The 115,343-nt window shown below is 40.4% G+C and carries 84 protein-coding genes and 3 tRNA genes (2 of these 87 only partly in view); 27 read left to right on the top strand and 60 right to left on the bottom strand.

Translation table 11 applies throughout. From position 1 onward, the window contains the following. The 8 genes from DQW11_RS01975 to DQW11_RS02010 all read right to left on the bottom strand — a co-directional run. A protein-coding gene (locus tag DQW11_RS01975; protein ID WP_113922299.1) for a patatin-like phospholipase family protein crosses the window boundary here: on the bottom strand, positions 1–169 show its beginning. The gene continues 635 nt to the left of window position 1, outside the view; 169 of the gene's 804 nt are visible here — the first part of the coding sequence; its start codon is at positions 167–169; its stop codon lies off the left edge, out of view. Then, the gene (locus DQW11_RS01980) at positions 159–1,007 is read right to left on the bottom strand and encodes an MBL fold metallo-hydrolase (RefSeq protein ID WP_113922301.1); all 849 of its coding nucleotides are present in this window, start codon (positions 1,005–1,007) and stop codon (positions 159–161) included. The genes DQW11_RS01975 and DQW11_RS01980 overlap by 11 nt, the downstream gene beginning before the upstream one ends. A 92-nt stretch (positions 1,008–1,099) precedes the next feature. After that, on the bottom strand, positions 1,100–2,047 hold the full coding sequence (locus DQW11_RS01985) for an acetyl-CoA carboxylase carboxyltransferase subunit alpha (RefSeq protein WP_113922302.1): 948 nt from the start codon (positions 2,045–2,047) through the stop codon (positions 1,100–1,102). A 177-nt stretch (positions 2,048–2,224) separates the two neighbouring features. After that, a tRNA-Asp gene (locus tag DQW11_RS01990) sits at positions 2,225–2,298 on the bottom strand. 25 nt (positions 2,299–2,323) lie between these two features. Continuing rightward, a tRNA-Asp gene (locus tag DQW11_RS01995) sits at positions 2,324–2,397 on the bottom strand. Positions 2,398–2,535: 138 nt separating this feature from the next. Further along, complete coding sequence (gene galE / locus DQW11_RS02000; protein ID WP_113922304.1) at positions 2,536–3,552, bottom strand: UDP-glucose 4-epimerase GalE; 1,017 nt, start codon at positions 3,550–3,552, stop codon at positions 2,536–2,538. A gap of 96 nt (positions 3,553–3,648) precedes the next feature. Continuing rightward, positions 3,649–6,786, bottom strand: a complete 3,138-nt coding sequence (locus DQW11_RS02005; protein ID WP_113922305.1) for a PKD domain-containing protein — start codon at positions 6,784–6,786, stop codon at positions 3,649–3,651. A 222-nt stretch (positions 6,787–7,008) separates the two neighbouring features. Beyond that, positions 7,009–10,086, bottom strand: a complete 3,078-nt coding sequence (locus DQW11_RS02010) for a PKD domain-containing protein (protein ID WP_232826651.1) — start codon at positions 10,084–10,086, stop codon at positions 7,009–7,011. 392 nt (positions 10,087–10,478) lie between these two features. Between DQW11_RS02010 and DQW11_RS02015 the strand changes: the two genes are divergently transcribed. The 5 genes from DQW11_RS02015 to dprA all read left to right on the top strand — a co-directional run bounded on the left by DQW11_RS02015 (position 10,479) and on the right by dprA (position 14,495). Next, the gene (locus DQW11_RS02015) at positions 10,479–11,045 is read left to right on the top strand and encodes an NfeD family protein (protein WP_113922308.1); all 567 of its coding nucleotides are present in this window, start codon (positions 10,479–10,481) and stop codon (positions 11,043–11,045) included. Between the two features lie 14 nt (positions 11,046–11,059). Next, a complete protein-coding gene (locus DQW11_RS02020) occupies positions 11,060–12,589 on the top strand; it encodes a flotillin family protein (RefSeq protein WP_113922310.1) in 1,530 nt (509 codons plus the stop codon). Between the two features lie 63 nt (positions 12,590–12,652). After that, complete coding sequence (locus DQW11_RS02025) at positions 12,653–12,985, top strand: L-rhamnose mutarotase (RefSeq protein ID WP_113922312.1); 333 nt, start codon at positions 12,653–12,655, stop codon at positions 12,983–12,985. Between the two features lie 48 nt (positions 12,986–13,033). Then, positions 13,034–13,384, top strand: coding sequence for a MerR family transcriptional regulator (locus DQW11_RS02030; RefSeq protein WP_113922313.1), 351 nt, complete (start codon positions 13,034–13,036; stop codon positions 13,382–13,384). Next, positions 13,368–14,495 carry a DNA-processing protein DprA gene (gene dprA, locus DQW11_RS02035; RefSeq protein WP_113922314.1) on the top strand — a complete coding sequence of 376 codons (1,128 nt, stop codon included), beginning with the start codon at positions 13,368–13,370 and terminating at the stop codon, positions 14,493–14,495. Before DQW11_RS02030 ends, dprA begins: the two co-directional genes overlap by 17 nt. 138 nt (positions 14,496–14,633) lie before the next feature. On the opposite strand, the gene ffh is transcribed toward dprA, so the two are convergent. Further along, on the bottom strand, positions 14,634–15,971 hold the full coding sequence (gene ffh, locus DQW11_RS02040; protein ID WP_113922315.1) for a signal recognition particle protein: 1,338 nt from the start codon (positions 15,969–15,971) through the stop codon (positions 14,634–14,636). 303 nt (positions 15,972–16,274) lie between these two features. Between ffh and DQW11_RS02045 the strand changes: the two genes are divergently transcribed. The 5 genes from DQW11_RS02045 to DQW11_RS02065 all read left to right on the top strand — a co-directional run bounded on the left by DQW11_RS02045 (position 16,275) and on the right by DQW11_RS02065 (position 21,868). After that, positions 16,275–17,648 (top strand): serine hydrolase domain-containing protein, encoded by a 1,374-nt coding sequence (locus DQW11_RS02045; RefSeq protein WP_113922316.1) that lies wholly within the window; start codon positions 16,275–16,277, stop codon positions 17,646–17,648. Between the two features lie 347 nt (positions 17,649–17,995). Then, the gene (pxpA, locus tag DQW11_RS02050; protein WP_113922317.1) at positions 17,996–18,724 is read left to right on the top strand and encodes a 5-oxoprolinase subunit PxpA; all 729 of its coding nucleotides are present in this window, start codon (positions 17,996–17,998) and stop codon (positions 18,722–18,724) included. Positions 18,725–18,727: 3 nt separating this feature from the next. Beyond that, positions 18,728–19,438: a 5-oxoprolinase subunit PxpB gene (gene pxpB, locus DQW11_RS02055; protein ID WP_113922318.1), complete on the top strand. Its 711-nt coding sequence runs from the start codon at positions 18,728–18,730 to the stop codon at positions 19,436–19,438. Next, positions 19,431–20,291: a 5-oxoprolinase subunit C family protein gene (locus DQW11_RS02060; protein WP_113922319.1), complete on the top strand. Its 861-nt coding sequence runs from the start codon at positions 19,431–19,433 to the stop codon at positions 20,289–20,291. Before pxpB ends, DQW11_RS02060 begins: the two co-directional genes overlap by 8 nt. A 65-nt stretch (positions 20,292–20,356) precedes the next feature. Further along, positions 20,357–21,868, top strand: a complete 1,512-nt coding sequence (locus DQW11_RS02065) for a DUF4301 family protein (RefSeq protein WP_113922321.1) — start codon at positions 20,357–20,359, stop codon at positions 21,866–21,868. 277 nt (positions 21,869–22,145) lie between these two features. On the opposite strand, the gene DQW11_RS02070 is transcribed toward DQW11_RS02065, so the two are convergent. Further along, positions 22,146–23,060: a helix-turn-helix transcriptional regulator gene (locus tag DQW11_RS02070; protein WP_113922322.1), complete on the bottom strand. Its 915-nt coding sequence runs from the start codon at positions 23,058–23,060 to the stop codon at positions 22,146–22,148. A gap of 370 nt (positions 23,061–23,430) precedes the next feature. Between DQW11_RS02070 and DQW11_RS02080 the strand changes: the two genes are divergently transcribed. Then, the gene (locus DQW11_RS02080; protein WP_157965999.1) at positions 23,431–24,204 is read left to right on the top strand and encodes a hypothetical protein; all 774 of its coding nucleotides are present in this window, start codon (positions 23,431–23,433) and stop codon (positions 24,202–24,204) included. Here the strand turns inward: DQW11_RS02080 and DQW11_RS02085 are convergent. The 17 genes from DQW11_RS02085 to DQW11_RS02175 all read right to left on the bottom strand — a co-directional run bounded on the left by DQW11_RS02085 (position 24,115) and on the right by DQW11_RS02175 (position 48,415). Continuing rightward, the gene (locus tag DQW11_RS02085; protein ID WP_113922326.1) at positions 24,115–24,981 is read right to left on the bottom strand and encodes a DUF5777 family beta-barrel protein; all 867 of its coding nucleotides are present in this window, start codon (positions 24,979–24,981) and stop codon (positions 24,115–24,117) included. The genes DQW11_RS02080 and DQW11_RS02085 overlap by 90 nt on opposite strands. A 24-nt stretch (positions 24,982–25,005) precedes the next feature. Beyond that, positions 25,006–25,554: a YceI family protein gene (locus tag DQW11_RS02090; RefSeq protein WP_113922328.1), complete on the bottom strand. Its 549-nt coding sequence runs from the start codon at positions 25,552–25,554 to the stop codon at positions 25,006–25,008. Continuing rightward, complete coding sequence (locus DQW11_RS02095; RefSeq protein WP_113922329.1) at positions 25,554–26,054, bottom strand: QcrA and Rieske domain-containing protein; 501 nt, start codon at positions 26,052–26,054, stop codon at positions 25,554–25,556. The genes DQW11_RS02090 and DQW11_RS02095 overlap by 1 nt, the downstream gene beginning before the upstream one ends. Positions 26,055–26,277: 223 nt before the next feature. Then, positions 26,278–26,856 carry a hypothetical protein gene (locus DQW11_RS02100; protein ID WP_113922331.1) on the bottom strand — a complete coding sequence of 193 codons (579 nt, stop codon included), beginning with the start codon at positions 26,854–26,856 and terminating at the stop codon, positions 26,278–26,280. Between the two features lie 310 nt (positions 26,857–27,166). Next, a complete protein-coding gene (locus DQW11_RS02105) occupies positions 27,167–29,572 on the bottom strand; it encodes an ABC transporter permease (protein ID WP_113922332.1) in 2,406 nt (801 codons plus the stop codon). Positions 29,573–30,161: 589 nt separating this feature from the next. Then, positions 30,162–30,977 (bottom strand): DUF6602 domain-containing protein, encoded by an 816-nt coding sequence (locus DQW11_RS02110; protein ID WP_113922333.1) that lies wholly within the window; start codon positions 30,975–30,977, stop codon positions 30,162–30,164. Between the two features lie 161 nt (positions 30,978–31,138). Beyond that, positions 31,139–32,338: a hypothetical protein gene (locus tag DQW11_RS02115; protein WP_157966000.1), complete on the bottom strand. Its 1,200-nt coding sequence runs from the start codon at positions 32,336–32,338 to the stop codon at positions 31,139–31,141. A gap of 266 nt (positions 32,339–32,604) precedes the next feature. Continuing rightward, on the bottom strand, positions 32,605–32,820 hold the full coding sequence (locus tag DQW11_RS02120; RefSeq protein WP_232826652.1) for a TFIIB-type zinc ribbon-containing protein: 216 nt from the start codon (positions 32,818–32,820) through the stop codon (positions 32,605–32,607). A 477-nt stretch (positions 32,821–33,297) separates the two neighbouring features. Further along, positions 33,298–33,810, bottom strand: a complete 513-nt coding sequence (locus tag DQW11_RS02125; protein ID WP_113922338.1) for a hypothetical protein — start codon at positions 33,808–33,810, stop codon at positions 33,298–33,300. A gap of 781 nt (positions 33,811–34,591) precedes the next feature. Further along, complete coding sequence (locus DQW11_RS02130) at positions 34,592–36,967, bottom strand: arylsulfatase (RefSeq protein ID WP_113922339.1); 2,376 nt, start codon at positions 36,965–36,967, stop codon at positions 34,592–34,594. Positions 36,968–37,782: 815 nt separating this feature from the next. Continuing rightward, positions 37,783–38,040 carry a hypothetical protein gene (locus DQW11_RS02140; RefSeq protein ID WP_198669823.1) on the bottom strand — a complete coding sequence of 86 codons (258 nt, stop codon included), beginning with the start codon at positions 38,038–38,040 and terminating at the stop codon, positions 37,783–37,785. Between the two features lie 681 nt (positions 38,041–38,721). Next, complete coding sequence (locus DQW11_RS02145) at positions 38,722–39,066, bottom strand: type II toxin-antitoxin system PemK/MazF family toxin (protein ID WP_113922341.1); 345 nt, start codon at positions 39,064–39,066, stop codon at positions 38,722–38,724. Next, positions 39,047–39,286, bottom strand: coding sequence for a hypothetical protein (locus DQW11_RS02150; RefSeq protein ID WP_113922343.1), 240 nt, complete (start codon positions 39,284–39,286; stop codon positions 39,047–39,049). The genes DQW11_RS02145 and DQW11_RS02150 overlap by 20 nt, the downstream gene beginning before the upstream one ends. Positions 39,287–39,826: 540 nt before the next feature. Further along, the gene (locus DQW11_RS02155) at positions 39,827–42,280 is read right to left on the bottom strand and encodes an ABC transporter permease (protein ID WP_113922344.1); all 2,454 of its coding nucleotides are present in this window, start codon (positions 42,278–42,280) and stop codon (positions 39,827–39,829) included. Between the two features lie 325 nt (positions 42,281–42,605). Continuing rightward, positions 42,606–45,074, bottom strand: coding sequence for an ABC transporter permease (locus DQW11_RS02160; protein WP_113922346.1), 2,469 nt, complete (start codon positions 45,072–45,074; stop codon positions 42,606–42,608). A gap of 368 nt (positions 45,075–45,442) precedes the next feature. Continuing rightward, complete coding sequence (locus tag DQW11_RS02170) at positions 45,443–45,715, bottom strand: hypothetical protein (protein ID WP_113922349.1); 273 nt, start codon at positions 45,713–45,715, stop codon at positions 45,443–45,445. 249 nt (positions 45,716–45,964) lie between these two features. Continuing rightward, positions 45,965–48,415, bottom strand: coding sequence for an ABC transporter permease (locus DQW11_RS02175; protein ID WP_113922350.1), 2,451 nt, complete (start codon positions 48,413–48,415; stop codon positions 45,965–45,967). Positions 48,416–48,765: 350 nt separating this feature from the next. On the opposite strand from DQW11_RS02175, the gene DQW11_RS02180 reads away from it, so the two are divergent. The 4 genes from DQW11_RS02180 (at position 48,766) to DQW11_RS02200 (ending at position 52,195) form a co-directional block, all read left to right on the top strand. Beyond that, complete coding sequence (locus DQW11_RS02180; protein ID WP_113922352.1) at positions 48,766–49,374, top strand: hypothetical protein; 609 nt, start codon at positions 48,766–48,768, stop codon at positions 49,372–49,374. A gap of 207 nt (positions 49,375–49,581) precedes the next feature. Beyond that, the gene (locus DQW11_RS02190; protein ID WP_113922354.1) at positions 49,582–50,328 is read left to right on the top strand and encodes a hypothetical protein; all 747 of its coding nucleotides are present in this window, start codon (positions 49,582–49,584) and stop codon (positions 50,326–50,328) included. Between the two features lie 74 nt (positions 50,329–50,402). After that, positions 50,403–51,431, top strand: a complete 1,029-nt coding sequence (locus DQW11_RS02195) for a sensor histidine kinase (RefSeq protein WP_157966001.1) — start codon at positions 50,403–50,405, stop codon at positions 51,429–51,431. Further along, complete coding sequence (locus tag DQW11_RS02200) at positions 51,428–52,195, top strand: LytR/AlgR family response regulator transcription factor (RefSeq protein WP_113922358.1); 768 nt, start codon at positions 51,428–51,430, stop codon at positions 52,193–52,195. The genes DQW11_RS02195 and DQW11_RS02200 overlap by 4 nt, the downstream gene beginning before the upstream one ends. 113 nt (positions 52,196–52,308) lie before the next feature. Here DQW11_RS02200 and DQW11_RS02205 read toward each other — a convergent pair whose 3' ends face one another. The 7 genes from DQW11_RS02205 to DQW11_RS02235 all read right to left on the bottom strand — a co-directional run bounded on the left by DQW11_RS02205 (position 52,309) and on the right by DQW11_RS02235 (position 62,951). After that, positions 52,309–52,824, bottom strand: a complete 516-nt coding sequence (locus DQW11_RS02205) for a nuclear transport factor 2 family protein (RefSeq protein WP_113922359.1) — start codon at positions 52,822–52,824, stop codon at positions 52,309–52,311. 183 nt (positions 52,825–53,007) lie between these two features. After that, entirely contained in the window at positions 53,008–55,377 is a 2,370-nt protein-coding gene (locus DQW11_RS02210) for an ABC transporter permease (protein ID WP_113922361.1), read from the bottom strand. Between the two features lie 47 nt (positions 55,378–55,424). Next, complete coding sequence (locus DQW11_RS02215; protein ID WP_232826653.1) at positions 55,425–57,845, bottom strand: ABC transporter permease; 2,421 nt, start codon at positions 57,843–57,845, stop codon at positions 55,425–55,427. A 7-nt stretch (positions 57,846–57,852) separates the two neighbouring features. Then, a complete protein-coding gene (locus tag DQW11_RS02220) occupies positions 57,853–60,213 on the bottom strand; it encodes an ABC transporter permease (RefSeq protein WP_113923169.1) in 2,361 nt (786 codons plus the stop codon). A gap of 108 nt (positions 60,214–60,321) precedes the next feature. Further along, positions 60,322–61,020 (bottom strand): ABC transporter ATP-binding protein, encoded by a 699-nt coding sequence (locus DQW11_RS02225; protein WP_113922362.1) that lies wholly within the window; start codon positions 61,018–61,020, stop codon positions 60,322–60,324. A gap of 107 nt (positions 61,021–61,127) precedes the next feature. After that, positions 61,128–61,481, bottom strand: a complete 354-nt coding sequence (locus tag DQW11_RS02230; RefSeq protein WP_113922364.1) for a four helix bundle protein — start codon at positions 61,479–61,481, stop codon at positions 61,128–61,130. A 219-nt stretch (positions 61,482–61,700) separates the two neighbouring features. Then, a complete protein-coding gene (locus DQW11_RS02235) occupies positions 61,701–62,951 on the bottom strand; it encodes an efflux RND transporter periplasmic adaptor subunit (RefSeq protein WP_113923170.1) in 1,251 nt (416 codons plus the stop codon). A gap of 455 nt (positions 62,952–63,406) precedes the next feature. Between DQW11_RS02235 and DQW11_RS02240 the strand changes: the two genes are divergently transcribed. Continuing rightward, entirely contained in the window at positions 63,407–64,795 is a 1,389-nt protein-coding gene (locus DQW11_RS02240) for a sigma-54-dependent transcriptional regulator (protein WP_113922366.1), read from the top strand. Then, positions 64,785–66,140, top strand: a complete 1,356-nt coding sequence (locus tag DQW11_RS02245; RefSeq protein WP_113922367.1) for a sensor histidine kinase — start codon at positions 64,785–64,787, stop codon at positions 66,138–66,140. Before DQW11_RS02240 ends, DQW11_RS02245 begins: the two co-directional genes overlap by 11 nt. Positions 66,141–66,187: 47 nt before the next feature. Here the strand turns inward: DQW11_RS02245 and DQW11_RS02250 are convergent. Beyond that, a tRNA-Pro gene (locus DQW11_RS02250) sits at positions 66,188–66,261 on the bottom strand. 210 nt (positions 66,262–66,471) lie between these two features. On the opposite strand from DQW11_RS02250, the gene DQW11_RS02255 reads away from it, so the two are divergent. Continuing rightward, the gene (locus DQW11_RS02255; RefSeq protein WP_113922369.1) at positions 66,472–66,888 is read left to right on the top strand and encodes a CBS domain-containing protein; all 417 of its coding nucleotides are present in this window, start codon (positions 66,472–66,474) and stop codon (positions 66,886–66,888) included. Here DQW11_RS02255 and DQW11_RS02260 read toward each other — a convergent pair. The 9 genes from DQW11_RS02260 to DQW11_RS02300 form a co-directional block, all read right to left on the bottom strand. Next, complete coding sequence (locus tag DQW11_RS02260; protein ID WP_198669824.1) at positions 66,885–67,136, bottom strand: hypothetical protein; 252 nt, start codon at positions 67,134–67,136, stop codon at positions 66,885–66,887. The two genes, DQW11_RS02255 and DQW11_RS02260, sit on opposite strands and share 4 nt — an antisense overlap. 135 nt (positions 67,137–67,271) lie before the next feature. Next, a complete protein-coding gene (locus DQW11_RS02265) occupies positions 67,272–67,643 on the bottom strand; it encodes a DUF4174 domain-containing protein (RefSeq protein WP_157966002.1) in 372 nt (123 codons plus the stop codon). Positions 67,644–67,724: 81 nt separating this feature from the next. Then, positions 67,725–69,014 carry a metallophosphoesterase gene (locus tag DQW11_RS02270; RefSeq protein WP_113922373.1) on the bottom strand — a complete coding sequence of 430 codons (1,290 nt, stop codon included), beginning with the start codon at positions 69,012–69,014 and terminating at the stop codon, positions 67,725–67,727. A 190-nt stretch (positions 69,015–69,204) separates the two neighbouring features. Next, positions 69,205–70,044, bottom strand: coding sequence for a transglutaminase family protein (locus DQW11_RS02275; RefSeq protein ID WP_113922375.1), 840 nt, complete (start codon positions 70,042–70,044; stop codon positions 69,205–69,207). 10 nt (positions 70,045–70,054) lie between these two features. Next, positions 70,055–70,786, bottom strand: a complete 732-nt coding sequence (locus DQW11_RS02280; protein ID WP_113922376.1) for a peptidase — start codon at positions 70,784–70,786, stop codon at positions 70,055–70,057. After that, entirely contained in the window at positions 70,783–71,763 is a 981-nt protein-coding gene (locus DQW11_RS02285) for an alpha-E domain-containing protein (RefSeq protein ID WP_113922377.1), read from the bottom strand. The genes DQW11_RS02280 and DQW11_RS02285 overlap by 4 nt, the downstream gene beginning before the upstream one ends. Before the next feature lie 6 nt (positions 71,764–71,769). Beyond that, a complete protein-coding gene (locus DQW11_RS02290) occupies positions 71,770–73,197 on the bottom strand; it encodes a circularly permuted type 2 ATP-grasp protein (RefSeq protein ID WP_113922379.1) in 1,428 nt (475 codons plus the stop codon). 186 nt (positions 73,198–73,383) lie between these two features. Continuing rightward, a complete protein-coding gene (gene metG, locus DQW11_RS02295) occupies positions 73,384–75,444 on the bottom strand; it encodes a methionine--tRNA ligase (protein WP_113922380.1) in 2,061 nt (686 codons plus the stop codon). A 50-nt stretch (positions 75,445–75,494) separates the two neighbouring features. After that, entirely contained in the window at positions 75,495–76,157 is a 663-nt protein-coding gene (locus DQW11_RS02300; protein WP_232826654.1) for a TetR/AcrR family transcriptional regulator, read from the bottom strand. Between the two features lie 119 nt (positions 76,158–76,276). Between DQW11_RS02300 and ligA the strand changes: the two genes are divergently transcribed. From ligA to xseB, 5 genes are read left to right on the top strand one after another with little or no spacing between them, the layout of a single operon-like run. Further along, entirely contained in the window at positions 76,277–78,739 is a 2,463-nt protein-coding gene (ligA, locus tag DQW11_RS02305; RefSeq protein WP_113923171.1) for an NAD-dependent DNA ligase LigA, read from the top strand. Then, the gene (locus DQW11_RS02310; protein ID WP_113922384.1) at positions 78,736–79,236 is read left to right on the top strand and encodes a DUF6913 domain-containing protein; all 501 of its coding nucleotides are present in this window, start codon (positions 78,736–78,738) and stop codon (positions 79,234–79,236) included. Before ligA ends, DQW11_RS02310 begins: the two co-directional genes overlap by 4 nt. After that, a complete protein-coding gene (dapA, locus tag DQW11_RS02315; protein ID WP_113922386.1) occupies positions 79,230–80,087 on the top strand; it encodes a 4-hydroxy-tetrahydrodipicolinate synthase in 858 nt (285 codons plus the stop codon). The genes DQW11_RS02310 and dapA overlap by 7 nt, the downstream gene beginning before the upstream one ends. Positions 80,088–80,147: 60 nt before the next feature. Further along, positions 80,148–81,464, top strand: a complete 1,317-nt coding sequence (gene xseA, locus DQW11_RS02320) for an exodeoxyribonuclease VII large subunit (protein ID WP_113922388.1) — start codon at positions 80,148–80,150, stop codon at positions 81,462–81,464. After that, entirely contained in the window at positions 81,454–81,660 is a 207-nt protein-coding gene (xseB, locus tag DQW11_RS02325) for an exodeoxyribonuclease VII small subunit (protein ID WP_113922390.1), read from the top strand. The genes xseA and xseB overlap by 11 nt, the downstream gene beginning before the upstream one ends. A 21-nt stretch (positions 81,661–81,681) precedes the next feature. On the opposite strand, the gene DQW11_RS02330 is transcribed toward xseB, so the two are convergent. The 5 genes from DQW11_RS02330 to DQW11_RS02350 all read right to left on the bottom strand — a co-directional run bounded on the left by DQW11_RS02330 (position 81,682) and on the right by DQW11_RS02350 (position 88,875). Continuing rightward, on the bottom strand, positions 81,682–82,185 hold the full coding sequence (locus DQW11_RS02330) for a UpxY family transcription antiterminator (RefSeq protein ID WP_113922392.1): 504 nt from the start codon (positions 82,183–82,185) through the stop codon (positions 81,682–81,684). Positions 82,186–82,318: 133 nt separating this feature from the next. Then, positions 82,319–85,738 (bottom strand): efflux RND transporter permease subunit, encoded by a 3,420-nt coding sequence (locus tag DQW11_RS02335; RefSeq protein WP_113922393.1) that lies wholly within the window; start codon positions 85,736–85,738, stop codon positions 82,319–82,321. Positions 85,739–85,745: 7 nt separating this feature from the next. After that, the gene (locus DQW11_RS02340; RefSeq protein WP_113922394.1) at positions 85,746–86,873 is read right to left on the bottom strand and encodes an efflux RND transporter periplasmic adaptor subunit; all 1,128 of its coding nucleotides are present in this window, start codon (positions 86,871–86,873) and stop codon (positions 85,746–85,748) included. A gap of 29 nt (positions 86,874–86,902) precedes the next feature. Beyond that, the gene (locus tag DQW11_RS02345) at positions 86,903–88,261 is read right to left on the bottom strand and encodes a TolC family protein (RefSeq protein WP_113922395.1); all 1,359 of its coding nucleotides are present in this window, start codon (positions 88,259–88,261) and stop codon (positions 86,903–86,905) included. Next, positions 88,258–88,875, bottom strand: a complete 618-nt coding sequence (locus tag DQW11_RS02350) for a TetR/AcrR family transcriptional regulator (RefSeq protein WP_232826655.1) — start codon at positions 88,873–88,875, stop codon at positions 88,258–88,260. Before DQW11_RS02350 ends, DQW11_RS02345 begins: the two co-directional genes overlap by 4 nt. Positions 88,876–89,090: 215 nt before the next feature. Between DQW11_RS02350 and DQW11_RS02355 the strand changes: the two genes are divergently transcribed. Further along, a complete protein-coding gene (locus DQW11_RS02355; protein ID WP_113922396.1) occupies positions 89,091–89,912 on the top strand; it encodes an alpha/beta fold hydrolase in 822 nt (273 codons plus the stop codon). A 103-nt stretch (positions 89,913–90,015) separates the two neighbouring features. On the opposite strand, the gene DQW11_RS02360 is transcribed toward DQW11_RS02355, so the two are convergent. Together DQW11_RS02360 and DQW11_RS02365 are read right to left on the bottom strand one after the other, a co-directional pair. Beyond that, positions 90,016–91,350, bottom strand: a complete 1,335-nt coding sequence (locus DQW11_RS02360; RefSeq protein WP_113922397.1) for a S41 family peptidase — start codon at positions 91,348–91,350, stop codon at positions 90,016–90,018. Positions 91,351–91,402: 52 nt separating this feature from the next. Continuing rightward, complete coding sequence (locus DQW11_RS02365; RefSeq protein WP_113922398.1) at positions 91,403–91,792, bottom strand: Dabb family protein; 390 nt, start codon at positions 91,790–91,792, stop codon at positions 91,403–91,405. 75 nt (positions 91,793–91,867) lie between these two features. Between DQW11_RS02365 and DQW11_RS02370 the strand changes: the two genes are divergently transcribed. From DQW11_RS02370 to DQW11_RS02380, 3 genes are all read left to right on the top strand, one after another. Beyond that, on the top strand, positions 91,868–92,854 hold the full coding sequence (locus DQW11_RS02370; protein ID WP_113923173.1) for an aldo/keto reductase: 987 nt from the start codon (positions 91,868–91,870) through the stop codon (positions 92,852–92,854). A 97-nt stretch (positions 92,855–92,951) separates the two neighbouring features. Further along, a complete protein-coding gene (locus DQW11_RS02375; RefSeq protein WP_113922399.1) occupies positions 92,952–94,244 on the top strand; it encodes a glycosyltransferase family 4 protein in 1,293 nt (430 codons plus the stop codon). After that, positions 94,219–95,325 carry a DegT/DnrJ/EryC1/StrS family aminotransferase gene (locus DQW11_RS02380; RefSeq protein WP_113922400.1) on the top strand — a complete coding sequence of 369 codons (1,107 nt, stop codon included), beginning with the start codon at positions 94,219–94,221 and terminating at the stop codon, positions 95,323–95,325. Before DQW11_RS02375 ends, DQW11_RS02380 begins: the two co-directional genes overlap by 26 nt. On the opposite strand, the gene DQW11_RS02385 is transcribed toward DQW11_RS02380, so the two are convergent. The 9 genes from DQW11_RS02385 to DQW11_RS02430 all read right to left on the bottom strand — a co-directional run. Next, the gene (locus tag DQW11_RS02385; protein WP_113922401.1) at positions 95,307–96,347 is read right to left on the bottom strand and encodes an adenylate/guanylate cyclase domain-containing protein; all 1,041 of its coding nucleotides are present in this window, start codon (positions 96,345–96,347) and stop codon (positions 95,307–95,309) included. The genes DQW11_RS02380 and DQW11_RS02385 overlap by 19 nt on opposite strands. A gap of 18 nt (positions 96,348–96,365) precedes the next feature. Then, on the bottom strand, positions 96,366–96,743 hold the full coding sequence (locus DQW11_RS02390) for a response regulator (protein WP_113922402.1): 378 nt from the start codon (positions 96,741–96,743) through the stop codon (positions 96,366–96,368). A gap of 10 nt (positions 96,744–96,753) precedes the next feature. Beyond that, a complete protein-coding gene (locus DQW11_RS02395; protein WP_198669825.1) occupies positions 96,754–100,026 on the bottom strand; it encodes an ATP-binding protein in 3,273 nt (1,090 codons plus the stop codon). Between the two features lie 219 nt (positions 100,027–100,245). Continuing rightward, positions 100,246–101,613 (bottom strand): sensor histidine kinase, encoded by a 1,368-nt coding sequence (locus DQW11_RS02400; RefSeq protein ID WP_113922404.1) that lies wholly within the window; start codon positions 101,611–101,613, stop codon positions 100,246–100,248. Positions 101,614–101,643: 30 nt separating this feature from the next. Continuing rightward, positions 101,644–103,425, bottom strand: coding sequence for a cyclic nucleotide-binding and patatin-like phospholipase domain-containing protein (locus DQW11_RS02405; RefSeq protein WP_198669826.1), 1,782 nt, complete (start codon positions 103,423–103,425; stop codon positions 101,644–101,646). A 401-nt stretch (positions 103,426–103,826) separates the two neighbouring features. Further along, positions 103,827–105,605: a patatin-like phospholipase family protein gene (locus DQW11_RS02410; protein ID WP_113922406.1), complete on the bottom strand. Its 1,779-nt coding sequence runs from the start codon at positions 105,603–105,605 to the stop codon at positions 103,827–103,829. Positions 105,606–105,930: 325 nt separating this feature from the next. After that, complete coding sequence (locus DQW11_RS02415; protein WP_113922407.1) at positions 105,931–108,729, bottom strand: tetratricopeptide repeat protein; 2,799 nt, start codon at positions 108,727–108,729, stop codon at positions 105,931–105,933. Between the two features lie 166 nt (positions 108,730–108,895). Beyond that, positions 108,896–111,085, bottom strand: a complete 2,190-nt coding sequence (locus tag DQW11_RS02420) for a tetratricopeptide repeat-containing sensor histidine kinase (protein ID WP_232826656.1) — start codon at positions 111,083–111,085, stop codon at positions 108,896–108,898. 564 nt (positions 111,086–111,649) lie between these two features. Next, positions 111,650–115,343: the 3' portion of a S8 family serine peptidase gene (locus tag DQW11_RS02430; RefSeq protein WP_113922410.1), read on the bottom strand. Its footprint extends 2,483 nt past the window's final position; only the last 3,694 of its 6,177 coding nucleotides appear in the window; its start codon lies off the right edge, out of view — the gene reads right to left on this strand; it ends in the stop codon at positions 111,650–111,652.

The following is a 115,343-nucleotide window of genomic DNA, read 5'->3' on the forward strand; positions in this document are numbered from 1 at the left end:
GTGAGTTCCCTGCACAATACAGTGCCCCTGCAATCGCACCTGCACTACTGCCACTGACCCTGTTGGGGAAAATATTGTGTTCGTTGAGCCCTTTCAAAACGCCCAAATGCGCCACTCCTCGGACTCCTCCGCCGGAAAGTGCAATTCCTATTTTTTTTTCAGAGTTCATCGAGAGAGAATGTTTGGTCTAATTTTACGCCTTTTTCAGTCATTTTCACAGTACAACATTCATGAACGGGGTCATGCTCGAGGAAAAGGACATATTCGTTTTTGGAAGCCTCCTCCAAAAAAACTCTTTTCTCTTCCAAAGTCAACAAAGGCCTTGTATCATATCCCATGACATAGGGCAAAGGAATATGGCCCACAGAAGGAAGCAAGTCTGCCACAAAGACAACAGTCCTGCCTTTGTATTGGATATTGGGAAGCATCTGCTTGTCAGTATGGCCGTCTGCGGTCATAAAAGAAAATCCTTGAAACAATTCCTTTTTTTCCAAATCAAGAAATTCCAACTGCCCGCTTTCCTGCATGGGAAGCAGGTTTTCTTTTAGAAAAGAAGCCTTTTCCCGGGCATTGGGATGTATCGCCCAATTCCAATGGTCTTCATTGGTCCAATAGATCGCATTGGGAAAAGTCATTTCAACACGACGGTTTGGATCAGCTTGATGATACCTCACCCCGCCTCCACAATGGTCAAAATGCAAATGTGTCAGGAAATTATCTGTAATGTCCGCAAAGTCAAAACCTTTATAACGGATGGATTTCTCCAAGCTGTCAGTACCATGGAGGTAATAATGGGAGAAAAATCTAGCGTCCTGCTTGTTCCCTATGCCATTATCTATCAATACAAGCCTATTTCCCGCCTCTACCAAAAGACAACGCATCGCCCAAGAACAAAGGTTATTTTCATCTGCCGGATTGGTTTTGGACCAAAGTGATTTTGGAACAACGCCAAACATTGCCCCTCCGTCAAGTTTGAAAAATCCGGTATTGATGACATGTAATTTCATAACTTACAGGATATAAAAAATCCCACAAAAAACAGAGAACCGTCATCCTTAGGAAGAGAAGCTCAGCTTTTTTGTGGGACTCAAATTAGGTACTATTCTTCAACAACCCCCATCGCGCAGAATTTTTCAATTCTCTGATCAATCCGCTTTTCATGTTTAATTTTATCCAATTCCTTCAAGGCTTCGATAATCGTCGCTTTGATGGTTTTTGCCATGGTTTGCATGTCTTTGTGTGCGCCGCCTAGCGGTTCGGCGATGATACCATCGATCAGGCCATTGTTTTTCATATCCGGTGCTGTCAGCTTTAATGCTTCCGCGGCTTGTTCCTTGTAATCCCAACTTCTCCACAGAATGGAGGAACAGGATTCCGGAGAAATCACCGAATACCAGGTATTTTCCAGCATATATACTTTGTCTCCTATCGCAATTCCCAATGCGCCACCTGAGGCACCTTCACCGATGATGATACAGATGACGGGCACTTTGAGCATAAACATCTCTTTGAGGTTTCGTGCAATAGCTTCTCCCTGACCTCTTTCTTCTGCTTCAAGGCCCGGAAACGCTCCGGGAGTGTCAATCAAAGTGACGATAGGCTTTCCAAATTTTTCGGCTATTTTCATCAGTCTGAGGGCTTTTCTGTACCCTTCCGGATTGGCCATACCAAAATTACGTTCTTGACGCTGCTTGGTATTGCGGCCTTTTTGCTGACCGATAAACATCACCGTCCTGCCATCAATATCTCCCAAACCTCCGATCATCGCTTTGTCGTCCTTCACAGTCCGGTCGCCGTGCAATTCTATAAAATCGTTGGTAATCTCATAGATATAATCCAACGAATAGGGGCGGTCAGCATGACGGGAGAGCTGAACCCGCTGCCACCTGGTCAGGTTTTGGAAAGTTTCTTTTTTCAAAGTCTGAATTTTATCTTCCAATGACTGTATATCAGGAGTCAAATTTATATTCCTTCCTTTGGCCAAATCCTTCATTTCCTGAAGTTTGGACTCCAAATCAGCAATCGGTTTTTCGAATTCTAATAGCATAATTGGTTTTTTTGACTGAGGCAAAGATAAAAAGATTATTGCGAAGAAAAATTATTTGTATTTGAAGATCATTGTTTGTGGTTTGATCCCAAGATTCAAAGGAGAACCATTGCAAATTTTCTTTTAACAGGATTTGATATAAATACAAAAAGCCCCAGATATCATCTGAGGCTTTTGCGGAATGGACGGGACTCGAACCCGCGACCTCCTGCGTGACAGGCAGGCATTCTAACCAGCTGAACTACCACTCCAAGTTAGATTAAATAAGATTTTATGCGGAATGGACGGGACTCGAACCCGCGACCTCCTGCGTGACAGGCAGGCATTCTAACCAGCTGAACTACCACTCCGTTTGTTACTCCTCGTTTAGAGTGTGGCAAAGGTAATTATTTGAAGCTTTTTTGCAAAAAATGATTTTGAAAAATCATCCTCAATATACCTATTCGATTCTATTTCAAACATATAAATTTTAAAATGGACATGAATTTTTACTTTTTCCCCAATTTCACCTGCCAATTCCATGAGTCTCTCATCGAATCTTCCAGAGAATACTTGGCTTCCCAACCCAAAATCTTGTTGATTTTGTCGGTATTGGCCCATACTTTTTCGATATCGCCGGTTCGTCTTGGGCCGATCTCATAATTCAATTTTAGACCGCTTACTTTTTCAAAAGTCTGAATGACTTCCAAAACCGTATTGCCGTTACCAGTTCCGACATTGAAGATGTCGTAAAAGTTATCTTTTTGTTCGGACAGGTATTTCAAAGCTTTGACATGCGCATCCGCCAAGTCCATCACATGGATATAATCTCTGACGCAGGTACCGTCAGGAGTATCATAATCATTGCCGAAGACGGTGATTTTCTCCCTGATGCCTGCGGCCGTTTGGGTGACAAATGGAATCAGGTTGGCAGGAACACCGATTGGCAACTCCCCTATCGCCGAACTTGGATGCGCTCCTACCGGATTGAAATAACGCAGAGCAACAATCCTTGACGCTGCCCCACTCAATATGAAATCCCTTAGGATATCCTCGCAAATCTTTTTGGTGTTGCCATAGGGACTCTCTGCATCCTGTCTCGGCGTGGCTTCTGTGACCGGCAATACTTTTGGTTGGCCGTAAACGGTGCACGACGAGGAGAAAACTAGGTCCCTGACCTTGTATTTTGACATCAATTCCAAAAGAATGATCAGTGAATCGATGTTGTTGGAATAATATTTCAAAGGCAATCTTGTGCTCTCTCCCACTGCCTTGGAAGCGGCAAAATGGATGACTCCTGAAAAATCATTTTCCTGAAAGACTTTTTCCATGTCGGTCTTGTCAAGGCAATCGACTTCATAAGACTTTACTTCTCTGCCAAGTATCGATTTGATTCCTTCCAAAGCCGACTTTTCTGAGTTGGAAAAATTGTCAACAATGACAGGTTCATATCCTGAGTTGACAAGTGCAACGGCTGTGTGTGAACCAATATAACCGGCACCGCCCGTGATTAAAATTTTTTTCATGATTGAATTAAAAAGGTATATAAAAATCTATTGAAGCGTTAAAATTAATGAAACCCACGAAACTGCCAACCAAAAATTTCGAAAGCCTTTTTCAATCTACTTCAACAAAGTGAAAGACCCACGCTGCTGCAGGGTTTGTTTTTCCCCTTCAATATTGAAAAAATACTCTATCATATAGGTATATGTACCAATTGCAGCGTCCTGATCGCCGATTTTCCCATCCCATCCTTTTTCTCCTGCATATACTAAACTTCCCCATTTGTCGTATACCCACAGGTTAAATTGGAGGTCACAATTGCTGACACCCTGAAAAAGACCATCTTTTGGAATAAAACCCGTCGGCATCCTCAGAATGGGAACACCTTCCTCCATTTTTCCAAAAACCTTCTTTTGGCAGCCGTTGGCGTCTTCTACGGTTAGCCCGTATTCTCCAGAAGGTATATCAATAATATTTGGAGCGGTACTGTTTTCCCAATCCCAAAGAAACAAAAACGGTGCAACTCCACCTTGGGGAATCGCCAAAAGAGAGCCGTTTGCCAATCCTGAACAAGCAAACTTTTGAATCTGAAAGTCAACCGAAATAGCAGGAGGAGAATCGATGGTCACCTGCAAAATAAATTCACATCCAATAACATCTTTAATTACCAAGAGGTGTTCCCCTCTTGGAAGTCCAAAAACCTTCAATTGATTTTCATTGGCTACAAAATCAAATCCTTCTACCCTGTATGGCTTTGTTCCGCCTCGAAGCTCAAAATCCACTTTTCCATCTGCCAAGTCAAAACAACTTGCATTTGTGATTGTAGGAGCTCCGATCAATTCAAATGCTTCGGAAGATGAAATTTCAAGGTTCTCAAAGAAAATTTCGCAGCCTCCCGAGTCTTTTACCAAAACCGAATACGTTCCTATTCCCAACCCTTCTGCCAAATTTCCTTTCAGTAAAGGGTCATGTGACCATTCGAATGTAAAGCCCCCTGTTCCTCCAATTGCCAGGATTTCAATTCTGCCCAACTTGGAACCTGCACAAATCTCTTCGGTGAAAGCTATCAAATTGGCTTCCATCGGCGGATTGACTTTGACTTTGAGTCTCTTGGATTCCCCGCCACAGGAAGTATTGATTTGGCTGTATTCCTCAAACCATATCTCTCCCTGCGAGCCAACTCCCTGCCATTCTACTGTAACTTCGGTAGCATTTTCACCCGAAATGATGGTTCCACCGGTGACAAACCACTGGTATTTTCGGTCAGGAATCAGGTTTTTTACTTTGTACCTGAAATTCTCGCTTTCACCAAAACAAATCTGACTTTTTCCCTCAGGAAGTTCCGGTTCAATGGCAGGATTGATTAAAATCTTCATTTCTACCGGTTTGCCAAGACATCCCTGATCTGTCACTGGAATGGCAATCACCTTTGCCTCCGGATCAAATTCACCCCATCGGATTTTTGCGGAATAATTATCCGAATCAATGATTTCACCACCTGTAACTTCCCAAATGACTTTCCCGGCATTTTGGAAATTCACAAATTCATAAACCGCTTCATCGATCAAAGGACAGACGTTGTCGGCACCTGATATTTCCCCGGACGATTCGACAACTTCTACATCAAAAAATGCCTCTTCAATCTGGTCACAGGCACGGTCACCGGTAAAGGCTACGATTTTAATTTGATAAATACCCGGTTCTTCAAACAAATGATCGACTTCCTGCCCTTCCTGCATGTCTGTTCCGTCTCCAAAAGTCCATTCAAAAATCTCGAATTTTGGGTTTGAAGGAATAATTTTCCAAGCACCTGTTTCACCCAAACAGGCCACTTTGTTTCCTTCCACTTCGAATTCATAGGCAACCTCAGTTTCGAAATTCAGGTTGGAAAGGCTTGCTCCTGCAGAATAGCCGTAAGATTCTATAAATCCTGAGCCGTACACATAAGCGATTACCCCGTCCGGATTGGTCATGGTGTGCACTCCTTCTGATATCTCTACTTGGGCATAGACATATCCTGCATTTACCGGTACGGGAGAAAATTGATTTCCGACATTGACTCCATCCAAAACCGTCCCGCCTTGGGTACCGGTTTTTGCAATGATGTTCACATAATGGTTGACGATACCTACCACTTTCACTGCTGAAAATGCCACACTTTTGATCAATTGTGGATTGGGGCTAAGGGTAATCATCGTCGGGTCTCCGTTGCTGGCAAGTGGCCCGTTTTGGATATTGCACCATTGACTTTTCGCAAAAACTGTAACGGCAATAGGTTTTGTAGCAGTGATGTTTGCCAATTCCTCCGGTCCAAAAACAAAAGTGGAAAACTTCCCGGAATTCAGATTCCCTTTAGAAACACCGTTTACAAAAATCTGGGTGTTGTTTTCTGATGCCAATACCTTGACCATTTCGCCTGAGGTTCTGCCCTTCAAGGGAACATGGATATATTCTTTTCCCCAAGAAAAAAGAGGATAAGCCTGCTGGTACAAATGGTCACCCGTAGTCCCTTCACAATCGGTGCCTACAGAAGTCATTTTATTTCCACCAAAGACTGCGATATTTTTACAATCTCCATCCTGACTTCCAGTGACCCTCACCCTGGTACCTGTCAAATCTCCAATAGCTTTGATTTGGTAACTCTCTCCTTTTTTAAGTTTGATATTGATGGGGGCATCTGCAGGAATCGTATTTACAGTAGCTGTGGTGGTAATTATTTCGACATTGGTGTCGTCTTCCACCGCGACAACCAAAAGGGTACTTTCATAATTAATATTGCTACCACCGGACACTCCGGGGGCAAATTTTTCGGCATGGGCTGTAACCAAATAATCTTTTCCCAATGAAGAAAGTGGCAAGACCACGGTTCCGTCCGCACTTCTTTGCCGGAAATTGAAAGCATGAACTGCGATATTTCCTGTAGCACTGATGTAGACGCCCAGGTTTTCAATTTTTCCTGAGCTCCTGTGGATGATGTCCAAACCTTCTTGAGGAAAATCATACACAAACTGTTCTCCGGATTTTATGGAAAAGGGAATAGAATTGTTCACATATTGGATGATTCCGCTTGCGTCTTCACTTGCAGAAATAATGATTGAAGCTTGGTCTATCCTATTGGGAACAATACGATTGTTCTCCATGAAACCTAAAAAAAACTCTCTTCCAATAGTGGATAATTGTCCAAATACAGGATTGAAACCGCTGAAAAACAGCATCAAACCCAAAACACACATGGAAACTTTACCCAGGAACCGCATTCTCAATTAGAATACATTAATGATTTCGAATTTATCAATATTATTTTGTGTACAGTCACAAAACTTATTTAAGGAAGTGTTTTTTAAAGTAATTTGTTGTAAACAGGATCAAAAAATATTTCAACCATCTAATAAATGAAAATTCTTGCCTTTCTATAATTCTTTTCAATAACTATATTGAAATCCGGTACAGCTGTAAAACAGTCCCAAATCGATAATGAATTACCTCAATAAAGCAAAAACCCCTTTACTTTCCTCTATGGTTATTTTGCCATTTACACTTACTTCAAAGATCACCTGGTAAGAATAGGACCCTATCGGGGCATCTTCTCCATTTACTTTTCCGTCCCATCCAGAGTCGCCGGTATACACCAAACTGCCCCATCTGTTGAATACCTTTAATAGAAACGGCAGCTCACAATTTGAAACCGGACCATAGAGTCCATCACTTGGAATAAATCCGGTTGGCATTCTGAAAACAGGCATTTCCTCGACCACCTCGCCTTTTCCTTCGCTAACGCAGCCATTGCTGTCACGAATGCTTACCTCGTAAATACCTCTAGGAATTCCTTCCAAACTTGATCCTCTGGAATTATCATAATCCCATGTGTATGTAAATGGACCGATGCCTTTGGTCTCACTGACATATAGCTCCCCATTTGATTGCCCCGGGCAGCTTGCTTTTTGGATCCTTACATCGGCTACGGCAGCTATAGGAGATTCAATTGAAAAAGTTAAAGGGATGGTGCATCCATTGGCATCTTTGATTAAGTAAGAATGTGACCGGCCTTCGAGTCCATCAAGGCTAATTACACCTCCATTGATCATTGATGCCTGATAATCAATGGAATATGGACCCACACCTCCACGGACTTGAAAGTTGGCTTTTCCGTCAGGCCTTCCATAACATGAGGTTCCTTCAGTGGTTATTTCTAGGATTTCAAGGATTTCAGGTTGCCTGATTTCCAGATTTTCGATCAATATGGAACAGCCAAAAGAGTCTGTGACCTTCACGGAATAGATTCCGGCAGGTAGATTGATAGCCGTTGGGGAATTTAAAGATGCGGAGTGACTCCATTGGTAAGTATAAGGTGGTTTTCCTCCCTTGACCGCAAGAGGGATTTGACCATTGGATTCTCCAAAACAAAGTACATCGGTTTTTTGAAGAGCTGCAGCCTCCAATAAAGGATTGACCGCTACCTCTAGCTTCGGTGATGTACCCTCACAAAAATCATCCAAGAGGCTATATTCTCTATACCAGATTTTTCCGGTTATTCCAGGATTCACCCACTTTACCTGAACCCTTCCCCCTTCATTTCCATTTACAAATTCGCCTCCTTCAATAAACCATTCATACCCTCTATTCGAAAACTGCGATTCCACTTCATATTCATCCACCCGATCGGGGCCAAAACAGATTTCAATTGGGCCTTCCGGAGCGCCTGCATCTATCAAAGGATTGATAACAACACCCAAAACGATTTCTTCCCCCGGACAACCCTCTGTGGTAAAGGGTAAGGCAATGATTTTGGCATTTGGATTTGCAACACCCCAACGGACTGTGACTTGGAGGTTTTCTTCATCTATATTTATGATTTCCCCACCTTCTACCTTCCAATCTACTTTGGAAAAATCCATTTCGGATTTGATACCATAGGTAATCTCCTCTACCAATGGACATGCTTTGGTAATTCCTTTTATTTCAGCTTCAGTTTTGATGACCGAGACATTGAATTTGACCTCTTGTTGCTCATCACAGGAGTTTTCACTGATGGCGGCTATGATTTTAATCTCATAATCACCGGTCTCAGTATAGGTATGTGGAACCTCCTTACCCACTACCGGCTCCGAACCATCCCCAAAATCCCAGATGAAATAAGTGAAAAGTTCATTCTCAGGGTTGATTTCCCACAAACTTTCATGGTCGTAGCACGCTACTTTTTCTCCCAATACCTCAAATTCATATTTGTTTTTTGTTTCAAAATTAAGGTTGTCCAGACTAGCCCCCACTGCAAATCCATAGGATTCTATATATCCAAATCCATAAACATAACCGATAAGTCCCTGTGGATTACTCAAAGAATGTGCACCTTGAAAAATTGAAATCCTGGCATAAGAATATTCGCTGCTTCCCGGAATCGGCGCAAACTGATTTCCGACATTGCTTCCATCTAATCTTGTCAGGTCTTTTGAGGCTGTTTTTACGATAACATTGACATAATGGCTGGTGATAGATGGGAGTTGAATGGCGTTGAAAGTAATGGTTTTCAACAATTGCTGATTGGGACTGTAGGTGATCATAAATGGATCTCCGTCATTGAAAAGTGGCAAGGTGGAATCATTACAACCCTGACTTTTAGCAAATACAGTCACTGAGGAAGGTTTATCTGTGCGGATGCTGGCCGATTGGTTGGCTTTGAAATCAAGGGTAATAAACTTCCCTGCATTGATATTTCCTCTGAGTACCCCATCAATGAAGACAGAAGTATTGTCTTCTGAGGCCAAAACTTTAACCAATTCCCCTGAAGTCCTGCCTGCCAATGGAATGTGAAAAAATTCCGTTCCCCATGTGTTCACAGGGTAAGCCATCTGAAACAAATGATCATTGGCTTGGCCACAGTCTCCCACACTTGTCCATTTGTTCCCTCCAAAGACGGCCAAGTTTTTACATTCTTCTACATTTTCCCCAATTACCCTTACCCGGGTGCCAGTGAGATCTCCTCTTGCTTTGATTTGATAGCTTTGACCTCTGTTAAGTGTAATGGTAAATGGGACCGAAGGTGCATTTCCTGAAAGCGTGAACACCGAGGGGGTAATTTCGATTTTGGTATTTTCTTCTACACCGACCACCAAAAGGGTGCTTTCATTGTTGATGTTTGCGTTGTAATTGACTATTGTGGTCATTACTTCATAGTGGGAAGTGATATAGTAATCTTTGCCCAAAGTGGTAATGGGTAAAATCACGGTCCCATCTGCGGATCTAAATCTCTCATTAAAAGCATATACAGAAACATTTCCTGTGGAAAGGATATAAACACCCTTTGACTCAATCATTCCCGAAGTCCTGTGAAGGATATCAAAATCATTAATTCGATGAAAAAACTGCTGACCTGTGGTTAATGAAAATGGGTATGATCTTCCTGCGTATTCCAAAACACCCTCTGCAGGCTCACTGGCGGTAATCACAACAATACCCTGATCCGGGGCTTCGGGTGGAATTCCGTTGTTCTCCATAAACCCAAACCAAAATTCCTTGCCTAGGGTAGTGACTTGAGAATGAGCATCAAAAATTCCAGTCATCAGCATCACTGCTAGCATCAAAAAAAAGACTGAATACTTTTTTACTCGCATGACTCGAAAATTCAGATCAAAATATAAAATAATCTTTCGGGGATTAAAACAAATTTTGAATGAAATGCAATTTTCTTTTTATAACATGTCAAAATTCTTTAATAAAACTCAATTTTTTTTATTTTAGGAGTCAACCATGAATTGATAAGGTAAGGATTAAATAAAAAATCCCGTTCAATTCTAAAAAGACTTGAGGAGTTTGAAATATTGACTTGATCCTGAAAAAACCTGTTATAGGTGGTTCAAATCCATAGAAGAAAAAAAATCCAACAAGTTTCGCCTTGATTGTTTGTGCCAATTAATAAATTAATTAGTTTGGTAAAATAAACCTACAAACCACTATGGAAAATTTTAGCGAAATGGAGTTTTTGCTCAAGGTCTTCTGGTATTTGGCCATTCCATCTACCTTGGTCTTTTTGGTACAGACCATCATGACATTTATAGGAGCGGATGCTACGGATGGGCTTGAAGCTGATTTTGACAGCAATCTCGAAGGAGCTCAAGGACCTTTTCAATTCTTTTCCTTCCGTAACCTGATCCATTTTTTGTTGGGTTTCGCTTGGACGGGAATTTCATTTTATTCCATCATTGAGAATAAAACCTTGTTGATTGGCATTTCCCTTTTGGTAGGTTTAGGATTTGTGGGAGTGTTTTTCCTGATCATTTCGCAGATAAAAAAGCTTGCCGAGGACAACACCTTTCAGATAAAAGATGCCTTGGGGAAAACAGGTGAAGTTTATTTGACTATACCGTCCAAAAAATCAGGAATAGGAAAAGTTCAGATAAGCATCAAAGGTTCATTCAAAGAACTTCGTGCCATCACAGAATCTGAAACAATCAAATCCGGTACCTTGGTAAGAGTCAAATCCATCGATTCGGATAATATTTTGGTAGTAGAAAAACTTTAACACCCAATTCACATATGGAAACAATTTATATCCTCATTGCAGCAGTCGCAGTATTTTTTGTCTCAATCACCGCTTTGGTTTCAAGGTACAAAAGGTGTCCCTCCGACAAGATCCTGGTGGTCTATGGGCGCACAGGAGGAACATCAGCGAAGTGTATCCATGGAGGTGGAGCCTTTATTTGGCCTGTGATCCAGGATTTCGCCTACCTTGACCTCAAACCGATTTCTATAGAAGCCAACCTTACCAATGCCCTTAGCCGCCAAAATATCCGTGTAGATGTTCCCTGCCGGTTTACTATTGCCATATCCACAGAAACAGACAGTATGGGAAATGCGGCCGAAAGGTTGTTGGGCCTTAGCCCCGAACAGATACAGGAATTGTCAAAGGATATCCTGTTTGGTCAGCTTAGATTGGTAATTGCGACGATGACCATTGAAGAAATCAATTCAGACCGAGACAAGTTTTTAGATAATATTTCAAAGAATGTAGATACGGAATTAAAGAAAATCGGACTTAAACTGATCAACGTCAACGTGACTGACATCAAGGATGAATCTGGATATATCGAAGCATTGGGTAAGGAAGCTGCCGCAAAAGCGATAAATGAAGCCAAAATCTCTGTCGCCGAACAGGAAAAAATAGGTGAAACAGGTAAAGCAATGGCAGACAGAGAGCGGGATGTGCAGATCGCCGAAACCCACAGAGACCGCGATGTCAAGATAGCGATCACCCACAAATCCCGAGAAGTAAGTATCGCTGAAGCTTTCAAAGACGAATCCATCGGTAAGGCAGAAGCCGAAAGAGATACAAGGGTGAAAACTTCCGAAGCCAATGCTTTGGCAGTGAAAGGGGAAAACGAGGCGAAAATCTCCATTGCCCAATCCGACGCTATCAGGAGAGAAAGAGAAGCCGAAGCATCAAGAACAGCCCTTGCTGCCGAAAAAGTACAGCAAGCACGCGCCTTGGAAGAATCCTACCTAGCCGAGCAAAAAGCCGAGACAGCCAGATCTGAAAGAGAGAGATCAACACAGATTGCCAACGTGGTAATTCCTTCAGAAATAGCCAAACAAAAAGCCATTATTGAAGCCCAAGCTGAAGCCGAGAGAATCAGGGAACAGGCAAAGGGTGAAGCCGATGCGATTTTTGCCAAGATGGATGCAGAAGCAAGAGGTCTTTATGAAATATTGACCAAACAGGCGGAAGGATATAGACAGGTAGTCGCAGCAGCCGGCGGAGATCCCAACAAGGCATTCCAATTGCTTTTGATCGAAAAACTCCCTGAACTTGTCAAAACACAGGTAGATGCAGTTAAGAATATTAAAATCGACAAAGTCACAGTTTGGGATTCCGGGGCAAACGGTGATGGAGGAAACGGCTCGACAGCAAATTTTGTCTCCGGCCTGATGAAAAGTGTTCCACCGTTGAATGATTTATTCAACATGGCAGGCTTGAATCTTCCAAGCTATCTCAAAGGTGCCGAGGATGCCAAAGAGGTGGTAGAGGAAAAGGATCCAAAGAAAAAAGGAACAGATTCTGAAAAATAATTTCACCAACTCTTCCGGAAACTACCTCAAATAGTTTTCGGAAGCCATTAATAAATCTTTAAGATGAACCGCCGCTACTGCTTAACCTTAGATTTAAAAAATGACCCTCAACTCATTGAGGAATACGAAGGTTATCACAAATCAGTAAAGCCTGAAATCCTTCAAAGTTTCACTGATGCCGGCATACTTTCTATGGAATTATACCGTTGGGAAAGTAGGTTATGCATGATAATTGAAGTGGATCAGAGTTTTTCATTTGAAAGAAAAGCTAAAATGGATGCAAATAACCCCACTGTACAAGAGTGGGAAAACCTCATGTCAACATATCAACAACAGCTGCCCGGTTCGACTGGAAATGGAAAGTGGCAATTGATGAAAAAAATATTTGAGACTTGAAAATTAATTATTTTTCATATTTTTGGTTAAAGTAATGCTTTAAAGCCCGTGCCGTACAAAGAAAAAGAAATCGAAAAAAAATACTACTCTATAGGAGAAGTAGCTAGTATGTTCAAGGTTGCCCCATCCCTTATTCGGTATTGGGAGGGGGAGTTTGACATCATCAAACCCAAAAAAGACAAAAAGGGAAACCGTAGATTTACCAAGGACGATATTGAGAAAATCAGATATATCTATCAATTGGTGAAGATCAAAGGATATACCCTTCAAGGTGCACAGGAAGTCATTAAAGGCGATCATCAAACTGTTTTTGACAAAGCAGCCATGGTGGACAGACTCCATCAGATCAAGCGTTTTTTAATAGAAATCCGGGACACCATGCATGCCGAATCCAAATAGTGAAGATTTGATTTTTGAGCTGGCGCTAAATCTTATCCCTAAAATCGGTCCATCATTATATAGAAATATCCTGGCCTATACCGGCTCGGCAAGAGATTTCTTTGACCTTCCGGTAGGGAAAATATCAAAAATCCCAAGGGTCAATAAAAAGTTTGCCGAAATCCGAAAAGATAAAGACCAATACTTTAAAGAAGCCTCGGACATAATTAACACTTGCCAAAAAAAGGGAATCAAAATTCTTACTTTTTCATCCCCAGAATTCCCAGCGAGATTGAAAGTGATGGATGATTGTCCGATGGTATTATACACCAAAGGACCTGTAGACCTCAATCCAAGCAGGTCGGTAGCGATCGTTGGAACAAGAAATGCCACTGAATACGGTAAAAACATCACAAAAAAAATAATTGAGGATCTTAGCCCTTATCAAACAACAATCATCAGCGGCCTTGCATATGGAGTGGATATCGAGGCCCACAAAACCGCTCTAGCTACCAACCTTCCTACTATCGGGGTTTTGGGTTCTTCCGTAGATCAGATTTATCCTGCTTTCCATAAAAGCACCGCCGATCAGATGATGGAAAACGGAGGCGGACTGATCAGCGAATATCCTCCCGGAACGGTCATGCATCCAAGCAATTTCCCCAGAAGGAACAGGATCATCTCAGGAATATCGGATGCTGTCATTGTCGTGGAAGCTGCCCAAAAAGGCGGAGCCTTGATCACCGCAGAAATTGCCTTCAGCTACAACAAAGAAGTTTTTGCGGTTCCGGGAAACCTCCTTTCCACTTACAGCGAAGGATGCAATAACCTGATCAAGTCCATGAAAGCCACAATTTATACAGGTCCGAAAGACCTCGAGGAAGCCTTGTCATGGTCCAAAGAAAACCCATCAGCCACCAATACGAAGACGAAAATGCTTGACCTTTCCAAATACAATGAGGAGGAAAGGGAAATTTTAAAAATTTTGTTGGAGAGGAAGGAATTGGAAATCGATCAAATTGCCATCCTACTCAATGTCTCCATTTCCAGTTTAGCATCCAATCTTTTAAACCTTGAATTTGAAGGGCTTATTAAGTCCCTTCCGGGTAAAAAATACAAGCTGACGCAATAGTCCATTTGAAATTAAAACCATCCAAGCGATAAGGAGAATTCTAACCTTTCCAATTTTTTGGAATAAGAATAAGCCCTAAAAAATCCCCTTCTAAAAAATTTTAGAAGGGGATTTTTGCTTGCAAGGTTTTAAATAGGTTTACCTCCTACCCATCTTTGGCATCAATCCTCCGAGAGCTTTTTGGGCACCACCCATTTTATTCATCTGCTTCATCATTTTCCTCATATCAGCAAATTGCTTCATCAGGTTATTGACTTCCGTGATGGTTCTTCCACTGCCATTCGCTATTCTTTTTCTTCTATTCCCATCAATGATATCCGGATCCTCCCTTTCTTTAGGTGTCATGCTCCGGATTATGGCTTCAATGGGTTTGAAAGAATCATCATCAATATCCATTCCTTTCATGGCTTTGCCCATTCCGGGAATCATTCCCATTAAATCTTTGATGTTTCCCATCTTTTTGATCTGCTCCAATTGGGAAAGGAAGTCATCAAAGTTAAATTGATTTTTCCTGATCTTGGCATTGATCCGCTTGGCTTCGTCTTCGTCAAAAGATTGCTGGGCACGCTCCACCAAGGAAATCACATCCCCCATTCCCAAAATCCTTTGGGCCATACGGTCGGGGTGGAAAACATCAATGTTCTCCATTTTCTCCCCTGTGGAGATGAATTTAATCGGTTTGTTGACTACATGTCTGATCGAAATGGCAGCACCGCCTCGGGTATCACCGTCCAACTTGGTCAGTACGACTCCGTCAAAATTCAACCTTTCATCAAAAGTCTTGGCAGTATTCACCGCATCCTGACCTGTCATGGAATCCACGACAAACAAAGTTTCTGAAGGATTGAGGGCCTTTTTCAAAGCCTCTATTTCTTTCATCATCACTTCGTCCACAGCCAATCGACCTGCTGTATCGACGATTACTATTTTTTTACCATGCTTTTTTGCGTATTCAATGGCATGATTGGCAATCTCAAGGGCATTTTTATTCTCAGGTTCAGCAAAGACCTCAACTCCAATCTGCTCTCCCAATACCTTCAACTGGTCTATCGCCGCAGGTCTATAGATATCGCACGCCACCAACAAAACCTGTCTCCCTTGCCTTTTGAGCATACTGGCAAATTTGCCTGAAAAGGTTGTCTTACCCGAACCCTGAAGACCTGAAATCAAAATGACTGCCGGGTCTCCTTTGATATTGATATCCACTTTGGACCCACCCATCAGTTTGGTAAGTTCTTCCTGGGTGATTTTTACCAAAAGCTGGCCCGGTGAAACCGCTATCAATACATCACGGCCAAGCGCCTGTTCCTTGATGGTATCGGTTACTTCTTTTGCTACCTTATAATTGACATCAGCATCAATCAATGCCCTACGGATTTCCTTTACCGTGGTAGCAACGTTGATTTCGGTAATTTTGCCGGTACCCTTGAGGGTCTTAAAAGCTCTATCTAACTTGGAACTGAGATTATCAAACATGCTTACTTTTCTATTTGAGGCAAAAATAGGAATTTATTTGTGAAAGGGAGAAAGGAATCTATGTTTAGGGAAAAGGAAGCAAAAAAAAGCTTTAAGAAAACTCTTCCTTGTCGAATTCTGGATTGATAGGAAATAAACTTAATCATCAATTTCACCTGATTTTAGGCTTTGAAAAATCCCTCTTAAAATTTTTAAACATTTTTTATTAATTATGAACAGCCAATTTGAATAAAAATTACATTTAAGGAATTCCAAAAAGTTAAATTCCCATCTCAATCCCATCATAGCCTAACCACCCTCTCCATGAAAAAGAAAATCCTTTATGCCTTCCTTTTGATCCTCCTTGCAGGATTAGGATACGGAATCAATTATGCCTGGAAATCCTTTCCACTTGTCAGTTCCTACGGGTCAAAGATCATGTGCAGCTGTATTTTCCTTGCCGAACGGGACGAAAATTCGGTGATGAGCCAGGAATTGAGGGCATTCCCGATCAGCTTGGGTGATTTTGAAGTGGACAGGGAAGGGAAAAAAGTTACTGGAAGTGTATTTGGACTGGCCCAAAGGGTAGCCATCTACCGCGAAGGACAAGGCTGTACTTTGTTGTCCGGGATGGAGGAAGAAGAAGTGAGAAATCAGGTTTATTATGAAGTGCCCAAACCCAATTGGAGTCAGGATACCGTGAGTTGGCCAAACGGCAACAGGCTCAACGATTCCATCTTGAACTTGCCCCATTACCGGAAGATCCAGGATTTGATCAATATTGAATTTGAAGATTCTGTTAAGAAGACCCATTTGACCCACATGATTGTCGTTTTGCACAAAGGACAACTGGTAGCCGAAGGCTATGGCAATGACCATGATATCAATACCAAACATACGAGTTGGTCCATGGGAAAGAGTATCATCAGCAACTTGGTGGGACTGCAGGTTGACCGAGGAGTATTGAGTTTGGATCAAAACAATTTGTTGCCCGATTGGACAGATGAGCGCAAGACGATAAACTTGACAAACATGCTTCAGGCAACCAACGGATTGGATTGGGTGGAAGATTATGGAGGAGTGTCAGATGCGACCAAAATGCTCTTTCTCAATCCCGATGCCGCAGCCATCGCTGCCTCAAAACCTCTTAAATATGAACCCGGAACCCACTTTTACTATTCCAGTGGAACTACCAATATTGTTTCTAAGATCCTCCGCAACCAACTTGGCGAAGAAAGTTACCAGCGTTTGCCTTATGAAGGATTGTTTTACAAAATAGGCATGCACAATACTGTCATGGAAAAAGATGCTTCCGGCACCTTCGTGGGTTCTTCCTTTGTCTTTGCTCCGGCGAGGGATTTTGCGAGATTGGGTTTGCTGATGTTGGAAAAAGGTAATTGGCTTGGCGAACAGGTCCTTACGGAAGATTGGGTGAAATTTGCGACTACACCTGCTACTGCCGCACCTATGGGAGAATATGGCGCACAGTGGTGGCTCAATGCCGGCAATCCAAGCCGTCCAGATGAAAAGAAATTTCCAAGTCTACCCAATGATGCTTTTTATGCAGGAGGATTTGAAGGACAATGGATTTTGGTCATTCCATCAAAAGATTTGGTAATCGTCCGGCTTGGATTCACTCCCAAAGGAGAATTCAGCATGGATAAATTCGCTTCGGATGTGATTGATTTACTTCCTTAATCAGAGGAGAAATTAGAATTAAGAATGAAAAGTGATGAATTTATGGTTAGTTTTTTCTGATTCCTTTCCAAAACCTCATGCTCTTTTGTAACTTAGCAATTTTAAATCAACCTAACATTAAACCATTCATTGTTATTATTTTAAAGTTATTTCCTTTGTTAAATTACATGTGATTTTCAAAATTTCATTTTTTTACCCAAAGATTCATTTGGTTATCGTTCACGGTGATATCAAATCAAATTTGTTGGCAGGTTTGTGTTTTATGGAATTGGTAAAAAAATTGAATCAGATAAAAACCATTCAAGTTCAGGGCCCAATTCAACAAGGATTTTGTTACTTTTAACCTGATGAAAAAAAACATTTTTCCTTTTGATATCAATTGTGACCTTGGGGAAGGAATGGACAATGATGGGGAGTTGATGCCTTTACTTGACAGTGCCAATATCGCCTGTGGCGGACATACCGGGGATGAAAAAAGCATTGTAGGGTCTTTACAGCTTGCCAAAAAATTTGGGGTAAAAGTAGGTGCCCATCCCTCCTTTCCAGACAGGGAAAATTTTGGGAGAAAGTTCATGGAAATAGAACATAAGCTGCTCCGCACGATTATTTTAAAGCAAATCCAATTTTTTGAAAAGATATGTCAGCACCAGGAGATGTCCATGAATCACATCAAGGCGCATGGTGCTTTGTATAATTTTGCAGCTAAAAATGACCTTACAGCTTTTATTCTGATCCATTTGGTCGAAGAATATTTCCCCGATACCATCCTCTATTGTCCCGCAGAATCCCTGATGGCGGCTATGGCGATAGAATCCGGAATCAAGATCAAAAGAGAAGTTTTCGCTGACAGAAGCTACAATGACGACCTGACTTTGGTAGACAGAAGTAAACCAAAAGCATTGCTTACTGACCCTCAGGAAGTGATAGAACATGTCGGCTGGATGGTTCATGAACAAAAAATCAAAACCGTTACCGGAAATTTTATCCCCATCGAGGCAGAAACCATCTGTGTCCACGGAGATAACCCTGCAGCCTTGGAAATTTTAAAAGGTATCAGAGCACATTTTGGCCAATAAGATATGGATATCAGGATTTTTAGGATTCACAGCAAATTGATAGAACTGGTCTGGCCAAAAGAAATTTCCCATGAAATTCTTCATGAACAGCAACAGGTAAGGCGGTTTTTGGAGATGGAGTACGCTGAAGGCATCCGTGAAATAAGGATGGGGTTCAACACACTTTCATTGAAACTCAGGATCGAAATCAGCGAGGAAGATTGCAGAGATATCCTGGAGGAAATCAATCAAATGCCTAAAATCCACGGGACTTTTGCTTCCAAAATATGGAAAGTCCCTGTCTGCTACTGCACCGAATTTGGGAAAGACTTAGAAAAACTGGCACAAATCCACCAACTCAGTATTGATGAAATCATAAAAATTCATTCTGAAACCATTTATACCTTACATTTTTACGGCTTTTTGCCAGGTTTCATGTATCTCGGAGGATTGGATGAAAAATTATTTACCCCTAGAAAAAGTTCACCTGAAAGGTCAATGCCTTCAGGAACCGTAGCAATTGGGGGAAAACAGACCGGAATCTATCCTTCCGAAAGTCCCGGAGGTTGGCATGCCATAGGCCAATGTCCGGTCAGACTTTTCGATATTTCCAAAGAAATTCCGGTTATTCCGGCCGTGGGTGACAAAATCAAATTTGAACCCATCACAAGAGAAGTTTTCGTAGAAATCAAACAACTCTCCAATCAAGGTCTCTGTACCTGGCATCATGATTAAAACGCCTGCATACATCCATTTTGTCCAACCCGGGTTATTGTCCTCCATTCAGGACCTTGGGAGATTTGGTATGGCAGTATATGGAGTGCCTTATTCTGGAGTGATGGACAGGTTCTCGATGACCCAAGCCAACTATTTACTTCAAAACCAATTTTACGATTCGGTTTTGGAAATGGGAGGTCCGGGTGCCAAGATGGTTTTTGAGATGCCCACCCGGGTAGTTTTCGCAGGGGCTGATGCGGACATTTATCTCAATGAAAAACAGGTAAAAGCGGGTAAAATCCTTGATATCAATGAAGATGATACCATCCATGTCCGCAAATTCCGAAAAGGCCAATGGCTATATATGGGAATACAGGGTGGTTTTGAATCTGAAATCGTGGCTGAAAGCAGAAGTTGGTACCCCGGCATAACGCCTCAATCGAGAATTGAAAAAAGTGATTCTGTCTGCTACCTCTCTGAAGAGCGCTTCTACCCTGCCTTGGGTTCACATGCCAAAATGAATCTCAACTGGTTCAAGCATGGAGAAATCAAAGTATTCAAAGGTCCTGAATGGGATCAATTGCCCAAGCTGACGCAAAACAGGATTATGAAAAAGTCTTTTACCATTTCCACATTGGTCAATAGGATGGCGTACCAACTCGAAGAAACCATAGAAAATGAGGTGGAACCCATTCTGACTGCACCGGTCTATCCGGGTACAGTTCAGATGACGCCAAACGGTAACATTATCATCCTCATGCGGGATGCGCAGGTGACAGGCGGATATCCTAGGATATTACATGTGGAAAACAATTCCCTCAACATCCTCTCACAAAAAAGGCCGGGTGATAAAATTAGCTTTAGCATATAGAAAAAACTTCCAATCTTTATTTCCAATTCATATATTGAAGTTTTTAAACCAATAACCATTCAACCATGAACGTACAGCTTGAAAAGCAGATTTTGAGTCAGGGTATGTCCCTTGAAAATGCCAAAGAACAGCTCAAAAACTTCAAAGAAGGATTCCCATTTTTACCAATCGAAAGGGCAGCTACCATCGGTGATGGGATCAAATTATTGACCGATTCCGAATTGGCACATTTCCAAAAAACCTATCCAGAAAAAGCAAAGCAAAAAGAAGTAGTCAAATTTGTACCTGCCAGCGGTGCCGCTACGAGGATGTTCAAAGACCTTTTTTCCTTTGTAGAAGGTGACGGAGATATTTCCAAAAACAAGTTTGTAGACAAATTTATCAGTCAGATCGAAAAGTTTGCATTCTATGAAGACCTTGACAACACCCTCAAAAAAGAAGGATCAAGCATCCGCGAGGCATTGGAAAATAAGGAATACAAAAAAATCATTTCGGCCCTACTCAATGATTCTGGATTAGGCTACGGAAATCTCCCAAAAGGATTATTGAAATTCCATAAATATGCTGACCACAACAGAACTCCGGCTTACGAACACCTGATCGAAGGGTGGATGTACAGTTTGGGAAAAGGCAATACCATCAGGCTCCATTTTACGGTTTCTCCTGACCACGAGCCAAAGTTTAAATCCTTGATTGCTGAAGTTCAACCAAATCTGGAAAAGGAATATGGGGTCAAGTTCGATATTACCTATTCGCAACAAAAGAAATCAACCGATACGATAGCGGTAACGATGGACAACGAGCCTTTTGTAGAGGAAGATGGCAGCGTACTGTTCAGACCGGCAGGACACGGTGCATTGCTCGAAAACCTGAATGACATCGACGGAGATGTGATTTTCATCAAAAACATTGACAATGAAGTTCCCGACAGGTTGAAGCAGACTACCAAGGAATATAAGATTGCAATCGGGGGATTGTTGCTTGAGATACAGGAGAAGGTCTTCGAAGCCTTGAAAAAGTTGGATCAGAAGGTAGATGAATCTGCAGTGTCTTTTGCCGAGAGGGTGGTTACCGAGTCTTTGGGAGGAATTTTACCTGATTCCTACCATGGAAAAAGTATTGCTGAAAAAGGAAAATACCTGCACCACAAACTCAACAGGCCTTTGCGCGTCTGCGGGATGGTCAAGAATACTGGGGAACCGGGAGGTGGACCTTTTTGGGTGAAAGAGGATGACGGTTCGCTTTCCCTACAGATCGCAGAGACTGCGCAGATCGACCTTTCCAACCCAAAACACAAAGAGATTTTCTCTGCCTCTACCCACTTCAATCCTGTGGACTTGGTATGTGCCACGAAGGATTACAAGGGGAATAAATTTGACTTGTTGAAATTCAGGGATATGCGGACAGGGTTCATAACCGAAAAATCAAAAAGCGGACGTGACCTGAAGGCCTTGGAATTGCCGGGATTATGGAACGGTGCGATGGCAGGTTGGAATACCGTATTCGTGGAAGTTCCCTTGATTACCTTCAATCCAGTGAAGACTGTCAATGATTTATTGAGAGACGAGCATCAATAAGACTTGAGATGGGAGATGGGAGATTTGAGATGGGAGATTTGAGATAGATTCTAAGAAAATAAAAAGATTCCTAAAGCGAATTGAAAGAAAGAGCCATGATGAAAATTGTGGCTCTTTTGTTTAAATTGATTATGCATAAAATATACTGTAACGAACTTATCGAAATCTCATTGAAAGAAAATCAGAAATGAAATCACACCGATGGAAGAGAAACTTTCTCCATTCCATTTTCGTGGTTTTAAAGTCTCATATCTCAAGTCTCATATCTCACATCTCCTTATAAAAACTTAGCTTTCTCCAGCTGCTCCTCCAAATACATTTTTAGCTCCTCTCCTTCTACCACCTTGATTTCTCCCGGTAAGCCAAGGATAAAACGAGCCAATCCCGGCAACTGAGGCACCTTTCCTTCAAAAAAATATTGATTCCGGTTTTTGGTGTAGGTAAATGGTTTGGCATCGGGAAATTCTTCGATCATCAGCTGATAGGCTTTTTTGGTGAGTTTGAGGTGGACAGTAAACTGGCTTTTACCTGAAAAACCAAACAATCCCTGTTCCAAAGGCTGATGCAAGGATTGGTATCTGAATACTTTGGAAGTCAATAAAACCTCCCCTATCCGCTCGATTTTAAACATTTTCATTTCTTTGGTTTCCACTTCCAAAGCATAGATGGAATCGAAATTTTTATTGAATGCCACCGGTTCGACCAACCTGTCTGTAACGGAATCCGAACTCATCGAATAATAATCCCTCAAGATTACCTGGTTTTGGTCTTTGATCGCATGGGAAATCAGGTCTACAAAAATCCCCAAGTTGGCATTGAAAAGCTGGTTGACGCTTTGCCTGAAATCTGATCGGATATTGATTTTTTGAAGGATAGAATCTTTAAGTAGATTTTTCTGGCTGCTTTTGTTGATCAGTTCATTCATAAACCCGATTTCTTCCTCATTGAAAGTACCGAAAACCTGCTCTATCGGAATCTCCACGCGGTCCACAATCCTGAATTTGGAATGCTTCTTCTCAATTTCAAACCCCAATGCTTCCAATAACTTGAAATACCGGTAAATCGTCCTTGAGTCGGTATTGAGGGATTCCGCTAGCCGGTGCACATTTTTCCCGATATTTCCCCGCAGAAGGTTGATGAGTTTAAAGACACGAAGAATCTTTTGTTGTTCTATGGTATTCGCTTGAGCCATGGGATTAAATTTATAGCCAAAAGATACAACTTTTAGTATTTAACCAAATTCTGATTGACACATAATGTCAGAAAATAATATTAAGCTTTCGAGAATAAAATGATTTTAAATGTACGCATGGTACCTGAAAATGGTAATTCAAAATATTTCTAGATTGGAGATTGGAATGGTCCGGTACCCCGGTCTTCCGTCAAGATTGTTAAAAAAATTTGGTTACCGGCAAAGAAGCTGATAGCCCGTAAATTAGATTCCCATTTTTGAATTTCTCCCACATCAAAATTTCTGGAATGGTTTTTGGAATAAATACGAAAGAAAAAATTGTTTTGAATTCAAAATGACTGCACTTTGTTTGATCCTTGGATATTGTTTTATGAGTTCAACATTTGAATTATACAATCCCATCTTTCTCAACCAAGAACATTTAATATCTCTCATCGGGTCATTTTCTGTTTTGGCAGCCATGGGGGCTAAAGAATGGAGAAACAAACCCAATTGGAAATCCATATCCGCGGTAATTGTTGCCCTAGGTATATCTGTGGCATTTTTACTCGAAGATCCAAAAATGGGTGCCTACCTCACGGGAATGGGTCTGTTATATGTTTTTGTTTCAGATTATAAACTTTTCAAACCTGTTTTTGTCTTACTACTGATTTTACCGGTTGTTGCTAGTTTCTATTTCCAGATTCAAACAAAAAATTATCCCCATTTCAAAAAGCATTTTAACGAGTATGTGCTATCCACTGAAAGTCAGGTTCCTATATTGACAAACAACTTTGTCTTTTTAAGCAGGGAAGTATTATTGAGTGAATTACCTTCACCTCCCGAAAATCTCTTTCAGGTTGAAGATTGGAATAAAACAATGGATCAAAACCCGGATATGTTTAAGATTTTTATCTATAAATATTACCGACATGCCTACCCCGATGAGCAGGAATTTATTTCTTCCTTTGATCTATGGCTTAGCACCTCACCCTATAAAACCGTGGAAGAGTTTGAGGATGATTGGATCCACACCAAAACATTCAGAAAAATCCCGAAAGAAGAATTATTTCAGTCACTTCTTTCTCCCTGTGGCAAAGATCCTGTTGACATTGAAACCTATCCTGAATTCATCTCCGGGGGTTCCATTGCCGCCTGCCAATAAATACTGCTCGTTCAGGAATTGGGAAGTGACGAAGTACATCTGAAACACGTGTCCCCCTGCTTCTATATCAATTCCCACACCAAGGTTATTTCTCAGGTCGCTGTTCAGGTTTGGAATCCACTGTAAAGTCAGAGACGACCTGCCCGTTACTTTGTATTTGCCGCTGAATCCCAAAGCCAAATACAGATTTTGGTCACCTTCAATAAAGAAGATGGGATTTGGATCTACAAAATACGCCATCATCGGCGTCACCTGCACGCTCAATTTGTCCGAAAATTTCCTTGCTCCCATCACCTGAAATGCATAGGAAGTTCTTTCTCCAAATGTGGGCGCATCGTTTAGCAGGAAATCATAATTGGAAGAATTGATGGCTGCACCGCCCATCAGGGAAAGGGAAATCGGCATACTGTTGTTTTGGGTCTGTTTCAGCAAATGATACCTGCCATACACGTTATAAACCTTGTCCAGGCTTTGACGGGCCGCCCCAAGAGAAAACTTATCGCTGAATGCATATTCAAAACTGAATTGGATATTGGCACCATTGTCCAATCCCCATAATTCTTGAATCCCCCCATCCAAAGTCCCAAAAGTATGCATGATGGCAAAGTGAAGGTCTTTTTTGACCAAGGGTTCGACGGTCAGCAAATTGATGTGTCGAGGTGCATGGAAAATCAATTCCACTTCTTGGTTTTCCGTGGCCAATTTCCTCTCCAGCTGCGCAAATGCGGGCAAACTGAATGACAGCCCTATCAAAAGGGCCAATGTTTTGAATTTCATAAGATGTGGGGTTGGGATGGGGAATTATTTTCTCAAAGTGGCTTGGATGGTTACGACCTGTTCTTCCGAAAGCTCATAAAACACCACTGTAGGAATGTCTATTTTATAATCCGAAAGCAAAACCTTAAACTGGGCTTCCAACTTGAGCTCATTGTCTGAGACCATGGTCAATTTGCCAGGAACGTTGATTTCTCGCTCCACGCCGTGGATTTTAAATTTTCCCTTGGCAGTTACATCACGGCTTTGGCCTTTGGTCAAAACAGGGATAGACTCTATTTTTCCGGTAAATTCCGCAAAAGGGTATTTTTTTGTTTCCAAATAATTTTCCCTCATGTGCCTGTCTCTCAGCCCTATTCCTGTGTCGATAGTATTGAGGTCCACAAAAAAATCGAGCAGGTTTTTTTCCAGATCCACCAAACCGTTCAATGAAGCAGACTCTCCGGTGAATTCATTCAAAGAGGCTTTGGAAAGAAATTCAACTGTTCCTGTTTCTGTCTTGAAAACCTGGGCCTTGATTTCATCAGGTTTTATCAGGAGAAAAAAGACCAAAGGAAAAATCAAAAACCCTTTCATCAAGTGAGATTGACTGTGAGTGTTTTGTTGTTCAGGCTGGTGGCGTAAGTTTTGAGAGGCTGTATCGCAGGACCCGTGAGGACAGTCCCTTCGGTATTGAACCGCGAACCATGACAGGTGCAGGTAAATACATTGCTTGCAAAAGTCCAGTTTCTGTCACATTGGGAGTGGGTACATACTGAAGTCAAAGCACTGAAAGTGTTACTTCCCAAATTGACAATCAATACTTTGGCGTCAATGACCAAAGCCCAGCCTCCGGTAGTTGCCAAAGCGGTGGCAAGGTCCAAATTTACTGTCACCGTACTGCTGGTTACTGTTATTCCGTTTCCTGACGCGGGAGGATTGTTGTTTCCGCCTCCGGGATTGGGATCGTCAGACGAACAACCTGTAAAAAAAGCTACGCCAAATAAAGACATGGCAGCTACTGCACCGGATTTTTTGATGAAATCCCTTCTTGCAGAGGACAATTCACCTGTTTTGACTTCAATGAGTGTTTTCATAAAATTGTGGAATTGGGACTGGATTTTAGTATTAAATCATTTAGTAAACGACAAACACAAACAATTGTTATTTAAAAAAAGAGATTCGGAAAATTTGGAAAAAACACATAAAGAAGATAGATAAATCACTCATTGCGGCCTAATCGAAATTTATTTGCCTAAAAATCTGCCGCTGACCATTACTCTTCCACCGATATCCAATTGCAAATTCAAAAGTCCCGGATTAAAAATACTTTCTTTTCAAAATTTCGCTCATGATGATAGCCTCTCTGACATTTTCAGGGTTTCTAAATAAGGTTTTGTATTTGTTTTCTTCCTCAATAGAATTCAATGACTCTACAGCAATGGAAGATTTGATACCAGTTACATGGCTGTGGATTCTCTCCTGATCTGCCAATTTGAACCTTTCCGGAAGCGCCCGCTCAGCAATTTCACCTTCATAACTTTCGTATCTCCTGATTTTTCTTTCTTCCTGAACAGGTTTCTGTTTGGGTTGTTCAAAAGTCCTGCCTTCCTGAACAGGTCTTGGTTTCTGCTGCTCAAATGTCCGTGTTTCACTTCTTTTGGGAAATTGCTCGGCAGATTTCCCCTGCCCGCTGCCCTGTAGGTCTTTTTCTCTTTGACCCTGACCTTGGCGGATTTCTTTCAAAAGGTCCTCAAATGAAACAGGTTTTCTTTGTTCCTGCGGATTATCGGGTGCACCTGGCTGATCCATTTCTTCCGGGTTACCTTTTTTTCTTGTCGCAGTATAAATGAAATATGCGATGATGGCGATGATATAAACAATGTTTCCTAAATCCACAGCTACCTTAATTTAATTTTACTAATATAAGTATTTTAACCATTTGGGTTGAAAATTAGGAGGAAAGGTTCTTAATGTTCATGTATTTCTCCTCATTATAATTTAGCAGGTATAGATTTTATTAATCAAACTTAAAATTACCAAGCACTGTGCCCTCGGTGTCCTGTGGTAGTTTATTCCTATCGATCCGCCCTTTGCGAACCATTGCGATACCTTTGGGTCCTTTGCGGTTAAAGAAAAAATACCTCACGCCGAGCAGCAGAGAAATCAAATGTTAAATGGAGGAAGTGATTTCCTGTGGTAAATCTCCTTATTCGTCCTTGATGGAATCCACCGGATTGGCCCAAGCTGCCCTGAGTGCCTGCGAACCTACTGTAATCAAAGCGATGAGCATTGTCAGACCTCCGGCCAAAGTAAAAGTCCAGACCGAAATTCCTGCCTTGTATGGAAATCCTGATTGCCATGCATCAAGGGCCCACCAGGAAAACGGAAAGGCCAAAACCAAAGCAATCCCTACCAAGATTACAAAATCCTTGCTGACAAGTTGGATAAGGCTTTGGCTGCTTGCGCCAAGTACTTTGCGAATCCCGATTTCCTTGGATTTTTGTTGCACGGTGTATGCTGCCAAGGCAAATAATCCCATGCAGGATATCAGGATCGCGATGATCCCTCCTACCAAAAACGCCTGCCCCAACTGCTGTTCCTGTTGGTATTGGGTGGCATACCGCTCATCTATGAAGAAATAGGCGAAGGGATTTCCGGGAAAAATCTCTTCATAGATCGCTTTGATCGATTCAAGATTTCCTTCCATCTGATCGCTGCTGACCACCATACTGAAATATCCCGATGCTTGGGAAGGCAAAAAAATCATCGGCATGATCTCTTCTTTGAGCGACATGTGGTGGTAATCCTTGACCACAGCCAAAATTTCGTAAGGCTCTCCCCACATGATACTTTGTCCCACTGCCGCCTCTGCGGATTCAAATCCAAATCCCAAAGCAGCATTTTCATTGAGCATGAGTTTCTTGGATTGTCCCCATCCCTGATTGGCTTCCTCCGGGGAAAAATTCCTTCCTGCCACCAAGGTCATGCCATAGGTGTCAATAAATTCATCATCCATGATCATCATGCCATAGGATTTGTCTTTGTCCTCCGGACGCGGTACCATGGGAGTTATTCCACTTGCAAAGAAATTATACCCGATTCCCGGCAAGGCATTGGAAGTACTCAATTTCTCCACAAAAGCCTGAGACTTGAGAGATGACTTGAATGCGGAAACTTTGGAAGCACCGTTTTCTCCCAAGTCACTTGGCCCATCTATCACAAGCTTCTGCGTGAGGTCCATTCCCAGGTTTTGGTTTTGCATAAAGCTGAGTTGGTCACGGATGGCGATGGTCCCGATGATGATGGTCACCGAAATCGCAAATTGTAGGATAACCAAGGTTTTCTTGAGGTTTTGGCTGCTTTTGGGTTGGAAGTTGATCTGAAACTGATGTCCAAACTTCCCGGAAAGAGCCACCACATAAAATCCTGAAAGGAGTGTGCAAAGCAATAAGATAGTGGTAATTACCAACCAAAAAGCAGGTTGGGCAAAGGCACCAAACCAAAGCGGTTGGCCGAAGAGACTTTCATAGGGTCCTTCGACGAGCTTGACGATCAAAAAGGACAAACCAAAAGCAACTAGCATCAACATCAAAGTCTCCATCATAAATTGCTGTGCAAGCTGCCAACTGTCGGCGCCTAACACTTTTCTCATCCGGATTTCCTTGATGCGGGTCAGGATGTTTGCCGCGGATAGGTTTAGGTAATTCACATAAGCGATCCCTACGATCATCAAAGCAATGGCTGCGAAAACCAACACAGTACCCATACTGCCTTGCGTTGGCAAAGGGTCCGACAGGGAATTGCCCAAATGGATCTCAGAAAGCGGCTGCAAGATGACAGTCTCGTCTTTTGCATCGGGGTTTTGTCTGATAAATTGGGTAATCTGATCGGCAACACCTTTATTGTCTGAACCATCTTTGAGGGTGACGAAGAGGTTGACAAAACCGGATTCCATTCCATTGGGATCCGCCCAATCGTTTCCATTGCGGTTGGCAGCATTCTCCAAAGTATGGATGGAAAGGAACATTTCCCCTTTGATATCCGATCGGACGGTAATGTCCTCCAAAATTCCGGTGACGGTATAGTCTGATTTCCCAAATTGGTTGCTGACCTGAACTGTTTTGCCTATCCCGTTTTCATTGCCAAAGAACTTCTTAGCCAGTTTGGATGAAATCACCGCCGTATTTGGCTGGGTGAGGTCAGCATTGCCGCTAGAGATCGGAAAGGAAAAGGACCTGAAAAAATCCCCATCCGCATACATCACCCAATCTTCCTTGAAAGATTCCTTGGTCTCGGGGATGATGACCAAACCACCTGCAATCTGATTGGCAAGAATATTGGCGGCTTTGATGTCGGTAAATTGGGATTCCAAGACCGCAGCATATCCCGGAGGAAGATAGACTTCAGGTTCATTGACCCCATCCGTCACCACAAGCCTGTAAATATTATCCTTGTTGGCATGGAAATCATTGTAGGTCCATTCAGATGCTACAAAAGAAAACAGCAAAAGGAAAGAACTTAGGCCCAAGACCAAACCGGTGAGGTTGATAAAAGTAAAAAGTTTTCTTTTGGATAGACTTCTCCAGGCAATGCGAAGGTAACTGTGGATCATGGGAGTATAAAATGAGGATTTGGGAAAAGGGACAAAATAGAAACAAGCATCAGTTGATATTGTTGGCTTTGCCAGTTCTATGCCACAGAAAGAGGCCTAAATTGAAAGAATTAAGCGATTTGTCCGCCTACGCACAATCTCTACCCGATCAACTTCGTCCGAATTCGGGCAATAGGTTAGTGAAAAAAATTGAATTCAACTTTTGATTGGAGAATGGTGAGTCGGAAGGATTTGTGAAAATGATTTCGAATTACAAATTCCTAAAATAAAAGGGTGGAATTGTATGCCGATAACTACCGGCATCCACCCGGTCCAAGGACAGCCGTATATACTACTCCCAGCCAGGGCTATGTTCCAGCCAAAAAAAACCTTCTAAAACGAGTCAGGAAGGGCTGAAAAACCAATTACAATATGACTTTTTGAACGTGAAAACGAATTTGAAAAGATTTTTCGAGATTTTCGAAAGTGCAAATATCCCTAAAACTTCGACTCAATCCCCATAGGAACTTCACCGGTTTAGTGCAACAGCGGTTTCACGCTTGGCTTTACAAGGCACACGAAACTTTGGTTGTTATGTGACGTTTTTCCATTAAAGATAATATTCTTGGAGTTCAACTCTTGGTCTTTTAATATGATTAAGCGCGCTCGATATTCCATTCAGAAATATTTTTATATGTAAATATTCATCTTCTACAGTTTTTCTTGAAATTACGGTTTTTAATAAATCTCCTTTCGATACAGGATTCCAATACAATGGATTTTCATTTTCGGTAAAACTTTTATCATAAATTAACTTATTTTCTTCGCTCAAATATTCTCTATCAAATGAATATGCTATTAAACCATCTTCTAAACTTAAAATAAAATTATGCCTATATTCGTTTTCAATATTTTCATAAATATCATTGAAGTTTTCGGTGAAGTTATAATCAATTTTTTTACAAACAAGAAATGTAATTAATTGAGAATCTTCTCCTTTAATTTGACTAATCAAATCATTGTCTAACTTTTTTTGATTAGATAGCTTTATAAGTACTTCCTTTAACTCACTTTTTGAACGAATTATAGACTTCACTTCTCCAATTGCGTAAACAGATTCAATAGGGAAAAATCTTAATATTCCGTCATTGATTACTGGTGTGTTGTTTTTGTTAAAAAGTATTAAATCACTTTGAGTGCTCACTTTGTTTTTAGACGTGATGATGAAACCATCTTTTATATCTATACTTTCATTAATAATCGTTTTTAACAAATCTGATAATACTCTTTCTCTATATACGCCAAATTCTTGTGGGTGAAATAGTTTGTCTTCAATTTTAAATATTGATTCGCTATCTTCCATGAATACTGACCTGAAAGTATCAAGTTTTCTGTTTAAGATTTTATTAAAAATATCACTTGCCATATATTAGCGAATTTGGTTAAAATGTCACATAACGTTTGCAGTATGGCAAGTAAGGGATTTCGGGCGATTCACTTGCAAGTTGCACGAAAGTTCGAGCGTACCACAAACCTTCGATTATCACTAAAATCTTTATTTGCTATACTGCGTGTTGTGTGCCGTAATTATTTTATTGTCAACACTATTTTCTTTGTTTCTAAATATTCATCAACTACTCCCATCTTAAATGTTTCAACTTGTACCTCAATTATCCCAGTTCCAGTAAATGTTATAGGCATGTCAGCATTCTTACCTACAGCCATTCCCTTGATTTCGTTACCATTAGTAGGCACTCCAAACCAATTTGTCTGTTTTGTTTCTTCAGTTGCCCAAGTTACATTTCCGTCAATTTTATTCATTTTTAACTTTATCAACAATTCTATTTCGGATGGAAAAATTGCAGAGAAACTATATGTCTGTGCCTTATTAATTTCAGTATTTGATTCCTTTGCTAATAGGTTATCACCAAAATCTCCTTTTATGGGATATGAAATATCTAATGTCGTTTCGAAATCAAAACTATCGATGAATGTTGTAATGTGCTTTTCAAAAGCAGGAATTTTAATACTTAGTCCTAAGGTATTGTAATATTTCTCCATGTTAATCCTTACAGATGAAGTATCTAATAACTTTGCATTATTAATTAATTCCGATTGAATATTTGCGTTATCTATTTTTCCATTATCTCCAAAGTCTTCTTTAAAGTCAGCCAATAATTTACTCAACTCGGCAACGGTATTTCTCCCTTGAATTATACAAGATAGTGCTATAAGAATCCCGTTTTCACTATCTTGACTGCTTAGATTTAGGTTTTCAAAATCTCTTACGGTATCGGTTCTTATTTGGAATATTGCTAATAGTTCATTTTGGGCAAGTATTTTAGCGGTATCGTAGTTTTCTCCTTTTTTGATAAGTGTTTTTAACCTATCAATTATGAGGTGGGTCATAATATTTACATTAACACTTCTTTTAACTGAAATATCAGATAAGGACTTCAACATCAACCTTGACTGGGACAGGCTACCAAGAACCTCATTGAAATAGAACCCGTCAGCTGTTATCTCAATTTTTGTTGATTTTAATTCTATATCTGCAACATCAAACTCACCAAGATCATTTTTGAGTTCTAAATTAAAATTTCTTCCAGTTTGAGTTAATGATTCTGTCAATTCAGAAATTTCAATCTGACTACCTTTAACATAAGGTCCTTTTTGGGCAACTCCGGAAATCGAATATTTATTAATCGAGTTATCAAATTCTTCTGAGCAAGAATATAAAATTCCAATCCCAATTAACAATCCGAGTAAAATAATCTTTGTTTTCATATTTATTGATGTTTGGTAATGCGTATTCTTGTCATTCTGGCACACAACGTTTGGCTTTATTCTATTATATGGAAAAGCATCCATATAGCATGCTTTTCCTAATATTGTGGAAATAACCCATTTGTCAAACTTACCTTTTCTTTTACAAACAAAAAATCCTGTGATTGGGGTATTTTTAATAATGAAAGAAAAAAAATGGGTTTCCAAAAATAAAAGGGTAGAATTGCATGCCGATAGCTATCGGCACCAACCCAGTCCAAGTGATTTTAAAAATCAAACAAATCACTCATAAAGCTTTTCTTCTTTTTGTAACGGTAATCTTGATCTTTGGTATAGTATTGTTTTTCAGGAGAAATGACCTGACGGACAGCCACAACGGGCTGCGAAGAACGTTCAATTATTTTATCAAGTTCTCCCCTATCAAGCCATACGCCACGACATTCAGGACAATAGTCGATCTCCACACCACTCCGGTCGGTCATTACTAGCGCAACATTACAATTTGGACATTTCATAAGTTATCTGATTATGGTTTTTGGAATATTTTCTAAAGAAAAGATGAGTCGTACTAAAGCCATTTAAATCTGAAAAGATATTTGGCTATCCTATCAAGCTTTTTGTTAAAAACACAACGGATAGCATTGGAGTAAGGTTTGCGCTAAGAATGGGAAAAGAGCAGATAGAGAAAAATCCTGAAAAAAGTACAGGTCATTTCAGAAACAGTTGAGAAGATATCGGGATTTCAAATCCCAAAAATATAAGGATGGAATTAAATGCCGATAGCTACGGCACCACACAGTTCAGTTTTAATCTGAAATACTTCCCCCAAAGGGGGCCATGTGCTGTCCCACGAAACTAAAACGTTGAACAAGGTAAAACTTAAAGCCAACTTGTAACGGCACCATTGCAGAAACATTTTGTTGCCAGCCGTAGGTCTCCTTTTTCAATCGTCCTAACTATTAATCTTTTTTACTTTGGCGCCATTGTAAAAAAGGTGTCATGCTAAGTAAAACAAAAGAAGCAATTGATAACATGTCTCGTGTCAAAAAGTTCTTTTCAGCCTGACTTTTCATTTCTTCCAAAGTCGTCAACTGGTCGCTTGTTAAATTTTTTGAGTTAACGCTTTGAATGTACTGATTTATTGGAATTTGCTGAATAACTGTTAGCACCATGTCCGAAAGCAAGAGAGCAAGACAAACCAAGATAATCCAAAAAGTTGTCGTCTTCCACTCCTTTATAAAAAGTAATATGTTAAGAGCATACAATCCTAGAAAAATCTGACCGAAAATTGGCATTCGCTGTCCCATGAATCCGTCTAGGATTTGCCAATAGCTCGTGTACTCTGCCACAGTCATCTTACTCACAACTGGTGCCATGACTCCAGCAAAATGGATTCCTGCATATAGTCCCGTCATTACAATTAGTAGATAAAGTGTCACCTGTCTAACGGTTGAAAGAATGTTAGTCTTCATTGTATTATAGTTTTGCTTTATATGAATTAAAATTTGTCGCTCGTTTGCTAGTCGTCAACCTATGGCAGGCAATGTTTTGCTTTATTCTATAATTGGTGAATGCATCCAAATAGCATGCTCTCTCTAATATTGTGGAAATAACTCCAATATCAAAATTACCTTTTCTTTGACAATCAAAAACCCCTTGATCAGGGTATTTTTACTAAAGGCAGAAATAGATTTATTTGGCATAAGACTTTGCGCCCTTTGCCAAACCTTGAAGGTCATTGCGGTTAAAAAAATATCCAGCTTCTGGAGAAGCAAGATAACAATCCCTCCTCCTCTTGACCATTTCCTCCGTGCTCTCAGTGTCCTCTGCGGTTAAAAATCAATACCCTTTGCCCCCCCTTTGCGAAACCTTGGCGGCCATTGCGGTTAAAGATTTGGAATGTTTGTGGAGACACAAACATTGGCGACGGAAGCAGGATAACAATCCCTCCTTCCTCCTGACCATTTCCTCCGTGCTCTCAGTGTCCTCTGCGGTTAAAAATCAATACCCTTTGCACCCCTTCGCGAAACCTTGGCGGCCATTGCGGTTAAAGATTTGGAATGTTTGTGGAGACACAAACATTGGCGACGGAAGCAGGATAACGATCCCTCCTCCTCCTGACCATTTCCTCCGTGCTCTCATAGTCCTCTGCGGTAAAAAGGGATATAAAATGAATAAAGGGCGTAAAAACGCCCTTTATTCATTGCTGATCAGAGTATAAACCAAGAAACCCATGGTCTCCTGTTTGGCGGATCATTTGGCTCCAGGTTTTGTCTCGATCGTCACCGATTTAATTTTGCCGGTGAACTTTTCTTTATCCGCATAAGCCGGATTTACCGGGGTGTTTTCATCAGTTCCGACATCGGCTGACTCATCTATTCCAAAGGTATTGCTGTTGGTCTTTTCAATTCTTCCTTCACCGATTTTCTCCCCATTCATTGAAATGGTGACGATACCACCGCCTCCACGACCACCGTCATAGGCAAAATCAAGTTTGATGGTATGTTTGCCAGCTTCCACTTTTTGTTTGGAGGTGACCGAATACTTTTCAAGTCCCACCCAATTATAGAAATAGGTTAGTTTTCCATTTTCCATGTAGAATGACCATCCGCCAAAGTCCCCGCCCTGACAGATGATAACGCCGTTGGCATTGGCAGGAACATCCACTTCAGCTGTAATGGACAGGGAAGTGTTTTTTACATTGATGAAAGCATTTTCAGGAATACCCTTTGCCCCTTCATAAAGTACGAGTTTGGTACGGCCGTTCATGAGGTCAGGTCTACCGGCAATCACCGGATCGAAGCGCTCGATGCTGCGGTCGTCTATAGGCAACACATTATATTTCAATGCTTCTTCCATAAACTTCTTTTTCAGCTCTTCGAGTTTCTCGGGATTTTGTTCCGCAAGGTTATTGGCCTGGCTGAAATCTTCATCCACATTATATAATTCCCAGATATCTTCCTGAAGTGGACGCCTTGGTTGGCCTTCCCACGGTGCTTTATGGATGGTACCTGCATACCATCCTTCATGGTAAATGGCCCTGTTGCCGATCATTTCAAAGTATTGGGTTTTGCGGGTGTCTGCCGCTGCGCCATTGTCAAAGGAATAATTCATGCTGACACCTTCAATCGGTCTTTGGGCTATGCCATTGACAATTTTAGGCGAAGGGACTCCCACTGCCTCATAAATGGTCGGGGCCACATCTATAACATGATGAAACTGGGAACGAACTTCTCCCTTTGATTTGATACCGGCCGGCCAATGAAGTACCATGCCATTTCGTGTACCTCCAAAATTTGAAGCAACCTGCTTTGTCCAGGTAAATGGCGTATTTCCAGCCACGGCCCATCCTGCAGCAAAATGGTTGTAAGCATGCTCTGAACCTAGCTTGTCAATTACTTTCATTTGCATATCGAGAGTTTCTTGGACACCGTTGAAGTAGGTATTCTCATTGAACATTCCGATCATTCCGCCTTCAGCGCTTGAGCCGTTGTCACCGACTACATAAAAGAAAATCGTGTTTTCCAACTCACCGCGTTCCTCAAGGGCTTCTACCAATCGGCCAACCTGGCTGTCAGTATGCTCTGCAAACCCCGCAAACACTTCCATCTGCTTTTCAAACAGCTTCTTTTCATCTGCAGTTAGTTTGTCCCAATCCTTAATGGCCTCAGGCTTTGGGGCGAGTACTGTATTTTCAGGAACTACGCCCAATGCTTTTTGTCTTGCCAATGTTTCTTCGCGGACCTTGTCCCAACCTTGGGAAAATTTTCCTTTGTATTTTTCAATGTATTCCTTTGGCGCATGGTGTGGTGCGTGGGTAGCTCCTGTAGCAAAATAGACATAAAATGGTTTATCAGGAGTAAGAGATTGCTGCGTGTTCATCCATGCGATGGCCTGGTCGGTCATGTCATTTGTAAAATGGTAATTTTCGTCTTTTACATTTGGATAGACACGGGTCGTCCCATCGTAAACCATTGGATGCCATTGGTTGGTTTCTCCTCCGATAAAGCCATAAAACTTATCAAAACCGGAATGCGAAGGCCAACGATCGTAAGGACCGGACACAGAACCTTCCCAAGGTGGCGTTTCGTGGTATTTTCCAAATGCCGCAGTGCTGTAGCCATTCAGCCTCAGAACTTCAGCTACAGGAGTGATGGTCTGTGGACGGATCCCGGTATTGCCCGGGAAAGCCGTAGCGACTTCCATGATGGCACCTGCATTATTGGAGTGGTGGTTATACCCTGTGAGTATGGCTGTTCGTGTAGGTGAACACAAAGCTGTCGTGTGAAAACGGTTGTACTTCAATCCGTTTGCTGCCAGTTTTTCCAAAGTAGGCATGTGGATGGGACCGCCGAAAGCACTGGAGTGTCCGAAGCCGATATCATCAATCAACACTACGACTACGTTGGGTGCATTTTCGGGTGCATTTACCTGAAACCTTTTTGGTGCAGTTGCATTGCGTGCATCGAGCTCGTTGATTGCCGGATAAATCGGTTCTTGGATCGGAAGAATAGAACGGTCCAAAACCCCAGAATCCTGTGATATTATTTCATTCTCTTGGGTTGGTGGATTACAAGCAACCGCTGTAAATAAGGCTATTGCAAAAAAATAAATTGTGGTTTTTTTCATTTTTTCCAAATTTAGGTTTGTCGATTATTTAAACTGTTTGGGATGTTTTCTAAAGTTATCATTTATCCAAATAATTTGATGAATTGGAAATAAATTTTACTTAGAAAAAAATTGAATTAACCTCAAAACACCAAACAATCTCTCCTGATTGCTTACTATTTCAATTTAAAAAGAATCCTTTCCTTCCCAAAAGGAAAAATAGCTTGTTGATTATGGATTTACTAAAATCAGGAAGAGTCTCTCAGGGATAATTCATTGTAACCTTGGAATAACCTTGGCGGCCATTGGTGTGAAAAAAAAACACCACAGAGTTCACAGTGTACACAGAGAAAAAAAGAGTAAACTTGGACCATTGCGATCCCTGCGAAACCTTGGCGACCATTGCCGTGAAAAATAAAACACCACAGTGTGCACAGAGAAAAAATAGAGTAAGCTTGGACCATTGCGATCCTTGCGAAACCTTGGCGGCCATTTGCGGTTAAAAAAAAACACCACAGAGTTCACAGAGTGCACAGAGAATAAATAAAGTAAACTTTGACCATTGCGATTTTTTCAAAAATTTGGCGGCCATTGCGGTGAAAAAATATCAGACTTTAGGAAGCGAAGAAGAATCTGATCCTCCCCGGCGGACCAGAGTGACGGCCGTTTTTTCTGCGTCAATCTGCGGCATCTGCGGGAGAATTTTGAAACAAGAAAGAACAATAGATCCTGCTTATGGAGAAGCAGGATAAAGCACGTTGAGAATAAAAAATCCTTTTATTTTTCAGTTATTTCATTCGGTTGTTTGAAATGTAAGTCGAATCAAATTCAATCTGTTAGGCTTTTCTATTTTCCAATTCATTAATCCGTTCAATTGGATTCTCGGTTTCAACTTCGGTAATTTCATAGTCAGATATAGATAATTCAGATTTGTTAATAATTTTCAAGTAGTCGTTTAAAATCCTTTTTTCTACTAAGATTTTCCCGCCACCAAATTTATGTCTGTCAGACATATCTTTTTTTATTCCCGAAATCCAATATTCATCTCCACTTTCCAAGTCAAAGTAATTTCCATTTATTCCTTTTCCATTCAAACTCTGAAATGCTTTTCCATCAAAATAGATTGTCTTTCCGCTTTTCGAGAAAGATAATAATCCAATCCAAGCAGGTCCATTGTCTGAGAATCAACTTTTTAGTTCTATGTATCTTATTTCATTTCTCATTATTTTACAAATGTTAGATAAGGTTTTCCTTTCTTCAATAATATGGGAAAGCATTCCTTTTTAACTTGCCTTCCAAAATATTGTGGAAATAATCCCAATATCAAACTTACCTTTTCTTTAACAAACAAAACACCCCGTGATCGGGGTATTTTTACAAAAGGAAGAAATTTATTTTTGGGGAATAAGACTTGGCGACCATTTGCGAAACCTTCGCGACCATTGCGGTTAAAGAAATATAGGGCTTCCGAAGATTTAGGATATAAAATTTGAATGTTTGTGCAGACACAAACATGGGCTATAGATTTAGATTTCTCTCTGCGTTCGAAATGACAAGGGGAAGGTTTTTACTTCAATCAAACATTGCTCAACATGATACCGTCCTCTGTGTTCTCCGCGAGCTCCGTGGTAAAATCATTAATCCCCATTTGCGAACCTTGGCGAAACCTTGGCGACCATTGCGGTTAAAAAATATCGGGCTTGAGGATAAGAAGGATAAAGAATTTGAATGTTTGTGCAGACACAAAAATGGGCATCAAGAATCAAAATCTATCTTCAACCCAAATCCATCAAAATCCTTAAGTTTTCTTTGACCTTTTCCGCGGTAGCCCTGTCCACCTCTCCTATCTTTTCCAAAAGTCTATTGTTATCTATTGCCCTGACTTGATCAATCATGACATCACAATCTTCTATGAGGCCAAATTTTGCTTTCTTGAGGTGAACCCTTAAAATCTCTGCCTCGGGCTTTACATTGGTTGTAATCGGACAAATGATAGTAGAGGGATGTTCCTTATTGAGCAAATCGGTCTGAATGACAATGACAGGTCTGACTTTACCTGCCTCTGTTCCCCTTCTTGGGTTCAGGTCAGCAATCCAAATTTCAAATTGCCTGACCTTCATCGAACAGTTTTTCGAATTCAGCTAAAACTTCCAAAGAGTCCTGTGCTACGATTTTTGATTCCTTGCTTAACTGTTCTGACAATAGTCTCCGTTTATGAAGTCTGTTGTAAAATTCAATCGCATCGTTGATATACCTGTTTCTGTTCTTGTTGCCTTTTGAAATGATAAGTTCAGTCTCCTGAAAAATATCGTCTTCAAGCTTCAATGAAAGGTTTTTCATAGTTAAAATATTTATTTAAAGGTATATACTTTTGATATATACTACAAGTTTTAAAAATTCAAATAATCAAAGAGAATTACGGTTTCTTTTTTTTCTGTACCAACAAAACACCCCGTGATCGGGGTATTTTTACTAATGGAAGAAATTTATTTTTGGGGAATAAGACTTGGCGACCATTTGCGAAACCTTGGCGGCCATTGCGGTTGAAGAAATATAGGGCTTCCGAAGATTCAGGATATAGAATTTGATTGTTTGTTCAGGCACAAACATGGGCTATAGATTTAGATTTCTCTCTGCGTTCGAAATGACAAGGGGAAGGCTTTAGTCACGATTCAGACCTTACTTTGGAAACTATCCTCCTCATTTCTCTTTCTATATTTCCCAGAGCACTCTGAGAACTCTGAGGTAATTAAATTGGATAGATTTCTCTCTGCGCTCGAAATGACAAGGGGAAGGTTTTAGATCAAATTAATTCATGTTTTTGATTCTACAATTCTCACCCATGCATCCTCTGTGTACTCTGTGAGCTCCGGGGTTAATTTAATTTGACTTCAAAGAATCCACCGGATTGGCCAAAGCAGCTTTGACGGATTGGAAACTGACGGTCAGCCAAGCAATTGCCAAGACCGAGATGCCGGAAATCAGGATGATCCACAGGTTGACATTGATCCTGAAAGCGAAATTCTGTAACCACCATTTTTCCATCACCCACCAAGCCACCGGAACAGCCAATACAAAGGCGATCAAAATCATCTTGGTAAAGTCCTTGGAGAGCATCATCACCACTCCACCAACAGAAGCCCCCAAAACCTTCCTCACTCCTATTTCCTTGGTACGGAGGCTTGTGATATATGCCGACAACGCAAACAATCCGATACAGGAAACGAAAATCGCCAAAACAGAGAAGATCGAAAAAATCCTGCCTGTCTGCTGTTCCTGACGGTATTGGTTGTTGAGACTTTCATCCAAAAAAGAAAACTTGAAAGACTGTTCAGGTGCTATTTCTTTCCATTTGGATTCGATGGAGGCAATGGCGGCTTGGGTTTCATTGGCTTTGATCCTTGCAAAAACATACTGTCCGCCGATGTTCGCCCCAAAACTCTCTGTATTCTGCAGCACCAATGGAGTGATTTCATCCCTCAGCGAGATAAAGTTAAAATCCCTTACGATGCCAATGATGGTCCGTGCAATGGTGATATTGCCATCAGGAGTATTTTGGGTTTCCAGGAGTTTGGCACCAATCGGATCATCCATCCCCATGACTTTGACTGCTGTTTCATTCAGCAAAACATAAAGCGAATCATTGGTTGCTTCCGAGAAACCTTTTCCCGCCACAACTTCCAAACCCAAAGTTTCTGAAGCGCCATCTGCGACGACCATGGATTTGGTGGTTAGGATCTCGGCGGAACCTTCGGGTTGGAACTGTATCCCAAAGAAGGTGGATTCCTGCCCCGGTGAGGCAAAAGAGATGGCTGCACTTTCAACCTCGGGCATATTTCTGAGTTCTTCGACAAAGGTTTGGAGATTTTGAGGTCCAAAGCTAAATCCCCTCTCTACTACCAGGACATGTTCCTTATCAAATCCCAACGGAACCTGCTGCATGTATTTCATCTGATCACGGATCACCAATGTCCCGATGATCAAAATGATTGAAATCCAAAATTGAAAAACCACCAGACCGTTTCTGATCCACTTTCCTTTTTGGCTACCGGTAAACTGTCCTTTCATGACATCGACAGGTTTGAAAGAAGAAAGTACCATCGCCGGATACAGTCCTGCCAAAAGACCTACAAAAAGAACAATGCCGATAATAGCAAGTATGGAAGTAATATCGAAGGGAAAATGGAGGTTCCTTTCGGTCAATCCATTGAAGGATGGGATCGCAAACTGCACAATGACCAAAGCCAGAAAAACCCCGACAGCACTCAAGATGACGGCTTCAGTCAAAAACTGCCTCATCAGCTGCGTCCTTAGTGAACCCATCACTTTTCTGATGCCAACTTCCTTGGCCCTTTCTGCGGACCGGGCAGTAGCGAGGTTCATAAAGTTCACACAGGCAATACCAAGAATCAAAAATGCCACTGCGATCAAAATATAAACCGAATTGATATTGCCCGAAGGCTTCATCTGTCCCTCTAGGTAGGTGGGAAAAAGGTGGATGTCATTCAAAGGCTGTAAAAAATACCGGTATCCGTTTCCTCCTTTTCTATATTCTTCCCATGATTTGCCCAATTCACGTTCGATCTGACCTGCTGCATACTTGTCGACCAATTGGGGAATGTTTGCTTCCAAAGATTTTGGATCGGCACCGTCACGGAGTTTAAAGTATGTGTAGGCAGAAAAACCTGTAAAATTCTCTTGTTGGAGAAAAGGAAAAGCCACGTTGGAGACTATTGCACTGAATTTGAAATGGGAATTGGTTGGCAAATCCTTCAAAAGAGAGACCACCGTAAATTCCTGATTTTCCCCTACCCTGATCAACTTTCCGATGGGATCTTCCTCACCAAAATACCTTTTGGCAAATTCCTCCGTCACCGCCATCTCACTTCCAATTGAAAGCAAGTTTTCGGTTTTTCCTTTGAGAATTGGAAAATCAAAGACTTTGAAAAAAGCACTGTCTCCTGCCAAAATCATTTCTTCATCAAAGCGCACCTCTTCCTCCCTTTGGTTTTTGTAAGTCAATTCGACATCAGGAAATCTCGAAGCGATGGTGGCTTCTTCTATATCTTCAAAGGTTTGCTTTGCCACACCGGCAAATGAATGTGGAATGATAGAATAGTACGTAGAATGGTTTGGATAAATCCTCTCCAAAGACATCCTGTAAATCCGGTCATGGTCTTTAAAAAACCTGTCGTAAGAAAATTCATTTTGGATAAAAAGTACGATCAGCACACAACTTGCCACCCCAACTGCCAGTCCCAAAATATTGATGAAAGTGTACACTTTCTGCTTCAAAAGACTTCGGACTGCGATTTTGACGTTGTTCTTGAGCATGGCTTTTTGGTTATTTGGTTATTGGTTAGTAGGTAAATGGAGATTGAAATATGGTAGATACATGGCAGAAATAGATTGAAATATTTTTAAAATGGATATTTGATATTCAGTCCATAGACCACAGTCGACAGTCCATAGCCACTACAATGGATTTTCAATCCGAGTTTTTTTTATGGGTTTGTTGCAAGAAAGCGTACGTAAATATTCATGGATATTAATTTCCAAAATTGCTGTGATTATGGAAAATTCTATCGCCGAAGGCATTATTTCCATTTATATCGCGCAGCATATTTCAATCATATTTCACAAAGTATATATCATTTAACTACTCCGCCTTAAGTGAATCCGCGGGGTTATCAGAAGCAGCTCTCCAAGATTGGATAGCGATAGTCAGCCAGGCAATCAGAATTGCAACAGCAGCCGTGAGTACAAAAAACCCAACCTGCATCTGTACCTTATTTGCAAACTGTTCCAGCCAAGTACCCATGATATAATACCCAATCGGCAAAGCCAAAACAATAGCGACAATTACCGGCTTTAGGAAATCCTTGGTCAATTGATGGACAATGGAAAGAGGACTTGCGCCCATCACTTTTCGGATTCCGATTTCCTTTCTCCTTCCCTCTGCCATAAAGATGGACAAGCCAAGCAAACCCAAACTTGAAATCAGCAATGTCAACAATGCGAAAAGTCCCAACAAGTTGCTCAGTCTTGTTTCCCTGTCATATTGCCTGACAAGACTATCTTCCAAAAGCGAATACTCAAAGGGAATTGACGGATTGATTTCTTTCCATTTGGAAGACAAGGCTGCTGTGGCTTGTGGAATATCTTCGCTGTTGATTTTGACCAAAAGGTGCGAACTGTTATCGGAAATCCCGTTTTGAACAGGCGCGTAAATGGTTGGCTGTATCGCAAACCGCAAGTCAGAGGTTTGATAATCTTTGACCACACCGACCACATTTCCACGAAAATCCATAAAACGTTCTCCGTTTTCTTCTGTAAATACTTCTATCGGTTTTCCCAGGGTTTGTTCAGGAGAAAGCCCCATCATTTTGGCAAGTGATTCATTGATGATAAATCCACCATTTCGGATCGCAGGAAAAATTTCCCTCATTTTGAAAGCATCCCCTTTGTCGTTGAATTCAGAAGAAAATTCCCTTCCCGCAACCATCTCCACACCTATGGTCTCAAAATAATTGAAGTCAACATACTGTTGGTTGATCCAATTCTGGTCATTCGGATTTTGACCTTCATAGGAAATTTGGGGACCCCAACCTGCATCTACTCCCGGCCGGGCACTTGATCCAAGGACATTTTCGACAAATGAAAACTGCTTGTAAGCGTTGGTGAGACTTTCCCTATTTGATCGTGATACTTCCCCCATTGATATTGCAATGATGTTTTCCCTATCAAAACCCAAATCAGCTTTGCGCATATAAGATTGTTGGAAATAGGCCACCGTGGCGCAAAACACCAAGATTCCCGACATCACAAACTGCAGCACAACCAAGCTCTGTCTCAAGGCACTCTTATTGGACTGAAAAGTAGTTCCCTTCAAAATCAGATTTGGCTTCAATCCAGAAAGGTACAATGCCGGAAAAAATCCCGACAAAAAGGTCGAAACCGCCAAAGTGATCAAAAGAAACATCCAAACTTGACGGTCCGCAAAAAGGTTGAAAGGAATCTCCTGTTGCAGCAATCCGGAGAACACCGGCAACAATATCTCAACCAGAACCAGTGCCAAAACCATTGCGAACACATTGACGAGAAATGATTCCGTAAAGAACTGCAGGACCAATTGTGATTTTTTGGCGCCTGTCACTTTCCTGATTCCGATTTCCTTCATCCGCTTGATGGCACGGGCCGTGGAAAGGTTGATGAAGTTGATGCAGGCCAAAATCAAAATAAAAATTCCAATGCTTAAGAAAATGTAAACAGTGGACTTGGGTGTACTTGGACTCAGTTCACTTTGATAGGAATTGTCCAAATGGATGTCTGTGATAGGCTGTAAAAATGGTATGTACTTTTTGGCTTCCTCCTCTGACCTTGCTTTTTTGGAAGCTTCCAAGGTGCCACTGTTGACAAAATGGACATCGGAAGGGTCTTTCAATTTTACATAGGTGTAACAATACGGCCACCAAAAACTCCCGAATTCAGCAGTCAGCGGATAGCTTTCTGTGGCTTTGAAAGAATTAAGAGAAGTGATAAAATCAAAGTCCAGGTGTGTATTTGAGGGTAAATCTTTCAAAACGCCTTTGACAACAAATTCAAAATCACCTGTCGAGATCAAACTTTTACCAATCGGATCCTCCTTACCAAAGTATTTTTTGGCCATGGATTCAGTCAACAAAATCTGAAATGGATCATCCAAAACTCCTGTTGTGGTTCCACTCAGCAATGGAAAATCAAAAACCTCAAAAAAACCTTCATCCGCAAAAGTGAATTTTTCTTCCCTAAAACTCTCTCCCTGATTTGGCCCATCGGCAGGTCTGAGGTAGGTACTGGTACGATGGATCCTGACTGCACTTTCAACCTGGTCAAATTCTTTCACCATCATTGGAGCCACTGCGCCACCGGTCCATGCCCAATTTTGGTTTCCTTCCACCTTTTGGGCGACTCTGAATATCCTGTCAGAATTGGTATGAAAATGGTCATAACTCAATTCCTGCCTCACAAAGGCCAATAAAATCAGACAACAAGCCAAACCTATCGCCAAACCAAAAATGTTGATGACAGAAAAAGATTTTTGCCTTTTGATATTTCTCCAGGCGGTTATAAAGTAGTTTTTAATCATGATTGATTGGTTTGTGGTTAATGGAAATATGGTTATTGGTTATTTGGTTAATGGATTTTGAAATAAGGTAGATATATGATAGAAATAAATGGAAATAATTTTGAAATGGATATTTGATATTCAGTCCATAGACCACGGTCGACAGTCCATAGCCGCTACAATGGATTTTCAATCCGAGTTTTTTTTTATTGGTTTGTTGCAAGGAAGCGTACGTAAATATTCATAGATATTAATTTCCAGAATTGCCGTGATTGAGGAAAATTATATCGCCGAAGGCATTATATCCATCTATATCGCGCAGCATATTTCAATCATATTTCGCAAAGTGTATATCTACTTTATTTCGCGAAGTATATTTCAATTTTCTTCTATTTCAACCTTGAATGCCTCTTTTCCACAAATGTTATCGGGACAAACTGTTCAGTGGGAGCTCCGATGTAATACAGCATCCAATTGGGGTCATGTTTAGAGAGCATTTCTGAAATGCAATCTGCACGGTGGCCCTGCGGATTTTGACAATCATCCCAAAAAAACAATTCAACCTTGTAATGAAGGGATTGCTTTTGGTTGTTGATAGTCACCTCAATGTTGATGTCCTGCTTTCCAGAACCTGTAGGAATGGGTATAGCGATGTGGGTCATGATGGAGGGGGTTAATTGGTTAATGGTTATTTGGTTATTTGGTTATTTGGTTAACTGAGATTGAAATAAGGTTGAAATAGATTGATAAGTTGAAATATTTGACCCTTTAGGCTTACAGGAAGATATTCATGGATCCCCCTATCGGGATAGATATTGATGGATATTAAAATCCAAAACAGCCTTGATTTATTAAACCTATATCGCCGAAGGCATTATATCCATTTATATCGCGAAGCATATATCATTCAATTATTCTGATTTCAATGCCTTGACAGGATTTGACCATGAAGACTTGATAGTCTGTGCAGTTACTATAAAGACCGAGAAGAGAATTCCGATGAAAATCGCAACTATGAAAATCCAAATACTCATCTGCGTTTTGACAGCAAAATCATTGAGCCACTGCTGCATCATGTAATAGCTTACAGGAAGTGCCAAAACGATCCCAATGACTGTAATGCTGAGGAATTGCTTGTTGAAAAGCATGGAGATTTCCATGGTTGTGGCACCTAGGACTTTTCGGATTCCTATTTCTTTGATCCTGCTTGCGATAGTCAATGATGCCATGGCAAATAACCCCAATCCCGCAATGATGATGGCCAAAATAGCTGCTATAGAAACCAAAGTCCTTAAGCTTTGGTCTTGGGTATATTGCTTGGCTATGGTGTCGTCCAAGAAACTGTAATTAAACGGATCGGAACCATAGAGCGCTTTCCAAATGACATTTATTTTGGAAACAGTAGCAGGTATGTCTTTTGATTGTATTTTGACAAAAATCTTAGGCGCCATATTATCGGACATCATCAGCATATTTAATCCGGGAAAAAAATTTTCATGGGCCATAACCAAGATGGCCGGAGATATATCCCTATACAAACTTTCAAAATGAAAATCACTGACCAAGCCAATGGCCCTGTTTTCAGGAAATCCCCTTTTGCTTTCCAAGGAATTACCAAAAACCGAATCCCATCCCAAAGCTGTCCTCATGGATTCGTTCAGGATAAAACCACCTGTTCTGTCAGATGGAATGCTTGCCAGGAAATTCCTTCCTTCGATAATATCCAGCCCGAAAACATCCGCAAAATCCTCGTCCACAATATTGATCCTGAATTCAATATTTTTGTCCTCGGGTGTATCAAATCCTGCACTGAACCAAGTATTGTCGCCATACATAGAAGTAGCCATGGACACTTTTTCTACTTCGGACATTTTTTGGACTTCGTTCTTGAAAACTTGCCCATATTCAAATCCCTTAATGATAAAATCGCCCAAACCCTGAGATGCAGGCGGGGGAACATTGACTTGAAGAATTGCTGTATGGTTGATTCCAAGCTCATGGTTTTCGATTGTTTTCATCTGTCGGTACATGATGAGTGTACAGGTAATCAGAAAAATGGAAATGAAAAACTGAAAACCGAGAAGTGTCAAACGGAGGCCTTGTTTGCCGAACTTGAGGTTCATGCTCGATTTCAATACCTCCACCGGCTTGAATGATGTAAGGAAAATCGCAGGATAAAAACCTGCCAACAAGGAGATGAAAACCCCGAGTCCTAAAATGATCAGGACCTGAACCGGCAAAAATGAAATGGCCAAGCCTGTATCCATCAATTTGTTGAAAGTAGGTAAGAAGAGTATTGCAACGACGATTCCTAAGACCAAGGAAACAAAAGTGATCAGGATGGATTCTGCCATAAACTGACCAAACAACTGCCCGTTACCTGCCCCCATAGACTTTCTTACACCAACTTCCTTGGCACGGCCTGCAGAACTTCCAATCGCCATGGTTGTAAAATTGATACAGGCAATCAAAATGATCAAAAAGCCGATGGCTCCCAAAATCCATAGAATCCGTGGATTCAGAACGGCTGCTGTTCCTCCCGGTATGTCGGTATTTAGGTAAATATCCATCAGCGGCTGAAGCGAAAAAGAATAATTAATAGGATCTTCTCTGTCCGAAAAAAGGCCCAGGATATAAGCCTGCATGGATTCTTCAAAGTCTTTGGCTTGAGAAGGTTCCTTCACCATGATATAGCCATCACCAAACACCATATACCAATGTTCCCTTTGTTCTGCGGTGTACAATATGTCAGCGTTGTCATCCAACATGAGCAATTCGTAAGTCAAACTGGAATTGGCAGGGGCATCTTCTATCACTCCCGCAACATTGTAACTGATAAAATCATTTGCCAATCGGATCAAAAGGCTCTTTCCAACCGGATCTTCATCCCCAAAATATTTCTTGGCTGTACTTTCGGAGACAACGATATCGGACCTCATTTCCGAAGATTTAGGAAAATTTCCCTTTAGTATCTGAAAAGAAAACATTTCAAAAAAGGCAGGACTGACCATCATCACGGATTGGTTAAATCCTTCTCCGCCTTCTGTTTTTGCCAAAAAATTATTAGGGACTACATTGGTGAAAATCATTTCTGACCCAAAATTCTCCTCCATGACTGTTTTCAAGGCCAAAGGAATCCCGGAAGATTGGGTTATCTCCTCTCCATTCTTATGGGTTGACAAGACTCTGTAGACTGCATCTTTGGACTGATGGAAACTATCGACGCTAACCTGATGCTGGATGTAAAAAAACAACAAGACAGTCGAGGCAACTCCAATCGTCAATCCCAATAAATTGATTGCAGTATAGGTTTTGTTTTTTAACAGGTTACGGAAACCTATTTTCAGATAATTCTTCCACATATTTTAATGGCTTTTGTCGTGGTAAAGGTTTGTTGGTTTAGTTCCCAAAAAGGGCTTTAGATTTTCATTTCAAGAAATCTATGCCAACATCCATAACCATAGATATGCCAATCAAAAACCTAAAAAAATACGCATTAAAGCCAATTTCAAATACAATTGCAGCCAATCCCGAACAAGTTTGTTCGTGGGCGGACAAATGCCAAATAACAAGCTGTAGCCCAATCAATTCACTTTGGTAAAAAAATTAAATAGGGTATAAAAAAATTGTCATTCCTGTAACATTCCACAAGGATTTGTATCATATTCAAATATCATTTAGAAAGGCTTACGAAGTCTGCGATAAATCGAAAATGGAAAAAATCAAGAATAATTTATTGGCACAACTCGTCATTATTTATACCAGGTATTTATTGGGAGGTGGATTTGTATTTGCCAGTCTGATCAAAATCAAGGGATTAAGGTTTACCACTGAAAGCGGTGAAAATGAAGCTTTTGGAACAGCATTTCATTTTTTTGAAACCATGTACCGAACAGGGATTTATTGGCAGTTTCTCGGATGGGGGCAGTTGATTGCCGGGCTGCTTCTGATGACACAGCGATACTCCAAATTGGGTGCCGTGGTCAATTTCCCGATTATCCTCAATGTATTTGTGATTACAATTTCCATGGATTTCAATTACACCCCCGTCATCACAGGTATGATGTTATTTGCCAATACCATTCTATTGATCTGGCATTGGAATGAATTAAGGTCTTTGGTTAATCTTCCCATAATTACTGACAGACCAAACAGGCTCGAAGACCAAAATTCATGGGAGATCACAGGATTGCTATTATTCCTTTTTACAGCCGGTTATAGGCTTTTTACAGACAGATACGATCTCATATTCTGGTTTGGAATCTGTGCTTTAATCGGGTTGGGAGGATTGGTTTTTGGATTGAAAAGAAAAAACAATTGAATTTTTAAGAGAAAGAAAATCTTTCGCAAGGAAAGCTGATGAGAAAAAAATGATTTTCGGCTCCTGATTAAAAGTGGATGGTAATAAATAGCTAAAAGATCCTTTTCCTTGATTTATCTGATTTTTTCCTGCATTCATTTTTTTGCATTTCGATAGGAAATATTTTGGGGATAGTTTCACCTCATGTTAAACCAAAAAGATTAGAATATGAACAGGGAATTAGTTTTTCTAAGAACATTTGCAGCAGCTACAGCCATCGGGATTTTCTTTATTGGCACTTCTGCTTTCGTAAATAATACGAACCAAAAATTCACCGAAATTGATGTGGAAAGGATCAATATTGTGGAAAAAGACGGAACTGTTAAAATGGTCATCACAAACGTCGATAAATTTCCCAACGGCAAAACCACCATCAATGGGAAGCCCACCAATGAAGACAGGAAAAAAAGATCAGGCATGCTGTTTTTCAATGAGGACGGAATCGAGTGTGGCGGTTTCATATACGACGGACAGAAAACACAAAATGGCCATAGCTCCGGGCTTTCGTTGACTTATGACCAATTTGATGGGGATCAGGTCATGCAATTGCTCACACAGGATTATAAGGAAGGTGACAGGAGGTTTGTAAGCAGTGGTTTGATGTTTAATGACCGACCATCAAATGAGTCCCAGAGTAGGACAGCGGAGATTATGAAAGAGTTGGATGAACTCGGAAAAAAAGATCCCAAAGCAGCGGAAGCAAAGTACAAAATCTATGAAGAACAAGGATTGGTAGGTGGAGCTCCCCGTGTGATGCTCGGCAAATCAAGGAGTGAAAACAACGGTCTGTTTCTTTTTGATAACAAAGGGATGCCAAGAGCCATGTTTTATGTTGACAAGGAAAACAATGCCAAGCTTGACTTTTTTGATGAAAAAGGGACTATCATTGCTTCTTTTCCTGATAATGGAAAGTAATTAAAAAGTGTTAAAAAAATAGGCTTGTGAAATAAGCGAGTCTATTTTTTTACATTAATCAAAAAAATACTATTGTGAAAAACTGGCTTCATAAATTACACATTCACCGATATTTTCTATTGTTCATTTTGCTTTTTGCTTATGCACAGTCTGTCTATAATCGGATTTTGGTCAGACAGGAAATCAACGCCTATATATTTACTCCGGAAGCAGCTATTTTTTGGTTACCTAAGGCTGTGGTATTATTTGCCATCATTTTTTTCTTCATTAAAAAATGGCAGAAATCCGATGTTTTCAGCACCAAAGAAATGTTGAAAATAGCCTGTTCGTCTATAATTGTGTACATACTCATTATGCTGATAAGTGGGTTTTTGATAGCCTATCTATTTGACAACATCGAACGGAATTTCAACAGAGGTACGTTGACGATTAATTTGTTTTCTGACTTTTTGGATGGGCTGATCTATGGTAGCTTTTTTCTTGTCTATTATTATTACAGAAAAAACAAAAACCATCAACAGCAATTGGCAAATTACCACCAAGCACTTTCTGAAAGCAAAATTTTCGCCCTCAAAACACAGCTTAACCCTCATTTTTTGTTCAATAACTTAAACGTTTTGGACCAGCTGATTGAAGAAGATAAGAACAAAGCCTCCGAATTTCTAAATGAATTTGCCGAGATTTACAGGTATGTATTGAAAAGCTCGGATAGGAAACTTATCAATCTGAATGAAGAGTTGGATTTTGCCGAACAATACTTTAGACTCATACAGCATAAGTATGGAAATGCATACCAATTGATTATTAAATCAGAAAGCAAAACAGGGCTGATTGTGCCGCTGACACTACAGTTGCTCATCGAAAATGCAGTACAGCACAATGTGGGAACTGAGGAAAACCCGATTTTAATTTCAGTAATTTTATCCGAAAACATCAGAATTTCAAATAACACCAACCTGAAAAAAAACGCCAAACCTTCTTCAAGATTGGCGTTGGGCAATTTGAAGGCACAATACAAGTTATTGACACCTGTGCCTATTGAAATACAGCAAGAGAATGGGGTTTTTTCGGTGAACATTCCACTTATTCACAAAGAGCCATGATAAAAATACTCATCATCGAGGACGAAAAACCAGCCCGGAATAAGCTCAGAAGGTTTATTGAAGAACTAGATCTTTCCATTGAAATTATAGGAGAAAAAGACACCGTGGAATCGAGCCTTTCATTTTTGAAAAGCAATTCGCCGGATTTAATTTTTTCGGATATAGAATTATTAGACGGAAACGTCTTTGAGGTTTACAATCAAGTTCCGGTCTCCTGCCCAATCATATTCACAACTGCCTATGACCAGTATTGGATGGAAGCATTTGATGGAAATGGGATCGCTTATCTGCTCAAACCCTTTTCCAGAGAGCGTTTTCAGAAATCCTGGGAAAAATTCCTAATGATAAGGAATACACCGGCTGATGCCAATACGATCCTCAGCAGCCTTTCAAAAATCCTCGGACAACACCAAGTCGAAAAAACGAAAAGAAGGCAATTTACTATCCATAGCAACAGGGGCATCAGTTTCTTGAACACGGAAAACATTCTTTTTTTTGAAGCCAATGAAGGTGTTGTTTTTGCATATGACACTACCGGCAAAAAGCATTTACTCACTGAAACCACCCTAAAAGAAATAGAAGAACAACTTGACCCTTCAGGTTTTTTCAGGCTCAACCGCAGCGAGCTCGTCAATAAAATACACATAGAAAAAATGGAGCGCCATACCAAAAATACCTTGGCAATCAAACTAAAAGGCTATCAAAAACATCTTATCACAAGTCAAAGTACCACTGCTCTTTTCCGGTCTTGGATCAATCAGTAAATAAGGTTGTGACTGGAAATCTTTAGAAAGAATTATCATTTGCCCAAAAACACAAAAACCGGAATCCTTCGATCCCGGTTTTCATTTTTATAATAGGAAACTATCCTCAACCATTAAGGTAATGTATCAGCAGCTGCTTTTTGGGCAGCTTCGTATTCCATAAAGGCGATGACATAGGGAGAATTGTCCCAATATCCATGTTCACTGACGATTTTGCCTTCCACAAATCTAAATGTAGAGTGAACCGGTGTTTCGAATTTTTGACCAGTTACGGCCATAGTTCCTTTCCAAGTACCCCACACATTTACCCAAGTTTCTCCTTTGTCAGTGGTGACCATTTCAATGGCATCTTCGCCTATTTCGAGGGTAGAACCTGTAAATGTGCCCACTTCTTCTTTTTGCCGGGCAATCATTTCATCAACGGAAATTGGATTTGATTCAAGTGCGTTTTGAAAAATCTTGGCTGAATCTGCATAATATTGCCTTTGTCCTTCGGCGTCCCCTTTGTTGTACAACTCAAAAATGGCCTTCACTGCGTCAATTTCAGGGGACTGCATGGTGTAATTCTGCTTTTGGGAACAAGAAAACAACATGGCGCAAGATCCAAGAATAATAAGTGTTTTTTTCATAGTAATGTGAGTTTTATAGTTGATGGTTTTTGAATTGGTTAAAAGTTAATCAAATTATATCGAAAAACAATTGCAACTCCTTGTATTCAAGCCATTTGGTAAAAAGGAAAAAAAGTAGGGTCTCCCCTACTTTTTTTAACTATCCCTATTCATAGTTTTTTTATGTCATTCGTACATTTTTAATTATTCACTTTTAAGCGTACTAGCAGGATTCACCTGGGCGGCTTTCAGTGCTTGCATGGTGACAGTGAGGTAAGCTATACTCAAGATCACCCCTGCGGCCAAAGGAATAAACCACCATTCAAAATCGATCTTGTAAGCATAGCCCGAAAGCCAATCCTGCATCAGCCAATAACCCACTCCTGAACCGATCACTATCGCTACAGCCACAATGGTGATAAACTCCCTGTTGATCACATTGAGTATAGATGCCGTGGATGCACCCAAAACCTTTCGGATGCCGATTTCCTTGGTTTTTTGTTCGGCTACATGGGCAGACAGTCCAAACAATCCCAAGCATGAAATCAAAATGGTCAAGATGCTGAAGTACTTTGCCAAGTCCCTAATTCTCAAATCCTCATTGTACAATTTGGCATAATTTTCATCCATGAAGGTGTACTGAAAAGGAAAATCGGGGTTTATCTCTTCTGACAGGGATTTGATGGAAGCTATGGCATTCTGAATATCGCCTGTACCCAGCCTTACGAATGCATTTGTAGCAAAAGATTTATCCAAAAGGATAACCACAGGCTCCATGTTTTGGTGAAAACTTTGAAAGTGAAAATCCTCCACAACTCCTGTGATGTTTCGGTCTTCTCCCCACATATTGAAAGAAACTGCATCAGGATTGTCCTGTGTGATAAGTTCATAAGCTCTCCTGTTGATGATCGCTCCCTGAACGGAATCCACACCTTTGGCAGGATTGAAATCTTCCCCTTTGATCAGTTTTATTCCGGTAGCCTCCAAGAAGTCATAGTCCACCCTCATAATTTCAAACAAGGCGGTAAAATCAGGGTCTTTTCCTTCCCAACTCACATTTCCTGTATTGGAATTTCTTCCCAACAAGTTGTGGTTGGATCTGGAGACGGAAAGAATGTCCGGATTCTGAGTCAACCGGTTTTTGAAGACATCATAATTTTCAATCAATTTACCTTCCAAAGGAAGAACCAAAAGCTGTTCTTTCTCATAACCCAAATCTTGTTTTAGGGCAAAACCGATCTGCTGATAGACCACAACTGTAGAAACAATCAAAATGGTCGCAAGCGTAAACTGGAAAAGAACAAGTCCTTTTCTAGCTATCACTATCCCCTTGCCCGCTGCTGTATGGCTTCTAAACACATTCACTACTTTGGTCGCCGAAAGATAAAATGCCGGATAGCTACCCGCGACTAATCCTGTAAAAAGGACCACACCGAGAAACTGCAGCCAGAAATTGGGGTCAGCATAAGGAATTTCCATTGTTTTGCCCGTCAGGTTATTGAAAACCGGAAGCGTCAGCTGGACGAGCAGCAATGCCAAGACAGAAGCAAACAATGTAATCAAAAGAGATTCACTCAAAAACTGGTAAACTAATGCGTTTTTTCCGGCACCGGATACTTTCCTCACCCCAACCTCCTTGGCTCTTTTTTGGGATTTTGCTGTGGAAAGGTTCATAAAATTGATGCAGGCAATAAGCAACACAAACAGTCCGATCACAGCAAACAACTTTACATATTCGATTCTTCCGCCTTGTTGGATACCGTCTTCAAAATTTCCATGGAGATAAAGTTCTTTTTGTGGGTAAGCAAAAAGTTTCACATTACTTCCCTCGTTTCTCTCCAAAATGAAATTTTCAAGATTGGCAGAAAAAGCTTTCCAATCGGACTCTTTGTTCAGTTTGACAATGGTACTTGGACCGTTGTTGCCCCACTCACTTAACCATGAATTGTAGGGTTTTTCAAACATAAACTGAAAAGGAAGAATATATTCAAAATCTGCCAAACTGGAATTTGGCAGTGTTTCCAAAACCCCTTGGACAATAAAAGAAGCCTCGCTTCCTGATTCTTTCATCACGACTGTTTCCCCGATGACATCTGATTTTCCAAAAAGCTTGATCGCAGCATCTTTGGTCAAAACAATATGGTTTTTTTCTGAAAGTGCTCTTTCACGGTCCCCATGGAGTATTCCGTATTGTAGGATTTGCAAATAATCTTCTCCGGCATAAAATCCATCCAATTTGATTTTGGTATCCCCACTGACAAACAGGTTTCTTTCATTCCAGGAATACGTAGCGGCCTTTTCAATCTCAGGATAGACATTTTTTAGTTCTTTGGCCAAAATACCAGGTGTGGAGGTTGTGGTAAAAATGTCAGGCCCATACTTCTGATGCTCCATGATCCGGTATACCTGATCTATATCTGCAAACTGCCGGTTCATTTCCAATTCAGATTTAACCCAAAGACCAATCAAAACGGCTGCCCAAAGACCCAAAGTCAATCCAAAAAGGTTGATGGCAAAGGTGAGTTTGTGCTTGGAAAACCCCCTCAATGCGATTTTTAAATAGTTTTTTAACATAGTGGTTGTAGTTTATGGAGTTTCATTCTGTATACCTGAAGGATACTTTATTCACTTTTCAATATTCTAATGGGATTGGTCCCAATGCTTTTATAAGATTGTAAAGCCACAGTCACAATTGCCAAAACAAAACATCCCAAACTGGCAATTGCAAAAACCCAAAGTTCGAAAGGAATCTTATAGGCAAAATCATCCAACCAGCCGGATACCAGGAAATAGGCTGAAGGCACTGCGATGAGACATGAAATCCCGATGAGCTTGACGTAGTTTGAAGACAAAAGCAGAAATATTTCAGATTCACCTGCACCAAAAACTTTCCTGATCCCGATTTCCTTTGCGCGCTGCTGTACTGAATAAGCAGTCAACCCAAACAATCCCAAGAATGCAATGAAAATGGACATGATTGTCAGTGCATTCATCAGCTTGCCCATCTGCATTTCTGACTGATAAATCGCCTGAAAGTCCGCATCTAGGAAAGAATAATTCATCGGAACCCTAGGCTCAAACTGCTTCCAAGTAGTCTGCAGTTCTGCAATCGCCGCTTCGAAATCCCCGGGATTTAAACGGACTGAGATATAATCCCGCAAAAAATAATCGTCCATATATTCGATCACCAATGGCTTGATCTCTTGTCGGAGTGATTCAAAATTAAAATCCTTCAAAATTCCGACCACCTCCAATTCCGCTTCATCTTCATCTCCACGGTTTTTGATGATCTTTTGTCCAATTGCTTTTCCACTGATTCCCAATTCCTTAGCCGCACGCTCATTGATCAAAACTTTATGTTTATCAGCTCCAGAAATATCAGTGAAGTTTCTCCCTTCCCTGATTTCCAGCTTCAGCGTAGAAACGAATTCATGATCCGCTTCATACCAATTCATGCCATTGTCAGAAATGACTTCGGGAAGGTTGAAATTTCTCATTTGGAAATTTCCGGGTAGCGGAATACCGGTCGAAAAACTGAGTGACTGGACCGATGAACTTGAAGCAAACCTCCTTTTGAAATCTTCCCTTTCCTCATTTTTAATTTCGCCGTCATTGTGGATGATAAGCAGCTGCTCTCTGTCAAATCCCACATTGGAATTTTGGATAAAATGCAGCTGGCGCTGTACCACCAAGGCACAGATTATCAAAATCAGGGATATACTGAACTGGAAGACCACAAGACCACTCCTCAGCCCGACAGTATTTTTTCCCTGAGTCTGAACACCCTTGATTACCTTGAGCGGCTTGAAAGAGGAAAGGTAAAATGCCGGGTAAAAACCGGCCATCATTGTCAGCAAAAGGATAAGGATCGGAACAACTGCCCAAATCCATGATAATTGAAAAATATTAAACTGGATTTGCTTACCGCTAATCTGGTTGAATGTTCCATTTAATAACTCGACCAAAATCAAAGACATGGCCGTACTGATCACCACAAGGAAAAACGCTTCAGTCAAAAATTGACCAACCAACTGGTATTTTTTTGATCCCATCACTTTTCTCACTCCCACTTCCATGGATCTTTTGGCGCCTTTGGCAGTAGACAGATTCATAAAGTTGATACTTGCCAAAAGCAAGACTATGACAGCAACTACAGAAAAAATGTTTACATAGCTTTGGTAGCTATTGGCTTCATGTTCTCTAAGTAAATGCGAATTGAGGTGGATATCTTGGACAGGTTGAAGGCCAAAGAAGAAATTAATTGAAGATTGTTCTCCTGATAGTCTCGGGACTATTTGATCTGTCACCACTTGCTTGAGTTTTCCTTCAACTGCAGGTACATCTTCTTTTTTGATTTTGACATAAGTATGAAGAATAGACCACATCCAATTGTCCATTAGAAAAATCTCTCGATGCATGTCAATATTATGCACCAGCATATCAAAATGAAAATGGGATTGGGAAGGAATATCTTTGATCACTGCACTGACCATCATCAAGTCAGTGGAACCACTTCCGATCAGTAAATTTTTTCCAACAATTTCAGCTGTCGGAATTTCTCCAAAATATCTTTTTGCTGTGGTTTCGGTAATGATCACACTTTTGCCCCCTTCGAGTGCATTGGAATTTCCTGCCAGGATTTCAAAGTCAAAAACTTCAAAGAAATTTGGCTCTGCATAAAAAACAGAAGCCTCTCTAAAAATCTGATCAGCATTGGGGCCCGATTCTGGCTGAACTGTGAAATCATTCCATTTCAATAGCCTCGTGAATGCTTCTACTTCCGAAATATCTTTTAAACTTTGGCCTAACGGCGGCGGTGCGGTGGCATATTGGGAACCATCATTCGTTCCCCAATGGGATGTGATCCGGTAGATGTTTTCAGTATTGGAATAAAATCGGTCATAGCTTTTCTCATCTACGATATAAAAAAGTATCATCAAAAAACCTGAGATGCCGATAGTCAATCCCGAAATATTCAAGATGGAATACATCCTGTTTTTATTCAGGACCCTCCAAGCGATTTTAAAGTGGTTATTTAACATGGCAATATCATTCGGATGACAAAGAATTTACCGGATTTGCAGCTGCTGCTTTGAAAGCCTGAAAACTGACCGTAACCATAGCAATGACCAAGAGTCCGATTGCCGATGCGCCAAAAATCCACCAACTCAGGTTGGTTTTGTAAGCATAACCTGCAAGCCAGGCATTGGATAGGTACCAACCCAAAGGAACCATAATCAATATGGCTACCACCACCAAAAGCATGAAATCCTTGACAATCATACCTAGAATTTGACTGACGGATGCGCCTAACACTTTCCGTACCCCTATTTCTTTTTTGCGGTTTTCTACCGTAAAAGCTGCTAGACCAAACAATCCCAAACAAGAAAGAAAAATAGCAACAAATCCAAAATACCTAGCTAGTTTGGAGATCCGCTGCTCCTGAAGGTATAAGGACTGAAAATCTTCATCCATAAAGCTGTAATCCATCTTTTGGGCATTCAGATTTTCAAACAATCCTGAAACTGAGGCAATGGTTTCCAGTTGATTTTCAGGGTTGATTCTGATGATGATTTTTTGGGCAAAGGCTTTGTCATATTTTAGAAAGGCAGGTTTCACCTTTTCTTTGAGGGATTCAAAATGAAAATCTTTCAAAACTCCAATTACTTCCATGTCATTCCCCCAAAGATTGACCGTGGCACCGACGGGTTCGTTCAGGCCGATTACCTTCACCGCTTCTTCATTGAGGATGATCTTGGAACTTTCATCGCCAAAATCCCTCGAGAAAGGCCTTCCTTCCAAGATTTCAAAATCCATGGTCTCGATCAAATCCATGTTGACCGTAATGTTTTCAAATTTGACCTGTTCCTTGGGATCTTTGCCTTCCCAACTCAGCCCAATAGTAGAGCTCATCAATCCTACGAGGGGATGAGATAAGCTTGAGGCATTTTCGACCCCCGGAACTCCTTTAACCTGATTCAAAAACGATTCAAGTTGGGTATCTGAAAGGGAGGAGGAATTGATCTGAAGAAGGTGGGATTGGTTGTAGCCAAGGTTTTGGTTTTGGATATAAGCCATTTGCCGTCCAATCACTGATATCCCGATGATCAAAAGCAGCGAAATGGAAAACTGGAAAACAACCAATCCTTTTCTTGCCAAAAGCTCCCCAAAGCTTCCTTTGAGGTTGCTTTTGAGGATTTGGATTGGTTTGAACTTTGATAAATAAACCGAAGGGTAAATCCCTGCAAGCAAACCTGTAAAAGCCCAAATCAAAACAAGTATGAGGATTTGAGATAAATCCAAATTGAGATTCAGTTCTTTGAGAGTAACCTGATTGAAAAACGGCTGTGAAACCGCAGCCAAAACCAAGGCAAGAACCATAGCAAAGAAGGTAAGCAGCATCGATTCGACCATAAATTGGCTGAACAAACCGCCACGGCTAGCACCCATCGACTTTTTAACTCCAATCTCTTTGATTCTATTCATGGACCTGGCAGTGGTTAGGTTCATAAAATTGATACAGGCAATCAAGAGAATGAAAAATGCAATTGCCGAAAAAATCCAGACATAATTGATCCTTCCTCCTACTACCTTTCCATCTTCAAATGACCCATAGAGGTAATTGTCTTCAAAAGCCTGAACAAAAGGGGTCACATTGCTCTCTGCTTCTTTATCCTTTATAAAGTTTTTGATCTGGGAATTGAATGAATCTATGTCTGTTCCCTCTCTAAGTAATAAAAATGTTCCTGCATTGAAATTATCCCAATGGGCTCCCTCTCCAAGCATTTTTTTGAAGTAAGGAAAAGACAACAAGAATTCAGGTTTGTTTACATCCAACGAACCAAAATCCCTGTAAACTCCTCTTACAATTACATCGTTTCCAAACTCAAACACAGACCATTTTAAACTTTTTCCAATGGCATCTTTTGACGATCCGAAAATTCTGATAGCTGTTGATTCTGACAAAACCACCGAATTTATGTCTGACAGTGCCTTCGATTTATCTCCTTCCAAAAAATCGATACTGAACATTTCCAGGTATTCCTGGTCGACAAAAAACCCATCTGCGACCTGCACATCTTTTCCATCATCAAAAGAAACTCCTGTGATATAGGGTGAAATCGCCGCCGCCATTTCCACTTGAGAAAGTTCAGCCCCCATGGCTTCGGCCATTTCTGCAGGAGTAATTTCAATAGTATTTACACCCGTGGAATTGTCATGATTGGTAAATACCGTATAAATTCTATCTCCAAGCGCATGGTACCTGTTGATACTCACTTCATCTTTGACCCACATCATGATCAAAATCACCGTAGTCAAGCCCAAAGTAAGCCCAAACAGATTTATCAAAAATGTCAATCTGTGCTTTTTGAAGCTCCTTAATGCGATTTTGAGATAGTTGGTGAGCATGGTGGTTGGAGGATGGTTAATTAAATAAAAAATTAAGTTGTAAAAAGACCGATGACCGATGACGGATGCCAACATCGGTCACCCGTCATCAGACATCCGTCAATTTTTTCAAATATGAAACTGCTCTCTGATATTTTCAGTCACCACTTTCCCATCAAATAGGTTGATAATACGGTGGGCATAGTTCGCATCGTGTGGGGAGTGAGTAACCATCACGATGGTAGTACCTTCGTTATTCAATTCTTCCAAAAGCCGCATTACTTCTTCGCCGTTTGCTGAATCAAGATTACCGGTTGGTTCATCGGCAAGGATTACAGAAGGTTTGGCTACAATTGCCCGGGCAATGGCTACCCTTTGCTGCTGACCGCCGGAAAGTTGTTGCGGAAAATGGTCTTTTCGGTGCATGATGTTCATCCGGCCGAGGACTTCCTCAACCCTTCGCTTTCTTTCGTCCGCAGGGGTTTTGAGGTAAAGAAGTGGAAGCTCCACATTTTCGAATACAGTGAGTTCATCGATGAGGTTGAAGCTCTGGAATACAAATCCTATATTCCCTTTTCTCAGTTGGGAACGCTGACGTTCAGAGAATTTGGCAACTTCATTTTCGATGAAATAATATTGCCCCGAATCAGGATTGTCCAGAAGTCCGATGATGTTGAGCAAAGTGGATTTGCCACAACCTGACGGACCCATGATGGCGACGAATTCGCCTTTTTTGATTTCGATCTGGATATCATCCAGTGCGGTGGTTTCTACTTCCTCTGTGGTGTAGAGTTTTCTGAGGTTGACGGTTTTGATGATGTTTTGCATGGGGGGGTAGGGTATTTCTTCTTTGTTAAATAATTTGTTGTGGAAATTTGACCGATGACCGATGACCGATGATCTGCCTCAATTTTGACATTAAAGCTTTCTATTCTCTATTGAATTTTTGATTTAAATGAGTTTAACATATTCATTAAATAGAATGCCTTGTCATATAATTCTTGAAAATCTTTTTCATTGATGTATTTTCTTCTTTTAGCTTTTTCCAAACATGTTACTACCTCAGCAAGGGATCTGATTGAATATCCCAAGAATTTTTTAAACTCAGGATTTGATTGACCAATTGATCCTTCTGCAATATTGAGGGCAATCGAATCAGTTGCCCTTTTGATTTGGGACGAAAGATTATAGATTTCTTCTTTAGGAAATCCTGAACTCATATTGAAGATATCTTCTCCAAAATCCATGGCGTTTTGCCAAATGATTAACTTTTCAAATTTGAATTTCATAAGTGCTAGTTTCTAGATTAGGAAATGAGTTAGGTTTTCAATTTACTATTATCCTCCTTCCGTTTTAACTAACACATTTAACTTAAACGTTTAACTTTGTTCAACCCTCAATTTTTCTCTATTTCTTGCCTAAAACCCTTCATTGGGACCAACTTTCATCGGTCATCGGTCATCGGACATTTATTCCAACTTCCATCCTTCCCACTTCCATTCTTCCCCCTACTTCAAATTCAACACCTCATTCTTTCCAAAATTCTCATACCCGCTGACTATGACGCGATCGCCTGGTTTGAGGCCTTCGATGACTTCATAGTGCTCAGGATTTTTGCGGTTGAGTCGGATGTTTCTTTTCTCTGCCCGGCCAGTAGCTTCGTCCACAACAAAGACCCAATTTCCTCCTGTATCCTTATAGAAACCGCCTGTTGGCAGAAGGATGGCCTGCTTGCTTTCGCCCAGTTCTAATCCAATCCTGACAGTCTGTCCCCTTCGGATACCGGTTGGCGCTTCACCGGTAAATACCATATCCACTTCAAATCGGCCTCCAGTCACATTGGGATAAATTTTATCGATTTCGATTTCATAACTGGTTCCCGAAAATGTAAATGTTCCCTTCAGTCCGGTGCTGATTCTTGGCAGGTACAATTCATCTATCTGGACTTTTACTTTGAATTTATCCAAGATATCGATCTGTCCATACCGCTCACCTGCATTGATGGATTGCCCGACTTCGATCTGTTGTGTGGTAAGTTGCCCTTTGATAGGAGCTCTGACGACGAGGTTATCTAAAATATGGCCAACTCCATTGAGAGACTGCATCATTCTTGATTCGGAATCCCTCAATTGTCTTTTTTGGATAGATCTGGCAACTGAATCGTTCCTGTAGGATTCATATGTCAATCTTTTCCTTTTGACATTGTATTCATACTGCTCTTTTACCTCCTCCAATTCCCTATCGGAAATCAATTTCTTACTATGCAATTCCTTGAACCTTTCATATTGTGGTTTGAGCAGGTTGATCTGATAGTCAATTTCTGCCAACTGACCCTGTTGGCTGAGGTCGTTTTGGTCAAGGAGCAATCTTGTCTGTCGGAGATTGTTGATCTGAAAATAAAGGTCAGTTTCACGTTGCATGACATCTAATTGCAGATTGGAATTTGTAAGGATGAGAATGGTATCGCCTACATCCACCAAGGCGCCTGATTCCCTTACAATCTGTTGGATATTGCCTCTTTCGATAGCATCAAGAAAAAACACTTCTCCCGGTTCAATGGTACCACTGACAGGAATGTAATCTGTATATTCCCCTTCAATGACAGTGGCAATAGTGATCCTATCCTTATTGACATTCATCGAAGACCTGGAATCAGCAAATATTAATTGGTACAGAACAAATCCCACTAGTAAAGTTCCTCCTGCGATTATTGCGATAAACTTAGGCGTCCAGGTCTTTTTCTCAATCTTCCTATCCATTGTAAATTTTCTGTTATTCTTTTGGTATGTATTTGCCAATTAACATGCCATCAACAAAACCCCTCAAAAACATTCAAAATGGGCATATCGGTTTTTGACCGGGAGGTTTTTCGAACAAAAACGTCCGTATGCGACCAAAAAATGAAATAACCAGAGCAGAATTTTTAAAAAATTATCCTTACTTCTTTTGATAAAAACTGCTTAAATTCCATGCATTGACCGATTTTGAAATCACTTTGTCCGTTTGTATCATTTCGGTACAAGTTTTGGCATTCTGAAGTAGGAAGTACGAAGGTGGAATTACGAGCAGCTGGCTAAAATGAATGTCAAATGCTATAGATTCTGGCTGTATTAATTAGAAATGGACTTTGGAATTTAATTCTTCTGACTTCCGCCTTTCTCAAATCTCAAGTCTCACATCTCATGTCTCACGTCTCACGTCTCATGTCTATTTTATGAAAGAAAACAAACCAGGAAAAATCCTCATCGTCGATGACAACGAGGACCTTTTAAAAGCAGCCAAAATATTTTTGAAGAGGCATTTTGGACAAGTAGATACAGAAACAAATCCAGGCCTGCTTCCTGTCCTTATCATCAATGAACAATATGATGTGATCCTGTTGGACATGAATTTTACCAAAGATGTGAGCAGCGGACAGGAAGGTTTCTATTGGTTGGACAGGATTTTGGAGTTGGATTCTTCTGCGGTTGTGGTATTGATTACTGCATATGGAGATGTCAATACAGCTGTCAAAGCCATCAAGGAAGGAGCTACTGACTTTGTATTGAAACCTTGGGAGAACGAAAAACTACTGGCGACGCTGAATTCTGCCCTTCAACTACGCCAATCAAAACTGGAGATTTCCCAGCTCAAAAACCAACAACAACAGCTTTACCAGGATATTGACAGCAAATTCAAAGATATCATCGGTCAGAGCGCTTCAATGGTGAAGGTATTTGAAACCATCGAAAGGGTTGCCGGTACAGACGCGAATGTGTTAATTTTGGGAGAAAACGGAACAGGAAAGGAATTGATTGCCCGTGCCATCCACCGGCATTCCAAAAGATACAGGGAAGCATTTGTAGGCGTGGACTTGGGCTCGATCACTTCCACATTATTTGAAAGTGAGCTTTTCGGGCACAAACGAGGCTCCTTTACAGACGCCAAAGAAGACAGGGCCGGCAGATTTGAGCAGGCTAACAAAGGGACTTTGTTTTTGGATGAAATCGGAAACCTTCCCCTCCCTCTCCAATCCAAGCTTTTGGCGGCTTTGCAAAACAGAGAAGTGACAAGGGTAGGTGCCAATAAAGCAACGCCTGTCAATATCAGGCTGATATCCGCTACCAATATGCCGATCCACAGCATGGTGTATGAAAATACCTTCCGACAGGATCTACTCTATAGGATCAATACCATCGAAATCACCTTACCTCCATTGCGTGAGAGATTGGAAGACATCCCACATTTGGCCAATCATTTCATCGAAGTTTATTCCAAAAAATACAACAAAGAAATCCGCAAAGCCGGTGAAGCCCTGATCAAACGCATGCAAAAATACCATTGGCCCGGAAATATCCGGGAGCTTCAGCACAGCATCGAGCGGGCGGTGATTATGACATCCCACGGGGTTCTGCAGCCTGAAGATTTATTTATGCAAAAACAGCTTTCTCCGGAGAAGCAAGAGGAATTAGTAAGCCTTGATCATTTGAACATTGAGGATGTTGAAAAAATCCTGATCAGAAAAGCCCTCCAAAAACACAATGGCCATATTACCAGAGCGGCAGAGGAGTTGGGGCTGACCAGGTCATCACTGTACAGAAGACTGGAAAGATATGGGCTTTAAATCATTTGCAATTGGCATATTGGTCAGGGTTTTGCTCATAGTAGGATTTGCCTATCTGAGCCTTTTCTTTTTTTTCAAAGACCAGTCTATGGTTCAGGCAATCCTATTTGCAGTGATTGTTTTGTTTTTGGCCCTCAACCTGATTTCATTTGGAAATACAACAAATAAGAAAATTACCAGATTTTTGGAGTCCATTCGGTATTCCGATTTTTCATCTTCATTTACCAAAGACAGTAAACTTGGAAATTCTTTCAGGGAAATGAATATGTCTTTCAATGAAGTAATCGAAGCTTTTAAAAAGACAAGAGCTGAAAAAGAGGAGCAGATGCTTTTTCTCCAGATCATGATCCAGCATATCAATACCGGGATTTTGTCTTTTGATAGCCAAGGCCGCATCGGAGTGATCAACGGAGAAGCAAAACAATTGCTTCAAATCCCTCAGTTCAAAGACATCAATGACTTAGGAAAGTTGTCAGTAGATTTATTGAAAAATGTCCTTTCTCTCAAACCTGGTGGTTCATTTTCCATCAAAATCAATAACGAGATCCATCTCAACGTACAATCCGCTTCCTTCAAAATGGAGGGAAACAGTTGGACCCTTCTTTCTTTTCAGAATATCCGTTCTGAATTACAGAAAAATGAACTGCAGGCTTGGCAAAATCTGACGAAAGTTCTCCGCCATGAGATTATGAACTCCATGACGCCTATAGCAAGTTTGGCAAATTCGTTGGGAACTATCTTGGAGGAAGATATCCACGAGGAAGATACAGGAGAATTGGTCCTCGAAAAAGACTCCTACGTTGATCTCTGTGAGGGTTTGGAAACCATCTCCAAGCGCAGTACCGGTCTTGTGGATTTTGTAAATGCTTATCGGGATTACACAAACATTCCTCAACCAATATTGAAGCGTTTTGCAGTTCAGCAGTTATTTGAAAATATCTGTGTTCTCCTGAAGGAGGAATTGGCAAAATCCGGAATCCAACTCCAAACGGAATTGAACCCAAAAGAACTTGAATTGGTAGCTGACCAGGACCTCATCCAAATGATCCTGATTAACCTGATCAAAAATGCCAAAGAAGCGATGGAAAAAGCCACCATACGAACCATCCTCCTAAAATCAGGGATCAACAGTCAGTCCTTTCCCTACATTCAAGTGATAGACCATGGAGAAGGTATAGTACCTGAGGCCATTGAAAGAATTTTTGTTCCTTTTTTCACCACAAAAAAATCCGGAAGCGGCATAGGACTAGCAATTTCCCGTCAGATCATGAACCTGCACAAAGGAAATCTGGAAGTAGAGTCAATTCCTGGACAGAGGACTGTTTTTACGATGAAGTTTGGGTGAAAAAAAAGTCTCAACCGATGAGATTGAGACTTTGAAACTTATCGCTGTCGGGGTGACAGGATTTGAACCTGCGACCACACGCCCCCCAGACGTGTACGCTACCGGACTGCGCCACACCCCGATTCGGGTTCGAAAATACTATTTTCCTTAATAATTGTAAAAATACTTCAGAATTTGTTATTCCAATGAGGAACATTTATCGAAACATGCATCAAAAGGCCATTTTTTATTCAGTAGCAACCAAAATCAATTTTGAACATGACTTTCATCAGGTTTTGGTTTTTTCCTTGATTGTAGCTTAGAGTCATAATAAATATTAATCCAATTGACCATGAAAAAGCGGGAACCAGTTAAGGAAATAATGACCAAAGAGGTATTCACTGTACAGGAAAATGAAAAACTATCTACAGTGGTGGAAATGTTCAGAAGACACAAAATCAGGCATATTCCAGTTTTAGAAGGAAAAAAAATCACCGGAATCATCAGCCGTACTGATATCAACAGGCTGACTTTTTGTGCATTGTTCGAAAATCAAGATGGTGCTGACGAGGCTGTATTAGAAATACTTTCTCTTAATCAGGTAATGACCTCAAAACCAAAAGTGGTTTCTGAAGAGGATTCCATTAAAGAAATAGCGGAAATTTTTGCAACTGAAGAATTTCATGCTTTGCCTGTTGTTGCAAATGGGGAACTTAAAGGAATTGTGACCACAACAGATGTAATCAAATACCTTTTGGACCAATATTAAGGATTGGGATGGATTGATTCAGTATCGCTGAAATGTGAAAATTTTGGCACCATAGCCACATTTTGGCATGTCGAACAGATGGTTGATTTTGATTCAGAAACCCTGGCCTGATTCAGCGCCTCCTGCCCGTTATTGAACGGTCCCAAATAAAACCGCTTATGTAAAGAGGGGATTTTAGAACATTCCCGGTGATGGATTTCAAATTCACCTTCAACGTTTGGCTCTGTAGACAAATAATAGAACTTCATCACTTAGTTTTTAATTTCATCCAAATCTAAACACTTGTTCCATCTCAAAAAATAACCTGAACAGGGTATTTTTAAAGTGATTTTGGAGAAAGTTGTCTCTGTTTCTAAAAAAAAAATCTTGCGAAAAAAGTATTGCTAACCACCCTTTTTAATTTCTGACTGCCTCATCGGCATAGAATCGATTGTCTTGAATATAAAATCCCAATCAGGTGTTCCTTCCCCATTTAACTTAACCCCTCCATCTAAACCTATTAAAACCCAGTTGCTTTTTCCTTTTTCCGAAGAAAACTTTTCCTGAAGTCCTTTGAGATAGTTCTGGTCAAATGAAGCTTTAGAGTTGGTACTGAATTGTTCTCCTATTGATAAAAAAATGATTTTTCGATCATCCAGTTTATCCTTCAACGGTTTTAAATCAAATTGAGGATTTTCATACTTCTCAGGAAAATAGAGCACTACTCGGTTTTTCCACCTCAGCTCTTCGAGAGTCACAGTATCTTTTCCTTCCAAAGTGAAAACCATCAAAACTAAAATAAGCCAAATCATCAATTTAAAACCAAGAATTGAAACCTTTGTTCAGAATTCACTTTCCTAATTTTTGGCTGATGCCAGATGGATTGGAGCGGGTTTTTTACCTTTTTTTAGTTCAATGACAGTGATTTCCGGCCAAATACCTACTCTTCCAGCAAATGCATGGAAACCAAAACCTCTATTGACATACAAAAAACTTCCGGCTTCTTCTGCCAATCCGGCCCAATTTGGATATCGGTATTGGACAGGGCTCCATTTGACCAATTGGGTTTCAATACCAAACTGCATACCATGGGTATGTCCTGAAAGTGTCAGATGAACAGGATTAGGATTGTTTTTGACTTGGGCATCCCAATGGGATGGATCGTGGGAAAGCAAAATTTTGAAATCCCCGTTTTCAGTTCCTTTCAATGCTTTTTGCAAATCGCCTTTTTCTTTGAATCCAACTCCCCAATTTTCAACCCCTGCAATTACGATAGATTGCCCGTCTTTTTCTATCCTGATATTTTCATCCAAGAGCAAATCAAAACCTAGCTTTGCATGCTGTCCCTTCAATTTTTCAAAGTTTTCTTTTTTTGCTTCAGGGCTTGGCCATGAGGAATAATCCCCGTAGTCGTGGTTTCCCAAAATTGAAAACTGACCATATTTTGCCTTTATTTTTGAAAATTCTTTAATCAACGGTTCAATTTCATCTGCCCTATGGTTGACAAGATCACCTGTAAAAACAAAAAGATCGGATTTTTGGTCCAATACCATTTGAACCCCACTTGCCACGGCTTTGTGGTCCTTTAAGCTTCCAGAATGGATATCCGAAATCTGCGTAATGGTAAAGCCATCGAAGGCCTCAGGCAAATCCTCAAAGTATAAGACTTCCCTGTGAACCTTGAAATTGTATTTTCCATACTTGATCCCATAAACAAAGCTGAACAGGGGCACAGAAGCGACTGTCAAGGCTAAAACACTCACCCAAACTGTTCTGGATGGAAAGGAATATCCTTTGGCACCATTCATCGCAAAGACTGAAATTGCTTGGATATTCCTGATGATATCTTCTCCTAAAAGAACAAAAACAATGACCAACTGCGTCACAATTAAAGTAAGAAATACACTTGATAAGGTCTGTGCTGAAGATGCAAACTCTCCCGTTGCAAAAACCTGGGCAGATTTATACACCAACCAAGTCAATAAGCTCAACATAAATGCCCAATAGGACCATCTAATCATTTGTTGGATACGAATAAGGTCGATTCCCATGCTGACGGTTCTGATCGCCTGAAATACATACCAACTCAAAAACAGAATAAATAAAAAAAGGATGGAGAGAAATATAATTGGACCGGATTGATTCATTGTTGTGATGATTTACAATGGGTTATACATATTCCGATCCGTTTTTGTTCATTTTGCTAAAAATAAAGGAAATGTAGGAATGGTTATGGAGTTTTCGGATTGCATCCTGATAATACAAGAGTTAAGAAAAAATAAAACTCATAAAGCTCAAAAAAAACAAAATTACCTACCAATCTAAATTCAGAAAAAATCAAACAACCTCAATCACCACATCAGTGGTCAAATGAGACTGAGAGGCGCCGCCGTAATTCCCTACAACCGGTGATGCAAACTTTGGGTCATAGCTGATTGCCAAAGGAATATACCGGCTATCTGCCAATAATCCCAAGCTTGGATCCAAACCGATCCAAGATGCTCCGGGGAGAAATACTTCAACCCAAGCATGAAGCTCATGTCCTGCGTCCAATTCAGGGTTGAAAGCATAGCCACTTACAAACCTGCAGGCCAATCCGATACTTCTCAGCATAGCCATCAGCATCCATGATAAATCACGGCAAGAACCAATTTTACTTTCAAAAACCTCCCCCAAAGGCATAATACCCTCCTCATGACGGATGATATGTTCCCAATTGGAATGGATTTTGGCCAAAAGCAAAACTAAAAAACCTACAAGACCATCTGATTCTTTCATCACACTTTTGACGAAATCATCCAATCCGGGCAGTTTTTCTCCCTCGATGTAAATCCTCAGATAATCTTTGACTTCTTCGGGATAGGAAAAGGTCTCAAAAGGAAAAACCGGCTGCGGTTGGATGATAAATCCGTAGGGATTAAACTCCCCCACTTCTATTTCAAAATCACTTTTGATTTCCAAGAAATCCGATTCACCTGTAAACCAAGCTTGAAAGTACGGGTTGTTCTCAAAATTGATCCTTTCGTGAAATCCTAAAGGGGTTGGAAAAACGGTCCAGTTTGATTTTAAAACCTTGAAGTAAAAACGCTGTAATGGAATCAGATAAAATTCATGGATATTAAGCTGTACTTTCTTATCGTAAGTATATCTCGTTGAATGTCTGATTCTTAATTTCATTTTTTTAAATTCATACTATTTCAAACTCCCGAAAAGCTTTTTGCAAAACTTCCGCCGGTAATACCTTTATCGCTTCCTTTAACCGGTTATTCCAAAAAGCAGAAATATGTTCAAGTTCTTTTTGCTCAAACCTTTTTTCAATAGTATGATAGGTGTCATTTTCCAAAATCACAGTATCAATCGGGTAATCTACATCATTGGCAGAAATCCTTGTGGCATCAAATGCCAGGAAAGCACATTTCAAAGCATAGTCTAGAGATTCCTCGTAACTCAATGAACGCCTCAGAACCGGGTTACCTGCACCCGTATTTCCAATGATGACAAAAGGCGTGCCTCTTCTGATTTCTATCCAATTTCCCTGTGGATAAAGCAGATACAGCTTTGGCACTTTATCATGCTCCAATTGGCCTCCAATAATTGAAAATAAATTGAATTTGAGTCCTGATTCTTCTAGGTACTCTTTATCTTCTCTTGCAACAATTTTTACCTGATTGCCAAATTCATTGACTGCTTTGTAGAGTTTAGTGAAATTTGCATCTTGGTCCTCAATGACTTCTGTAAAATAGGTTATTGCCTTGTCCCTGACGGACCGCAAACCTGAAGTCATGATAAAAAAAGAATGCTTTTCCCTATTGACCGTAAATACTTTTTTAGAAGTAGTAGTCTCATTTCCTGAGGTGATGCGGGTGTCAGAAAGGCCAATTAGGCCGTTTTTTGTTTTTATTCCGAGGCAAAAGGTCATTCCTGAATCTGAGTTTGATTGATAAAGTTATCCTTAATTTGGAAAAAGTTGGTATTTATTTTATTCGACACATCATTAATTTTAATCTGAAGTTGGTCAAGGTATTCGTGAAGACCCATGTTGATGATTTCTTCCACATCGGTAAATTCCAGGTTTGATCTCAATTCCCCGATGGCTTTTTCTGCAGAATTCTTGTAACCGCTATCCGCCAGACCGGAGATTTTGTGAAGACAACTTTCAGCTTCTCTGATGCAGTAAAATACAGACCTCGGGAAGTATTTATTCAGGATCAAAAACTCCACCACTTTTGCAGGTTCAATATTCCCATACAGTCTCCTGTAGGTGTTGAAGGCAGTAACTGACTTCAACAGCGCCGTCCAGTGCAAAAAATCCAAAGGACTTCCCACCAAACTCGGGGCCGGAAGCAGGATGTGGTATTTGACATCCACAATCCGGCTGGTCTTGTCTGCCCGTTCCAAAAACAGCCCCAACTGTCTAAAATACCAGCCTTCTGTCCTTGCCACAGTACTGTCTGCAAGTCCATAAAGTAAGAGCACCTGATTTTTTACACTTTCAAAAAAAGCCCTGGGGTCTTCTTTGTTCCAATCTTTTTTATCTGCCCTTTTCAAAACAAAATGATACAATTCATTCAGGTTTTCCCAAGTTTCCTTGGTCAGGTTTTCTCGGATTACCCTGGCGTTTTCCCTGGCAAAAGAGATGGAAGAAATGATCGAATTTGGATTATCTGTATCAAAAGTCAAAAAATGGATGACATCCTTTCTTTCAAAATTTTTATGTTTGGTTTTATAAATTTCATTGTCGCCTGTGGTGATGACCAAGGGTTCCCACTGCTCTTTCAAGTCAGGAGGAAGGTCCAGCATCAGGTTGAAATTCACATCAATAAACCTGGAATAATTTTCGGCCCTTTCGAGGTATCTCCCCAGCCAATATATCGAACTTGCAACTCTACTTAGCATAGTATTTTAATTATATAAAACCCAAGTATCTTTACTTCCCCCGCCTTGGGAGCTGTTGACGACCAATGACCCTTTTTTTAATGCCACCCTAGTCAGCGCTCCGGGTATCACTTCGATTTCTTGTCCGTACAGAATATACGGCCTCAAATCCACATGCCTTCCCTCCAACCCATTGTCAGTCAAAGTCGGTACTGTGGACAAGGATAAAGTTGGCTGCGCGATATAATTGGTCGGATTGTTTTTGACAAGGTTCCTGAATTTGGCATGTTCTTCTTTGGTGGCTTTGGGACCTATCAGCATGCCGTAACCTCCTGCCGCATTGGTTTCTTTTACGACAAGGTCTTCAATATTGTCCAAAACATATTTTCTATCCTGTTCTTCTCTGCAGAGATAAGTAGGCACATTTTCCAAAATCGGATCTTCACCAAGGTAATATTTGATCAATCTCGGAACATAAGCATATACAGCCTTATCATCCGCCACCCCTGTTCCAGGCGCATTGGCGAGCGCAATATTTCCAGCCTTATAGGCTTCAAATATCCCCGGTATGCCCAACATGGAATGGGGATTGAAAGTCAATGGATCCAAGAAAGTGTCATCGATCCTTCTGTATAAAACATCAATCTGCTCCAATCCCTTGGTAGTCTGCATAAAAACTTTCTTGCCTTTGGTGATCAAATCCACACCCGAAACCAACTCCACTCCCATCTGCAAAGCAAGATAGGAATGCTCAAAATACGCAGAATTATAAATCCCTGGTGTCAAAACCCCAACTACAGGCTTTTCTTTATTGGAAATGAATTGAAGCATTTTCAAAAGCTTGACCGGATAATCCGAAACAGGCATCACACCAAGTTTATTGAATAGGTCGGGGTAAGCGCGCTTGATGATTTCACGGCTCTCGAGCATGTAAGACACACCCGACGGGCAGCGGAGATTATCCTCTAGGATATAATAGTTTCCGTCATTGTTCCGGACCAAGTCTGTTCCCGTGATGTGGCACCAAATTCCTTTGGGAGGTGTAAGTCCCTCACAGGGTTTGAGGTAATCCTTGCTGCCAAGAATCAGGTCTTCCGGTACAATTTTGTCCTTCAGTACTTTTCTGTCATTATATATATCCTGCAAAAAAAGGTTAAGTGTGTGGATCCGCTGCTTCAGTCCTGCTTCTATTTTCTTCCATTCCTGATGCGCAATGATCCTTGGAATAATATCAAGATGAAGGATTTTTTCCATCCCCTGATTATCATGGTAGACATTAAAAGTCATCCCCATAGCTACCTGTGTCTTATTGGCAGAGTATTGAAGATGGGACATTCTTTTTGAAGTGGTTTTTCCCAAAAGTTTGAGAAATTCCTGATAATGGGGCCTCACCTGACCCTCTTTGGCAAACATTTCATCAAAATTATCCCCAACTTGGTATTGATTCGTCTCCATATGGCCTGTTTTTTGGATTTAAAAATGATATGGCTTGAATATAGCGGATTTTGAAAAACAAACAAAAACTTGGACTCCGATTCATTAAATTGATAAAAATAATATCTGATCATTAAGAAATTATTAAAAATAAAAAAGCCTTGAACTGACTTTCAATTCAAGGCCTTCCAATCAGTGTATTTAATATCAGGAAATCGTCGATCCTTCTGCAGTAGATGAATTTGGTTGAAGAAGCCTCAGGCTGCCGTCCCGGTCTTCGGCCATCAAGATCATCCCTTCAGAGTCTATTCCCATCATCTTTCTTGGCGCAAGGTTGATCAGCATCGTAACCTGCTTTCCAATCAGATCCCCAGGTTTGAAATGTTCTGCCACGCCACTCAATACTGTTTTCACTCCCAAACCCGTATCCACCGTCAATCTGAGCAGCTTTTTGGATTTTGGCATTGGTTCAGCAGTCAGGACTTTTACCACCCTCATGTCGAGTTTGGCAAAATCTTCATAAGATATAATGTCCTTCATAGGTTCTGCCACAGCATTTGCGATTTCATTCTGTTTTTTGGTGTCCATGAGTTTTTGGATTTGGGCTTCAACCGTGGCATCCTCGATTTTGTCAAATAATAGAGCCGCCTCAAAGATCTGTTGACCGGTCTGCAACAATTCGTGGCTTCCGGCATCTTCCCATTTCAATCCCTGTAGACCAAACATCCCAAAGATTTTAGCAGAAGTGAAAGGCAAAAACGGTTCTGCAACAATGGCAAGGTTTGCAGCAAAATTGAGTGCAATATTGAGGATTGTCCCTGTTCTTTCCTTGTCCTCTTTGATGGTTTTCCAAGGTTCTGTTTCTGCAAGGTATTTGTTTCCTGTACGTGCGAAATCCATCACAAATGAAAGTGCTTCTCTAAATCGGTACCTTTCGATAGAAGCTGCAATTTTTTCAGGGAAGGATTTCAATGCTTCCAAAGCATCTTTGTCCAAGTCATACAATGTCCCCAAACCGGGAACATTCCCATCAAAAAATTTATGTGTCAAAACCACCGCCCTGTTCACAAAATTGCCATAAATGGCCACAAGCTCTGAGTTATTTCGGGATTGAAAATCCTTCCAGGTAAAATCGTTGTCCTTGGTTTCGGGTGCATTTGCAGTCAAGACATAGCGTAACACATCCTGTTTTTCCGGAAACTGTTCCAGGTATTCGTGCAGCCAAACCGCCCAATTTCGTGAAGTAGATATTTTGTCACCTTCGAGATTCAGGAATTCATTTGCGGGCACATTGTCAGGAAGGACATATCCTCCGTGGGTTTTGAGAATAGCAGGGAAAACAATACAATGGAAAACGATATTGTCCTTGCCGATGAAATGGACCAATTTGGTGTCTTCTGATTTCCAATAAGGCTCCCAATCAAATCCCTTTTCGGCAGCCCACTCTTTGGTACTTGAGATATAGCCTATCGGTGCATCAAACCATACATAGAGGACCTTTCCTTCCGCTCCTTCGACGGGTACAGGAATTCCCCAATCCATATCTCTTGTCATCGACCTCGCCTGCAATCCGTCTCCGGCTTCCAACCAAGAGCGACACTGTCCAAGTACATTGTTTTTCCAGTCATTTGCGTGCTCGACCAAAATCCAGTTTTTGAGAAAATCGGTGTATTTGGCCAAATCGAGAAACCAATGCTTGGTTTCTTTCAAAACGGGGGTATTTCCAGAAAGCTTGGATTTCGGATTGATGAGTTCCGTTGGACTAAGTGAAGATCCACATCTTTCACATTGGTCGCCATATGCGTGTTCATTGCCACACTTCGGACAAGTCCCTTCTATATACCTGTCAGCCAAAAACTGCCCGGCCTCCTCATCAAAATACTGTTCGGTGGTCTGTTCAAGAAATTCTCCTTTGTCATAAAGGTCTCGAAAAAACCCTGAAGCAGTTTCATGATGGATTTTGGCAGAAGTCCTTGAATAATGGTCAAAACTTATCCCAAACTCCTCAAAGCTTTTTTTCATCAGCTCGTGGTACCTGTCTACAACTTCCTGAGGGCTTATCCCCTCTTTTCGGGCTTTGATGGTGATGGCTACACCGTGTTCATCAGAACCTCCGACAAAAGCAACATCCCGGCCCTGTGACCGAAGATACCTCACATAGATATCAGCAGGGATATAGCATCCTGCCAAGTGACCGATGTGTAAAGGACCGTTGGCATAAGGCAATGCCGCCGTAACGGTATATCTTTTGAATTCGCTTTTTTTCATAAGCCGCAAAGATAGAAATTAGAATGGAAAGGGGGAATGGGTAATTGATTTCAAATTTGGCCCAACTCTTTTCGGGCATCATCTGTAAGTATCCCGGTGTAGATAATCTGAATAGCCTGATCGTAGATTTCGGCGGGGCTAAGTTTAAAGCTCGCCCGCATTTCTTCAGGAAACTGGCTTAAAAATTTGTGGTCGATCAGGTTTTGGATCGCAGAGGTATAGATAAATACAATAAAGGAAACATTGACTGTGGGAAGGACATATCCTCTTTCGATGCCTTCCTGTATCAACTTTTGGAATCTCAAATACCCCGATTCTCTGATATAAGCCAATAAATCTGCCCAAATCGAAGGGGCATGATCCCTGAGTTCATCCAATATCTTGGGATTGATGGTCGAAACATCAGAAGCAACAGTGCTCAAAAGAGACTTGAGCTTGACCGTATAAGGGATTAATTTATTGTCCAACAATGCGCTTACCTTGATAGAAAGTCTTGTCTTAAGGATGTCAAACGTAGCGGCAAGAAGTTCGAGTTTTCCCGGAAAATACTTGTAAAGTGTCTTCTTACTCATCCCTAATTCCTGGGCAATTTCATCCATGGTGGTATTCTTGTAGCCTTGCCTGATAAAATATTGGTAGGCCACTTCGAGGATTTTGGTTTCGATATCTGATTTCTTGCTCATCGATTGGAATAGAGGGGCAAATATAGGCATTCCGCTTTATTTTTGCCCTATGGTGTAAAATGTCAATTACCCAAAAAGATTCCTTGGTCTTTCTTCTGACAAAAGTTAATTTTGGAATCTTACCTTTTAATTTTCATCCCAATACCGTCATGAACCCAACTGAGGCCAAAGCTCGGATTGCTGAACTCACCAAGCAAATCAATTACCACAACCATCTTTATTATCAGGAGGATAGGACGGAAATCACCGATTTTGAGTTTGACAGGTTATTGGAAGAGTTGGTCAAACTGGAAAAGGCATACCCTGAATTCCTTGAGTCTGATAGCCCAAGTCAAAGGGTTGGCGGAACGATTACCAAGGAATTTGAAACAGCCGAGCATGGCTACAGAATGCTTTCTTTAGGGAATACCTATTCTGAAGAATACCTTTTGGCTTTTGACGAAAGAGTAGCCAAAGGATTGGGACACCGTGATTATGAGTATTTCTGTGAATTGAAATTTGACGGTGTGGCCATCAGTTTGGTCTATGAAAACGGTCAGCTCGTCCGTGCTGTAACACGCGGAGATGGAACACGTGGAGATGTGGTCACCGAAAACATCAAAACGATAAGAAATATCCCCTTGAAAATCCATGGGGACAATATTCCGGACCGGTTTGAGGTACGGGGAGAAGTGTTTTTGCCAAAAAAAGAATTTGAAAAAATAAATGCTGAAAAGGAAGCATCGGGTGAAGCGACTTTGGCCAACCCTAGAAATGCAGCTTCTGGCACAGTCAAAATGCAAGACAGCGCTGTAGTCGCCAAAAGAAGGCTTAACTGCTACTTTTACCAATTATTGGGCGAGGATATCGGAGTTACCAAACACGACGAAGCCATTGCATTGATCGAAAAATGGGGGTTCAATGTCTCCCCTACCCATTCCAAATACAAGGATATTCAAGGAGTGCTTACATTCATTGAAGACTGGAAGGAAAAACGCTTTTCACTCCCTTTGGATACCGATGGCGTTGTGTTGAAAATCAACGACTATGACCAAAGAGAAGAATTGGGGTTCACCGCAAAGATTCCACGATGGGCAATTGCATATAAATATCAGGCCGAAAGCGCAGCAACAAGATTACTCTCCATTTCTTACCAAGTAGGCAGAACCGGTGCCATTACTCCCGTAGCCAACCTTGCCCCTGTGCACCTTGCCGGAACAACCGTCAAAAGAGCTTCTCTTCACAATGCCAATGAAATCCTCCGACTTGGATTGCATGAAGGCGACATGGTGCAGGTAGAAAAAGGCGGCGAAATCATCCCCAAGATCACCGAGGTCGTTTTGGACAAAAGAATTCCCGGATCAAAACCCAATCAATATATTGACCATTGCCCGGAATGTGGAACCAAACTTGAAAGAAAAGAAAGCGAAGCAAAGCATTTTTGTCCCAATGCCAAAGGTTGTGCGCCGCAGATTCTCGGGCGAATTGAGCATTTTGTCCATAAAAGGGCAATGGACATCGACTCTTTGGGTACTGAGCGGATCAGGACTTTGATCGATCAGGGATTTATCAGAAATCCTGCAGATATATACGAATTGGAATCTGTTCAGGAAAACCTCCTCGGACTCGAAATGAGCCAAGACCAATATCAAAAAACCGATGATGGCTTGCTATATATCTCTTTGCCAAAGGCATTCTTCGCCTTAACCGAAGGAATTTCATTGACAGCAATCCAAAGTTTCTGTGAAAGTCAATCCGAAAAACCACTGCTGAATGTGCTTCAGAATTTTCAGGCATTTATTCGAAACAGCAAAAAGAAAACTGCACAGAATGTAGGCACTGTCCAGCTCCTAGAAAATCTCCTGATGACTTCCGAATTTCCGGTTTTGGAGGATTATGTGCCTGTTGCCTTGGTTTTGAGTCTTTTGATTGGAAACAGATCTAGCTTAGCGGAAATCTCAAAGGCCGCTTACCATGAAAACACTGTCCATGGAATTCTGTTAAAGATGAAGCTTGAACTTACACATGAACAGGAAGACCGGATCAAAAAGCTTAAAGCCAACACCTTTCAGGAAGGGGTTATCAGCAATATGATCGAAGGGATTGAAGCCTCAAAGAACCAATCTTTTGAAAGGGTTTTGTTTGCTTTGGGAATCCGGAATATCGGGGAAAATACCGCCCAGATTCTTGCGAGGTATTTCAGGAATATTGATGCATTGCAAAATGCCGATTCCGAACAGCTTTTGCAAATAAATGGCGTAGGAGAAACGCTTGTCATCAGTTTGCAGGACTATTTCCGAGATACAGAAAACCTGCTTTTGATCCAAAGGTTGAAAGAAAAGGGATTGAGGTTTGAGGTTGAGGAAAGTACCTCTGTTTTGCAAAGCAATAAATTGGAGGGAATGAAAATCCTTGCTTCTGGCCGACTCATCCATTTCAAAAGGGACGAAATCATTGATTTTATTGAAGCCAACGGAGGCCAATATCTTAAGGCCGTCTCCAAAGGACTCGATTTTATCATAGAGGGAGAAGAAATGGGACCAAGCAAAAAAGAAAAAGCAGAGAAATTGGGGATCAAATTGATCTCTGAAGAAGAATTCCTCAAAATGGTAGAAAAACCAATAACACCATGAAGTGGATCAAAGACAGGATGATCACCTATCAATTGGAGAAAGCCCTCAAAAACAAGAAAAAAAACGAAGTTGCTTTTCCTACCAATCCTAGGCGGGTAGCGATTTTGGCATCTAACAAGGAGGAATTTCTGGAGTCAAAAGAGATGCTAAGAAAAATATGGGGATTCAATATCAGGATTATTGGTGGATATTTTTCCGAAGAAAATACAGATGCGGAAGCCATTTGCCCGATTTATTTTTCCATTTGGGGTTTGCCCACCGATTACTTCAATGAGTTTATGGAGGAAAAACTCGATTTTATTTTGGTACCGACTTTACACCTTAGCCCATATTTGCGTTATTTGCTGCTCGCTAATAACTGCAGGTTCAAGATGGGTTTCCATTCGGGTGAAAACAGCCCCTTGTTGGACTTTATGATAAAAATGGAAGGTGATAACCTGATGCCAAACCTTGAAAAGCTGATGGCTTATTTCAAAAAAATAAAAGAGACATGTTGAAGTTACACGGTACGGGAGTGGCCTTAATCACCCCATTTTCTGAAGACGGATCAATTGATTTTGCAGGATTGAGAAATGTAATCAACCACGTCATTGACGGAGGTGTAGATTATTTGGTAGTATGTGGCACTACAGGCGAAAGTGCAACTTTATCCAAATCAGAAAAAAAACAGGTTCTAAAAGCGGCTTTGGAATACAATGCCGGCAGGATTCCTGTCGTGTATGGTATCGGTGGAAATAACACCTCCGGAGTATTGGAAGAAATCCAAGAAACAGATTTTTCAGGGATTGACGCTATTCTTTCTGTCAGTCCATATTATAACAAGCCGACGCAGGCAGGAATAATTGCCCATTATACAGCCATAGCTGATGCTTGCCCTGTTCCGGTGATTTTGTACAATGTACCTGGTCGGACCATGTCCAATGTGGCTTTTCAGACGACTGTTCACCTTTCCCAACATCCCAACATTATTGGAATGAAGGAGGCAAGTGGTGATCTTTCCCAATGCATGAGGATTGCAGCAAGGATGCCTAAGGATTTTCTTCTTATTTCGGGAGATGACATTCTGACTCCCTCCATGAGGGTAATCGGTGGTCAGGGCGTAATTTCAGTGTTGGCGAATGCTTATCCTGCTATTTTCAAAACCATCTGCCACGGCAATCTTGACGAAGCAAAAGAGGCAGCCTTCAAGCTTTTGGATATCAACCCGATGATGTATGAAGAAGCCAATCCGGTCGGATTGAAGTTTCTGATGAGCCATTTGGGAATCTGCGGAGAAACAGTTCGTCTTCCTTTGGTAAAGGCTACAGAAAGTCTGAAAGAAAGGATTTTGAAGAATCTGGTAAACTAATAATTGGGGGCAATTCTGAACAAATATTGCCCCTACCCTATTTTTTGACTAATTTCCGACATGCAGCAGGCCATTTCCCTTTTAGCGCTTAACCAACTGATCCGTGAAACATTAGAGGTTCATCTTGAACCATCTTATTGGATTGTAGCTGAAATCGGGGAACTCAAACAGGCAGGACAAGGTCATGCTTACCTCGATCTCGTAGAAAAGCAAGGGAATCAGATTGCGGCCAAAATGCGGGCAAATATCTGGGCTTATTCCTATAGGACTATTGCAGGAAGATTTCAAGCTACTACCGGTCAATCACTCCGTGCCGGAATGAAAATATTGGCTCAGGTTACAGTGACTTTCCATGAATTGTATGGAATCAGCCTCAATATCAAGGACATTGATCCCAATTTCACTTTGGGTGAAAGGGCAAGAATCCGTCAGGAAATCATTGACCGGCTTTCCAGAGAAGGAATGATGGAGCTGAATAAACGCTTTTCGCTTCCGACGGTTCCCCAAAAAATCGCTGTCATCAGTTCTGCTTCTGCAGCCGGATATGGGGATTTTGTCAACCAAATAGAGCAAAATAGGTTTGGATACAAAGTATCACACAGTTTATACCAAGCCACTCTACAGGGAACAGATGCAGCGGCAACAATAATTGCCGCTTTTCAAAAAATTGAAGCTGATCAAAGTAAAGAAAAGTATGACATTATTGTCCTGATCCGTGGCGGTGGGGCCCAATTGGATTTGGATTGCTTTGACGATTATGGACTTGCCCTTTCTATTGCAAAATCATCGCTTCCGGTGTTGACAGGTATAGGCCACGAACGGGATGAAACCATCGCGGATCTTGTTTCCCACACCAAAATGAAAACCCCTACTGCAGTTGCTGAATTTATCCTTTCAGGATTTAGGGATTTTGAGGACAGGCTCAACCTTTGGACAAAAAACCTGAGCAGGTTTGCGGGACAGATGTTGATACAAGAAGACAGGAGAGTAATGGATATCGAAAACAGGTTGAAGAACCTTGTCAGATTCAATCTTGGTAAAAATGGAGAAAAGCTGGTTTTTTTTCAAAAGAGAATCCAATCCTCCTACCAAAACAAAATCAAAATCAGCACTTTATCCCTGGTTAATTTAAGCCAAAATTTAAGTAAGTCATGGAAGATTTATCTTGAAAAAGAAAACCAAAAACTCGAATTTTTGGAAAAGGATCTGATTAAATCTGACCCCAATACTTTTTTTGAAAAAGGGTATACCCGGTCAGAAATCGATGGAATCCCGATTCACAAGACAGTGCCCAAGAAGGGTCAGGAATTAAAGACATTTTCAAAAAACAGGATATTATCAAGCACAATCAACGAAATCAAAGACTATGGAAAATAAAGCAATAAGTTATGATCAAGCCATCCAAAGAGTCGAGGAAATCGTTTTGATCCTCGAAAGCGGAGAAAAAGGAATGGACGAATTGTCTGAACTTGTGAAAGAAGCAGCAGCTCTGGTCAAAAACTGTAAAAAAAAGCTGAAATCAACAGAATCGGAAATAGCAAAAGCTTTGGAAGATGATATGGAAGAGAATTGAGAATTTTTCAGGGAATCAGGTTTATGTTCCGACAACTTTAAGGTATTTCCTTTCAATATTGACCAAAAGATTTTGGTTGATTCCGGGAATTCTGATGATAAAGTAATCTTTATTGCCTTTGTTGACGCATTCCCCTTTCATATTTTGGAGCGGCCCTCCCAAAATCTCCACTTGCTCCCCGGCTTCGATATCGGAGCCATCGGTTTCGACAGCTACTCCGGTCTCTAGAATCCTCTTGATGGTCGCAATTTCTTCATCCCTGACAGTAGCGTGTTCACCCGAAAAATTAACAAACTTAACTGCTCCCGGTACCTGAAGTGATTCCCATAATTTTGCACGGTTGGTTTTAACAAAAACATACCCGTTGAAAAGCGCTTTTTGAACTTTCTTCTTCCTGTCGCTCCATTGTCTTAATTCCTCAATGATTGGCAAATAGACCTCAATACCCATTTCATCCAGTCTTTTGGCTACTTTTTTCTCTGACCTCGAGGTAGTGTAAAGCACAAACCACTTTAATTCTGACATATAAAAATTGAATTTACGCCTGCAAAAATAAGGAATTTCAGGTCTTGGCAGCCATAACTTGTTCCTTAAAAAAATAAAAACCCCCGGAATATTACTCCGAGGGTTTTAACATTTAAAAACCACCAACCTTTATTTAATCATGCGATTTCATTCTACGAATCAACATGTTTAATTTATCTGCCAATAAATACATGACAGGTACGACTACTAACGTCAAGAAGGTCGCAAAGGTTAGACCAAATATTACTGTCCAAGCCATCGGTCCCCAAAACGCTGCATTATCTCCTCCAACATAAAACTGAGGATCGAATGAACTGAATAATGTAGCAAAATTGATATTCATACCTATCGCCAATGGAACCAAACCCAGAACCGTAGTAATCGCTGTAAGCAATACCGGCCTTAATCTTGTTTTTCCTGCAAGGATTATACTTCCAAGCAGTTCATTCAATGGAAGGAATTCCCCATCTGGAGTACCCAACTCTTCTCTCCTTCTTTGTCTAACCAAGTTGGTATAATCAATCAGTACAATGGCATTGTTGACCACAACCCCTGCAAGGGAAATGATACCGATCCCCGTCATGATGACGACAAAGTCCATATTGAAGATAACCAAGCCCAAGAAAACACCGATGGTACTCAGCACTACAGAGGCCATAATGATCAATGGCGTGGTCACTGAATTGAATTGGGCTACGATGATCAGGAATATCATAGCAATGGCAATGAACAAGGCATTCAGCAAGAATGCAGTAGATTTAGCCTGCTCTTCCTGCTCTCCTGTAAATTTCACCGTCACACCTTCCGGAATTTCATATTGGGCGACCAACTCTTTAAATTGGTTATTGATCTCGGTAGGGTTATAGCCGTCGGTTACGTTTGAAAAGATGGTGATTACTTTGTTTAGGTCTTTTCTTTTCACAGAACCATAAGTCGAACCATATTGCAAATCAGCTACAGCCGAAATCGGAACTTCTTTTTTGTTTCCAAACTTGTCCCTAAAGCTGATTTTCTTATTGAGCAAAGAAGAAATATCATAACGGTATTCGTCACTCAATCTGAGTTGGATAGGAAAATCCTCTTCTCCTTCTTTAAATCGTGATACCTCAAGGCCAAATAAGGCAGTCCGCAATTCATTGGCGATTGTGGCTGTAGAAAGCCCGAACCTTCTGGCATTTTCTCTGTCAATATTGAGAATCACCTCAGGACTTCCCATTTCAAGATCGGATTTCAATTCTTCAACTCCGGCAATGTTAGCAGATGCAAGGTCTTCCCTAAACTGCCCTGCAAAGCTTATCAATTGGTCGAAATCCTCACCACTCACCTCAATATTTACCGGTTTTCCAACCGGCGGGCCAGCTGTCTGTTTATTGACAGTCACCAAAACGCCGGGGTAAATTTCCACCAACTCACGAATTTCTTCCATGATTTTATTGGTATTGATGCCTTGGCGGTACTGGTATTCCAGAAAGCTGATAGTAATTTTTGCTTTATGGGGAGTATTGGCAATGCTCGGACCCATGGATTCATCACCCGTTCCTTCACCTACCTGGGTGATTACAGACTCGATGATGGCACCATACGGTTCAAGCAGTTTCAATAAATCTCCTTCCATTTTATTCACCATAAATGAATTGGTAGCTTCCGTATCGGTTCCTATGGGATTTTCAATAAAGATATTGACCAATGCAGGTTGATTATCAGGAAAGAATAGAATTTTTGGAGCCCTGATTCCAAGGAGAACAACAGAGAATACCAAAAGGAGGATTGTGCCGAAAAAGAAGAAGTAAGGATTTTTTCCCTTCAAGGCAAAAGCAAGAGTGGATTCATACGTGTTTTCCAACCAAACCAAAAACTCATTCTGGAACCACCTGATGGCACCCCGCAAGACAAAAACATTAAACACTGTTAAAATTGCCGCAAGCATAAGCAGGTTTGCAAAGGCTATCCAACCTGCTGTATATCCCCCTATAGCAATTAAGGCTAGGATTAGCGCCACTCTCAAAGGCTTTTTCTTTGACTTAACAATGTCCGCATTTTCGACTTTCATATAAACGAAAACCAACGCAGGGTTAACCACCAAAGCGACAAACAACGAAGCCGACAATACGATAATCAAGGTTATCGGGAGGTACTTCATGAACTCACCGATAAGATCATCCCAAAATGCCAAAGGAAGGAATGCTGCCAAGGTCGTTAAAGTGGAAGTTATGATTGGCCATGCCACTTCGCCCACACCTTCTTTAGTAGCCCGCATTGGTGATAATCCTTCAGACATCAAACGATAGACGTTTTCGACAACAACTATCCCATTATCCACCAACATTCCCAATGCAAGAATCAGGGCAAACAGAACCATCAGATTCAGGGATATTCCAAGCCAGTTTAAAATGAGGAAGGAAATAAACATTGACAATGGAATGGCAATACCCACAAAAAGAGCATTTCTAAACCCAAGGAAAAACATCAGGATCAATACCACCAGGATTACCCCAAAGATGATACTGTTTTCCAGATCGGCTACCTGAGCTCTTGTGGTCTTGGATTGGTCATTAGTAATGCTGATCTGTAAATCAGAAGGAAATCTAGAGGCCTTTGCATCTTGGATAATCTCTTTGATTTTATCAGATGCATCCAGGAGGTTTTCACCACTTCTTTTGATTACGTTGACAGTCAGAACAGGCAGTTTGTTACTTCTTGCATAACTGGTTCTTTCCTTGTAGGTATCTGTGACAGTGGCCACATCACGGAGGTAAACAATCTTGTTTTCCTCGGTTTTGATGATGATGTCATTCAATTCATCGGGAGATTTGAATTCTCCGGTCACCCTCAAAGATCTTCTAAAATCCCCTGAAAGAATATTTCCTCCGGAAATGGTAACGTTTTCTTGAGAAATCGCATCGGAAATATCACTGAATGATACTCCTAAAGCTTCCATCTTGTAAATATCCGCATCTACACGGATTTCCCTTTCAATTGTTCCCCTTAGTTCTGCCTTAGAAATTTCCCCTAATTTTTCAATCTCATCTTCCAGATATTCCCCATATTTTTTCAATTCCTCTTCAGAATAATCTCCTGAAATATTGACGTTCATAATCGGAAAATCGGAAGTGTTTATTTCCAAAACATCAGGCTCTTGGTCAAGATCTGTTGGAAGTCCGCCCTTGGATTTGTCTACAGCATCTTTTACATCTTGGATTGCTTTGGCAATCTCCACTCCCGGATTGAATTCCACCACTATAGATGAAAAATCCTGAACAGAAGTGGAAGTGATGTTTTTGACGTTATTGAGCGATTTAAGCTCCTTTTCAATCGGTCTAGTAATCAGGTTTTCCATATCTACGGGAGAGTTTCCCGGATAGGTTGTACCGACATATACTGTAGGAATGATGATTTCAGGAAAACTCTCCTTAGGCATCGTTCTATAAGCCCCAAATCCCAATATTGTGATGATGATCACAAGAATGAGCACGGAGATCTGATTGTCAACGGAAAAGGAACTGATTCCAAATTCCCTGATAACTCCTTTTTTCTTTTCTTCTATCTCTGCCATAACAAAATTACTTGGCAATGTTTACAACAAAATTATCACCCACTTCTCTGAACCCTTTGTCTATCAGGACTTCTGTACCTGTCAAACCTTCCAATACTTCAGTCACCTCTTTGTAGGTTTTTCCTCTTTTGATATACCTTTTCTTACTCAGGCTTTCATCCACCGTAAAAACATAATCACCTTTGTTGTCCTGAAGGATCAGGTAATTGGGTACAGTTACAGCAGTTTTGTTTTCATAATCCATGATTTTGATTACTGAGATCATGTTTGGCTTCAAAAATTCCAAAGAAGGAACAGCGATTTCAACCTTAAATGTCCTGTTATTAGGATTGATGATAGCTCCTACTGAGCTAATCTTTGCCCTGAGGTCTTTTTCCACTGAAGGAAAACTAACCTCAACCGAATCACCTCTTTGAATCAACCCTACATACTTTTCAGAAATATCAGCCTCAATAAACAGGTCACTGTCACCTACAAACTGAAACATAGGCACACCCGGCTGAACCAATTCACCCAATCTTACCTGAACAGTTTCTACCGTACCGTTGAATGGCGCTCTCACCAAAGTTTTTGATTGTTGGGTCTTCAGCGAAGCGAGATTGGCTTCTAGCGTTTCTTTCCTGTTTTTTGATTCCAAATATTGGATTTCAGTACCAATCTGTTGCTTCCATAACCTGTCCTGCTTATCAAAAAGAATTTTCGCCAACTCAAGCTGTTTTTCAACTTCGTCAATATTTCTAAGGATAGTCTCTGCATCTATTTTGGCCAAAATCTGACCTTTACTTACCCTCATTCCTTCTACAGCTGTGATTTCTTGGATTCTACCCAAAACCTCACCTGATATACTGACATTTTTCTTGGATAAAACCGATCCTGTGACTTCGACGAAATGCTCAAAATGCTTTTTTTCAACTTTGGTTGTCGAAATCAGAATGGATTTCCTGTTTTCTTTAGCAAACTCAGGATCCAAAACCGCAATTTCTTTTTCCAAGGTTTCTATCGATGTCCTGAGACTGGCAGCATCAGCCTTCATTTTAGCCAATTCTTCTTTTTTGATACTGATCTCATCTTTGGGGCCACATGAAGCAGCCAAAACCAAAATGGTGATGATTAAAAAGGGAAAATTCGTTTTCATATTTTCTGTATGTTTTTTCTTTTGATAAATTATAATAAACCCAATGCTTTTTCCAGATCCACTTTGGCTATCAAAGCATCATAAAGCGCTGAGAAATAGTTTGTTTCGGCATCCTTCAGGGCTGAATCCGCTTCTACTACTTCAAGGTTTGAACCAACACCTTCATCGTACTTGATTTTTGCCATCCTGAAAACCTCCAAAGCAAGTTCCCTGTTTTCTTGCTGTACCTTAAATGCCTGTAAGTTATTCTCAAGGTTTGTTCTTGCCTGGAATTTTTCTACCTCAATATTGCTTTCAAGAAACAGTTTTTGGTTTTCCAATTGGCTCATCTGTGCCCGTTTTTGCTGGATCTGTGAGCTTTTCAACAAACCGTCAAAAATCGGGATGCTCAGTCTAAACCCGATGAACGCACCCGTAAACCACCTGTCGCTTTCCCAAATCAAACCTGTGGACTGCGCGGCGGCATTCCTCTGGTATTGGCCAAAAAAATCAAGATTTGGAATATACTGTGAGGTGGTGTATTTGATATCCAACCCAACTAAATCAATGTTGGTATTGATCTGATCCATTTCTACCCGGCGGGTACCTTCAAATGCAAACAATTCATTGATTTCCTGAGGGCTATTAAGGTCTGCAAGACTCTCACTCAAAATAATGTCAAACTCCATAGGTAGACCCATTTGGAGTTTCAAAAGCTGGATGCTGATATCGCGTGCAGCTTTGACCCTATCCATTTCTGTTATCAAATTATTTCGCTGAACTTTAATCCTGGAAACATCAATTTTTTCAGAAAAACCAGCTTCAAACAATGCCTGTGTTTCTTTTAACAATGTGTCTAATCTTCCAAGATTGGCTCCGATCAAAATACTTCTCTGTTCATTGACCAAGACTGAGAAATAGGCCTTTTTGATCGTTTCCTTGACATCGATTTCACTTTTCTCCTTGTCAAATTCTGTCAACATCTTATAAGTACGGGCGGCTTTTAGACCCACAAAATAAGATCCGTCAAAAATCATCTGGTTGAGTTGTACGACCAATGCCGAGCTATAATTCACACCAAATCTTAATGGAAGTACATCCGAATCAATATCCGGCTGTTGAAATCCTCCTTCGTTTGGCACGAAAACAATTGGAATGGCGGCATTGTGCGTGATGTCGTAGCTACCAGTTACCTGGGGTAAGCCCGCTGACCGGCGTTCTACAATCTGAGCTTTGGCAATCATGGTTTCCAACTGTGCGTTTTTGGCATCGACGTTGTTTTCCAGGGCGTACCGCAAGCTTTCTTCAAGTGTCAACTGCAGGACCTTTTCCGATTGGGCATGTCCCTCAATCAACATAGCAAAAAGGAATATCCCTACTCCCAAGAGCTTTTTGGCTGTGGTTTTCATTGGTTTTCGTTTTTCTGTTTTAAGTATGCTTCTCTTCCTTTTTCTGTAAAAATTCCATATAGAAAGTGTTCGAAAATTTCTATCTGCAAATCGACCATATTGTATTTTGATGGAGGAAATTTGATGGGGTCAAAAGTGATCATCATCTGTTCCATTCTTAGCAAAGCGATAATTTCATTGTTGATCTCGGGTCTAAAAAAACCCTCTTCTTTTCCTTTCACCAAAACAGCTTCTACTTCCTTTACAATGTGACTGTGCTTAAAATCTTCAAACAACTGCCAACATTGTGGAAAATAACGCTGAAGTTCATTCATGACCAAAGGATTGATATCTGCAAATCGCTTTCTCATATAAGTGGAAAGTCCCACAAGATGCTCAATAGTACCATCGGTGAGTTTGGGAAATGTCTCCATCATGCATTTGTCATGCTCCAATGAGGCGGCGAAAGTCTCAAACACCAAGTGGTTTTTATCGGTAAATTCCTGATAAATGGTTTTCTTGGACATTCCAGCCTGACGTGCGATGTCGTCCATTGTCACTGACCTAATGCCAAATCGCATAAACTGTTCGGCAGCTGTTTCAATTATCTTATTTCTTGTCTCCAAATTTTCCATAATTAGATGACAAAACTCAGGAAACTATTTGAAAGTTCAAAGTTTCTAAAGTTTTTTATAAAATATTATTTTGATAAATAGATTAATATTAACTTAATAATATATTTAATTTTGATTTTCTACTATTATCAATATATTATGTCAAAAAAGCTTAATTTTGAAAATTAATAATTCACAAAAGTTACCTTTGTTTATATTTTATTTTAAATCAAAAAATGGAATTTCTTGAGACCAGTTTTGGTCATTTGGCATACAAAAAACATGGGAGCGGTAAGAATATCCACCTGCTTTTTCATGGATTTGGCCAAAACATGAAAGCTTATGATTCATTTTTAACCTTAAGAAAGGAATCGGACTGTTATATTGTATTTGACATGTTCTACCATGGGCAAAGCAGCTGGAAATCGGTAAATCAAAAATTGACTAAAGAGATCTGGAGAGAAATCATGGTTCTGTTGATGGAAAAAGAAAATTTCGAAAAATTCCATCTCGTCGGTTACAGCATGGGTGGCAAATTTTGCCTCATCACATATGAACTCTTTCCAAACTTTGTAAAGTCACTGCTTCTGATGGCGCCTGATGGGATCAAAACAGGCTTTTGGTACAACATGGCCACTTTCCCGGGATTTCTCAACAAGCTCTTCAAACATGTGGTTTTCCATCCTGAAAGGTTTTTCAGGACAATGGATTTTTTCCATGGACTCGGACTGCTCCAAAACAGCCTCATCAAATTTGTAAAATCCCAAATGGGCACCCGAACAATGAGAGCGCAGGTATATTTTACCTGGAATGTTTTCAAACCCCTCAAGCCCGATTTGGGTCAAATCATAAAGATGATTCGGTTGAACCAAACTCCAATATTCCTCTTTACAGGAGCTTATGACAAAATGATCACTTCTGAAAATCTAAGCAGATTCAGTTCAAAAATCCCCCATATATCCCTACATGAACTGAATTCAGGTCATAATTCCTTGATTGTAGAAACTTCCATTTTTCTCGCAACCAACGGAACACACTTAGGATTTTATAATCGTTGAAAAAAATTTTAAGGATAGGGATTTTAAGAAAAACTTCCAAAAACAACAAAAGCGGCGAGATCGCCGCTTTTGTCTTTTATACCTACAAAATAAATTCAAGATATCAATACATTGGAAACTCCTTCATCAACCCCTCAAATGCATCTATCATTTCCCACTTTGGTTTGAAAGAAGTGTCTCTCATTCTTGCATTTACAGCGCCGCTTTCAATAAATTCCAATGCGGCCTTTAATCTCTTTTCTTCTTTGTCATCCCAATTTTTCGCCGGATCATCTCCTACCGCAAAATTGACAGGGAAACCATCAAAATATTCTGCCCTGCCCTCTGAATTGGCTATGGCAAAGGTAATCGGCACCAATTCCACATTGTTGCTGCTTAGGTTCCTGTTGAAACTTGATAATGGGAATGAGCCGACAGGCTTACCATAGGTATTGTCCCCTATCAAAACCAAGTCCATGTATGGTTCAAGACAATTGACCAATAACTCGGAAGCAGAGGCTGACCCTCTTGAGGTGATAAAAATCACCCTGTCAAGGTTGAGGTTCCCTTTTTTGGAGAAATTGACAGTTCTGTTATTTGAAAATTTGTTTCCGTTGTGTTTGTTGGTATACATCACTCTTCCATTGACTAAGGCCGGAGCGATATAATTCAAAATCTGCTCAGTCACAGCTACGGATCCTCCGCCATTGTACCTCAAGTCAATAATCAGTTCATTGATACCTTCAGCAATAAAGTAATTGAATAAATCCTCCACTTCCTGACTTCTGGTCGGACTAAGTCCTGCTGTTGCCTTGAAACTTTGATATACCCAATGACCAACTTTTTTTGCACCTACTTCATAGACATTTTTATACAGTACTGAATTGGTTTGAAATGCCCCTTTTTGGATTGTGCGGGTAGTTTCTGTACCATCCGGCAACTTGAACTTGAAAGTATTCGTCACCCCTACCTGATTTGCACCAAGATTAAATGAATAACTTCCTGTACTGGTTTTGTAATCAGAAATGGGTTTGTTGTTGATTTCAACTATCTGCCAACCTCTTTTCCATCCGTCTTTTCCTGCCGGGCCTTCGTCAAAAACAAAAGCAACAAACAACTTTTCATCCTTATCAAAGGCAAAGCTAAAACCGTGGGCACCTGAAGCCTGGCCTGTAAATGCTGCATCAAACTCCGCCTTCGTTGTCAGATAAGACCACCTGTCCAAAGGTTTGAACATCAACTCATCCAAAACAGCTTGATTGGAAGCAAATTTTGTGACATCCAATGTCTGCGGCAGTTCGCCTTCCCAATAATACCATTCCTTCATGGAATCGAAAATTGCTTTTTTAACAACATCTTCCACTACAACGGGGACTTGTTCCTCCTCTGGGTTACAGGAAAGAAACAAAATGGCTGAGGTCATCAGCATTCCCAAAACGGATAATCTTACTTTGAACATAAGCTTTCTTAAGGTGATTTCTTCGGTATACGTAATTCAGGACCAAAATGGTTTAAATCACAAAGTCATAAACCTTTACGCTTGCCCACTTGTTTGAGTTTTTCTCTATAAAAGCCAAATGCATGGGATCTATTTGGTAATAATCCTGGTCTTCTATGCTCTTGAAAAACAATGTACAAGCTACTGAATAACTATGGTCCACTACGGATCGGGCTTCTGTTGGTGCAGGAACACCCATATAGAAGTTATCCACGGTCTTACATTTGCCAAGTACTGAGGCCTCTTTCATAAAATCCTTTGTATCGACACCATCTTTCAACCAGAAAAATACCTGGTGGATCATTTTTTGTTTTGCTGCTTGTTCTGCCATAAGTGAAATTGGTAAAGTTGCTGCCGCACCGGCAACGGTTAAGGTTTGGAGAAATTTTCTTCGGGATTTCATAAGGGTAATTTAAAGGTTTAAAGATAAAAATTTAAATTGCTTCCTGAAATTGACATCCAAAATAATCGAAATCACATGAAATATAGAAAATTCGGGAAAACCGGTTGGTCCGTATCTGAAATTTCATTGGGCACTTGGCAAGTCGGAGGAGGCTGGGGAAAACCCTTTGATGCCAAACTTGCCAACAGAATCATCCACGCCGCGATCGACCGGGGAATCAACTTTATAGACACTGCAGATGTATACGGCGGTGGACTTAGTGAATCTGCAGTTGGAAAAGCAGTAAAGGAAAGTCCTGAAAGAATATATGTAGCCACAAAATGCGGAAGACAAATCCAACCGCATGTCAGTGAAGGATATACCACGGATAAACTGAGAGCATTTGTAGAAGCCTCCTTAAAAAATACAGGCTTAGATACAATCGACCTGATCCAGCTTCACTGTCCTCCTACTCCTGTTTATGGTCGGGATGAGATTTTTGGGCTTTTTGAAAAATTGAAGGAAGAGGGTAAAATCAGTGCCATGGGTGTCAGCGTGGAAACCGTTGATGAGGCCTTGGCCGCAATGAAATATGAAATCGTTTCTTCCATACAGGTCATTTTTAATATGTTCAGGTTAAAACCTTCCGAAACATTATTCGCCCATCCAGACATTGACAGGTTTGGGATAATCGCTAGAGTCCCTTTGGCAAGTGGTCTGCTTACAGGAAAACTGACTTCAGATACTGTATTTTCAAAGGAAGATCACAGGCAGTTCAACAGACAAGGAGAAGCTTTTGACAAAGGGGAAACTTTTTCAGGTGTAGATTACCAAAAGGGACTTAGAGCCGTGGAAGAATTGAAGGAGATATTCCAAGGCAAAGAACCTTTAGCAGCTTGGGCCATCAGGTGGGTGTTGATGTTTCCTTTGGTGAGCACCGTTATTCCCGGAGCTTCCAAGATTGATCAGGTTCATTCCAACGTAAAAGCTTCAAATCTTCCAGAGATTTCAGCCAAGGAAATGGAAGCTGTCAAAAATATTTATGACAAATATTTCAAGGCAGATATACATCATTTATGGTAAGGGTTGAAGGGGCTGCTTCCAAAATCGAAAACGAGGAACCCAAATATCTAAATTTATCAAACTGTTTACTGTAAACTGAACACTGTCAACTGTCAAAATGTCCAAGCGGGTACTTATCATCACTTATTATTGGCCTCCCTCTGCGGGTTCGGGCGTACAGCGGTGGTTGAAGTTTGCAAAATATTTACCTGAATTTGATTGGGAACCTGTCATCTTCACTCCCGAAAATCCGGATTTTGAACTCAAGGATGAAAGTCTTGTAAAAGAAATCAACCCGTCTCTTGAGGTGTTGAAATTCCCGATTTGGGAACCCTATGGGCTTTTTAGAAAAATAAAAAAAGAAACCCTCACAGATACCGCCAAAGTCCTTGAAAAAAAGAAAAAGTCCATCACTGACAAAGCCGGAATCTGGCTCAGGGCAAATGCTTTGATCCCTGATCCAAGAAAATTCTGGGTAAAACCGTCTGTTGAATTTTTGGCTGATTTGATTGAAAAAGGCCAGTTTGAAGCCATCATTACCACAGGCCCACCTCATAGTTTGCATTTGATAGGATTAAAACTCAAAAGAAAAACCGGAATCACTTGGTTGGCCGACTTCAGGGACCCTTGGTCCAAATGGGAGTTTTTAGACACACTTCCCATGCTTGATTGGGTGCGTCGACAGCACGAATCATTGGAAAAAAATGTACTCCATGAGGCTGATGCCATCATCACCATCAGTCCCACTTTTCAAAAAGACTTTAAAGTCCTTTCAGGTAGAAAAATCCACTTGTTGACAAACGGTTTTGACACGGCTGATTTGCCGGGAAATTGGTCAGCTCTCGAGCCCTCGGAGGAAGGTTTAGAAATCCTATACACCGGTGTCATTGATGCAATCCGAAATCCTATTCCTTTTTTGAATGCGTTAAAAGAAGTATTTGAAAACGATTCTAAAAAAGTTACTCTACGTTTTGTCGGCAAGGTATCTGAAAATGTGAAAACCCTCATTGACTCAGATTCCTGGTTTCAAAGTCATGTAAAACTGGAGGGATATGTTCCGCATGAAGCAGTATTTTCGTTTTACCAAAAAGCACATTTGCTCTTACTGATATTGACGGACACCAAAAATGCGCAGGGCAATATTCCCGGAAAACTGTTTGAATATATAGCCACGGGAAGACCCATCATTGCCTTAGGAGATCCTCAGGGGGACAGCTCAAAAATCCTGGATAATTCGGGTTCGGGTAAGGTATTTTCACATACCGATCTCAAGGGAATCAAAAAGTTCCTTCAAGATTTTAATCCCAAATCAGACTTTAGTCCGTCTGATTCCATCGAAAAATATTCAAGAAAAAACCTCACTCTTCAACTTTCCAATCTCTTAGATGAATGTACCGATCCCGTTTCTTGACCTCAGCTTGTTTGATCAAGATTTAAAGACTGCATTGGAGCGGAAGTTTTCCGAAATGCTTTCCAAGGGAATTTTTTCCGGTGGTGAAGAAGTGGAATTGCTTGCTTTAAGGATTGCGGATTTTTTGGATACGAAGTGCACCATTATCCCTTGCTCTAATGGGACCGATGCTTTGGAAATCGCTCTTCGGGCCTTAGAAATAAGCATTGGTGACGAAGTGATTGTACCTGCCCTGACTTGGGTTTCGACTGCGGAAGTGGTAAAATTGGTTGGTGCTAAGCCTGTTTTTATAGATACAGACCGTTCAGGATTAATGGATTTGGATCTTTTGGATCAATTGGCAACGCAAAAAACAAAAGCTATCATTCCTGTTCACTTATATGGGAAAATGGTCGATATGAAAAAGTTAACTTCATGGGCCAAAAACAAAGGGATCAAAATAATTGAGGACAATGCCCAGGGTTTTGGAGCTCATCAAAATGGAAAAAGTGCAGGTGTTTGGGGCGACATTGGTTGTTTCAGTTTTTATCCTTCCAAAAATTTTGGCGCCTTGGGAGAAGCCGGTGCAGTGACAACTTCAGATAAAAATCTTGCAAAAAAAATCCAAATGCTGATTAATCATGGTCAGCCTATCCGGGACCGACATGAAATGGTGGGAAGAAATGCTCGGATGGATTCCATTCAGGCCGGTTTTTTGAATGTCAAGCTGGATTATTTCAAAAATTGGCAAGAAAAGAGAAAAAATCTTGCTGCCCTCTACCTAGACCATCTTTCCGGAACGGGTGATTTGATCCTGCCCGATACTATTTTAAATTCAGATCACAACGCCCATCTGTTTGTGATACAAACAACGCTTAGAAATGAGTTGAAGCAATTCCTTCAAGAAAAAGGGATAGGAACTTCCATTCATTACCCAACCATAATTCCCAAAATGATTCCTTATCTAGAGGAGGTAGAATTTTCTATTGCCGAGAAAATAACTGCCTCAGCCCTTTCACTTCCTCTAAACCCATTTTTGACAGAAAAGGAAGTTATGCGCATAATCTTCGAAGTAAAATTATTCTATGGTAAGACTTCATAGGTCAATACCGACTTTTCCCTGTTTTTCAAATCGAACGAACCGACTTTTTCAAAGTGAAAAGAATTTTTTGCTGCTTCATAACAGGATTCACTGACTAGAATCTGTCCCCTGTTTGCTGCTGCCTGAAGTCTAGCTGCCACGTTTACCGTATCACCTATAACAGTATAATCCAGTCTTTTGAGTGTGGCCGAACCAATATTTCCCCAAACCATATCTCCGGTATTGATTCCAATGGAAACATCAGGCTTATAGGTTCCGGACTCTATTCCAATTTTGGCTTCATGTATTTTTGCCCTGATCGATGAACATGCGCGTAGAGCCCTTTCAAGATGTTTTTCGCCTTTAAAAGTCGCCAAAACTGCATCTCCCATAAATTTGTCAACAGCGCCGTTCTCATTGATGATTTCCTGCACCATGATGTCAAAATAGGCATTCAGCATGTTGACAACCAAGTCGGCGGGTTCGTTTTCACTGATCGCTGTAAATCCGCAAATATCTATAAACGCTACTGTTCCATCAATGATTTCATTGTCAAAGAAGGACGACTCCATGTCTTTTCCCACCATAAAATTAAGGACAGTTTCGTCTACATACATTTTGAGAATGTTGTTTTCTTTGATTGCCTTTAGGGTTTCTTTGATGCCTTTGACGTGTTTGATGGTCTTGTCTATGGTGATTTCTAGATCGGCAAAATTCACCGGTTTTGTCACAAAATCAAAAGCACCACGGTTCATGGCAATCCTGATATTGTCCATATCACCATAGGCGGACACTATCACTGACTTCAAAAGGGAGTTGTTTTCATTCAGCCGGGTAAGCAAAGTCAAACCGTCCATTTCAGGCATGTTGATATCACTCAGGACCATGTCCACATCCTTGTGCTCCACAAGTTGCTCGAGTGCATGCCTTCCATTCATGGCAAACACAAATTCGTATTCATTTTCACGGATTTTTTGCCTGAACTTCTGCCTTATAAGTATCTCCAAATCGGCCTCATCATCTACTACTAATATCTTTGCCATAATCACTCAATCAAAATGTTACGTGTTAATCAAATCCAAAATCTCTTTTCGAAGGGATTCAAAATCAATCGGTTTTGTGAAAAATTCCTTTGCTCCTGATTTGATAGCCTTGTTATAGTTGTCACTGTCACCATAAGCGGAAATCATACTCACGCTAATCTGGGGAAATTTCTTTTTCACCTGATCAAGAAGCTCCAATCCTGTCATGCCCGGCATATTGATATCCGAAAAAACATAGACCACACTTGGCGGATCAGATTCTCCCAATATACTTAAAGCCTCAGCACCTGAAAAGGCAAAAATCAATTCAAGGTTGCCCGACTTGGTTTCTTTCCTAAATTTTTGGCGAAAAAGCATTTCAACATCTTTTTCATCATCAACAATCAAAATTTTCATAAAACAAAATTTATTGGGTCTTGGGGATTAAAATTATAAATCTGGTGTATTCTCCCACTATAGAGTCTATTTCCAAAACTCCTTCGTGGTCTTTGATAATATCATGCGTAATACTGAGTCCTAGTCCGGTTCCCTCCGTCCCTTTTTTGGTGGTGAAAAAAGGCATCAGCAATTTGTCCCTGATGTCTTCCGGTACTCCGGGACCATTGTCCTCTACGACAACCATTACACTGTCCTCCAGGTTTTTGGTACTTACAGAAAGTTTGGGGAGATAATCTTTTCCATGCAGTTCTGTTTTGTCACGCATGGCATCAAAGGCGTTTTTGCAGAGATTCAAAATCACCCTGCTGAAATCCTCAGGATTGAGCATGACTTTGGGAAGGTTTTCCTCTAACTGGACTTTGATATCTACATTAATTGGATTCTTGCTCGCACGCATTCCATGAAAAGCAAGATTGACATATTCCTTGATCAACTCATTCAAATCGGTGGGTTCTTTGATGCCCTTACCACCACGGGAATGCATCAACATCGACCTGACTATGCCGTCAGCCCTAGAACCATGTTGGAAGATTTTTGCCAGGTTTCCTTTGACATCACCAAGAAGGGATTTGATATCTTCGGTGGTTTCATTTTGGTCCAGCTTTTCAACTGATTCACTGATCTCGTCGACATACTCCATGCTTAGCTCCGAAAAATTGTTTACGAAATTCAGTGGATTTTTGATCTCGTGGGCTATGCCGGCGGTCAACTGTCCCAAACTCGCCAGCTTTTCCTGTTGGATCAATTGTTCCTGTGTGGCTTTGAGGTTTTCATAAGCTTTTTCAATTTCTTTGGCCTGAGCCAATTCTCTCTCCCGGGACTTTTCCCTCTCTTTGGCTAATAGTCTTTTCTTTTGCGATATGTAAATGAGATAACCTATCCCCACTACACAAAACAAATAAATCAAATAAGCCCACCAAGTGGCATACCAAGGGGGAAGAATGGTAAAAGTATAGGTGGCTTCCTCGCTGATGACATTGTAGAGGTTTTTGGCGCGAACCCGGAAAGTGTAAGTACCTGTGGCCAGATTCGTGTATTCCTTATAAGAATTGGTGCCCCAATCTGTCCAATCAGGATCAAAGCCCTCAAGATAAGTTTGATATACAGTCCTGTCTTCCTGCTCAAAAAATGGGGCAGCATACATAAACCGTAAGGAATTGTTGGATTGTTGGAGAGAAATACCATCGGCTGCATCCAAACTGAGGGTGTCTGTTTTTGTGATTGCTTGACGCAAAAGAATAGAAAAAGGCCTTTGCACTGATTTTTCTTTTTGGATCTCCATTCTGACCAAACCATCGCCACTACCGATCCAAACAATGCCATTTCTTTCGGGAAAAATTGTGGTTATGTCCTCCCAAGGATACCCATTAAATAGATCATCTTCCAGTTTATATCCCCCATTGGGTAATGGTGTTGCCAAACGAATTTTATTCTTGATGGTAACCCAAACACGCCCTAATTCATCTTCCTTCAAGTTAAAATTATCTGTAGAGGAATAATCAATCTCAATTTTTCCAAAAGTATCATCCAATTCAAATTTTTCAGATTCAGGATTGTAAGAAAAAAACCCATTCTCAGACAGGGAAAAAATTTTGCCGGCTACACCATAAATCACTCCATCTCCTGCCTTTTCTTGATTTTCTCCCCCATATGTCACAATTTTTGATTTTGCAAAATCAAGGTTTCCTTCTTGATCTAACACCGGAGTTATTTTATAAGCATAACCAGATTGGGTTCCAGCCCAAATATCCCCCTCTTTGGTTTCAGCCAAGGTCCAAACACCATGAAAGTTTCCGGGAAAATGACCTTCCTTTTCCCAATTAGTGCTGCCTGCTTTTTTTCTGATTACTGCTACACCAAGGCCACTGCCCACAATGACTCTTTGGTCCAAATGCTTTGAGTTCAAAAATACTGATCCACTAAGCCAACTGTCAGCTAACTCGTATCCAATTTGCAAATCTCCTTTTAATACCCCAATCCCATTTATAGTTCGAAAAATCAAATCCTCACCAATAGGCAACATGTCAAAAACTTGAGTTCCCCCACCGAAATCAATCTGTTCGAATTTTCCGGAATTATTATTTAAGGTGGAAATTCCAATTGGCGTTCCTATCACCAACCTTTCTTGAACCCTTTGAATGGATAAAATCCCTGTCTTTAGACCTGATTGTTTGGAAAAAGTGGTAATCGAAGGACTTAACTCCACTTTGGAAATACCATTGTCCAATCCCAACCACAGCATATCTGACGAATCTAAATAGGACCAATAAACTGATTCATCCTGGAGTCCTGCTTCATAATTAATATTCCTTAGGACCTTTCCTTCGGGATTCATTATGAAAATACCCTTTCCAATTAAGGAAACCACAAAATTTCCATTCGGAAGGGTGATACTTCTATATAAAAATTGGTCCTTTAATAATGGATCTAATTCTGTTTTGAAAGGGACAAATGATTTTCCGGTAAACCCAAAAAAACCTTCGCTTGCAGTCCCAACCAAATATTTGAAATCTCCTATTTCTTTGTCAGGAATAGGGAGCATAATATAAACGCGTGTATTTTTAAAAATTTCTGAACCGGGTACAATTTCTAAGTTTTCGCCCTTAAGTTGATAAAGCCCTTTTTCCAGCTGGAAGATGTATAATTCATTTTCAAAAATCATACTGTAAACAAAAAAAGAATCAGCCTTCCAAGCCTTAAATTCTCCCCCTTCTGAAAGCTTTGTTAGGTTGATCCTAAAGAAGTACTCTTTTGATTGTACAAAAAGGAAATCGCCTTTAAGATTGATAGATCGAATATCTGAGAAATTTCTAAATTCAGGTTTTACCAATTCTAATAATGAAAATGCCTTGGCAATTCCATAATCATCGAATTCAATATATCCGAAATTCTGCCCTCCGCCAAAAAATATCTTTCCGTCTTTACCTTTTTCAAATCCCCGAACAGTTTGAAAAATAACTGAATCTGAAATGCTTATCTGCCTCCAATTCACTCCATCATATTCCGTAATCCCGGCAGAAGTACCAAAATACATCACCCCATTGTCACTTTGGATCACCCCCCATACCTGACCATGCCCCTTGTAGTCTTTGGGAGAATAATTGGTAATCAAAGGATATCCGAGTTCCGGATTGGATTGGCTAAATACTTTGGTCTGATGAAAAATGAAAAAAAACAGGGTGATTATAAAAAAGCTTTTGCTTTTGGTTAAATATTGGTTTGGGCGTATGGTTATTTCCATATGGGTGGCGCTATCATTCAAGATAGAAAAATACATAATCTAATTGATATATGGAATTTCGCAAGTCAATTACATGGCTTGTCAAATCAGTATTTTCTTCTTGAATTTGATTTTTCAATACAAATAAGTTTTTAATTGCTTCTCTTTGTTAGACTTTTTTGTTTTTTGGTCAAAAATAATTGGTGCGGAAAATCAATGTTTGATTAAAAGTGCCTTTCCTCAGACCGGTAATAATATAGAAAATGTTGTCCCTTTTGACATTTCCCCTGCATTTGCTTTAGGGTTGTTAAATACCTTGATTTCACCTCCATGGGCTTTGATGATATCATAGCTCAATGAAAGTCCCAATCCGGTTCCTTGACCTGTAGGTTTGGTGGTAAAGAATGGTTGGAATATTTTTTCCTTGATGTCCTCGGGAATGCCGGGTCCGTTGTCAGAGACATTGATTTGTATTTCTTTTCCAAGGTTTTTGGTAGAAACAGTTACCGTGGGTTTTAAATCTGAATGGTTTTTTCTGTATTCAGAATTTCCGCAGGCGTAAAAAGCATTGTTGATCAGGTTCAATAAAACCCTACCAATATCCTGAGGAACGATATCTACTTTCGGCAAATTCGGATCAAAATCCATTTTGAAATCAGCATTGAAGGTTTTGTCTTTGGCCCGCAATCCATGGTAGGACAACCTTAAGAATTCATCTGCCAATTCATTGATATCAGTCGGTTCCTTTTGCCCGGATCCTGTCCTGCTGTGCTGCAGCATCCCTTTGACAATGCCGTCAGCGCGCTTGCCGTGGTGATGGATTTTTTTGAGGTTTTCGATGACATCCAGCGAAATGGCTTTGGCTTCTTCAAGATCCCCTTTGTCCAGCTCCTCCTGAAGTTCCTGAAGCAGTTCTTCACTTACTTCAGAAAAGTTGTTGACAAAATTGAGTGGATTCTGAATTTCATGAGCGATTCCGGCAGTCAGTTCTCCCAATGAAGCCATTTTCTCAGCGTGGATCAGCTGACTTTGGGTGGACTTCAGTTCAGTTAAAGTTTTTTCAAGTTCTTCTTTTTGCCGGGTAAGTTCGGCAGTACGTGCGGTTACTTGAATTTCCAATTCGGCCTTAAGTTTTTGAGAAATCTCATACTCCTTTTCCTTTTCTAAGGCTTTGAGCCGTTCTATCTCCAGTGCTTTTTTCTGTTTTCTGCCGCTCCACCATATGGATAAGGCCCAAAGTATGGCAAAGAATTCAGCTGCTTCAAAGTAATTTTCGATCTTTTCAAAAAAATCAGTACCTACAATTTCAATCAATTGACCAGCAAAAGAAATGATCATGTATGGAAGAATGGCATAGACCAAAGATTTTCCTTTAGAAAAACCCGGTACCCTGTAGGAAAGGTAAGTGACCCCACCAAACAAAATGATTGTTAAAATTACCAGCAAAGAATTTGGTAATAAGTGGGTCACCTCAAAAAATATAAGCCCCGCTCCTACTCCTATTCCTATTTTGAGCAACTTCTCCCATTTAGAAAAATCAACAGTTAATTCTCTGTTTTTGCGGAGATAGTTTATGATGAAAATCGAAATGATATTTTCTAAAATCATAATCCTATTTTATTTCTTAATCAGTAGTCATTAGGAATTTTTTATCCAGAATTTCTCCTCTACAGGCAGTTCTTCCAGATAGGATTTCGTTTGATCATTTCCTTTTTTGACCACTCTTTTCCAATTGGCATCATTCAACAAGCTTACCGCCCTGAGGTTGATTTCAAAATAGAGAGACACCTTTGATTTGTTGATTTCCTCACGCTGTCTTGGATTGAAGGTCATTGAGTTTAGCATGACAGTTGTAGCAACAGGGTTGTCTTGCTGTGTTTTCTTTTTGAACTTTCCTTTGATTTGGTCCCATACAGAAGGAAGATTGTTTAAATCAATTTTTTCCGGTTCTGAACCTGTCAGAGAAACAGCAATGATATGTTTTATAGGATAGCGATACATGGGGTCTATTGGGATATTTTCAGATAATCCACCATCCACATACACCTGATTTTCGACCACTACAGGAGGGAAGATTCCGGGAGATGAAAAACTTTCCTGAATCTGTTGCCAGACCAATCCGGTATTATGGATTTTGACTTCATTTTTTGACATATCGGTAGAAACACAGTATGAAGTGATCCAAAGGTCTTCCAAATTTGTCTCTTTGAAAATTTTGCGTGAAAATTCACCGATTTTCTTTCCGCTGCTTTTTGAAAGGAAGGTTAGGAAAAAGTCATTTATTCCAAATTCATCAGAAGTTGATTTTTCACAGATTTCATTGATTTTATCAAAATCAAATTCAGAATAGGTCATTCCGATTCCATAAAGTGCACCGGCACTTGAACCTCCGAGAAAATCAATTTCAACACCTGCTTTTAATAGGGCCTTCACTGCCCCGGTATGGGCGTAACCTTTTGAGCCGCTACCCCCTAGGACCAAACCTACAGCCTGATTCGTGATTATCCGGCAAATCCTCCTCATATCCGTATTGTTGTTTTTCCTGGCATGGATATGTAAATGGATATTCCTGTTTTTGAACCAGCGGGCAGTATTTTCAGGAACAGGGCTATTTTCAGGATGCAATAGCAACAAGTATTTTTTTCTGTTTAGTATGTTATTTTCATAAAGCTTATGATTCTTTTCTATATCGTAGATTTTGGAATCTGCATGAAAATCCGAGGCCAGAATGATCAAATCCGCATATAGCAGGCATTGTTTCGTCCATTCTGAATCTTTACCGCTACATACCAATAGATTGACTCCATTATGGGATTCCATAAGCTCCAAGGCAGGTGTGGAACCATCATTTTTATTAAAAGCCCTATCCAGTACCTGTGTCTGAATAGAAAGAGCTTCCAAGTTAATTTTAATTTCATCTATCCATGGGCCAAGATCGTAATCTTCCTGGAGCTGAATGAAAACAATATTTTTTGGAATGGCTTCAACCTTTTGTTCAAGTACATTTCTGCGCATTCTGTTGATTACAAATTTTGTCAATGCAGAAGCAAAGTGAGGGTTTTTGGCAACTATGGCATGATATTCTGCTTTGCTGATTTTCAATACCACAGATTTTCGGATCGCCAGTACTGCTGCCATTCTAGGCTCATCTGTAAAAAGAGCAAGTTCACCCACAGGTTCACCTTCAGCAATATCACCTAAAATCGTAATACCGGATTTTTCCTCGTTGATTGCCCTTAATCTGCCCGATAAAACAACATATAGATCATTTTCGCTATCGCCTTGTCGGAACAAATACTTGCCTGCGTCAAGTTCTGTTTTTATGCCTCCTTCAAAAATCTGCCTAAGGCTACTTTCTTCCATTTCCCCAAAAAGATTGCTAAGGAGCTCTCGGTAATGATCATCAAATTTATTTTTCATTGCCATCGATTTTATTTTTTTTAATTTATGTGGATTTTTCCTAAAAAAGTAAATTAATTGGAAAAACTGTTTCACATATTGTGTGTTTTCTCTGTTTTGCCATATTTAAGAAGGCTTTTTGACAGAATCTGGAGATGAATCTTTTTTTTGTTTGAGGAGATGTGGTAAACATGTCCATAAGCAAGTGAAGTAAATTGTAAAAGAAAGGTAAACCTTGAAATCTGTATGTCTTTCCATTTACACCAAAGAATTCATATACAAAATCAAAATGATTTATTATCTGTCCTAATTTGGTTTCTTTGCAACGAACTCAAAAGGGTAAGGTGAGATCAATTTGCATCAAATCAGGCTATTGAATGCTTTTTTTTAGGTATTAGAAAAACAATATCACCAATTTTTGCTTACCAAAATCTCTTTTCCTTGGGAAAATTTTCCAGAGCATTTTTCATCTGATCATGTCCCTTTTTGACAATCTCCTTCCACTTGGTATCGTCCAGCATCCCAATTCCTTTGAGTTCCATTTCGAGATAAATTGCCACGCCGGATTTTGTCATTTCCTGTTTTTGTCTGCTATTTAAAGTTAAGGAATTAACCAAAATAGAGCTGATGCCCGGAATTCTGTATTTTTTCTTTCCGGCGATTTTATTCCAAATGAGCTTTGAAGCTGTGGGTGTTTCATCAAAATCCACCTCTTGGGTCCTCAATTGACTTAGGGAAATGGCAATGATATGCCGGACAGGATATTTGTACATGGTCTCGATAGGGAGATTGTCTACAACACCACCGTCTACATGGAGCTGATTGTCAATGACCACAGGTGGATAAATCCCCGGAATTGCAATACTTGCTTCGATTTGCTTTCTGGCAAGCCCTCTTTCATGAATTTTAATAGTGGAATTGGAATAATTTGTAGAAACGCAATAACTCCCCACCCAAAAATCCTCTAAATAAGTGTCACCCATCATTTTTTTCACGTAGTTGCTCATTTTTTTTCCTGACATGATGGATAATAAAGGAATGGTAAAATCATTGGAGGTAAGTTTGCTTTCGGCAGATTCCCTGCTATAATGATGAATCCTGTCCTTGTCAAAATCGGAAAATGAAGCGGTGAGTCCATAGAGGGCTCCGGCACTTGTCCCACCCAAAAAATCGATTTCCAATCCTTCTTCATAGAGTGCGAGAATAGCACCTAAATGCGCAAATCCTTTTGCCCCACCGCCTCCAAGAACCAGTCCAATGGCTTTATTGGCAAGAATCCTGGCAAAGCGTCGGATGTCCGGCCCGTAATTTTTGCGGTAATGGATGTGAAGGTTTATTTTTCTGTTTTCAAACCATCTTCTGGTATTTTGGGGAAATTTAGCATCTTCGGGATGAAGCAGTAAAAGATAGATTTTCTTATTAAGTATATTATTTGAATATAGATCCAATTGTTTTTCAATTTCCTGAAGACTGCTGTCTGCATAAAAGTCAGCTGCCATCACAACCAAATCCGCATAAATGATGCATTGACGGGACCAAGCCAAGTCCTCATCACTGCTTACTAAAAAATTCAATCCATCATGTTGCTCCAGGGTATCATACATGGTTTGCAATTCCAGATTGGCATGTGAATCATGGTCCAAAATCTGAATACTCACATTCAGGGATTCAAACTGTGCTTTGATAGCTTCTGTATATTCTGTTATGTCATTACCTGATTGGAGATTGATGACGGCAATATTTTTGGCAGAAGTTTCCAGGTGTTGCTGCAGGCTGTTTCTCCGGAGCCTATTGACCACAAATCGGGTTAACTTGGTTGAGAAAGCAGGATGGCTTGCGACTATTTGATGGTATTCCTTTTCCTTCAACTCCAACACTATGGACTTTCGGATGGCAACTACTGAGGCAGATCTGGGTTCTGCCATAAAAAGCGCAAATTCACCTATCGGTTCCCCCTCTCCTATATCCCCAAGTGCATGCAAAGTCCCGTCACTCTGCTCGGCAAGTGCCCGGAATCTACCGGACAATACTATGTAAAGCGAGTTGTCATTATCCCTTTGATGGAAAAGAAAAGATCCGGTGTCCAGTTCAAGGACTTTGCCTTTTTCGAGAATTTGAGTCAATAATTCGTCATCCAGTTCACCAAATAGGCGAAGGAGAATGGCACGGTTGTGTGGATTGTGGCTTAAATTTGGGTTCAATATGTTAAAGTTTAAAATTTGCTTAGTATAAGGCTGTTTAAAATTTGCTTAGTATAAGGCTGTTTAAAATATATGTAAATAGGAAAGCACCAAAAGCTTATTTTTTAAGTGGTTGGTTTTTAATGTTTATCCATGAATCGATTTTTTTTGAATAAATATTAAAACAAGATCCATAAACTTAAGTCAGGACTAGGGTATTTCCCGATGCTCTTTGTCTTACATATTTCAAAAATGAATCTCTAATTGATAGGAAAATGAACTTTCCTTGTCAAATTAATGGGTTGATAAGCAACGCTTAAAAGGAATTCAATATTGGATGATCAATTTAGGCTAGAGGCAAGGTGATAATAAATGATGTGCCTCCCTGTTCTTCAGATTGGTCTTCTCCAACTTTGGATTCCACGATTATTTCTCCGCCATGAGCTTTTACTATGTCATAACTCAAAGACAACCCCAATCCTGTCCCCTGTCCCGTAGGCTTGGTGGTGAAGAAAGGCTGGAAGATTTTGTCTTTGATGTCTGTAGGGATACCTGAACCATTGTCAGAGATGGTTATTTCGACCACTTTGTCAAGTTTTTTGGTCTGTACTACCACCGCAGGTTTATAATCAGGAATTCCTGATTTTGATTTTTTGTCGACCGCATAAAATGCATTATTGATGATATTGAGAAATACCCTTCCCATGTCCTGTGGTACGACATGGATTTTTGGCAAATCAGGATCAAAATCCATTTTGAAATCTGCGTTGAATGTTTTGTCCTTTGCCCTTAAACCATGATAGGAGAGTCTAAGAAATTCATCTGCAAGTGTATTGATATCGGTAAGAATAGCCTCTCCTGAGCTCGTTCTGCTGTGCTGGAGCATTCCTTTCACAATGGAATCAGCCCTTTTGCCATGGTGCTTGATCTTGATGAGGTTTTGCTTGATGTCACCAAGGATTTCGCTGACCAATGTTTCGTCTCTTGATTCAGGGCTTTTTGCTCTTTCTTCTTCAATCTCTTCAATCAGTTCATTGCTCACTTCAGAAAAATTGTTCACAAAATTCAGGGGGTTTTGGATCTCATGGGCAATGCCGGCAGTAAGCTCACCCAGCGATGCCATCTTTTCTGATTGGATGAGTTGCTTTTGTGTTTCCTGGAGCGTATTTATCGTCGTACTCAGTTTAAGAAAAGATTCTGCATTGTCAAGTGCTATGGCTGAGTACAAAGCAATCGTGCGCAGCATGTAGAGGTGGTAATCGGTAAATGCATTTTTCTTGAAACTTTGCACCGTGATTACACCAAACATTTTTCCTTTTACTTTCAATGGAATATAAATGAGAGAAACAGGCACTTCCCCCTCGGAAGGCGTAGGCATTTTTTGAAGGTAATTGCTGTACTCTTCGTTCAGATCGTTGATGACGATTTCATTTCCGCTGTTAAAGCAAAGTGCAGCGAGTCTATTGGGGTCTTGGATGGAGTTGGAATACGGAGGCAATGGTTCCCCGTTTTCATAGGTAGAGGGAAAATCCAAGGTTTTGGTTTCTTCATGGTAAATCCCTATGCCAAATATGGAAGCATCCATTAGCCCATTTACATTGTTGTAAACGGTACCAATGATCTTGTCTACTGATAATGAAGCAGTGATCTGTCTACCTATCTCACCGAGTAACTCGACATTGTTATATGATTTTTCGAGACTGTCTTTTTGAATGGCAAGCTGCCTTGCCTTTTCATCTATTTCCAGTTTTTGCCGCTGTAGGAGGCGGTTAGCTTTTTGTTTTTGACGGATATTTCTTACGAGAAGAAAAGCAGTAATCAAAATTAGTCCCAATACAATCAAGGCACTGATCAAGAAATTTTGCTGCAATTTCCTTTGCTCATTGAGCAAGGCAATTTCATCTTCTTTCAGTTGCATTTCGTAATTATGCTCCAGCAAAGTTGATCTGTTTCTGATTTCATCACTTTGCATGCTGTCCCTGTAACTGATGTATAGGTTCCTGTAGGTGTATGCGTTTTTATAGTCATTGTTAAGCAAAAATGCTTCTGATAATGCTTTAGCATTTTCCCTCAAATCTTCCATATACCTTGTTTTGACTGCCAAACCATAGCCCATTTCAGCATAATATAAAGCACTGTCAGCCCTGTTTTCCTTAAAATGTGCACGGGAAAGAATGCCATAGATCCATGATTCCAAATCAGTCGCACCCAATTCTTTGGCAATAGGCAATGCCTGATAGGCATTATCAAATGCAAGCTGCAAACTGTCCAAGTGGATGTACACGTCAGCCATGTTTCCTTTAAAAAGCAACTTGTTAAGGGGAATGGTTGTACTGGAAAGGGCCCGCTTATAGTAACCAAGGGCTTCAGGGTATTTTTGTGTAAGCCTGTAATTTTCCCCTAAACCATTATAAAGAGTACTGAGTTGGTTGTTTCCTAATCCAAGTTTTTTGATCAGATCAGGTAGTTTTTGAAAATATTCATTTGATTTATCATGATCCCCTATCTGTGCATACAGGTTACCTAAATTTAAATATGAGGAATATAAAAAATACTCATTAGCTTGTTCTTGGACCCATTTTAAAGACTGCATACCATAGTCCATTGCTTTCCCCAAGTCTCCAAGACTTGCATATACACTAGATAGAAAATATTGTGAACGAAGTATGTATTCTTTATTATTGATTTCTATTGCCAGGTTTTCACTTTTAATTCCCCAGGAAAGTGCCTCCCTTAAATCCCCACTTGATTCATTAGTATTCCCTTTTAATATAAATACCTGCCACTGCAGTGATTGATCTTCGGTAAATTTTGCCAAGGAATCAGCTAGTTGGAAATATTTTAGCGCTGCTTCATTTTTGCCCTTGAGTAGGTTAACTCTTGATAATATTACGTGGGCATAGCCTTGACCTGATAGATAATCCAAATCCTTTGAAAGGTTGAGTGCTTCTAAAGCAAATTGCTCCATATCATCTTCGGAAACTAATGGAGGGGTTATGCAAATTCTATTCAGCATGTTTACCCTAACAGTATCCTGTTTGGTGTACTCTTGGATCTGTTTTCTTAGTTTTTCAATTTCCAATGACTGAGCCTGACAAAAAATGGAAAAGGCAATAAGTACGAAACATAAAAAGACTTTTTTCATACAGTGACGAATTTTTGCTTGGTGATTTTGATATTCTGAAATATAAATAAAAAGTTGGTATTTGAAAAAAGCACTTCTGTCAAGTCTTCTTCAATTTTTAGGATAAATATTCTGATAAAAAAAGCAGGGTCAAATTATCATCCTTTTTATGAAAGGCCCTACCCTTTTATGCAGGCAAGGTGATGGTAAATGCAGTTCCTGTAAGGCCTTCACCACTTTTTGATTCTACCCTAATCTCTCCTCCATGAGCCTTCACTATATCATAACTCAAACTCAAACCCAAACCCGTCCCCTGACCTGTCGGCTTGGTGGTAAAAAACGGTTGGAAGATTTTATCTTTGATGGCATCGGGGATACCGGGACCATTGTCTTTTATGGTTATCTCTATTTTATTACCCAGGTTTTTTGTAGAAACAGTTACTGTTGGTTTTATTTCGGAATTCCGAATTTTATCCATGTAGCTTTTTGAATCAGTATTGCCAAAAGCCTGGAAAGCGTTATTCATCATATTTAACAGTACCCTACCGATATTTTGAGGAATGATATTGACTTTTGGTAAGCCGGAATCGAATTCAGTGGCCATCGCTATCGGGAATGATTCTTCATTGAATGATTTGTCTTTTGCCTGAATGCCATGGTAAGAAAGTCTCAGATATTCCTCACACAATGCATTGATATCTGTAGGTTCCTTTTCTCCTGTACTTGGACGGCTGTGGGCAAGCATGCCTTTTACAATGGCATCTGCCCGCTTGCCATGGTGGGCGATTTTATCAAGATTCGATTTGACATCTTTCAAAATTTCGCTTACCAAGGAGTCGTTTCTTTTTTCTGGGCTTTTGGCTATTTCATGTTCGATTTCTTCTACTAATTCACCACTTACCTCGGAAAAATTATTTACAAAATTCAACGGGTTTTGTATTTCATGGGCGACACCGGCAGTAAGTTCCCCAAGTGAAGCCATTTTCTCGGATTGGATAAGTTGGGCTTGGGCAGATTTCAATTGGTCATAAGCGGATTCCACTTTTTCCCTCTGGGCATGGATTTCTTCCTTCTGAACCTGAAGTAAGTGATTGGCTTTTTGCTTGCTGAGGTTATTTTTGAATAAAGAGATACTGATGATAACAAACATCAACAATCCTCCCAAAGAAGCAAAAATGATAATCCTTTGGTTGAAAACTGCGGCATTTTTTAATTCGGTATTTTTTTGGAGGAGTTCTATTTGAGCTTCTTTTTTGTCAAGTTCAGATTCAAATCGAAGTTGTTGGATCATTTTCTCTGTACTTGATTTCGCAATTTCTTCCCTTACAGTTTTAGCGTTTATTTCATTTTCATATGCGGCTTTATAATCTCCTATAGAAGCATGTATTTCAGCCAAATTCAAATGCACATCAACCAATTCATTTTTCGCATCGATTTCTATTGCAAGTAGTTTGGCTCTTTCCAAGGTACTTATAGCATCCTCAAAATCTCCTTTTTGTCTCTGAGTTTTTGCCAAACCAAGAAGACCCTGAGTCAGCTCAAATTTGGCATCCAATCTCTCTGAAATGTCCAAACCACGTCTGTGAAAACCAAATGCTTTTTGGAAGTTACCCAATTCACCATAAATCTCACCTAATTGTGTAAGGGGGAAAGTCGCATCAAGGGTGCCATCACAAAGTTCCAACGCCAATTGATGAAAATAAATGGCAGAATCATACTTGGATTCTAAGTAATACACTTCGCCAATATTCATGGCGGCAGTGGCTATCCCGGGTTTTTGATCTATGCCTTGAAATACTTCAAGTGATTTTTTGAAAAAAGTCAAAGCTTCACCTATTGTGCTTTGGTTTTTGAGGTAAACTGTTCCAATGTTATTTAAGGAAGTACCGATTCTTAATTTGTTATCGAGTTCTTCGGAAATTTTAAGGGATTCGAAATGCAATTCCAAAGCTCTGCTACTGTTTCCTAACATGTAATAAATAGAACCAAGGTTGCTAAGGATATTTGCCTCCCCCGTCTTATCATTAATTTCACGGAAATCATCCAATGCTTCCTGAAAGTTAATTATCGCATTCTGAAAATCCCCTTGTTGGGCATATGCCCTGCCTTTTGCATTATGTGCATTTGCGAGACCTTTTTTGAAATTTATTTTAGTTCCTAATAGGATAGCCTCATCAAGGTAAAAAATGGCTTTATTCAAATCTGAACCAAAATATTCAAGACCCAAATCCAAATAATGGGAGACTTTTATACTGTCATCCTCAAGTTTTTCAATTGCATTCAACAAACTATCAGCCTTGGAGGTTTGGGCTAAAACTTCGAATAAAAAAACAAAGGAAAAGAGAAGTAAAAGGAGTAAGTATTTAAAAATAGCCATAAATCGATTCATATACTTATGAGAAAGCTGTTTGCTATTTCTTTGTAAGACTGTGGAAACTCTTTAATCATACTCTTGCCTTTAAAAATTGTAGATAATTGGCCAAAAAACCAAACTTGTCTTATCTAAATTGAAGTCCTGAAATTAATTACTATTCCTAAGATTTTTACTTTCAACCCGAAACTTTCCTCGTCAGCTGCAAAGGTTAAGGTCATTTTGACCAAATTTAATAAAATGCACTCAATTTCCTGATAAATATTTCGTATTGAAAGGCAACGGTCGAAACCTGATTTCAAGGTCAAACCAAAGCCGCTTTTTTTTAACAATCTATCTATTTCAAATCGAAAGATGAAAGCTACTTGATCTCAAAATTTTGTGGCTTTCAAGAAGGGGTCTTGGATTTATTCTTCTTAAGATTTTTTTAGGGAGAGGTTTTGATCCGTCCAAAGAAAAATAAACTGCAAATAGATTGACTGGTTTCTTTATTCGGAGGGTCGGATTGTAAAAAACAAAGAAGAATGGAAGGAGCTTCCATTCTTCTTTGCAACTCAATAATTCTTGATTCTATTGTTGATTTTTGACAACCCGTATTGATTTGACTCCCTCTATGGTTCTGATATTGATGATATAAAAACCAACATGCATCTGAGAGAAGTCTAACTCCAATCGGCTTTCATTTTCATACCAAATACTTGGTAATTGATGACTTCTTCCCATGGCATCCAATATCACCAAAGAAGACGGATTAGGTTCTTCTTGTACTAGACCACGCAGACTAAGGTTTATTCTGTCTCGCACTGGATTAGGATATGCTTTCAACACTCCGGAAGTTTCATCCTCCATCAGAGTCGATTCTTCTTCAGAAATTGACATTTCTGTGATGGTTTCGATAGTAGATGGTTCTGTTCTTGCAGATTGCAAGCCAGTAACGAGAGGTCTGATGGCAATTGCCTGAGCCACCCAATTTTCACTTTGTGAGGCAACCGCTCTTAAATCCCCCGTTCTCCCAGGTTCACTTTGAATGAAATAAGACATCATATTGGAAGTTAAACCCTGTTGGTTATTCGGATCATCATAAACCTCGATGGTTCCTGTTGGAGGTGTCCAGGTAGCGTTTTTCTTATTCGAATAGAACATCATCACCATGGTATTGCAATCTGTTGTAGTCAATGAAGGAGCAGTAGCATTGAATGAAGGAGAACCTGATGCCCTTGTGGCTGCAGCTATTGGACCATGAGGATGGTTGATATCTGCCCCGCTTATCCTTGAAATCCCCATGGTCCATTTTGGACTCTGACTGATACGGAAGCAGTAAGATTGAGGCTCATTATTACTTCTGATCACTTTATAATAAGTGGCCATTCCAACTTGGTTTGATTGATTTACCCTTTGGATAAGGATCCAATTTCTATCAGGTGGAGTAATTGAAGGGGAAGTTCCTTTTTCAAACATCAATCCTACTATCAACAAATCTCCAATTTTGGTATTGGCAGGTCTCCTAACAATAGCTGAATTACTGGTACTGCCACTACCTTTTGCTGTATTAAATTCACCCATTTTTGGTGCTTGATTTATACAACCAATAATTATCAAGGATTCGGATTCTGAACTTGCAGAATTGTAATTGGCATCCCCTGCAAAATTCGCAGTAACAATGTAAGTACCCGGTTGTGTAGGAGCTGAATTGGTCGGTCCATATTTTGTACTTCCTGTTCCTTCATATTTTATAGTGATCAGGTTGGGATCAAGTATATCCTCTATTCCTCCTATCCCATTGGCAAATGCTGAGGCTTTGATAGGTTTTCCGTCAAACTCAAACACACCTCCTGTTACAAATACTGTTGGAGTTGATTTATTTACAGTGAGGCTACCCCTGGTGATTGTTCCGAGGATGTAGTTGGAAGGTTGTACGAGACTAATTACCGGTTCAATCAGGTAAATACCTGCCCCGATTAACCCGCTACTTGGGAAAGTTGTGTTTTCTTTCAGTAAAGAATATCCGATAAAATCAATAACCGATTCTTGGTCATCCATCAATGTCACTTCATTGCCATCAGAATCACGGAATTTAGTACTCACATCAAAACCTTGGAATTCTGTAGCAAAATCCGGTGCTGTGTCACCAAACCCGATAACATTTGGATTGGCACTCGTCGTAGCGGATAGTGTTGCGGGTGTAATTGTAAGGTCTGCCGGTAAGTAGGAAACAATAAAGTTTCGAGATTCAAAGGTTCCAGGAATAACAAAATGCTGACCCACATCTGTACCAGTTACCATATTGACAGAGAAGAATTCAAGGTTGAAATCATCATCATCGTTTTCCTCACTTTCTTCACCGAAGTCATAAAACTTTCCAATGATCGGATTTTCTCCTTCTTCAGCTAGTTCAAGGTCTTTTTCACCAAAAATGACCAGCGTGTTTTCTTCCTCATCATTTTCCTCACTTCCATCGCTATTGACGATTGTTCGGGAATTGACAATGGTCCTTCCGTTGAGAAGAGTCCGTGCATTGATAATGGTACGGCCATTGATAATGGATCTTCCGTTGACCAAGGTACGAGCGTTGACTATTGTCCTTGCATTTATCATCGTTCTGGCATTGATAGTTACCGGCTTGAGTTCTTGGTTTTCAGAATCTTCAAGGAAATCAAGGAAAGAATCCACAGGGACATCAATAGCGGAATTGATAATCGGTCTACCATTGATTATGGTGCGAGCATTGATTATAGTCCTTCCATTTACGATTGTACGGGCACTTACCATAAAGCTTTTGTTGACAAAACTTGCTTTATTGAGTATTGTCCTACCATTAAAAATCCCCAAAGGAAGACTATTATCATCTTGTTGTTTTGCCAATGCGAGGTCCTCTAAATATTGAGCCAGAATGGCATCTTTGAGACTTTGGACATCAGCTATTTTTACTTTTCCCTCAAATTCAATCAACTCCTCAGGTATGATAACTTCGAATTTTAAGGCATCACTTATAGATTCACCATATATTAAGGAAGATTCACCGGTCAGGTCTAATGGTTTGATGGTAATTGGTAAGGCTTCAACAGTAATTATCCCAGGACCATAATTTCCAAAGGCATTGCTTGTTCCGTCATAGAAAAGATCCCCGTCCTCTTGTACCACACCTACGTAATTGTAAAAATCTGAGAAAGCAAAACCTGTCTGAGGATGTGAAGCAGTGATAATATAAGTACCCACTTCAGCCAAATCACCACTGATTGGACTTGTAAGTGTCAGCGGAGAAAGAGAATTGTTTTGATTGTCAGGGTTTAAGGTTAGCCCGACTTCTTCAAGAGTCAGTGAACTATTCACCCAATTGTTATTCACCCTTTCATATACACTTGCAGTAAATGGCTCCAATACTTGTGCATATTTTTTGGTTTGGTTATCTGCACGGATGGCAATGGTTTTTTTAACGACATCCAAGAAAAATACAGGTTCTGAAGATCCTCCATCCAATCCGCTATCTGAAATCGAATTATTAATTACGGTGATATTCGGATTGCCCACAAAAGGTGGTATAGTCACCTCAAGGAAGCCTGCACCCTGATCATCTACTTGGAAGGTTGAATTCAAAAGTTCCTCTCGCAGGTAAACATTTGAACCCTCATATAAATTAGTCCCTTTAATCTTCAATTTAAATTCAACCTCCCCAAGAATAACACCCTCTTCATAAACGAGTTCTATATTTTCTGGATTTGGTGCTGCCAATGAAAGCAACGCCCTGTCTGCCCGTACCAATCCTGAACCTGACTTAAAGTCATCACCTTGTTCATGCATGTCCTGCGCGGTAGTTTTCAATACTCTCTTAATATCAGCCGGCAAACTGATGCCGGGACCACCCAACCAATTTGTAGGATTTGAGGACGGATAATACTTAAGGCGGGCTTGCTTGACCAGGGCAGCAATGGCAGCCACGTGAGGTGCTGCAGCGGATGTACCAAAGAAGTTTGAAAAATTATCACCTTCCAGGTCAGGTGCACCAAGATTTACAGTGGTATTCCCTCCATTTGGACCTGTGAAATCAGGCTTAACCCTTACTTCATCATTGGTGGTTGTCCCTCCTCTTGAGGAGAAATTGGCTACAGTAAAAGGTTGTGTTCCACTTGGCACAAGTGAGGGGTCAAATCCAAAAACAGAGGTATTAGCATAAAGTACTGCACCAACGGTCATTGCACCTTCCGAATTTGCATGACCTACTATGGTAGAAGCATTGATTCCATTCGGGTCATTTGGGTCTAATTCG

Source organism: Cognataquiflexum aquatile (genome assembly GCF_003316845.1).
Taxonomy (GTDB): Bacteria; Bacteroidota; Bacteroidia; order Cytophagales; family Cyclobacteriaceae; genus Cognataquiflexum; species Cognataquiflexum aquatile.

Bases quoted from the DNA above. Each gene is read 5' to 3' on its own strand.
- DQW11_RS02300 (WP_232826654.1), bottom strand. From the start codon at position 76,157: ATGCCTATATTTGCCCCTCTATTCCAATCGATGAGCAAGAAATCAGAT.
- DQW11_RS02105 (WP_113922332.1), bottom strand. From the start codon at position 29,572: ATGATCCACAGTTACCTTCGCATTGCCTGGAGAAGTCTATCCAAAAGA.
- ligA (WP_113923171.1), top strand. From the start codon at position 76,277: ATGAACCCAACTGAGGCCAAAGCTCGGATTGCTGAACTCACCAAGCAA.
- DQW11_RS02310 (WP_113922384.1), top strand. From the start codon at position 78,736: ATGAAGTGGATCAAAGACAGGATGATCACCTATCAATTGGAGAAAGCC.
- xseA (WP_113922388.1), top strand. From the start codon at position 80,148: ATGCAGCAGGCCATTTCCCTTTTAGCGCTTAACCAACTGATCCGTGAA.
- DQW11_RS02155 (WP_113922344.1), bottom strand. From the start codon at position 42,280: ATGCTCAAGAACAACGTCAAAATCGCAGTCCGAAGTCTTTTGAAGCAG.
- DQW11_RS02110 (WP_113922333.1), bottom strand. From the start codon at position 30,977: ATGGCAAGTGATATTTTTAATAAAATCTTAAACAGAAAACTTGATACT.
- pxpA (WP_113922317.1), top strand. From the start codon at position 17,996: ATGAAAAAAAACATTTTTCCTTTTGATATCAATTGTGACCTTGGGGAA.
- DQW11_RS02085 (WP_113922326.1), bottom strand. From the start codon at position 24,981: ATGAAATTCAAAACATTGGCCCTTTTGATAGGGCTGTCATTCAGTTTG.
- DQW11_RS02230 (WP_113922364.1), bottom strand. From the start codon at position 61,481: ATGAAATTCAAATTTGAAAAGTTAATCATTTGGCAAAACGCCATGGAT.
- DQW11_RS02345 (WP_113922395.1), bottom strand. From the start codon at position 88,261: ATGAAAACCACAGCCAAAAAGCTCTTGGGAGTAGGGATATTCCTTTTT.
- DQW11_RS02415 (WP_113922407.1), bottom strand. From the start codon at position 108,729: ATGAAAAAAGTCTTTTTATGTTTCGTACTTATTGCCTTTTCCATTTTT.
- DQW11_RS02070 (WP_113922322.1), bottom strand. From the start codon at position 23,060: ATGGCTCAAGCGAATACCATAGAACAACAAAAGATTCTTCGTGTCTTT.
- metG (WP_113922380.1), bottom strand. From the start codon at position 75,444: ATGAAAAAAAGCGAATTCAAAAGATATACCGTTACGGCGGCATTGCCT.
- DQW11_RS02245 (WP_113922367.1), top strand. From the start codon at position 64,785: ATGGGCTTTAAATCATTTGCAATTGGCATATTGGTCAGGGTTTTGCTC.
- DQW11_RS02395 (WP_198669825.1), bottom strand. From the start codon at position 100,026: ATGGAAATAACCATACGCCCAAACCAATATTTAACCAAAAGCAAAAGC.
- DQW11_RS02220 (WP_113923169.1), bottom strand. From the start codon at position 60,213: ATGCTCACCAACTATCTCAAAATCGCATTAAGGAGCTTCAAAAAGCAC.
- DQW11_RS02020 (WP_113922310.1), top strand. From the start codon at position 11,060: ATGGAAACAATTTATATCCTCATTGCAGCAGTCGCAGTATTTTTTGTC.
- DQW11_RS02340 (WP_113922394.1), bottom strand. From the start codon at position 86,873: ATGAAAACGAATTTTCCCTTTTTAATCATCACCATTTTGGTTTTGGCT.
- ffh (WP_113922315.1), bottom strand. From the start codon at position 15,971: ATGTTTGATAATCTCAGTTCCAAGTTAGATAGAGCTTTTAAGACCCTC.
- DQW11_RS02270 (WP_113922373.1), bottom strand. From the start codon at position 69,014: ATGAATCAATCCGGTCCAATTATATTTCTCTCCATCCTTTTTTTATTT.
- DQW11_RS02125 (WP_113922338.1), bottom strand. From the start codon at position 33,810: ATGAAGACTAACATTCTTTCAACCGTTAGACAGGTGACACTTTATCTA.
- DQW11_RS02160 (WP_113922346.1), bottom strand. From the start codon at position 45,074: ATGATTAAAAACTACTTTATAACCGCCTGGAGAAATATCAAAAGGCAA.
- DQW11_RS02240 (WP_113922366.1), top strand. From the start codon at position 63,407: ATGAAAGAAAACAAACCAGGAAAAATCCTCATCGTCGATGACAACGAG.
- DQW11_RS02405 (WP_198669826.1), bottom strand. From the start codon at position 103,425: ATGAAAAATAAATTTGATGATCATTACCGAGAGCTCCTTAGCAATCTT.
- DQW11_RS02210 (WP_113922361.1), bottom strand. From the start codon at position 55,377: ATGTTAAAAAACTATTTAAAAATCGCATTGAGGGGGTTTTCCAAGCAC.
- DQW11_RS02175 (WP_113922350.1), bottom strand. From the start codon at position 48,415: ATGTGGAAGAATTATCTGAAAATAGGTTTCCGTAACCTGTTAAAAAAC.
- DQW11_RS02170 (WP_113922349.1), bottom strand. From the start codon at position 45,715: ATGACCCACATCGCTATACCCATTCCTACAGGTTCTGGAAAGCAGGAC.
- DQW11_RS02335 (WP_113922393.1), bottom strand. From the start codon at position 85,738: ATGGCAGAGATAGAAGAAAAGAAAAAAGGAGTTATCAGGGAATTTGGA.
- DQW11_RS02150 (WP_113922343.1), bottom strand. From the start codon at position 39,286: ATGAAAAACCTTTCATTGAAGCTTGAAGACGATATTTTTCAGGAGACT.
- xseB (WP_113922390.1), top strand. From the start codon at position 81,454: ATGGAAAATAAAGCAATAAGTTATGATCAAGCCATCCAAAGAGTCGAG.
- DQW11_RS02255 (WP_113922369.1), top strand. From the start codon at position 66,472: ATGAAAAAGCGGGAACCAGTTAAGGAAATAATGACCAAAGAGGTATTC.
- pxpB (WP_113922318.1), top strand. From the start codon at position 18,728: ATGGATATCAGGATTTTTAGGATTCACAGCAAATTGATAGAACTGGTC.
- DQW11_RS02290 (WP_113922379.1), bottom strand. From the start codon at position 73,197: ATGGAGACGAATCAATACCAAGTTGGGGATAATTTTGATGAAATGTTT.
- DQW11_RS02365 (WP_113922398.1), bottom strand. From the start codon at position 91,792: ATGAAATCCCGAAGAAAATTTCTCCAAACCTTAACCGTTGCCGGTGCG.
- DQW11_RS02145 (WP_113922341.1), bottom strand. From the start codon at position 39,066: ATGAAGGTCAGGCAATTTGAAATTTGGATTGCTGACCTGAACCCAAGA.
- DQW11_RS02180 (WP_113922352.1), top strand. From the start codon at position 48,766: ATGGAAAAAATCAAGAATAATTTATTGGCACAACTCGTCATTATTTAT.
- DQW11_RS02025 (WP_113922312.1), top strand. From the start codon at position 12,653: ATGAACCGCCGCTACTGCTTAACCTTAGATTTAAAAAATGACCCTCAA.
- DQW11_RS02235 (WP_113923170.1), bottom strand. From the start codon at position 62,951: ATGGATAGGAAGATTGAGAAAAAGACCTGGACGCCTAAGTTTATCGCA.
- DQW11_RS02355 (WP_113922396.1), top strand. From the start codon at position 89,091: ATGGAATTTCTTGAGACCAGTTTTGGTCATTTGGCATACAAAAAACAT.
- DQW11_RS02370 (WP_113923173.1), top strand. From the start codon at position 91,868: ATGAAATATAGAAAATTCGGGAAAACCGGTTGGTCCGTATCTGAAATT.
- DQW11_RS02115 (WP_157966000.1), bottom strand. From the start codon at position 32,338: ATGAAAACAAAGATTATTTTACTCGGATTGTTAATTGGGATTGGAATT.
- DQW11_RS02005 (WP_113922305.1), bottom strand. From the start codon at position 6,786: ATGCGGTTCCTGGGTAAAGTTTCCATGTGTGTTTTGGGTTTGATGCTG.
- DQW11_RS01980 (WP_113922301.1), bottom strand. From the start codon at position 1,007: ATGAAATTACATGTCATCAATACCGGATTTTTCAAACTTGACGGAGGG.
- dprA (WP_113922314.1), top strand. From the start codon at position 13,368: ATGCCGAATCCAAATAGTGAAGATTTGATTTTTGAGCTGGCGCTAAAT.
- DQW11_RS02225 (WP_113922362.1), bottom strand. From the start codon at position 61,020: ATGCAAAACATCATCAAAACCGTCAACCTCAGAAAACTCTACACCACA.
- DQW11_RS02360 (WP_113922397.1), bottom strand. From the start codon at position 91,350: ATGTTCAAAGTAAGATTATCCGTTTTGGGAATGCTGATGACCTCAGCC.
- DQW11_RS02215 (WP_232826653.1), bottom strand. From the start codon at position 57,845: ATGTTAAATAACCACTTTAAAATCGCTTGGAGGGTCCTGAATAAAAAC.
- DQW11_RS02010 (WP_232826651.1), bottom strand. From the start codon at position 10,086: ATGACTGGAATTTTTGATGCTCATTCTCAAGTCACTACCCTAGGCAAG.
- DQW11_RS01985 (WP_113922302.1), bottom strand. From the start codon at position 2,047: ATGCTATTAGAATTCGAAAAACCGATTGCTGATTTGGAGTCCAAACTT.
- DQW11_RS02090 (WP_113922328.1), bottom strand. From the start codon at position 25,554: ATGAAAGGGTTTTTGATTTTTCCTTTGGTCTTTTTTCTCCTGATAAAA.
- DQW11_RS02205 (WP_113922359.1), bottom strand. From the start codon at position 52,824: ATGAAAAAAACACTTATTATTCTTGGATCTTGCGCCATGTTGTTTTCT.
- DQW11_RS02260 (WP_198669824.1), bottom strand. From the start codon at position 67,136: ATGAAGTTCTATTATTTGTCTACAGAGCCAAACGTTGAAGGTGAATTT.
- DQW11_RS02350 (WP_232826655.1), bottom strand. From the start codon at position 88,875: ATGGAAAATTTGGAGACAAGAAATAAGATAATTGAAACAGCTGCCGAA.
- DQW11_RS02280 (WP_113922376.1), bottom strand. From the start codon at position 70,786: ATGACCTTTTGCCTCGGAATAAAAACAAAAAACGGCCTAATTGGCCTT.
- DQW11_RS02400 (WP_113922404.1), bottom strand. From the start codon at position 101,613: ATGATTTTAGAAAATATCATTTCGATTTTCATCATAAACTATCTCCGC.
- DQW11_RS02420 (WP_232826656.1), bottom strand. From the start codon at position 111,085: ATGGCTATTTTTAAATACTTACTCCTTTTACTTCTCTTTTCCTTTGTT.
- DQW11_RS02120 (WP_232826652.1), bottom strand. From the start codon at position 32,820: ATGACCGACCGGAGTGGTGTGGAGATCGACTATTGTCCTGAATGTCGT.
- DQW11_RS02130 (WP_113922339.1), bottom strand. From the start codon at position 36,967: ATGAAAAAAACCACAATTTATTTTTTTGCAATAGCCTTATTTACAGCG.
- DQW11_RS02190 (WP_113922354.1), top strand. From the start codon at position 49,582: ATGAACAGGGAATTAGTTTTTCTAAGAACATTTGCAGCAGCTACAGCC.
- DQW11_RS02200 (WP_113922358.1), top strand. From the start codon at position 51,428: ATGATAAAAATACTCATCATCGAGGACGAAAAACCAGCCCGGAATAAG.
- DQW11_RS02095 (WP_113922329.1), bottom strand. From the start codon at position 26,054: ATGAAAACACTCATTGAAGTCAAAACAGGTGAATTGTCCTCTGCAAGA.
- DQW11_RS02390 (WP_113922402.1), bottom strand. From the start codon at position 96,743: ATGAAAATTTTGATTGTTGATGATGAAAAAGATGTTGAAATGCTTTTT.
- DQW11_RS02285 (WP_113922377.1), bottom strand. From the start codon at position 71,763: ATGCTAAGTAGAGTTGCAAGTTCGATATATTGGCTGGGGAGATACCTC.
- DQW11_RS02385 (WP_113922401.1), bottom strand. From the start codon at position 96,347: ATGGCAAAGATATTAGTAGTAGATGATGAGGCCGATTTGGAGATACTT.
- DQW11_RS02060 (WP_113922319.1), top strand. From the start codon at position 19,431: ATGATTAAAACGCCTGCATACATCCATTTTGTCCAACCCGGGTTATTG.
- galE (WP_113922304.1), bottom strand. From the start codon at position 3,552: ATGAAAAAAATTTTAATCACGGGCGGTGCCGGTTATATTGGTTCACAC.
- DQW11_RS02045 (WP_113922316.1), top strand. From the start codon at position 16,275: ATGAAAAAGAAAATCCTTTATGCCTTCCTTTTGATCCTCCTTGCAGGA.
- dapA (WP_113922386.1), top strand. From the start codon at position 79,230: ATGTTGAAGTTACACGGTACGGGAGTGGCCTTAATCACCCCATTTTCT.
- DQW11_RS02065 (WP_113922321.1), top strand. From the start codon at position 20,357: ATGAACGTACAGCTTGAAAAGCAGATTTTGAGTCAGGGTATGTCCCTT.
- DQW11_RS02375 (WP_113922399.1), top strand. From the start codon at position 92,952: ATGTCCAAGCGGGTACTTATCATCACTTATTATTGGCCTCCCTCTGCG.
- DQW11_RS02080 (WP_157965999.1), top strand. From the start codon at position 23,431: ATGAGTTCAACATTTGAATTATACAATCCCATCTTTCTCAACCAAGAA.
- DQW11_RS02380 (WP_113922400.1), top strand. From the start codon at position 94,219: ATGAATGTACCGATCCCGTTTCTTGACCTCAGCTTGTTTGATCAAGAT.
- DQW11_RS02330 (WP_113922392.1), bottom strand. From the start codon at position 82,185: ATGTCAGAATTAAAGTGGTTTGTGCTTTACACTACCTCGAGGTCAGAG.
- DQW11_RS02015 (WP_113922308.1), top strand. From the start codon at position 10,479: ATGGAAAATTTTAGCGAAATGGAGTTTTTGCTCAAGGTCTTCTGGTAT.
- DQW11_RS02275 (WP_113922375.1), bottom strand. From the start codon at position 70,044: ATGAAATTAAGAATCAGACATTCAACGAGATATACTTACGATAAGAAA.